Annotated in this window: 103 protein-coding genes, 1 tRNA gene and 2 pseudogenes (1 of these 106 only partly in view); 55 read left to right on the top strand and 51 right to left on the bottom strand. The window is 69.2% G+C overall.

Going from position 1 to position 113,427, the window contains the following annotated elements; translation table 11 throughout:
• The 11 genes from ACGFW6_RS26100 to ACGFW6_RS26050 form a co-directional block, all read left to right on the top strand.
• On the top strand, positions 1 to 211 hold the 3' portion of the coding sequence (locus ACGFW6_RS26100; RefSeq protein WP_393514472.1) for a ferric reductase-like transmembrane domain-containing protein. Its footprint begins 1,130 nt before the window's first position; 211 of the gene's 1,341 nt are visible here — the last part of the coding sequence; its start codon lies off the left edge, out of view; the stop codon is at positions 209 to 211.
• Positions 212 to 359: 148 nt separating this feature from the next.
• Positions 360 to 710 (top strand): hypothetical protein, encoded by a 351-nt coding sequence (locus tag ACGFW6_RS26095; RefSeq protein ID WP_393514470.1) that lies wholly within the window; start codon positions 360 to 362, stop codon positions 708 to 710.
• A gap of 96 nt (positions 711 to 806) precedes the next feature.
• Positions 807 to 1,958 carry an acyl-CoA dehydrogenase family protein gene (locus tag ACGFW6_RS26090; protein WP_393514467.1) on the top strand — a complete coding sequence of 384 codons (1,152 nt, stop codon included), beginning with the start codon at positions 807 to 809 and terminating at the stop codon, positions 1,956 to 1,958.
• A 358-nt stretch (positions 1,959 to 2,316) separates the two neighbouring features.
• A complete protein-coding gene (locus ACGFW6_RS26085) occupies positions 2,317 to 3,009 on the top strand; it encodes a LuxR C-terminal-related transcriptional regulator (RefSeq protein ID WP_393514464.1) in 693 nt (230 codons plus the stop codon).
• Between the two features lie 409 nt (positions 3,010 to 3,418).
• Positions 3,419 to 4,201, top strand: coding sequence for a BTAD domain-containing putative transcriptional regulator (locus ACGFW6_RS26080; RefSeq protein WP_393514461.1), 783 nt, complete (start codon positions 3,419 to 3,421; stop codon positions 4,199 to 4,201).
• A 201-nt stretch (positions 4,202 to 4,402) separates the two neighbouring features.
• On the top strand, positions 4,403 to 5,896 hold the full coding sequence (locus ACGFW6_RS26075; RefSeq protein WP_393514459.1) for a cation:proton antiporter: 1,494 nt from the start codon (positions 4,403 to 4,405) through the stop codon (positions 5,894 to 5,896).
• 148 nt (positions 5,897 to 6,044) lie between these two features.
• Positions 6,045 to 6,956 (top strand): MBL fold metallo-hydrolase, encoded by a 912-nt coding sequence (locus ACGFW6_RS26070; RefSeq protein ID WP_393514456.1) that lies wholly within the window; start codon positions 6,045 to 6,047, stop codon positions 6,954 to 6,956.
• A 73-nt stretch (positions 6,957 to 7,029) separates the two neighbouring features.
• Positions 7,030 to 7,659, top strand: a complete 630-nt coding sequence (locus ACGFW6_RS26065) for an antibiotic biosynthesis monooxygenase (RefSeq protein ID WP_393514453.1) — start codon at positions 7,030 to 7,032, stop codon at positions 7,657 to 7,659.
• Positions 7,660 to 7,749: 90 nt separating this feature from the next.
• Entirely contained in the window at positions 7,750 to 9,459 is a 1,710-nt protein-coding gene (locus tag ACGFW6_RS26060) for a tryptophan 7-halogenase (protein WP_393514450.1), read from the top strand.
• Positions 9,456 to 9,980: a flavin reductase family protein gene (locus tag ACGFW6_RS26055; RefSeq protein ID WP_393514447.1), complete on the top strand. Its 525-nt coding sequence runs from the start codon at positions 9,456 to 9,458 to the stop codon at positions 9,978 to 9,980. The genes ACGFW6_RS26060 and ACGFW6_RS26055 overlap by 4 nt, the downstream gene beginning before the upstream one ends.
• Before the next feature lie 26 nt (positions 9,981 to 10,006).
• Positions 10,007 to 11,155 (top strand): hydrolase, encoded by a 1,149-nt coding sequence (locus tag ACGFW6_RS26050; RefSeq protein WP_393514444.1) that lies wholly within the window; start codon positions 10,007 to 10,009, stop codon positions 11,153 to 11,155.
• A gap of 32 nt (positions 11,156 to 11,187) precedes the next feature.
• Here the strand turns inward: ACGFW6_RS26050 and fabG are convergent, their stop codons facing one another.
• On the bottom strand, positions 11,188 to 11,988 hold the full coding sequence (gene fabG / locus ACGFW6_RS26045) for a 3-oxoacyl-ACP reductase FabG (protein WP_393514441.1): 801 nt from the start codon (positions 11,986 to 11,988) through the stop codon (positions 11,188 to 11,190).
• A gap of 146 nt (positions 11,989 to 12,134) precedes the next feature.
• Here fabG and ACGFW6_RS26040 point away from each other — a divergent pair, with 146 nt between their 5' ends.
• The 7 genes from ACGFW6_RS26040 to ACGFW6_RS26010 are packed head-to-tail and all read left to right on the top strand — an operon-like array spanning position 12,135 to position 18,978.
• On the top strand, positions 12,135 to 12,575 hold the full coding sequence (locus ACGFW6_RS26040; RefSeq protein WP_393514438.1) for a nuclear transport factor 2 family protein: 441 nt from the start codon (positions 12,135 to 12,137) through the stop codon (positions 12,573 to 12,575).
• Positions 12,575 to 13,846 (top strand): beta-ketoacyl-[acyl-carrier-protein] synthase family protein, encoded by a 1,272-nt coding sequence (locus ACGFW6_RS26035; RefSeq protein WP_393514435.1) that lies wholly within the window; start codon positions 12,575 to 12,577, stop codon positions 13,844 to 13,846. The genes ACGFW6_RS26040 and ACGFW6_RS26035 overlap by 1 nt, the downstream gene beginning before the upstream one ends.
• Entirely contained in the window at positions 13,843 to 15,084 is a 1,242-nt protein-coding gene (locus ACGFW6_RS26030) for a ketosynthase chain-length factor (RefSeq protein ID WP_393514432.1), read from the top strand. The genes ACGFW6_RS26035 and ACGFW6_RS26030 overlap by 4 nt, the downstream gene beginning before the upstream one ends.
• A 10-nt stretch (positions 15,085 to 15,094) precedes the next feature.
• Positions 15,095 to 15,352 carry an acyl carrier protein gene (locus ACGFW6_RS26025; protein ID WP_393514429.1) on the top strand — a complete coding sequence of 86 codons (258 nt, stop codon included), beginning with the start codon at positions 15,095 to 15,097 and terminating at the stop codon, positions 15,350 to 15,352.
• A complete protein-coding gene (locus ACGFW6_RS26020; protein WP_393514426.1) occupies positions 15,349 to 16,305 on the top strand; it encodes an aromatase/cyclase in 957 nt (318 codons plus the stop codon). Before ACGFW6_RS26025 ends, ACGFW6_RS26020 begins: the two co-directional genes overlap by 4 nt.
• Positions 16,302 to 17,849, top strand: coding sequence for an AMP-binding protein (locus ACGFW6_RS26015; protein ID WP_393514423.1), 1,548 nt, complete (start codon positions 16,302 to 16,304; stop codon positions 17,847 to 17,849). Before ACGFW6_RS26020 ends, ACGFW6_RS26015 begins: the two co-directional genes overlap by 4 nt.
• Entirely contained in the window at positions 17,842 to 18,978 is a 1,137-nt protein-coding gene (locus tag ACGFW6_RS26010) for an alpha/beta hydrolase family protein (RefSeq protein ID WP_393514420.1), read from the top strand. Before ACGFW6_RS26015 ends, ACGFW6_RS26010 begins: the two co-directional genes overlap by 8 nt.
• A gap of 74 nt (positions 18,979 to 19,052) precedes the next feature.
• On the opposite strand, the gene ACGFW6_RS26005 is transcribed toward ACGFW6_RS26010, so the two are convergent.
• The gene (locus tag ACGFW6_RS26005) at positions 19,053 to 19,544 is read right to left on the bottom strand and encodes a MarR family winged helix-turn-helix transcriptional regulator (protein ID WP_393514417.1); all 492 of its coding nucleotides are present in this window, start codon (positions 19,542 to 19,544) and stop codon (positions 19,053 to 19,055) included.
• A 67-nt stretch (positions 19,545 to 19,611) separates the two neighbouring features.
• Here ACGFW6_RS26005 and ACGFW6_RS26000 point away from each other — a divergent pair, with 67 nt between their 5' ends.
• Positions 19,612 to 21,327 (top strand): DHA2 family efflux MFS transporter permease subunit, encoded by a 1,716-nt coding sequence (locus tag ACGFW6_RS26000; RefSeq protein WP_393514414.1) that lies wholly within the window; start codon positions 19,612 to 19,614, stop codon positions 21,325 to 21,327.
• Positions 21,324 to 21,638 (top strand): hypothetical protein, encoded by a 315-nt coding sequence (locus ACGFW6_RS25995; RefSeq protein ID WP_393514411.1) that lies wholly within the window; start codon positions 21,324 to 21,326, stop codon positions 21,636 to 21,638. Before ACGFW6_RS26000 ends, ACGFW6_RS25995 begins: the two co-directional genes overlap by 4 nt.
• A 284-nt stretch (positions 21,639 to 21,922) precedes the next feature.
• Here ACGFW6_RS25995 and ACGFW6_RS25990 read toward each other — a convergent pair whose 3' ends face one another.
• From ACGFW6_RS25990 to ACGFW6_RS25955, 8 genes are all read right to left on the bottom strand, one after another.
• Positions 21,923 to 22,828 carry a S41 family peptidase gene (locus tag ACGFW6_RS25990; RefSeq protein ID WP_393514408.1) on the bottom strand — a complete coding sequence of 302 codons (906 nt, stop codon included), beginning with the start codon at positions 22,826 to 22,828 and terminating at the stop codon, positions 21,923 to 21,925.
• Positions 22,829 to 23,045: 217 nt separating this feature from the next.
• Positions 23,046 to 23,420 (bottom strand): SH3 domain-containing protein, encoded by a 375-nt coding sequence (locus tag ACGFW6_RS25985; RefSeq protein ID WP_393514405.1) that lies wholly within the window; start codon positions 23,418 to 23,420, stop codon positions 23,046 to 23,048.
• Between the two features lie 266 nt (positions 23,421 to 23,686).
• A complete protein-coding gene (locus ACGFW6_RS25980; protein WP_393514402.1) occupies positions 23,687 to 24,136 on the bottom strand; it encodes a hypothetical protein in 450 nt (149 codons plus the stop codon).
• A gap of 146 nt (positions 24,137 to 24,282) precedes the next feature.
• Positions 24,283 to 24,810, bottom strand: a complete 528-nt coding sequence (locus ACGFW6_RS25975) for a DUF3515 family protein (RefSeq protein ID WP_393514400.1) — start codon at positions 24,808 to 24,810, stop codon at positions 24,283 to 24,285.
• Between the two features lie 190 nt (positions 24,811 to 25,000).
• On the bottom strand, positions 25,001 to 25,567 hold the full coding sequence (locus tag ACGFW6_RS25970; protein WP_393514397.1) for a Uma2 family endonuclease: 567 nt from the start codon (positions 25,565 to 25,567) through the stop codon (positions 25,001 to 25,003).
• Between the two features lie 306 nt (positions 25,568 to 25,873).
• Entirely contained in the window at positions 25,874 to 27,460 is a 1,587-nt protein-coding gene (locus tag ACGFW6_RS25965; RefSeq protein WP_393514394.1) for a serine/threonine-protein kinase, read from the bottom strand.
• Between the two features lie 192 nt (positions 27,461 to 27,652).
• The gene (locus ACGFW6_RS25960) at positions 27,653 to 27,916 is read right to left on the bottom strand and encodes a hypothetical protein (RefSeq protein ID WP_393514391.1); all 264 of its coding nucleotides are present in this window, start codon (positions 27,914 to 27,916) and stop codon (positions 27,653 to 27,655) included.
• A complete protein-coding gene (locus ACGFW6_RS25955) occupies positions 27,913 to 28,230 on the bottom strand; it encodes a hypothetical protein (protein WP_393514388.1) in 318 nt (105 codons plus the stop codon). The genes ACGFW6_RS25960 and ACGFW6_RS25955 overlap by 4 nt, the downstream gene beginning before the upstream one ends.
• Positions 28,231 to 28,378: 148 nt before the next feature.
• Here ACGFW6_RS25955 and ACGFW6_RS25950 point away from each other — a divergent pair, with 148 nt between their 5' ends.
• Positions 28,379 to 28,642, top strand: coding sequence for a GntR family transcriptional regulator (locus tag ACGFW6_RS25950; protein ID WP_393514385.1), 264 nt, complete (start codon positions 28,379 to 28,381; stop codon positions 28,640 to 28,642).
• Between the two features lie 101 nt (positions 28,643 to 28,743).
• Here ACGFW6_RS25950 and ACGFW6_RS25945 read toward each other — a convergent pair whose 3' ends face one another.
• The 5 genes from ACGFW6_RS25945 to ACGFW6_RS25925 form a co-directional block, all read right to left on the bottom strand.
• Complete coding sequence (locus ACGFW6_RS25945; RefSeq protein ID WP_393514382.1) at positions 28,744 to 29,412, bottom strand: hypothetical protein; 669 nt, start codon at positions 29,410 to 29,412, stop codon at positions 28,744 to 28,746.
• Positions 29,413 to 29,523: 111 nt separating this feature from the next.
• Positions 29,524 to 32,718, bottom strand: a complete 3,195-nt coding sequence (locus tag ACGFW6_RS25940; protein WP_393514379.1) for a type I restriction endonuclease subunit R — start codon at positions 32,716 to 32,718, stop codon at positions 29,524 to 29,526.
• 2 nt (positions 32,719 to 32,720) lie between these two features.
• Positions 32,721 to 34,022, bottom strand: a complete 1,302-nt coding sequence (locus ACGFW6_RS25935) for a restriction endonuclease subunit S (RefSeq protein ID WP_393514376.1) — start codon at positions 34,020 to 34,022, stop codon at positions 32,721 to 32,723.
• The gene (locus ACGFW6_RS25930) at positions 34,019 to 36,028 is read right to left on the bottom strand and encodes an N-6 DNA methylase (RefSeq protein ID WP_393514373.1); all 2,010 of its coding nucleotides are present in this window, start codon (positions 36,026 to 36,028) and stop codon (positions 34,019 to 34,021) included. The genes ACGFW6_RS25935 and ACGFW6_RS25930 overlap by 4 nt, the downstream gene beginning before the upstream one ends.
• Positions 36,029 to 36,117: 89 nt before the next feature.
• Positions 36,118 to 38,334, bottom strand: coding sequence for an N-6 DNA methylase (locus tag ACGFW6_RS25925; protein WP_393514741.1), 2,217 nt, complete (start codon positions 38,332 to 38,334; stop codon positions 36,118 to 36,120).
• A gap of 342 nt (positions 38,335 to 38,676) precedes the next feature.
• Here ACGFW6_RS25925 and ACGFW6_RS25920 point away from each other — a divergent pair, with 342 nt between their 5' ends.
• From ACGFW6_RS25920 to ACGFW6_RS25910, 3 genes are all read left to right on the top strand, one after another.
• Complete coding sequence (locus ACGFW6_RS25920; protein WP_393514370.1) at positions 38,677 to 41,142, top strand: AAA family ATPase; 2,466 nt, start codon at positions 38,677 to 38,679, stop codon at positions 41,140 to 41,142.
• Positions 41,142 to 41,510, top strand: a complete 369-nt coding sequence (locus tag ACGFW6_RS25915) for a hypothetical protein (RefSeq protein ID WP_393514367.1) — start codon at positions 41,142 to 41,144, stop codon at positions 41,508 to 41,510. Before ACGFW6_RS25920 ends, ACGFW6_RS25915 begins: the two co-directional genes overlap by 1 nt.
• Before the next feature lie 101 nt (positions 41,511 to 41,611).
• A complete protein-coding gene (locus tag ACGFW6_RS25910; RefSeq protein WP_393514364.1) occupies positions 41,612 to 44,998 on the top strand; it encodes an AAA family ATPase in 3,387 nt (1,128 codons plus the stop codon).
• Positions 44,999 to 45,656: 658 nt separating this feature from the next.
• Here ACGFW6_RS25910 and ACGFW6_RS25905 read toward each other — a convergent pair.
• Positions 45,657 to 45,806 (bottom strand): annotated as a pseudogene (locus ACGFW6_RS25905) (transposase family protein); the annotation flags it as partial.
• The gene (locus tag ACGFW6_RS25900) at positions 45,770 to 46,024 is read right to left on the bottom strand and encodes a hypothetical protein (RefSeq protein WP_393514738.1); all 255 of its coding nucleotides are present in this window, start codon (positions 46,022 to 46,024) and stop codon (positions 45,770 to 45,772) included. The pseudogene ACGFW6_RS25905 and the gene ACGFW6_RS25900, both read right to left, overlap by 37 nt.
• 174 nt (positions 46,025 to 46,198) lie before the next feature.
• Between ACGFW6_RS25900 and ACGFW6_RS25895 the strand changes: the two genes are divergently transcribed.
• Positions 46,199 to 47,317 (top strand): acetate/propionate family kinase, encoded by a 1,119-nt coding sequence (locus ACGFW6_RS25895; protein WP_393514361.1) that lies wholly within the window; start codon positions 46,199 to 46,201, stop codon positions 47,315 to 47,317.
• Between the two features lie 257 nt (positions 47,318 to 47,574).
• On the opposite strand, the gene ACGFW6_RS25890 is transcribed toward ACGFW6_RS25895, so the two are convergent.
• Complete coding sequence (locus ACGFW6_RS25890; RefSeq protein WP_393514358.1) at positions 47,575 to 49,338, bottom strand: PucR family transcriptional regulator; 1,764 nt, start codon at positions 49,336 to 49,338, stop codon at positions 47,575 to 47,577.
• A 251-nt stretch (positions 49,339 to 49,589) separates the two neighbouring features.
• On the opposite strand from ACGFW6_RS25890, the gene ACGFW6_RS25885 reads away from it, so the two are divergent.
• The 14 genes from ACGFW6_RS25885 (at position 49,590) to ACGFW6_RS25820 (ending at position 62,815) form a co-directional block, all read left to right on the top strand.
• Positions 49,590 to 49,844 (top strand): general stress protein, encoded by a 255-nt coding sequence (locus ACGFW6_RS25885; protein ID WP_260474639.1) that lies wholly within the window; start codon positions 49,590 to 49,592, stop codon positions 49,842 to 49,844.
• On the top strand, positions 49,822 to 49,962 hold the full coding sequence (locus ACGFW6_RS25880) for a hypothetical protein (RefSeq protein ID WP_393514355.1): 141 nt from the start codon (positions 49,822 to 49,824) through the stop codon (positions 49,960 to 49,962). The genes ACGFW6_RS25885 and ACGFW6_RS25880 overlap by 23 nt, the downstream gene beginning before the upstream one ends.
• 66 nt (positions 49,963 to 50,028) lie before the next feature.
• Positions 50,029 to 51,945, top strand: coding sequence for a molecular chaperone DnaK (dnaK, locus tag ACGFW6_RS25875; RefSeq protein ID WP_125524097.1), 1,917 nt, complete (start codon positions 50,029 to 50,031; stop codon positions 51,943 to 51,945).
• A 10-nt stretch (positions 51,946 to 51,955) separates the two neighbouring features.
• Positions 51,956 to 52,540 (top strand): nucleotide exchange factor GrpE, encoded by a 585-nt coding sequence (locus tag ACGFW6_RS25870; RefSeq protein WP_125524098.1) that lies wholly within the window; start codon positions 51,956 to 51,958, stop codon positions 52,538 to 52,540.
• A 6-nt stretch (positions 52,541 to 52,546) separates the two neighbouring features.
• A complete protein-coding gene (locus tag ACGFW6_RS25865; RefSeq protein ID WP_393514351.1) occupies positions 52,547 to 53,482 on the top strand; it encodes a DnaJ C-terminal domain-containing protein in 936 nt (311 codons plus the stop codon).
• The gene (locus tag ACGFW6_RS25860) at positions 53,482 to 53,850 is read left to right on the top strand and encodes a chaperone modulator CbpM (RefSeq protein ID WP_125524100.1); all 369 of its coding nucleotides are present in this window, start codon (positions 53,482 to 53,484) and stop codon (positions 53,848 to 53,850) included. The genes ACGFW6_RS25865 and ACGFW6_RS25860 overlap by 1 nt, the downstream gene beginning before the upstream one ends.
• A complete protein-coding gene (gene clpB / locus ACGFW6_RS25855; RefSeq protein ID WP_393514347.1) occupies positions 53,841 to 56,480 on the top strand; it encodes an ATP-dependent chaperone ClpB in 2,640 nt (879 codons plus the stop codon). Before ACGFW6_RS25860 ends, clpB begins: the two co-directional genes overlap by 10 nt.
• On the top strand, positions 56,477 to 56,935 hold the full coding sequence (gene trxA, locus ACGFW6_RS25850) for a thioredoxin (RefSeq protein WP_393514344.1): 459 nt from the start codon (positions 56,477 to 56,479) through the stop codon (positions 56,933 to 56,935). The genes clpB and trxA overlap by 4 nt, the downstream gene beginning before the upstream one ends.
• 6 nt (positions 56,936 to 56,941) lie before the next feature.
• The gene (locus tag ACGFW6_RS25845) at positions 56,942 to 57,202 is read left to right on the top strand and encodes a UBP-type zinc finger domain-containing protein (protein WP_393514341.1); all 261 of its coding nucleotides are present in this window, start codon (positions 56,942 to 56,944) and stop codon (positions 57,200 to 57,202) included.
• On the top strand, positions 57,202 to 58,983 hold the full coding sequence (locus ACGFW6_RS25840; protein WP_393514338.1) for an FAD-dependent oxidoreductase: 1,782 nt from the start codon (positions 57,202 to 57,204) through the stop codon (positions 58,981 to 58,983). Before ACGFW6_RS25845 ends, ACGFW6_RS25840 begins: the two co-directional genes overlap by 1 nt.
• A gap of 47 nt (positions 58,984 to 59,030) precedes the next feature.
• Entirely contained in the window at positions 59,031 to 59,528 is a 498-nt protein-coding gene (locus ACGFW6_RS25835) for an Hsp20/alpha crystallin family protein (protein ID WP_359092751.1), read from the top strand.
• A gap of 474 nt (positions 59,529 to 60,002) precedes the next feature.
• Positions 60,003 to 61,934: an MFS transporter gene (locus ACGFW6_RS25830; protein WP_393514334.1), complete on the top strand. Its 1,932-nt coding sequence runs from the start codon at positions 60,003 to 60,005 to the stop codon at positions 61,932 to 61,934.
• Positions 61,935 to 61,955: 21 nt separating this feature from the next.
• Positions 61,956 to 62,348, top strand: coding sequence for a DUF2267 domain-containing protein (locus tag ACGFW6_RS25825; RefSeq protein WP_393514331.1), 393 nt, complete (start codon positions 61,956 to 61,958; stop codon positions 62,346 to 62,348).
• 38 nt (positions 62,349 to 62,386) lie between these two features.
• The gene (locus ACGFW6_RS25820) at positions 62,387 to 62,815 is read left to right on the top strand and encodes a DUF2267 domain-containing protein (RefSeq protein WP_393514328.1); all 429 of its coding nucleotides are present in this window, start codon (positions 62,387 to 62,389) and stop codon (positions 62,813 to 62,815) included.
• 90 nt (positions 62,816 to 62,905) lie between these two features.
• Here ACGFW6_RS25820 and ACGFW6_RS25815 read toward each other — a convergent pair whose 3' ends face one another.
• The 3 genes from ACGFW6_RS25815 to uvrA form a co-directional block, all read right to left on the bottom strand.
• A complete protein-coding gene (locus tag ACGFW6_RS25815; protein WP_381539155.1) occupies positions 62,906 to 64,099 on the bottom strand; it encodes a PP2C family protein-serine/threonine phosphatase in 1,194 nt (397 codons plus the stop codon).
• A 291-nt stretch (positions 64,100 to 64,390) separates the two neighbouring features.
• Complete coding sequence (locus tag ACGFW6_RS25810) at positions 64,391 to 64,840, bottom strand: DUF1931 family protein (RefSeq protein ID WP_125524109.1); 450 nt, start codon at positions 64,838 to 64,840, stop codon at positions 64,391 to 64,393.
• A gap of 461 nt (positions 64,841 to 65,301) precedes the next feature.
• Positions 65,302 to 67,770, bottom strand: coding sequence for an excinuclease ABC subunit UvrA (gene uvrA, locus ACGFW6_RS25805; RefSeq protein ID WP_393514324.1), 2,469 nt, complete (start codon positions 67,768 to 67,770; stop codon positions 65,302 to 65,304).
• A 519-nt stretch (positions 67,771 to 68,289) separates the two neighbouring features.
• Here uvrA and ACGFW6_RS25800 point away from each other — a divergent pair.
• The gene (locus ACGFW6_RS25800) at positions 68,290 to 69,420 is read left to right on the top strand and encodes a hypothetical protein (protein ID WP_381539159.1); all 1,131 of its coding nucleotides are present in this window, start codon (positions 68,290 to 68,292) and stop codon (positions 69,418 to 69,420) included.
• Between the two features lie 393 nt (positions 69,421 to 69,813).
• The gene (locus tag ACGFW6_RS25795; RefSeq protein WP_393514320.1) at positions 69,814 to 71,991 is read left to right on the top strand and encodes an FUSC family protein; all 2,178 of its coding nucleotides are present in this window, start codon (positions 69,814 to 69,816) and stop codon (positions 71,989 to 71,991) included.
• Here the strand turns inward: ACGFW6_RS25795 and ACGFW6_RS25790 are convergent.
• Complete coding sequence (locus ACGFW6_RS25790; RefSeq protein WP_393514317.1) at positions 71,965 to 72,492, bottom strand: phosphate-starvation-inducible PsiE family protein; 528 nt, start codon at positions 72,490 to 72,492, stop codon at positions 71,965 to 71,967. The genes ACGFW6_RS25795 and ACGFW6_RS25790 overlap by 27 nt on opposite strands.
• Before the next feature lie 227 nt (positions 72,493 to 72,719).
• Entirely contained in the window at positions 72,720 to 74,651 is a 1,932-nt protein-coding gene (locus ACGFW6_RS25785) for a DUF3987 domain-containing protein (RefSeq protein ID WP_393514314.1), read from the bottom strand.
• Between ACGFW6_RS25785 and ACGFW6_RS25780 the strand changes: the two genes are divergently transcribed.
• The gene (locus tag ACGFW6_RS25780; RefSeq protein WP_373309824.1) at positions 74,596 to 74,715 is read left to right on the top strand and encodes a hypothetical protein; all 120 of its coding nucleotides are present in this window, start codon (positions 74,596 to 74,598) and stop codon (positions 74,713 to 74,715) included. The genes ACGFW6_RS25785 and ACGFW6_RS25780 overlap by 56 nt on opposite strands.
• Positions 74,716 to 74,835: 120 nt before the next feature.
• Here the strand turns inward: ACGFW6_RS25780 and ACGFW6_RS25775 are convergent, their stop codons facing one another.
• From ACGFW6_RS25775 to ACGFW6_RS25715, 13 genes are all read right to left on the bottom strand, one after another.
• The gene (locus ACGFW6_RS25775; RefSeq protein WP_150501899.1) at positions 74,836 to 75,036 is read right to left on the bottom strand and encodes a hypothetical protein; all 201 of its coding nucleotides are present in this window, start codon (positions 75,034 to 75,036) and stop codon (positions 74,836 to 74,838) included.
• A 6-nt stretch (positions 75,037 to 75,042) separates the two neighbouring features.
• Positions 75,043 to 75,270, bottom strand: a complete 228-nt coding sequence (locus ACGFW6_RS25770) for a hypothetical protein (RefSeq protein ID WP_030944617.1) — start codon at positions 75,268 to 75,270, stop codon at positions 75,043 to 75,045.
• A 13-nt stretch (positions 75,271 to 75,283) separates the two neighbouring features.
• A complete protein-coding gene (locus ACGFW6_RS25765) occupies positions 75,284 to 75,694 on the bottom strand; it encodes a hypothetical protein (RefSeq protein ID WP_393514310.1) in 411 nt (136 codons plus the stop codon).
• A 17-nt stretch (positions 75,695 to 75,711) separates the two neighbouring features.
• On the bottom strand, positions 75,712 to 76,308 hold the full coding sequence (locus ACGFW6_RS25760) for a hypothetical protein (protein WP_393514307.1): 597 nt from the start codon (positions 76,306 to 76,308) through the stop codon (positions 75,712 to 75,714).
• Positions 76,309 to 76,399: 91 nt separating this feature from the next.
• A complete protein-coding gene (locus ACGFW6_RS25755; protein ID WP_269640121.1) occupies positions 76,400 to 76,585 on the bottom strand; it encodes a hypothetical protein in 186 nt (61 codons plus the stop codon).
• Positions 76,585 to 77,001, bottom strand: a complete 417-nt coding sequence (locus tag ACGFW6_RS25750; RefSeq protein ID WP_393514304.1) for a hypothetical protein — start codon at positions 76,999 to 77,001, stop codon at positions 76,585 to 76,587. Before ACGFW6_RS25750 ends, ACGFW6_RS25755 begins: the two co-directional genes overlap by 1 nt.
• A gap of 92 nt (positions 77,002 to 77,093) precedes the next feature.
• Positions 77,094 to 77,390, bottom strand: a complete 297-nt coding sequence (locus ACGFW6_RS25745; RefSeq protein ID WP_359092775.1) for a hypothetical protein — start codon at positions 77,388 to 77,390, stop codon at positions 77,094 to 77,096.
• Between the two features lie 262 nt (positions 77,391 to 77,652).
• Positions 77,653 to 79,908, bottom strand: coding sequence for a hypothetical protein (locus ACGFW6_RS25740; protein WP_393514301.1), 2,256 nt, complete (start codon positions 79,906 to 79,908; stop codon positions 77,653 to 77,655).
• Between the two features lie 96 nt (positions 79,909 to 80,004).
• Entirely contained in the window at positions 80,005 to 80,586 is a 582-nt protein-coding gene (locus ACGFW6_RS25735; protein ID WP_393514298.1) for a hypothetical protein, read from the bottom strand.
• A gap of 26 nt (positions 80,587 to 80,612) precedes the next feature.
• On the bottom strand, positions 80,613 to 81,788 hold the full coding sequence (locus ACGFW6_RS25730) for a hypothetical protein (protein ID WP_393514295.1): 1,176 nt from the start codon (positions 81,786 to 81,788) through the stop codon (positions 80,613 to 80,615).
• Positions 81,785 to 81,979: a hypothetical protein gene (locus ACGFW6_RS25725; RefSeq protein ID WP_269640115.1), complete on the bottom strand. Its 195-nt coding sequence runs from the start codon at positions 81,977 to 81,979 to the stop codon at positions 81,785 to 81,787. Before ACGFW6_RS25725 ends, ACGFW6_RS25730 begins: the two co-directional genes overlap by 4 nt.
• Positions 81,976 to 82,329 (bottom strand): WhiB family transcriptional regulator, encoded by a 354-nt coding sequence (locus ACGFW6_RS25720; RefSeq protein WP_269640114.1) that lies wholly within the window; start codon positions 82,327 to 82,329, stop codon positions 81,976 to 81,978. The genes ACGFW6_RS25725 and ACGFW6_RS25720 overlap by 4 nt, the downstream gene beginning before the upstream one ends.
• A gap of 1 nt (position 82,330) precedes the next feature.
• Positions 82,331 to 82,642, bottom strand: a complete 312-nt coding sequence (locus ACGFW6_RS25715; RefSeq protein WP_269640113.1) for a helix-turn-helix domain-containing protein — start codon at positions 82,640 to 82,642, stop codon at positions 82,331 to 82,333.
• A 218-nt stretch (positions 82,643 to 82,860) separates the two neighbouring features.
• Between ACGFW6_RS25715 and ACGFW6_RS25710 the strand changes: the two genes are divergently transcribed.
• On the top strand, positions 82,861 to 83,490 hold the full coding sequence (locus ACGFW6_RS25710; protein ID WP_269640112.1) for a UTRA domain-containing protein: 630 nt from the start codon (positions 82,861 to 82,863) through the stop codon (positions 83,488 to 83,490).
• 3 nt (positions 83,491 to 83,493) lie between these two features.
• Entirely contained in the window at positions 83,494 to 84,261 is a 768-nt protein-coding gene (locus tag ACGFW6_RS25705) for a GntR family transcriptional regulator (RefSeq protein WP_269640111.1), read from the top strand.
• 10 nt (positions 84,262 to 84,271) lie between these two features.
• Here ACGFW6_RS25705 and ACGFW6_RS25700 read toward each other — a convergent pair whose 3' ends face one another.
• Entirely contained in the window at positions 84,272 to 84,580 is a 309-nt protein-coding gene (locus ACGFW6_RS25700) for a helix-turn-helix domain-containing protein (protein ID WP_393514289.1), read from the bottom strand.
• 1,225 nt (positions 84,581 to 85,805) lie between these two features.
• Here ACGFW6_RS25700 and mobF point away from each other — a divergent pair.
• On the top strand, positions 85,806 to 89,936 hold the full coding sequence (gene mobF, locus ACGFW6_RS25695) for a MobF family relaxase (protein ID WP_393514286.1): 4,131 nt from the start codon (positions 85,806 to 85,808) through the stop codon (positions 89,934 to 89,936).
• Positions 89,937 to 90,193: 257 nt separating this feature from the next.
• Here mobF and ACGFW6_RS25690 read toward each other — a convergent pair whose 3' ends face one another.
• The 5 genes from ACGFW6_RS25690 to ACGFW6_RS25670 form a co-directional block, all read right to left on the bottom strand.
• A complete protein-coding gene (locus ACGFW6_RS25690; protein WP_393514283.1) occupies positions 90,194 to 90,595 on the bottom strand; it encodes a hypothetical protein in 402 nt (133 codons plus the stop codon).
• A complete protein-coding gene (locus ACGFW6_RS25685; protein ID WP_393514280.1) occupies positions 90,592 to 91,050 on the bottom strand; it encodes a hypothetical protein in 459 nt (152 codons plus the stop codon). The genes ACGFW6_RS25690 and ACGFW6_RS25685 overlap by 4 nt, the downstream gene beginning before the upstream one ends.
• 87 nt (positions 91,051 to 91,137) lie before the next feature.
• On the bottom strand, positions 91,138 to 91,983 hold the full coding sequence (locus ACGFW6_RS25680; protein ID WP_393514277.1) for a helix-turn-helix domain-containing protein: 846 nt from the start codon (positions 91,981 to 91,983) through the stop codon (positions 91,138 to 91,140).
• Positions 91,980 to 92,720, bottom strand: a complete 741-nt coding sequence (locus tag ACGFW6_RS25675; protein WP_393514274.1) for a DUF6879 family protein — start codon at positions 92,718 to 92,720, stop codon at positions 91,980 to 91,982. Before ACGFW6_RS25675 ends, ACGFW6_RS25680 begins: the two co-directional genes overlap by 4 nt.
• Before the next feature lie 136 nt (positions 92,721 to 92,856).
• Positions 92,857 to 93,390, bottom strand: coding sequence for a hypothetical protein (locus tag ACGFW6_RS25670; protein WP_393514271.1), 534 nt, complete (start codon positions 93,388 to 93,390; stop codon positions 92,857 to 92,859).
• 137 nt (positions 93,391 to 93,527) lie between these two features.
• On the opposite strand from ACGFW6_RS25670, the gene ACGFW6_RS25665 reads away from it, so the two are divergent.
• Positions 93,528 to 94,178: a hypothetical protein gene (locus ACGFW6_RS25665; RefSeq protein WP_393514268.1), complete on the top strand. Its 651-nt coding sequence runs from the start codon at positions 93,528 to 93,530 to the stop codon at positions 94,176 to 94,178.
• Positions 94,179 to 94,194: 16 nt separating this feature from the next.
• Positions 94,195 to 94,539, top strand: coding sequence for a hypothetical protein (locus ACGFW6_RS25660; RefSeq protein WP_393514265.1), 345 nt, complete (start codon positions 94,195 to 94,197; stop codon positions 94,537 to 94,539).
• A 60-nt stretch (positions 94,540 to 94,599) separates the two neighbouring features.
• Here the strand turns inward: ACGFW6_RS25660 and ACGFW6_RS25655 are convergent, their stop codons facing one another.
• Positions 94,600 to 96,543: an ATP-binding protein gene (locus ACGFW6_RS25655; RefSeq protein ID WP_393514262.1), complete on the bottom strand. Its 1,944-nt coding sequence runs from the start codon at positions 96,541 to 96,543 to the stop codon at positions 94,600 to 94,602.
• A 169-nt stretch (positions 96,544 to 96,712) separates the two neighbouring features.
• Between ACGFW6_RS25655 and ACGFW6_RS25650 the strand changes: the two genes are divergently transcribed.
• The gene (locus ACGFW6_RS25650) at positions 96,713 to 97,435 is read left to right on the top strand and encodes a hypothetical protein (protein ID WP_393514259.1); all 723 of its coding nucleotides are present in this window, start codon (positions 96,713 to 96,715) and stop codon (positions 97,433 to 97,435) included.
• A gap of 79 nt (positions 97,436 to 97,514) precedes the next feature.
• Positions 97,515 to 98,229, top strand: a pseudogene (locus ACGFW6_RS25645) (transposase); the annotation flags it as partial.
• 127 nt (positions 98,230 to 98,356) lie between these two features.
• Here the strand turns inward: ACGFW6_RS25645 and ACGFW6_RS25640 are convergent.
• From ACGFW6_RS25640 to ACGFW6_RS25625, 4 genes are all read right to left on the bottom strand, one after another.
• A complete protein-coding gene (locus ACGFW6_RS25640) occupies positions 98,357 to 98,737 on the bottom strand; it encodes a hypothetical protein (RefSeq protein WP_393514256.1) in 381 nt (126 codons plus the stop codon).
• 93 nt (positions 98,738 to 98,830) lie between these two features.
• Positions 98,831 to 99,178, bottom strand: a complete 348-nt coding sequence (locus ACGFW6_RS25635) for a hypothetical protein (RefSeq protein ID WP_393514253.1) — start codon at positions 99,176 to 99,178, stop codon at positions 98,831 to 98,833.
• Positions 99,179 to 99,713: 535 nt separating this feature from the next.
• Positions 99,714 to 101,366 (bottom strand): tyrosine-type recombinase/integrase, encoded by a 1,653-nt coding sequence (locus ACGFW6_RS25630; RefSeq protein ID WP_393514250.1) that lies wholly within the window; start codon positions 101,364 to 101,366, stop codon positions 99,714 to 99,716.
• Between the two features lie 87 nt (positions 101,367 to 101,453).
• Positions 101,454 to 101,526, bottom strand: a tRNA-Arg gene (locus tag ACGFW6_RS25625).
• A gap of 218 nt (positions 101,527 to 101,744) precedes the next feature.
• On the opposite strand from ACGFW6_RS25625, the gene ACGFW6_RS25620 reads away from it, so the two are divergent.
• Positions 101,745 to 102,332, top strand: coding sequence for an NADPH-dependent FMN reductase (locus ACGFW6_RS25620; RefSeq protein WP_393514247.1), 588 nt, complete (start codon positions 101,745 to 101,747; stop codon positions 102,330 to 102,332).
• A 238-nt stretch (positions 102,333 to 102,570) separates the two neighbouring features.
• On the opposite strand, the gene ACGFW6_RS25615 is transcribed toward ACGFW6_RS25620, so the two are convergent.
• Positions 102,571 to 104,253 carry an IclR family transcriptional regulator C-terminal domain-containing protein gene (locus ACGFW6_RS25615; protein ID WP_393514244.1) on the bottom strand — a complete coding sequence of 561 codons (1,683 nt, stop codon included), beginning with the start codon at positions 104,251 to 104,253 and terminating at the stop codon, positions 102,571 to 102,573.
• 372 nt (positions 104,254 to 104,625) lie between these two features.
• The gene (locus ACGFW6_RS25610; RefSeq protein WP_393514241.1) at positions 104,626 to 105,906 is read right to left on the bottom strand and encodes a M6 family metalloprotease domain-containing protein; all 1,281 of its coding nucleotides are present in this window, start codon (positions 105,904 to 105,906) and stop codon (positions 104,626 to 104,628) included.
• Positions 105,907 to 106,198: 292 nt separating this feature from the next.
• Here ACGFW6_RS25610 and ACGFW6_RS25605 point away from each other — a divergent pair, with 292 nt between their 5' ends.
• Positions 106,199 to 106,843, top strand: coding sequence for a TetR/AcrR family transcriptional regulator (locus ACGFW6_RS25605; protein WP_393514238.1), 645 nt, complete (start codon positions 106,199 to 106,201; stop codon positions 106,841 to 106,843).
• Between the two features lie 149 nt (positions 106,844 to 106,992).
• Positions 106,993 to 108,534: an MFS transporter gene (locus ACGFW6_RS25600; RefSeq protein WP_393514235.1), complete on the top strand. Its 1,542-nt coding sequence runs from the start codon at positions 106,993 to 106,995 to the stop codon at positions 108,532 to 108,534.
• A gap of 115 nt (positions 108,535 to 108,649) precedes the next feature.
• Here the strand turns inward: ACGFW6_RS25600 and ACGFW6_RS25595 are convergent, their stop codons facing one another.
• Entirely contained in the window at positions 108,650 to 109,195 is a 546-nt protein-coding gene (locus ACGFW6_RS25595) for a MarR family winged helix-turn-helix transcriptional regulator (protein WP_393514233.1), read from the bottom strand.
• Positions 109,196 to 109,320: 125 nt separating this feature from the next.
• Here ACGFW6_RS25595 and ACGFW6_RS25590 point away from each other — a divergent pair, with 125 nt between their 5' ends.
• The gene (locus tag ACGFW6_RS25590; RefSeq protein WP_393514230.1) at positions 109,321 to 110,106 is read left to right on the top strand and encodes a dioxygenase; all 786 of its coding nucleotides are present in this window, start codon (positions 109,321 to 109,323) and stop codon (positions 110,104 to 110,106) included.
• 25 nt (positions 110,107 to 110,131) lie between these two features.
• On the opposite strand, the gene ACGFW6_RS25585 is transcribed toward ACGFW6_RS25590, so the two are convergent.
• Positions 110,132 to 110,662 (bottom strand): GNAT family N-acetyltransferase, encoded by a 531-nt coding sequence (locus ACGFW6_RS25585; protein ID WP_393514227.1) that lies wholly within the window; start codon positions 110,660 to 110,662, stop codon positions 110,132 to 110,134.
• A gap of 201 nt (positions 110,663 to 110,863) precedes the next feature.
• Here ACGFW6_RS25585 and ACGFW6_RS25580 point away from each other — a divergent pair, with 201 nt between their 5' ends.
• A complete protein-coding gene (locus ACGFW6_RS25580; protein ID WP_393514224.1) occupies positions 110,864 to 111,862 on the top strand; it encodes an RNA polymerase sigma factor RpoD/SigA in 999 nt (332 codons plus the stop codon).
• A gap of 388 nt (positions 111,863 to 112,250) precedes the next feature.
• Positions 112,251 to 112,910 carry a TetR/AcrR family transcriptional regulator gene (locus ACGFW6_RS25575; RefSeq protein ID WP_393514221.1) on the top strand — a complete coding sequence of 220 codons (660 nt, stop codon included), beginning with the start codon at positions 112,251 to 112,253 and terminating at the stop codon, positions 112,908 to 112,910.
• The last annotated feature ends 517 nt before the right edge of the window (positions 112,911 to 113,427 follow it).

Below are 113,427 nucleotides of genomic sequence, written 5' to 3'. Positions count from 1 at the left end.
CGGACGGCTGCACCTGCTCACCGGCCGGACCGGCGACGGCGGCACCCCGCCCTTCGCCCCGGACAACCTGCACCGCCTGGTTCCCGACATCACCGAACGCGACGTGTACGTCTGCGGCCCGCCGGCCATGACCACGGCCGTCCTCTCCGGCCTGCGCGACCTGCGGGTCCCCGCACGCCAGGTGCACGCCGAGAGGTTCGGCCTGGCCTGATCGGCCCGCCGCCGCGCCCGCGTTCCCCCCTGCGGCCCCGGCCGCAAGGCCACGTCGACCGCGGATCCAGCCACTCTCCAGCAGCCGGGACGAGTATCGGAGCCGCCGGGGGTGGCCCGGTGTGCGGACGCGGTGATGCGGAGGTGGCATGCCCATGGGCGTGACGGCGGTCGAGGCGGTGGCCGGGGGCGCGGACGATGTCCGGCGGGGCGGGTCCGGCGGGGAGGAACTCCCGGGCCGGGCGCGGTTCCAGGTCGTCCCGGCGGACGTCCGGCCGCAGACCGGTCGGCCGCGTGCCGGCCGTCGCCATCTCCGGGTGCACCTCATCGGGGGCGGCGGCGTCCCCCTGCGCGGCCTGGACACTCGCGCCGACGCGGCCCACCTCGTCGGGCCGCCGGCTCCCGCCGGCCCGGACCTGGGCGCAGGCACCCTGACCGACCTCCTGGGAAGCATCTTCGCTCTCACCCACCGTCAACTGTCCGCGCAACGGCCCGCTTGAGCGGGCGACGGGCCCGGGATGCGCCAACCCTCCTCCAGCGCCTTCCGGCGAGGTCGAGCCGGCACGCCCGGGCCCCGCGGCGAGGAGGCAGCGCTCATGTCCGGCTCCGTACTCACCCCCCGGTCCGGCTCCGTACGCACCGCCGACCCGGCGAACCGGGTGCGGGAGGCCGCCGAACTGGCCGCCCGGCACGCGGCCGCCGCGGACCAGGCGCGGCGGCTGCCCGGCGAGGTCGTGGCCGGGCTGGTCGCGGCGGGCTTCGCACGGCACTTCGTGCCACACCGCTGGGGCGGGAGGGCAGGAGGCTTCGTCGAACTCCTGGACACGGTGTCCACGGTGGGCGAGGGCTGCGCCTCCGCCGCCTGGATCGCCGCGGTCGTCGCCGGCGCCGCCCGGATGGGCGTGTACCTGCCGGACGAGGGCCAGCGCGAGCTGTGGGCCGCCGGCCCCGACACCGTGATCGCGGGCGCGCTCAGCCCCAGCGGATACGCCACCCCCGACGCCGGCGGCTGGCGGCTCACCGGTCAGTGGCCGCTGGTCAGCGGCGTGGACTTCGCCGACTGGACGCTGGTGTGCGCGTCGGTGCCCCGAGGGGATCACGCGGTGGCGCGGTTCTTCGCCGTGCCGCGCCGGGACTACCGCGTCATGGACACGTGGTTCAACGTCGGCCTGCGGGCCACGGGGAGCAACACCCTGGTCGCGGACGGGGTGTTCGTGCCCGAGCACCGGTCCGTCGCCCGCGGCGCCATCCGGCGGGGCCTGGCCGTCGGCTCCGTCGCACCGTGCCACACCGCCGCGCTGCGCACGATCAACGGCACGCTCTTCGCCGCCCCCGTGCTCGGGGCGGCGCGGGCGGCCGTGCGGGCCTGGTCGGCGCGGCTGGCCGGCAGGTCCGCCCAGGGATCGCTCGCTCCCCGGGACAACCCGCTGGTGCGGGGCGTGCTGGCCCGGGCCGAGGGCGAGATCGAGAGCGCGGCCCTGCTGCTGCGCCGGGTGGCGCGGGCCGGCGACGACGGGCCCGTCGACGCCGCAGAGGCGGCCCGTGCGCCACGGGACTGCGCGCTGGCCGCCGACCAGTTGGTCGACGCGGTGGAACGGCTGTTCCGTTCGGCCGGCTGCGGCGCGCAGGCGCAGGACGACCCGCTCCAGCGCATCTGGCGTGACGTGCACTGCGCGGTCAGCCATGTCGCTCTGCGCTTCGACACGGCGGGCGGCGCGTACGGAGGTCAGCTGCTGGGCGCGGGGTGACGACGCCGTCGGCGGACCTGTGCGGGGAAGGGCCGTCACGGTGCCGGGGAAACAGGACGGGACGGTTCCCGTCCGGCCCGGACCGGCTACCGGTCCGCTCATCCGTCCCGCCCTCTCTCCGCGGAGGTCACCCGGTTTCCCAGCCGGTTTCCGTGGCCTTGGCCACAGGCTCTCGTAACTGCCACTGCAGTAGACTTCGAAACGCGGTTACGGGGAGCCAGGGGGCGACGTGGAAATCAGCGGCAGGGCGGGCAATCGCACGGCGAGGTGGAATTCTTCTTTCCGTTTTTCCGGGCCTTCGAGCGGGTGCGGATTTTCGGGCGCTCACCGGTTCACCTCGGACGCCTTCGGAGGCTAGGTGACTCCGGAACCGGTGCGCATAGTCGTCGTCGACGACCATCGCCTGCCCCGCGAAGCCCTCTGCCATGTGCTGGACTCCGAGCCGGATCTGGAGGCGCTCGGGGTCGACTGCGGACCGTCCGCGGTGCGGGCGGTCGCCGAGTGCCGGCCCGACGTCGTGCTGCTGGACGTCGCGACGCCGGGCCCGGACCCGGCGTCGGCGGTGCGCGACCTGCTGGACTGCGGCCACCCGGTCGGGATCGTCGTACTGCACACACAGAGCGACCCGTTGCTGATGCGGCGGCTGCTGGACCTGGGTGTGCGGGCCTATCTGCACAAGAGCGTCAGCCGGGGCCTGCTGCTGTCGACCGTCCGGGACATCGCGGGCGCCAAGCAGCAGACGGTCACCATCACCGTGCCGTCGGGCTCCGCGCGGGCGGAGGCCGCGGTGCCGCGGCCGGCCGCCGAGCCGGCCCGGGACGCGCCCGCTGCCGACCTGCTGTCGGCGCGGGAACTGGTGGTGCTGAGCCTGGTGGCCGAGGCGCTGACCAACCGCCAGGTCGCGTCCAGGATGGACATCACCGAGGCCACGGTGAAGCGCCACCTGCGGAACATCTTCACCAAGCTGGGTGCCACCTCGCGCATCGACGCGGTCAACAAGGCGATCAACGCCCTGGTCATCCAGCCTCCGGCGGCACGCCGCCGAAGGTGAGCCGCCCGCGGGTGCCGGGGCGCTGCTTCGAAGGAGGCATCACCGTGCGCCGGGGCGGGCGGGGGAGCCCGCACGGCATGATTCGCCGGGAAATGTCCGTGTATCACCCCGTGTAACGCTTTGAGCTGGTTTCTTCGGCGGGCCGACTGGCTGGTAACGAGGAATTCACAATTGGTGAACCTGATTTTGCTTGTTTGCGGTGGAGTTTCGCGGCCGCTGCATCCAAAGAGGTATTCGCCTACATCTTTTGGCGCCCGTGGGCTCAAGCGCGGCTCGAGGCAGTCTTGGAAGATTGTGACGTGCGGACTGAAAGGGCATTGTTGCACCTGCGGGTTCGACAGGAAATTGGTTGAAAGTGAATCGAATCCGCATCGAGGTGAACGGGCAACTCTGGACGGGGGAAAAGATCGTGGTCACGTTCAATGTGCTGGGGCAATTGGAGGTCATCGCGGGAGGGCGCGACCTGGCACCGACCGCACCGCGGGTAAAGGCGGTGCTGGCGCTGCTGGCGCTCAACGCGAACCGGGTGGTCAGCACCGACACCCTGTTCGCCGAATTGTGGGACGACCGGCCGCCGCGCAGTGCGGCCACCACTCTGCAGACCTACGTCTACCAACTGCGCCGGATCCTGGAGACGCTTCCCCAGGGTGAGCGGCGCTGCGACATCGTCACCCGGGCACCCGGCTATGAGCTGCGCACGGGGCGGACCGACGCCGAGCGCTTCCTGGCCCTGGCCGAACAGGGCCGCTGTCTGTGGCGCCAGGGCCACTTCGCGGAGGCCGCCGAGCGGCTGCGGCAGGCGCTCGGCCTGTGGCGCGGCCAGGCGCTGGCCGACGTCAACCTGGGGCCGGAGCTGACCATCCACAAGGCGCACCTGTGCGAGCTGCGGCTGCGCGTGCTGGAGCTGCGCATCCAGGCGGACGCCCGGCTCGGCCGGCACCAGGAGCTGATCCCCGAACTGCGGTCGCTGGTCGCCGAGCACCGGCTCAACGAACAACTGCACGCCCAGCTCATCGACTCGCTGCGCGCGGCGGGGTACCGCGCCGAGGCCCTGCGGGCGTACCAGGACCTGCGCAGGGTGCTCAAGACCGAACTCGGCCTGGAGCCGGCCCCCGAGGTGCAGCGCCTGCAGGCCGAGGTGCTCAGCGGCGAGCACGGCGGCTCGGTGAGCGCCCTGCTGCGCACCGGCTGACCCGGCGTCACCCACCCGACAGGTCCGGGACGGAGCGACCGCTTCGTCCCGGACCGGCCCCGGGCTGCCCGCGCGGCCGCACCGCCCCGGACGGAGTGATCGGCTCCGTCCCGGACGGGTCCTCGGCTGCCCGCGTGCAGCCGCACCGCCCCCTTTCCGGGGCGGCGACGCAGTCATCGTCCCGTGAGGAGAACCCTGGCCATGACGCATGATCCATCCTTGTCCGTCGAGGGCGAACCCGAAGGCGGCCCGCCCCGCTCCCGCGGCACGGCGCGTGCGGTGGTCACCTACGGGCTGCTGGTGCTGGTGCCGGTCGCGCTGGCGTTGCTGCTCCTCCGATACGGCATCGGCCACCCGGTGCGGGAGACCGCCGGCGCTCCCAGGCCGTCCGAGCCGGCCGACCTGGCCGGTCAGGTGCTGGTGGCCGGGGCCGTGGTGGTCGCGGCGGCGGGACTGCTGGGCCTGGCGGCCCGCGCGGTCGGCCAGTCGCCGGTGGTCGGCGAGATCCTGGCCGGACTGCTGCTCGGACCGTCGGTGTTCGGGGCGCTGGCACCCGGTGTCTCCCAGGAGGTGTTCCCACCGGCGGTCACGCCGATCATGAACAACCTGGCGCAGGTCGGCGTGGTCTTCTTCATGTTCCTGATAGGTCTGGAGATGCCGCTGACCATGCTGCGCAGGCTCGGCGGCAAGGTGCTCTCCGCCGGGCACGCGGCGCTCGCGGTGCCGTTCCTGCTGGGCATGTCCGCCGCCCTGTGGCTGCGGCACGACTACCAGCCGGACGGTGTGGAGGCCACGCCGTTCCTTCTGTTCGTGGCGCTGTCGGTGTCGGTCACCGCGTTCCCGGTCCTGGCCCGCATCCTCTCCGACCGGGAGCTGATCGGCACCCGGCTGGGCGCGATGGGCCTGGCGATGGCCGGCGTCGGCGACGTCACCGCCTGGTGCGCGCTGGGCGTCGTGGTCGCCGAGGCGCGCAACGACTCACCGCTCGGCGTACTGGTCGCCGTGGCCGAGGTGGTGGCCTTCACCCTGCTGCTGTGGTTCGTGGTGCGCCCGGCGCTGGCGCAGATGCTGCGGGTGCTGGAGAGCAGGCGCGGCGGCGTGCTGCCGATCAGCATGCTGATCGCCTCCTTCGTGCTGATCTGCGCGGTGGTCACCCATGTGCTCGGGGTGCACGCGATCTTCGGCGCCTTCCTGGCGGGCGTGGTGATGCCGCGCTCCTCCCGGACGGTGCGGGACTTCGCGCACCGGACCGAGGGCCTGGCGCTGTGGCTGCTGCTGCCGTTCTTCTTCGCCGCGGTGGGTCTGCAGACCCGGCTGCAGTCGGTGTTCTCACTCTCCGTGCTCGGCGTGCTGGGCCTCGTGCTGCTGGTGGCCGTGGTCGGCAAGATCGGCGGGACGTACGTCGCGGCCCGGCTGGCCGGTGAGGGCAACCGGGAGTCGTTGGGACTCGGCGTGATGATGAACTGCCGTGGCCTGACGGAGCTGGTGGTGCTCAACGTCGGCCTGTCGCTCGGAGTGATCGACTCCCGGCTGTTCGCGGTGCTGGTGGTGATGACCCTCGTGACCACCGTGGCGACGGATCCGCTGCTGCGTCTGCTGAGGCTCGACCAGCTGCCGCAGCCCCCCGGAGGCGGCATGATCCCGGCCGAAGGCCCCCTCCAGCCCCAGGAGAAGGCCGGAGCGCGCCCCCAATGAGCGTGGGGGCGACGCCCGGTGCCTGCTCGCACGGTTCAATTACCCGTGCGGACAACCCACTTGTCACTCAGCGTGCACGGCGGACACCCCGCCCCGTGATCAGGGGCGTTTCGAGCGGCCGTCGAGGCCCCCGGACGACAGTGGCCGTATGGCAGCTTTCACCGGTGCACCGAGACTCGAAGAGATAGCCGACGGGGTCCATGCCTTTCTGCAGCCCGACGGCGGATGGTGCCTCAACAACGCGGGGCTGGTGGTCGACGGCGGCACGACGCTGCTGATCGACACCGCCGCCACCGAGGCCCGGGCCCGGCGGCTGCGCGAGCTGGTCGCGGGCGCTGCGCCGCAGCTCCCGCGGCTGCTGGTCAACACCCACTCGCACGGCGACCACACCTTCGGCAACCACCTCTTCCCGGAGGCGGTGGTGGTGGCCGCCGAGCGCGCCCGGCAGGAGGCGGTCCGCACCGGACTGCACCTGACCACCCTGTGGCCCGACGTGGACTGGGGCGCGGTCGAACCGGCCGCGCCCCACGCCACCTTCGCCGAGGAGCTCACGCTGCACGTCGGCGGGCAGGAGGTGCTGCTGCGCGCCTTCGGCCCCGCGCACAGTTCCTGCGACACGGTGGCGTGGCTGCCGCAGCGCCGGGTGCTGTTCGCCGGCGACCTGGTGATGAACGGAGTGACCCCGTTCGTGCTGACCGGCTCGGTCGGCGGCCTGCGCGACGCGGTCGCCCGGCTGCGGGCGCTCGACGCGGTCACCGTCGTACCCGGGCACGGGCCGGTCGGCGGCCCCGAGCTGCTGGAGACCACCGAGCGCTACCTGACCTGGCTGCTGGACGTGGCCAAGGCCGGCCTCGCCGGGGGAGCGGACCCGCTGGAGGCGGCCCGCGCCGCCGACCTCGGCGAGTTCGCCGGGTACCTGGACACCGAACGTCTGGTCCCCAACCTGTACCGCGCCTACGGCGAACTGCGCGGCGGACGCCCGGAGGACTTCGCCGGCATCGACGAGATGGTCCGCGGCATGGCGGAGCTGCACGGCGGTTTCCCCGCCTGCCACGCCTGACGACCCATCGACCCCATCGATCCCATTGATTCCCAACGTTCCCACCGAACTTCCCATGGGAGAGGACGGACACGTGAGCACGGAGCACGAGAGCGGCCCGGTCACCCTGATCGCGGTGCTCGAAGCGCCGGTCGAGAACACCGACGAGTTCATCGCGGGCTGGCGCGGCCACCTGGAGCAGCTGCGCACCGCGCCCGGCTTCCGCGGCGCCCGCCTGCACCGGGCGTTGCGCGCCGAGCACCGCTTCCAGCTGGTCGCGGTGGCCGACTGGGCGGCCATGGCGGACCTCGCGGCCGCGGCGTCCGGCGAGCAGCGCGGCCCGGGTGCGGAGAAGTACGCCAAGACCGTCCACCGGGGTGTGTACCGGGCGATCGGCGAGGTCGCGTCCGGGCAGCGGCCGGACGGCGCGGGCGTGACCATGATCAACGCCTTCGAGCTGCCGAACGAGCGGGTCGAGGAGTTCCTGGGCGCCTGGCGGCCCCGGGCGCAGCGGGCGAGCGAGTCACCGGGCTTCGTCGACTTCCGGATGCACCAGGCGGTCGGCGACGCCTCGCTTCCGCTGGTGAACGTCGCGCACTACACGAGCGTCGAGGCGTGGAAGGCCCTGCAGGCCGACCCGGAGTTCCAGGCCAGGAAGGCCGTCAACCCGCCCTACGCCACGGCCAATCCGGGCCTGTTCGAGGTGGTCGCCGAGGTGGTGTGACCCTCGGCCCGCCGCTTCCACGCGGGCTTGAGCGGGCCGCGAGAGCGCCCGCACAGACTTCTTGACGTCTTGTTACCAGCAGGAGGAGCGATGGTGGATCAGGCTACGACCGATGTGGTGATCCTCGGCGGCGGGCTTGCGGGTCTGACGCTCGCGGTCCAGCTCAAGAGCGCCCGTCCGGAGACGGACGTGGTGATCCTCGACAAACGGGAGGGCCTGGCGCCGGAGGCGGCGTTCAAGGTCGGCGAGTCGACGGTGCCGGCGGGCGCGCACTACTTCGCCCAGATCGTCGGGATGAAGGAACACCTGGAGAAGTTCCACCTGAAGAAGAACGGCCTGCGCTTCTTCCAGCCCGCGGGCGGCAACGAGGACCTCACCAAGCGGATCGAACTCGGCCCGCGGGAGTTCCCGGCGCACGACAACTACCAGATCGACCGCGGCCGGTTCGAGAACGAGCTGACCCGGATGGCGCTGGACGCCGGCGTGGACCTGCGTCAGGGCGCCGCGATCACCGACGTGGAGCTGCGCGAGGGCGACGAGGACCACACGGTGTCCTACACCCAGGGCGGCGAGCAGCGTGCGATCTCCGCCCGCTGGCTGGTCGACGCGGCCGGCCGCGCCCACTTCGTCAAGCGCAAGCTGGGCCTGTCCCGCGAGGTGTCGCACACCATCAACGCCTCCTGGTTCCGCCTCACCGGCGGCATCGACCTGGAGGAGTGGGGCAAGGACGACCCGCGGTGGATGGAGCGGATGAACCGCACCGGCATCCGCAAGTTCTCCACCAACCACCTGATGGGAGACGGCTACTGGGTGTGGCTGATCCCGCTGGGCTCCGACCACATCTCGGTCGGTGTCTGCGCCGACCCGCGGGTCCACCCCTACGAGGAGATCCAGACCTTCGAGAAGGTCCAGGAGTGGCTGCGCGCCAACGAGCCGCAGCTGGCCGAGGTCGTCGACGGGCGTACCGGTGACGTCGCGGACTTCATCACCCTGAAGGACTTCGCCTTCGGCACCGAGCGGGTGTACTCGCCCGACCGCTGGATGCTGGTCGGTGAGGCCGGTGCCTTCGCGGACGCCTTCTACTCCCCGGGCTCGGACATGATCGGCTACGGCAACAGCGTCACCACCGACCTGGTCACCCGCGACTTCGCCGGCGAGGAGATCGCCGAGCGGCTGGAGTTCTACAACGACTTCCACCTGCGGACCTTCCAGTTCGTCGTCTCCAAGGTCGAGGACCACTACCCGGCCTTCGGCAACCCCGCGGTCATGGTGCCGAAGCTGTGCTGGGACGCCATGCTCAACCACGTCGGCGTCGTGCTGATCTTCGTCAAGAACCGCTTCCTGGACTACGGGTTCATGCAGCGGGTGCGCGGCGACATCGAGAAGCTGTACGCGGTCAACGACCGGATCCAGCAGATCTTCCGCGACTGGAACGAACTGGAGAAGGTGGTCACCGACGGCCCGGCGGGCGCCTACGTGCCGGCCAAGGCGATCAAGGACAGCCACGCCACCCTGGTCGTCGACTACACCGACGACGAACTGGCCGCCGAGATCGCCCGCGACGTCCGGATCGCCGAGGCGCTCGCCGTCGCCGTCTTCCACCGGGCGGCCCGCGGGCTCGGCGTCACCCCGGACCCCGAGACGCCGGTCAACCCGTACGCGATCAGCCTGCGTCCCGACGACTGGGAGACCGACGGGCTGTACACCGGGCCGGTGCTGCTGACCCTGGCTCAGGCGGAGGAGATCTCCGAGGGCAGCCAGGGCCTGTTCGTCGACCCGCTGCTCGACGGTGCGGCATGAGCGAGCGCGGCAGGACGGGCGTACTGCAGCCGGACCCGGCCCTGGTGGACCCGCAGGCGCTGCGCAGCGTCTGCGCCCACTGGGCCACCGGCGTCACCGTGATCACCAGCGGCAGCACGGAGCGTACGACGGGACTGACGGTGAACTCCTTCACCTCCGTCTCGCTCGACCCGGCGCTGATCCTGGTCTGCATCCACCACGACTCGGGTGAACTGCCGGTCCTGCGGCGGACCGGCGCCTTCGCGGTGAACATCCTGGCCGCCGACCAGGAGGAGCTGTGCCGGTCCTTCGCCAGTCGGCACACCCGGCACTCCGTCAAGGCCGACACCCGGCCGGGCGTCAGCGGCGTGCCGGTGCTCTCCGACGCGCTGGCCTATCTGGAGTGCCGGATCGACCGCGAGGTGGACGCCGGTGACCACGTGATCGTCATCGGCGAGGTGATCGACCTGGCCGTGCAGCGCGAGGAGGGGCCGCTGACCTTCTTCCGCAACACCTTCCACCGGCTGCCGGCCGCCTCCTGAGTCCCCAAGAGTTGAGGAGAAGACAGATGCCCACCGCCGGGTTGTCCACCGCCGCGGCCGCGCTCGCGCCGGCCGCGGGCCGCCGGGCCGAGGCCGCCGAACGGGCCCGCGAGGTCGACCCCGCCGTGATGGGGGAGATCGTCCGGGCGGGCTTCGCCCGGCACTTCGCGCCCGCGGCGGTCGGCGGTGACGCCGGTTCCTTCATCGAACTGATCGAGGCGGTCGAGGTGCTCGCGCAGGAGTGCCCGGCCAGTTCCTGGTGCGCCTCGCTGATCGCCTCGATCGCCCGGATGGCGGGCGCGTTCCTGCCCGAGCAGGGCCAGGCGACGATCTGGGCGGCCGGACCGGACGCGGTGCTGGTGGGATCGGTGACGCCGTTCGGCACCGCCCGCCCGGCCCCCGGCGGCTGGCTCGTCGCCGGCCGCTGGCCTTACATCAGCGGTGTCGCCTACTCGGACTGGGCGCTGATGTGCGGCCTGGTGGAGTCCGGGACGGGCAGCGAGGCGCGGCTGTTCGCCCTGCCGCGCTCCGCGTACCGGTTCGAGGACACCTGGTACAGCGTCGGCATGGCCGCTACCGGCAGCAACACCCTGGTCCTGGATGAGGTGTTCGTGCCCGACCATCTCTCCTTCGACCGGGCCGACCTGTTCGCCGGGCGCACCAGCGAGGCCTGGGGCGGAGCGCGGGCCGCCTGCCACCGCGCCCCGCTCCAGGCGGTCAACGGCCTGATGTTCGCAGCTCCGGCGGTCGGCGCCGCGCTCGGCATGGTCCGCACCTTCTCGGCGTACTTCGCGGAGAAGGTCGGCAACGCCCCGCACCTGCCCGGCACCACCGGGGTGCAGGGCGTGCGGGGCTCCGCCGAGCAGGCGCTGGCCCGCTCGGCCGGCGAGGTGGACGCGGCCCGGCTGCTGCTGGAACGGGCCGCGCGGCTCGCCGACGAGGGCGCCGCCACCAGTCCGTTGGACACCACGCGCAACCTGCGGGACTGTGCCCTCGCCGTCGATCTGTCGGTGACGGCGGTGGACCGGCTGTTCCGCCGGTCCGGCACCCGCGGGCAGGCGGTCTCCGGTCCGATGCAGCGGCTGTGGCGGGACGTCACCGCCATCTCCACCCATGTGGCGCTGCAGTTCGAACCGGCCGCCCGGGGCTGGGTCGACCAGGTGCTCAAGGCCTGACCCCGGGCAACCCCACAACGCCGACGGTCCGATCAGTAGTTGCCCAGCCCGCCGCAGACGTTCAGCGCCTGCGCGGTGACCGCCGCGGCGCCCGGGGAGACGAGGTAGGAGACCATCGCGGCCACCTCGCTCGGCTCCACGTAGCGGCCGAGCGGCACGCGGGTGGTGATCCGGCTGTGCACCTCCTCCTCGTCCACGCCCCAGATCCCGGCGTAGTGCTCGCGCACCCGCTCGGCCATCGGGGTCTCCACGAAGCCCGGGCAGACCGCGTTGACGGTGATGCCGGTCCTGGCCAGCTCCAGGCCCAGCGACTTGGAGAGGCCGACCACGCCGTGCTTGGAGGCGGTGTAGGGCGCGGCGTGCACCACGCCCTGCTTGCCGCCGGTGGAGGCGATGTTGATGATCCGTCCGGTGCCGCGCTCCAGCATGCCGCCGCCGGTCAGCGCCGCCTTGGTGACCAGGAAGACGCTGTTCAGATTGGTGTTGATGACGTCGAGCCACAGCTCGTCGGAGACCTCGACGGTGGCCCCGCCCCCCGGCCGGCCGGCGTTGTTGACCAGGACGTCGAGCCGCCCGTAGCGCTCGACGGTGGCGGCGACCAGCGCCCGCACCTCCTCGGACGAGGTGACGTCGCAGGTGCTGCCGTCGACGTCCAGGCCCTCGTCGCGCAGCTCGGCGAGGGTGTCCTTGAGCGTCTTGTCCGTGCGGGCGCACAGATAGACGGCGTAGCCCTGGCGGGCCAGGGTGCGGGCGATCTCGTGTCCGATGCCGCTGGTGGCGCCGGTGACCAGCGCGACCTGGCGCTCGGTGTCGGTGGAAGTGGATGCGTCCATGCGCACCACCGTCGCCGCCGCGGCTCGCGCCCCGGTCGAGCCCCGCTCCAGCCGGCGGCCGGGGCGTCGAGGCGGCCTCGACCGGGGCTCTTGGACGCGATTGAAGACTGAACGCATCCAACGGCCGCGTGAAGGAGTTCGAGGAGATGGAGTCGACCGGCGTCAGCGCCGAGTTGTACGCAGAGGTTCTTCAGTACTACGCGCGCCAGATGCAGGCGCTGGACGCGGGCAAGGTGGAGGAGTACGCCGCCACCTTCACCGAGGACGCGGTCTTCGGCCACACGCCCGGCCGCGAGCCGGCGCGTACCCGGACCGGCATCCTGTCCGACCTGCACGAGGTGCGGGAGCGGATCACGGCGGACCCGCAGCAGCGGCGCCACATGTTCACGATGGTCGACGTCGAGCGGCTGGCGGACGGCCGGCTCCGCAGCACCTGCTACGCCCTGGTGCTGACCACCCGGCCGGGCAACGGACCGGAGATGGTCCGCAGTTGCGTGGTGCGCGACGTCCTGGTCCGCGAGGACGGACGGCTGTGCAACCAGGAACGGCTCGTCGACCACGACGGATTCGATGAGAGGTGGTTGTGATGAGCCGACGAGTGGTCATCACCGGCATCGGCGTGCGGGCCCCGGGCAGCCGGGGCACCAAGGAGTTCTGGGACCTGCTCACCGCGGGACGTACCGCGACCCGGCGGATCAGCTTCTTCGACCCGTCGGCCTACCGGTCGCAGATCGCCGGCGAGGCCGACTTCGACCCGGTGTGGGAGGGCCTGAGCCAGCGGGAGATCCGCCGCATGGACCGGGCCACGCAGTTCGCCGTGGTCTGCGCCCGGGAGGCCGTGCAGGACAGCGGCCTGGACTTCGCGGGCATCGACCCGGCGCGGATCGGCGTCACCCTGGGCAGCGCGGTGGCCGCCGCGACCAGCCTGGAGCGCGAGTACCTGGTGCTGTCCGACTCCGGCCGCAACTGGCTGGTGGACAGCGAGGAGTGGCTGTCGCCGCACATGTTCGACTACCTGGCGCCGAGCGTGATGCCGGCCGAGGTGGCGTGGCAGGTCGGCGCGGAGGGGCCGGTGTCGCTGGTCTCCAACGGCTGCACCTCCGGTCTGGACGCGGTCGGGCACGCCCTGCAGCTGATCCAGGAGGGCTCCGCCGACGTCATCGTGGCGGGTGCCACCGACACCCCGATCACCCCGATCGTGGTGGCCTGCTTCGACGCGATCAAGGCGACCACCGCCCGCAACGACGAGCCGGAGACCGCGTCCCGCCCGTTCGACCGGTCCCGTACCGGGTTCGTGCTCGCCGAGGGCGCCGCGATGTTCGTCCTGGAGACGCTGGAGTCGGCGCGGCGCCGCGGCGCCCCGGTCTACGCCGAGGTCACCGGCTACGGCACCCGCTGCAACGCGTACCACATGACCGGTCTCAAGCCGGACGGCCGGGAGATGGCCGAGGCCATCCGGGTCGCCCTGGACCAGGCCCGCGTCAACCCGACCGACGTGGACTACATCAACGCCCACGGCTCCGGCACCAAGCAGAACGACCGGCATGAGACCGCCGCGGTCAAGCGCGCCCTCGGCGACCACGCCTACCGCACGCCGGTCAGCTCGATCAAGTCGATGGTCGGGCACTCGCTGGGCGCCATCGGCTCGGTGGAGATCGCCGCCTGCGCGCTCGCCATCAGGAACGGCGCGGTGCCGCCCACCGCCAACCTGCACGAGGCCGACCCCGAGTGCGACCTCGACTACGTACCGCTGACCGCGCGGGAACTGGACGTGCGGACCGTGCTGACGGTCGGCAGCGGCTTCGGTGGCTTCCAGACCGCGATGGTGTTGCAGAGTCCGACCGGGGAGAGGGAATGACCAGGACGGTAGTCACCGGGATCGGCGCGCTCGCCGCCAACGGCTTCGGCACCCGGGAATTCTGGGCCGCCACCCGCGAGGGCCGGCACGGCCTCGGCGAACTCACCCGGTTCGACGTGACGTCGTACCCCGCCAGGCTGGCCGGCGAGATCCGCGGCTTCGACGTCACGGACCACCTGCCGGACCGGCTGCTCCCGCAGACCGACGTCTCCACCCGGTACGCGCTGGTCGCGGCCGGCTGGGCGCTGGAGGACGCCAAGGTCGACCCGGCCAGCCTCGTCGACTACGACATGGGCGTCGTCACCGCCAACGCCCTCGGCGGCTTCGAGTTCACCCACCGCGAGTTCCACAAGCTGTGGACCGAAGGCCCCCAGTCGGTCAGCGTCTACGAATCCTTCGCCTGGTTCTACGCGGTCAACACCGGCCAGATCTCCATCCGGCACGGTATGCGCGGCCCCTCCAGCGCCCTGGTCACCGAGCAGGCCGGCGGCCTGGACGCGATCGGTCACGCCCGGCGCACCGTGCGCCGCGGCACCCCGCTGGTGGTCGCGGGCGGCGTCGACTCCGCGCTCGACCCCTGGGGCTGGGCCTCGCAGATCGCCGGCGACCGGCTGTCCACCAGCACCGACCCGGACCGCGCCTACCTGCCCTTCGACCGGGACGCCGCCGGATACGTCCCCGGCGAGGGCGGCGCGCTGCTGGTACTGGAGGACGCCGAGGCGGCACTGCGCCGCGGCGCCCCGGACATCCTCGGCGAGATCGCCGGCTACGCCAGCGGCTTCGACCCCGCGCCGGACTCCGGCCGTCCGCCGGCGCTGCGCCGCACCATCGAGGCGGCACTCGCCGACGCCGGGGTGACGGCGGACCAGGTCGACGTGGTCTTCGCCGACGCGGTGGGTGTGCCCGAGCTGGACCGGGCGGAGGCGGACGCGCTGCGCGAGGTGTTCGGCACGGGCGCGGTGCCGGTGACCGCGCCGAAGGCCGCGTCCGGCCGCACCTACGCGGGCGGCGGTTCGCTGGACGTCGCCACCGCGCTGCTGTCCATCCGCGACGGCGTGATCCCGCCGACCGCCGGCACCCGCGAGGTGCCCGCGGAGTACGGCATCGACCTGGTCCGCGACCGGGCCCGCGAGGCGGACGTGCGCACCGCGCTCGTGGTCGCCCGCGGCCTGTGGGGCTTCAACTCCGCCGTCGTCGTCCGTGCCTGGGACGCCGACGCCACCAACGACCTTGCCTGAGGAGACAGTTGTGAACATCACCGTGGAAGAGATCCGCCGCATCATCGTCGCCAGCGCCGGTGCCCCCGAGTCCGGGGCCTCCGACGCCGACTTCGCCGACACCTCCTTCGACGAGCTCGGCTACGAGTCGCTGGCCCTGATGGAGACCGCCTCCGCGATCGAGCGCGAGTTCGGTGTGTCGGTGCCGGACGACCTGCTCTTCGAGGCCCGCACCCCGCGCGAGCTGGCCGACCTGGTCCGCTCCACGAAGGAGGCCGCGGCCGCATGAGCCCGCTCACCCGAGAGATGGAGCACAGCCGGGTGGTGCGCGCCCCCGCCGACCGGCTGTACGCGCTGGTCGCGGACGTCGGCCGCTGGCCGGTGCTGCTCGGGCCGTGCGTGGGGGCCCGGCAGATCGAGCGGGACGGCGCCGACGAGCGGATCGAACTGTGGGCGCGGACCAACGGCAAGGTGGCGACCTGGACCTCCCGCCGCACCCTGGACCCGGTGGCCCTGCGGATCTCCTTCCGGCAGGACCGCTCCACCGCACCGGTCGCCTCGATGTCCGGCGCGTGGTCCTTCCACCCGGCCGGCGACGGGCGGACCCGGATCGTGCTGACCCACGCCTTCACCGCCGTCGACGACGATCCGCAGTCGCTGGAGTGGATCGCCCAGGCGGTGGACCGCAACAGCGTCGAGGAGCTGGCCGCGCTCGGCGGATTCGCCGAACGCCCTTATCCGCTGGAGCAGTTGGTCTTCTCCTTCAGCGACCGGGTGGAGACGCCCGCGGTGGATCCGGCCGACGTGTACGACTTCGTGCACCGCTGCGACCTGTGGCCCGAGCGGCTGCCGCACGTCGGCCGGGTCGACCTCGCCGAGGAAGCGGGTACGGGCGTGCAGCTGATGGAGATGGACACGGTCACCTCCGACGGCCGTACGCACACCACCGCCTCGATCCGGCTGTGCGTGCCGGGCGAGCGGATCTCCTACAAGCAGACCGTGCTGCCCGCCCTGCTGTCCGGGCACAGCGGCCTGTGGGAGTTCGAGAAGTCGGCCGGCGGCGCGGCGATCGTCTCCCACCACACCGTGGCGGTCGACCCGGCGGCGGTGGAGCGGGTGCTCGGCGCGGGCACCAGCTTCGAGGAGGCGTGCGCGCACGTCCGCGACACCCTGGGCGCCAACAGCCGCACCACCATGGGAGCGGCGTGCGCGTACGCGGCATCGGTGGTGCGTCGCCCATGACCCCGACGCGGAAGCTGGTCGGCCTCGCGCTCGCGCCCGACGCCGAGGCCGACCGGGTGTGCATGGTGGCGGGCGAACGCTCCTTCACCCGGCGCCAGGTCCGCAGCGAGGTGGCGCGGGCCCAGGCCGAGCTCGTCGAGCGCGGCCTGGGCCCGGGCCGGCGGGTGCTGGCGCTGCTCGACCACGGGCCGGAAGCGGTGTTCTTCCTCGCCGCGGCCAGTTCGCTCGGCCTGCACCTGCTGATGCCGTACGGCCTCCAGGCGGCGGCACTGCCCGAGTGGCTGTCCATCGCGGACGCCGCAAGGCCCGACGTGGTACTGCACTTCAAGCGCGACCGGACCGGCCTGGACGTGCTGCGCGAGCGCTGCGAAACCGTGGTGGAGCTGCCGTTTTCCACCGGTGAGGCACCCGAGGCGGAGGTGGAGGTGCTCCACCCCGAGCCGGTGGAGCACTTCCTGGTGCTGTTCACCAGCGGCACCACCGGCAAGCCGAAGGCCATCAGCATCAACGAGGCGCACATCTGCGCCCGGATCGGCTGGGTCACCCGGACCATGCGCTACGGCCCGACCGCCCGGATCTTCATGACCGGCCTGATGAACAACACCACAGGGGTGATCAACTCCTTCGGCGCGCTGGCGCACGACGCCACCGTGGTCTTCCCGGAGACCCCGGACCCCGCGCAGTGGCCGGCCCAGGTGGCCCGCCACCGGGGCACCCACCTGGCGCTGCGCCCGGTGGCGCTCAAGCAGTTCGTGGCCGCCGCGGCCGGCGGTGAGGACGATCTGTCCTGCCTGCGGGTGGTCTCCTACGGCGGGGCCGCCGTCCCCCGGGCGGTGCTCGAACAGGGCCGCGAACTGGCGCGCTGCGACTGGATCCAGGGCTACGGGCTGACCGAGACGTACGGCCCGTTCTGCTTCCTGGCCGAGCAGGGCCACGCCGAGGCGCGCTATCTCAAGCACGTCTACTGCATCGGCCGGCCCGACGACTCCCTGGAGGTACGCCTGGAGCCGGTCGCCGGCCACCCGGACGGCGTCGGCGAGATCCTGGTCCGCGGGAACTCCGTGATGGAGGGCTACGTGGACGTCGCCACCGGCGTGATCCGGCCGGTCGGCGAGTGGCTGCGCACCGGCGATCTCGCCGAGTGGAGCCCCGACGGCGACCTCGTCCTCAAGGGCCGGCTGGCCGGGGTGCTGCTCAGCGAGAACGGACACCGCATCTACCCCGAGGAGATCGAGGCGGTGCTCGCCGACACCCCGGGCGCGGACGAGGTGGTGCTCGTCGGCCTGCCGAACCCCGACGGACCGCACGAGCTGCCCGTCGCCTGTCTGTGCGGCCCGATCGGCGAGCGGGGCGACGAGGAGCTGCGCGCGCTGGTCACCGCCGAACTGCGCCGCGCGCTGGCACCGGAGAAGTGGCCGGACCGGATCTGGGCCACCCCGGAGCCGTTCGCCCGCAGCGCCAACGGCAAGACCATGCGCGGCGAGGTGGCCGCCGCCGTCGACCCCGCCCGGGTCGTCCTGCTGAAAGGCGGCCTGAATGACTGAGACCACGCAGCGCCTGCGGGTGCCCGAGCACGTGTACCGCGCGCTCGGCTACCTGTTCCCGCGGCTGATGTTCCTCAACGCGCGCTACGCCCCGCAGGTGCACTGGGGCGACATCGCGGCCGCCCTGGACGGCTTCCCCGCCGACGACCTGGACCTCGCCTCCGCCGGGTTCTGGAACCTCTGGCGCGACCGCTGGACCGCCCAGGCCGAGGGCTACACCGCCCTCGCCGAGCAGTCCGGCACGGTGGCCGGGCGCAGCCGTGCGCTGCGCGGCGCCGCGGCGGCCTACCACTGGGCGGAGTTCCAGTACTTCGACGACCGGTCCGTCAAACAGCGGCTGCGGCAGCGCATCCGGGACTGCTTCCTGGGCAGCCTGGCGGGCACCGACCTGGAGGTCACCGAAGGGTCGCTGCCCGGTACCGGCGCGGGCTACTGGGTGCTGCGCACCGAGGCGATGCGCGCGTCGGGCGAGCCGCTGCCGGCGGTGGTGCTCTCCAACGGCCTGGACTCCGCCACCGAGGTCGAGGTGGTGGCGCTGGCCGAGGCCTACCTGGAGCGCGGCATCGCCGCCGTGCTCTTCGAGGGCCCGGGCCAGGGGCTGCGGCTGGGCCGCACTCCGGTGCTGGTGGAGATGGAGCGGGTGGTCGCCGAGCTGCTGGAGAAGCTGCGCACCGAGCCGGGGATCGCCGCCGACCGGCTGGCGTTCGCCGGCATCAGCTTCGGCGGCTATCTGGCGCTGCGGGTGGCCCGGGACCTCGGTGAGTACTTCCGGTGCGTCGTCAACTTCGGCGGGGGACCGGGGATCGCCAAGTTCGACGGCCTGCCGCGGCGGCTGAAGGACAACTTCCGGTTCGCCTTCGACGTGGAGCCCGGCACCGACCTTCAGCCACGCTTCGACGAGCTGGCGATCGAGCCCGGCCCGGCGCCGGCGACCGAGGTACTGAGCATCTGCGGCGCGCTGGACGACATCTTCCCGATCGAGGGGCTGTACGACCTCGACCGGGCGTGGTCGGGCCGGCACTCGCTCGAGGTGCACCCCAGGGAGGCGCACACCAGCCTCAACCTGATCAACTCGTACACCCTGCGCACCGCCGACCTGGTCGCCGGCCGACTGGCCGGCCGCGCCTGACCGAGCCCTGGGCCTGCCCGCCGGAATCACCGGTGGGCAGGCCCAGGGCGTTCGCCGGGTCGGCCGCGGCGCCGTCAGCGGCGCTCGGCGAGGCCCCCACCGGACGACGCGAGGAGTCCGGGGTGCAGGTCGTGGTCGAGCCCGGCGTGTACGAAGACCCGCTTGAGCAGCGCGACGAAGGTCTGCGCCTCGTCCGGCTCCAGCCCGCCGAGCAGCCGGGTCTCGAAGCCGTTGACCAGGGCCTCGGCCTCGGCGTGCAGGGTGCGGCCGGCCGGGAGCAGGTGGACCGCGTGGGCGCGGCGGTCGGTGGGATGGCGGCGGCGCTCCACCAGGCCGCGCCGCTCCAACTCGTCGACCAGGCCCACCATCACGTTGCGGTGCACCTTCAGCGGTCCGGCGAGCTGGTGCTGGCTGAGGCCGTCCTCCTCGATCAGCAGGTTGAGCAGACCGAACTGGCGGGGGTGGATGCCCAGCGGCGCGAGCACATCGACGAGCTGCTCCTGCACGTGGGCGCTGAGGTGGGTCATCACACAGGCGGGGTGGTCGAACAGCAATTGAGTACTCACACCGACCATAGTACCCCCGAAGAATTATCACCTTGAGGGATAGTCACTGGAAGTGCATACTGGTCCCGTGACCCAAGACATCTCCGCAAGTAGTCCCGCCGCCCTGCCGCAGGAAGCTCCGGGTGGCGGCGCACCCGACCCGAAGCGCCGCATGGCCTTCGCGGTCGTCCTGATCGCCGGGTTCATGGACCTGGTCGACACGACGATCGTCAACGTCACGGTCCCGAGCATCCAGCGGGACCTGCACGCCGACTACGCCCAGATCGAGTGGGTCATAGCGGCGTACGTGCTCTCCTTCGCCGCGCTGCTGATCCTCAGCGGCCGGCTCGGCGACATCTACGGACGCAAGCGCGTCTTCCTGATCGGCATGGCCGGCTTCACCGTCGCCTCGCTGCTGTGCGGCGTGGCGGTCAACCCCGAGATGCTGATCGTCTCCCGGTTCCTCCAGGGAGCCGCGGCCGGCCTGATGGTCACCCAGATCCTGGCGATCCTGCACGTGGTCTTCCCGCCGGGCGAGCGCGGCAAGGCGGTCGCCATCTTCGGCGCGGTCACCGGCTCCTCCGCCGTCTTCGGCCTCGCCCTCGGCGGCGTCGTCGTGCAGTGGGACCTGTTCGGCTGGGAGTGGCGCCCGATCTTCCTGGTGAACGTCCCGGTCGGGATCGCCGCGCTGATCGCCGGCGCCCTGGTGATCCGCGAGTCCCGCGCCCCGCGGCGTCCCAAGCTCGACCTGCTCGGCATGCCGCTCGCCATCGCCGCCGTGGTGCTGCTGGTCTACCCGCTCACCGAGGGCCGCCGCCTGGGCTGGCCCACCTGGATCTACGGCATGATCGCCGGCGCCCTCGTGCTCCTCGCGGTCTTCCTCGCCTACGAGAAGCGCCGCTTCGCCAAGGTCGGCTCCGCGCTGGTGGAGTTCGGGGTCTTCCGCTCCCGTTCGTTCTCGGTCGGCATGGCGGTGTGGTTCCTGTTCTGGATCGCGGTCGGCGGGTTCTTCTTCGTCTGGACGCTCTTCCTGCAGCAGGGCCTCGGCTGGACGCCGATGCACGCCGGCCTGACGGCCGCCACCTTCGCCATCGGTGTCGGCATCGGCGCGGGCAACGCGCCCGACAAGCTGGTCCCCAAGTTCGGCCGCAACGTGCTGGTGGCCGGCGGCATCGTCAACGCGGTCGGCTTCGTCGCCTTCGCCGTCCTGGTCGCCCAGTACGGCCACAGCCTGGCGTCCTGGCAGATCGTGCCGGTGCACATCGTCTCCGGCATCGGCTTCGGCCTCATCGTCGCGCCGACCCTGGATCTGCTGCTCGGCCAGGTTCCCGGCGAGCAGGCGGGCAACGCCTCCGGCCTGCTCAACACCGTCCAGCAGCTCGGCATGGCGTTCGGTGTGGCGCTGACCGGCGTGCTCTTCTTCGCCCAGGTCGGCAGCGCGGCCGGCGACGCCGCCGACGAGGCCGCCCCGGTGCTGAAGTCCGCTCTCAGCAGTGCCGGCGTCACCTCCCAGGACCAGCTGCAGGCCGACTTCCGCAGCTGCGTGCGCGAGCGCGCCGACTCGGTCGACCCGAGCAAGGTCCCGGCCAGCTGCCTGACGGACGACCCGAAGGCCGCCGGCGCGTTCGGCTCGGCCATCGCCCGCGCGGACTCCGTCAGTTACTCCTCCGCCTTCCGCACCGTCCTGCTGCTGGACGCCGGCATCCTGCTGATCGCCGCCGCCGGCTTCCTGGCCCTTCCCAAGCACTCACGGACCGCCGACGAGGTGGCCCACACCACCGAGCCCACCGAGGTGACGGCATGAACAACGCCAAGAACGTCCTGGTCCTCGGCCGCGAACGGCACCTGGTGGACGCCTCCACCGAGATCATCGAGGCCGACGGCTTCAACGCGGTCGGCGTGACCCGCGACGAGGAGGCCCTCTCCCTCCTGGACACCGGCCGGTTCATCGCCGTCCTGGTCGGCAGCGGCGTCGAATGGGAGTCCCGCCCGCCGGTACGCGAGCACGCCGCCGCCCACGACACCGTCGTCCTCGAGGCCCGCCGCATCCCGATGCAGACCGTCCAGGACCACGTCCGCGACGTGATCGTCCCCCGACTCCGGCAGATCGCCTGACCACCACCACGCCAGGGCCCCGGATCCCCCATTCCCCCGCCGGATCCGGGGCCCTTCTGCACGACCTGATGTGAGGTCACGTTCGGTGTGAGCGGCGGCCGGAGTCGGAGCCGTTGGCGTTGGCGTTGCCGGAGGCTCGAGAGCCCGGCCCGGGCTGTAGTCACCCGGGGTCTTGGCCCCCCCCCGCGAGGAACTAGGGCCGGAAGGCGCACGGCAGGAGGGGGGGGAGAGCGGGCAAGAGGAGGCGCTGCACGCGGTGTCGGCGGTGGGCCGACCGGGCTGCGTCAGCCTGCCAGCTGCGCGAGGGCCAGCGTGTGTGCGTGGTCGAGGGAGTCAGCAGCGGCGCAAGGGACGTCCGGCTGGACACCGGTGCCCTCCCAGTTCGTGCCGGAGACGGGGTTGATGGCACGGCCCGTAGGGATGGTGGCCTCCAGGTGCGGGTGCACCGTCCAGCCCCTGCACGGATGTGCGCCGCCGCGGGTGCGCTCGCCGACGACCACGGCGCGGCCGAGCTGCTGGAGGTCGTACGCCAGCTCCTCGGCGGCGGAGAAGGTGCTGTCGCTGGACAGCACGTACAACGGCTTGCTGCCGCCGAAGCCGGCGCCGGGAACGTGCGGCAGGCTCCAGGACTGCTCGCGGCGCTCCCCGTCGCGCCAGTGCATCGTGTTGAGGTGCGTGCGCTCGTCCAGGAGGTAACTGCAGACGAAGGCGACCGTGTCCGGGTCGCCGCCGCGATTGGCGCGAAGGTCCACGATCAGCGCCTGCGCGCGAGAGGCCAGGGTGAGCGCGGCGCCCAGCGGTTCGGCGGCCCACTCCAGCGGAAACAGCATGGGCGCCAACTCCACTACGGCGACCCCTCCGTCGAGCAGTTCCACCCGCGGCGCACCACCCAGCGAACCGTCGAAGTCCCGGCGCATGGCGTCCAGGGTGGCCGCCCCCTGCTGCGGAGACACCGGGTCGCCGTGGTACTTCAGCCTCAGATGGCGGTCGCCGTTGACGGACTGCAGATCCGAGGTGACCACACGGGCGAACTCCTCGGCGTCGTCGACGTCGTAGGCGCCCGCGGCGAGGCGTCGTTGCAGCAGGCCGGCGACCTGCTCGGCTATCTCGGGGAAGACGTAGTGCTCGGTCAGCAGCCGGGTCGTCTCGTCGATGACCGGGGCAGGCCGAAGATCCGAAAGTGTCGTCATGGCAGGTAGTAGAGCACCGCACTGGCGAAAGCACCGGAGAGTTAAGGCACTTCGGCCATGCCCGATCAGTGCGTGAGCGGGTCCCGCCCGGCGCAGACCCAGACCTCGAAGCCGGCCCCGTTGGGGCGGATGGTGCCGCGCTTACTCGCCTGCTCTCCGTGTTCGCCATGCTTCCGTCGCAGGACGGTGATGTGACCGGCTGATCTCGCGCCAGGAGTCAGCAACTCGCCGAGGCGGGCAGACCGCCGTACTCGTCACCCTTGAGGTAGACGGCGCTGACGTAACCCTCGGCGAGCTTCACCCAGACCCTGTTGGTGAATCCGTAGTCACTGACGGGCTCACCGAACTCCCAGCAGTAGGCACCGCGAGTCTCACCGGCCGCCACGGTACCGACAGAGGGAAACGGACGGGCCGGGCCGGTACGGACATTGACGGTCTCGTACGGCGTGACCGCATACGGCGCAGCCATGATGCGGGCGCCGCCCTGCTCGCCGGCGGAGGACGCGACGGCCGTCCCCGCGGTGAGCGGGCCGAGCAGAGCGAGCGCCCCGGCGCCGACGAGCGCGGCCCTGGCGAAGATGTGAGTGGTCATGGCGAGTTCTCCCTGAACGCTGCGGCTGGCGGACGAGGAGAACGGTAGGGAGCCCGGGGACGGCGCGGTCCTGACAGTTGTCAGGGTCGCGGTGGGGCGAGCGGGAACCAGGACGACCCGGGCCACCGCGAAGCGGCGGCCCGTTCTGCTCTGAGGCCGTCACCGACACAGGTGGGAAACCGTCCCGTTCCTGCGACACCTGCTTCAGGACACCCTGTGCGCCGCTGATGCCCGCGGCTGCTGGGCCGGTCCTGCTCCGGAGCCGTTCAGTCCAGGAAGTAGGACCAAAACGGGATCGTGGCGTACTGGTGGTCTTCCGGTGTGGCCACTGGGCGGCCGAACTCGTGGTGGAAGTAGTCGACCAGGTCGGTGCCGTGGTAAATGATGTCCGTCTGGTGCATCGACAGTACGGGCGTGCCCGTACGGTTCGGATCCGCCAGCAGACACCGATGCGAGTGGATCGGCACCATCACCGGGACCTTGGACAAGTAGGTGCGAGCCAGCTCCAAGGCGTCCTGAGCGCCCGTCGGCCGCGGATCCCACTCCGGATGCCAGAAGGCATTGTGTTCCACGTCGAAAAGCACACCGTCGATCGGCAAGGCCAGCCGCTCCGCCGACTCCTCCGCGTCGCCGTCCCGCCAGTCGGGCCCACCACGGCCGCCCGTCGGCAGTCCTGCACCCAGCAGAGTCCGGTGCTCCGGAGCAAACGGAGTCATCGAAGGCCGGGCACATGATGCATCTCGCCGACCATCCGGCACGCCGCCGCCTCAGCGCCGCCCTGGGCAATCTCGCCTGGGACTACCTCAGCACTCATGCGTGCGTCCTGGAGATGCGTTAACAGCCGCAACGACCTGGTTCAAGCTCAGAGCGTTTCGCCATAACCGACGCACTTCCTATTCTGAGGAATCCCGTCGACGGACTTTTTCAGCTCGACGAGGACACCGCCCACTTCTTCTCGCCCTCCTGAGTAAGTGACTTCAACAGCAGGGGAGCGCCCGTATGTAGTGAGAACGCTTACGCCTGTCTCTTTCAGTCTTCCTTCGTCCAACACCCAGTCGACGCCGTCGACCGAGATGCAAAGATTGACCGTGGGCTCCAGCTCGTCGACTCCGCAGCGAAGGATTGTCGAACCGTCTCCCCAGGATGCAACACCTTGACCGATCGCCCAGTCGCGGGATCCGGAAGCGACCTCACCAGGGGAGTGATCGACAACCTTGGAGCATTTCGGGTCCTCCGCATTAGGCCCGGAATCTATTCTGCGAGAATCCACGAAAAGGAGACCCGAGGAGACTATTGCGGCCGCTGCAAGGACGGTCGCGATTCGTCTCGGCCTGAGAATTTTGCGAGCGAATCGACCGTGACTCTCTTTCGGTGCTGTGCTGTGATCCATGGTAACCGTGACCTTTATAACGCCCGAATAGGGCGGCGATGGCTGTTTGTTATGGCACTCCATGATTCACCATGCCGAGTCAGTGCCCCTTGGTCAGAAGCGCGCAGCGAGCCTCGGGTCCATGCCGTCCTGTATCGGGCAGTCCGCTCACGCATCGCTCACGCGCTGCCGACTGCTGAGCAGCGCGTGGTCAGATCTCTCCGAGGTCGATCTCCACGGGGAAGGGGGCCGCTACCTTGAGGACGCCGGTGAAGACGTCTCCGTCCCGGTAGGTCTTCGTCGCGGGGTCGAGAACGTAGGTGTACACGAGAGGAACGCCTGTCGCGGCCTGCTCGATCCGCCAGTAGGAGCCGATGCCAACCTTGGCGTACTGGTCGACCTTCACGATCCGGTCGGTGGTCTCCGAGCCCGGCGACACCACCTCCGCGACCATCAGCACGTGCTCAGGGCGGGTGGGGGCGATGTCGATCGTGTCCGAGCGGTACACGACGACGTCCGGGCGGCGATTGGTGAGCGGGACGTCCTGCAGGCGGACGTCGAAGCCCGTGTCGGCGTTCCACTCCGGGCCCGCGGCGGCGTCCAAGGCGTTCGCCACCATCCGGGCCAGCCGGTTGTGCCGCTTGGAGGCATTGGGACTCACGACGACCATCCCGTCCACGATCTCGATGCCAGCGCACTGCTCCTCGGACCAGGACTCGTACTCCTCGGCCGTGATCTGCTCATGCATCCATGCCGGGACCACCATCTCGGCCGTCACGAAGCACCTCCCCGACACTGTGCTGCGGGCCCGATGCCGCTGGATTCAACGTACTGTCTGCCGTCCTTCCGGCACGCTGATCTCGCTCACGCTCCCTCCCGTCGGTCGACGTCCGACCAGCAAGCCCTCGACAAGGGGGAGACCGGCGCGGTGGACTCGTCGCCAGAGGATCGGAACACGGCCGGCGGCACCACTGGTCTGACGGCCACATCAGTGAGCGCTGAACCATCCGGCGACGTGACCGTCGCGAACCCCTCGGCCGCAGAGCAGCATGGTTGTGGCGATGCTGCTTCTGAAGGAAGCGGGTCAGGAAGCCGAACCGTCGAGGTCTAGGCGGATCACGGCGAGCGCCTCGGCGATCTCGACGGTCATCTCGTCCTCCGGGCCGAACACCATGCACATGTCCTGGTGGAGCGGTTCGAGGACCTGCCGCGCCTCGGCGGTCCGGCCCTGGGCGAGCAGCAGCATCCCGATGTTGTGCCGCAGCTCCACGGCTTCCTCGCTCACGTCGCTGTCGACGGCCCGCACGACGTTCAGCACACCCTGGAGCGCGGCCAGCGCGTCGGTGACCTGGCCGAGCTCGGCGCGGCAGCGGGCCGCCTGGGCGCGGCAGGCGCGGGCCTGCTCGCCGGTGGGCCCGGCGATACGGGCGTAGGCGTCGGCGAGGGCGTCGAACTCGGGCAGCGCGGCCCGGTAGTCGCCGCCGAGGAGGCGGATCGCCGCCCGCTGGCGGCGCAGCGCCAGGACCTGCTTGCTCTCGGAGCCGAGGGCGAGGGCGGCGGGTTCGATGACCTCGCCGAGCACCTCGGCGGCCTGCGCGAACCGCTCCTCCTCCAGCAGGGCGTCGGAGTGGGCGTACGCCTCCTTGATGTCCTCGCGTAGCTGGGCGGGGACGGGCACCGGCGGGGCCCCCGGGAGGACGGCCGTCGGCTCCGGACCCCCGTGTGCCGGGGCCTGGGCGCGAGCGCGGGGCGCGAAGGGGCGACGGAACACGCCCGTCGGGTCGGGCGCACCGGCCGGCCCGGCGTCCGCCGTGCCGGGCTCCTGACCCGGCGGCGGGAGGAACGGCAGCAGCCGCGCGTACACCTCCTGCGTATCGGCGGGCCGCGCCTCGGGAGCCTTGCGCAGCAAATGCAGGACCAGCTCCTCCAGCGCCTCGGGGACGTCGGGCCGCAGCTGTCGCAGCGGGGTGGGGGCGGCGTTGACGTGCTGGTACATCAGCAGGTACTCGCTCTCCGCCTCGAACACGAGCCGCCCGCTGAGGAGTTCGTGCAGCACACAGCCGAGCGCGTACAGGTCGGTCTGTGGGGTGATGCGTCCGCCGCGGACCTGCTCGGGCGACATGTACTGGTGGGTGCCGATGGGGCTGCCGGTGGCGGTCAGCTTGGTGACGTCGGTCCGCAGCATCGCCGCGATGCCGAAGTCGAGGACCTTCACGGTGCCGTCGCGGGCGACGAGGATGTTGCCCGGCTTGAGGTCCCGGTGGATCACCGGCACGTCGTGCGCGTACGACAGCACGGTCGCGATCTGCGCGGCGACGGCGGCCGCCCAGCTGACCGGCAGCGGCCGGCCGGGGTCGAGGTAGGCGGACAGCGGTACGCCGTCGACGAGTTCCATCACCAGGAACAGCCGCTCGTACGAAGCGTCGAGCACCGCGTCGTACACCTGCGGCACACCGGGGTGCTGGATACGCGCCGTGATGCGGGCCTCGCGACGGAAGCGCTTGGCGAACTCCTCGGCCAGCTGCGGGGAGGTGACCGACGCCTGCCGGATGAGCTTCACGGCGACGGGCCGGTCGAGCACGGCGTCGTAGCCGCGCCACACGTCGCCCATGCCGCCGTGGCTGAGCTCCTCCAGGAGTTCGTAACGGTCGGAGATCGCCTCCTGCGGCACCTTGCCCCCGGTGTGCGTGATGAACAGTCACGGTCAGGGGTCAAGTGTGACCGGTGCGTCAGGATGGCGTCCAGCGGTTGCGATGCGACATGGACATGGGCCCGGCGGCGAGGCAGCGGGCCGTGGGTGCCCAGGAGGAACCCCGGGCACCCACGGCACCACCGGCCCTGCGGCCGAATTGCTTCTACGCCGTCACTCCCTGTCCGCCGCCATGATGCCGACGCATTCTTCGAGCGCGGCGTGCAACGGCGCGATAAAAGCGGCGAGTTCGGCGTCCGAGGCCTTCCCCACCTCCAGTACGGCGCCGACGACCGTCACCAGGACGGCGGCGGCCTTCAGGGCGTGTGCGTCGGCCAGTTCCTCAAGACGGCCGCCGGGGTGCGTGATCGCCAGGGCCTCCTTGCCGGTGTCCGGGTCGAGGCCGAGACTGCGCAAACGCGGCGTACTCGTGCTCATACGGGCACCTCCCATGGAACCGGAACGTAGTCCTGCCCCAGCGACGCCAGGACCGCCGCCCTGCGCCGCTCGCGCTGAAGACGCTGCCGGTCATGTTCGTCCCGCTCGCGTTCCCATTCGACGACGTACGGCCGGACCAGGGGCATGCCGTCGGCGGTGATGACGTCCGCCGGGTGCGGACACGTGATCACGGGCGGGCGCGCCGGAGCGGGCGGACAGGGGGTGAGGGGCAGTGGTGGTGGGGATGCGGGGGAGCGGTGGGTACCGCGGGCGGGCAGGAAGAGGGTCAGGATCGCGGCCAGTAGGCTGCGCATAGGTCGACTCCCAATCAGTCGGCTGAGGCCCCGGTTGGGAAGTAGCCGCTTCCCGTCGGGGCCGCTCTGTGTCGCGAATCAACAGTAGCGTGGATAACCGCAGATAACCACGGATGCGCGGATTGCCGTGGTCACCCACGCTGATGTCATGGAGCTTGACCGCACACGCCCCCTGTGGCGGCAGATCGCCGCGGAGATCATCCGGCGCATCGAGAACGGCACGTATCCACCGGGAAGCCGCGTGCCCTCCACTCTGGAAATCGCCCAGGAGTTCGGCGTAGTGAACGCGACAGCGGCGAAGGCGATGCGGCATGTCCGGGAGCAGGGGTGGACGCGGGGCGAGGTCGGGCTGGGTACTTTCGTCGCCGACCCCCTGCCGCCCTCCCCTGAATCTCCCGCCTCCTCCGCATAGCCAAGCTCGGTCGCGTTCAGTTGCCCGATGTGCCTTTCGGCGGCCACTCGTGGGCGAGGTTCTCCATCTGAGTCGGCGGTCACGGGCCTGACGCGGCGCTGCTACTTCACATCTTTGGCCAGGACGGCGACGGCGACCCTGCCCACCACCCTCGTCAGCACGTAGTTGGTCGAGCTGCTGAAAGCGACACCCACGCCGGCCGGAATCGCCTTGGCCATCGCCTTCTGGGTGAAGGTGATGGACACCCGCTTGAACAACTGCTTGATCGTGACCAGGGCGGGCCCTGTGAGGTACTGGTAGACCAGCTTCTGGGCGATCTTCTGCACCGCCGCCTTGCCGCCCTTCGACGCCATCTGTTCCACCGAGCCCGCCAGGGCGATGGTGAAGGCGAGGTGCTTCTTGTCCTCGGTGCTCAGCTCGGTCTCGAACACCTCGACCAGGCACATGCACATGTCGACCTGGAGCTTGAGGGCCACGGCGACATCGGCGGCACCACCGCCCAGGATCGCTACTGCGGTCCCGACTCCCGGAATCACGCTTGGGGCGGCGGTGGCGGCCCCAGCGGCTGCCGACATCTTGGAATACCGGCCTATGATCTTGGCCGCGATCCGGCGCTTGTCCTCCAGGCTCTCGGGCTTTCGCTCGTTCTTGTCCTCGAAGGCCCCGCGGTATCCGTCCACGACTTTTTCGGCTGCCGCCGGTGTCATGACGATCGTCTCGACGGCCTTCTGGAGCCGAGAGTCTGCGGGCTCGTCCACCGCGTTGTTCATTTACCCCTCCCCATGTGCTGCACCTCATGCCGAGGGCAACCTGTACTTCCGGCCGTGCTGGTGACGTTCTCGATGGACGCCCCGGCCGGCGACCAAGCCGGGGCGTACACGTCAGATGTCGTCGTCCAGCCCCTCCTCGCGGCGGATCATCCGCCAGGCCGCCTTGCGGGCGCTGCGGTCCAGGCTGGACTTGAAGCCCTTGTCCGGGCCGAAGTACTGGCGGCCCATGCCCGCGATGGTGTCGATGTGGTCGGCCATCTTGTCCGCGAAGACGTTGTCGAAGACGAGGCCGAAGTTCTCCTCGTCGTTGACGACGGCCGCCGCCCGCACCTTCGGGTCGGCCTTGGCCTCCTCGAACGGGCGGATGACGTCCTGCTCGGTGAACTCGGTGCCGAACCGTTCGTTGAACTTCTCGATCAACTCGGAGAGCAGTGACTTCTCCGCCTCCTTCGCGCCGCCCGAGCCGTCGCCGAAGCCCGGCATCGTCGCCGGCCCCTCGGGGGTGAGGGAGACGTCGTACTCGCCGGTCTTCTCCACCCGCAGGTGGCTGAGGTCGACCTCGCCTATGTCCACGCCGCCGTCCGCGCGGCGCGGCAGCCGGTTGAGGAGGTAGCGGCCGTAGAGGTGCAGCCGTTCCAGCTCGGCGTCCCGGTAGGGGACGATCTGCGCGAGGAAGCCGTACTTCCTGACGTAGTCGTTGAGGTCGGCGCGGAAGCCCTCTGCCGTCTCCTGGTCGTCCTCGTCGTCGCTGTCCTGCAGAGCCGTGAAGCGGGCGACGGCGGGGGAGAGCAGCCGGTACAACTCGGCGTGCAGCTTCTCCCACTTGGACTGCGAACCCGCCGCCTTCTCCTTGGCGGCGAAGTACGCGGCGGCGAACTCGTCCATCTCCTGCCCGGACAGGATCGCCGCCTGCATGACCCGGCTCTGCGCGGTGTAGAGCAGGTTGGGGTCGGAGGGGAGGGTGTTCGCCTCCTCGAAGTACGGGCGGAAGGACTCCTGTATGTCCTCGGCGTCGTTGACGAAGTCCAGGACCGCCAGGTCGGCCTGGGTCTTGCGCTCGGCGGTGCGGTTCAGCCGGGACAGCGTCTGGACGGCGGAGATGCCGGTCAGCGTCTTGTTGACGTACATCGTCGTGAGGAGTGGCTGGTCGAAGCCGGTCTGGTACTTCTCCGCCACGACCAGGATCTTGTACTCGCGCTGGCCCGGACCCCCGGCTCGGGCGGCCTTGTCGTCGGCCCGCGTGTACGCGAACGCCTTCGGCAGGACGCTCTCCGACAGCCCGCCGTTCTCCTTCGGCTCGGTGGTCTCCTCGCCGTCGATCGTGAGCGATCCGGAGAAGGCGACCAGAACACCCAGGTCGGGGTACTTGGTGTCGTAGTCCCGGTCCTTGATGTAGCTCTTGATCGCGCGCGCCATCTGTACGGCGGACTGCCGCGAGGCCGTCACCACCATCGACTTGGCCCGCCCGCCGAGACGGCCCCGGCTGTGCGCCACGAAGTGCTCCACGATCACCTGGGCGTGCTGGGCGACCGTCGAGTCATGGGTGAGCGCGTACCGGGCGAGCAGGGAGTTCGCCTTCGACGGGTCGACCTCCCGCTCGTCGGGGTTCTGGTTCACCAGCTTCCAGTACGTGTTGTACGTGACGTAGTTGCGCAGCGGGTCGAGGATGAAGCCCTCCTCGGTCGCCTGCCGCATGGAGTACGTGTGGAAGGGCCGGTAGGTCGCCTTGCCGTCGATGTCCTGGAGCGTGCCGAAGAGTTCGAGGGTCTTGGCCTTCGGCGTGGCGGTGAACGCGAAGTAGGAGAGGTTCGCGGCGCGGGAGCGCTGCTCGGCCCTCTTCTTGAGCTGCTCGTCCAGAGTGTCGCCCTCGGCCTTGACCGTGGTCGCGCCCGCGTCCTCCGAGTCGGAGTCCAGACCGAGGTCTCGCAGGGCGGACCGTACGGCGGTGGCGGCGTCGCCAGACTGTGAGGAGTGCGCCTCGTCCACGATGATCGCGAAGCGGCTGCCCTGAATCTCGGTGGGGTTGCGCTGGAGGTAGTCGAGCAGCGCCGGGAACGAGTGCAGGGTGACCGTGACGATCTTCCCGGTGTCGCGGGAGAGGGCCTTGGCGAGTTGCTCGCCCTTCGCCCCGTGCTTCTCGTCGATCTTCACGACGAGGCCCGCGGTCTGCTCAAAACTGCCGACCGTTTCCCGGAGTTGGGCGTCCAGGTTGCGGCGGTCGGTGATGACGATGACCTTGTCGAAGACCGGCACGCCCGGCTTGAGACCCTTGGCGGCCTCGGCGTCGAGTTCTCCGGGGTCGGTGGGGGTGTGCAGGTCGCTGAGGCGGTGCGCGAGCCAGCCGATGGTGTTCGACTTGCCTGAGCCGGCCGAGGCCATGACGAGGTAGTCGTGGCCTGCGCCGTGGGTGGAGGCGTGCGCGGTGAGCTTCTTGACCACGTCCCACTGGTGGAACCTGGGGAAGATCACCGTCTTCGTCGTGCCGCCGCCGGGCGTCTTGCTCTTGTGCAGGTGCACGAACCGCTGAAGCAGGTCCAGCCAGTTGTCCGGCTGCCAGACCTGCTCCCAGAGGTAGGAGGTCGCGTACGTGCCGTAGGCGGTCGGGGCCGGGTTGCCAGCGCCGCCCGGCTGGCCGGGGCCGTTGGAGCCGGTGTTGAACGGCAGGAAGCGGGTGTTCTTTCCCTTGAGCTGCGTGGCGACGAAGACCAGGTCCGGGTCGACGGCGAAGTTCGCGACGACCCGACGCGTGAAGATCAGCTCGGTGGGGTCCCGGTCGGTGCGGTACTGCTCCTTGGCCTGCTCAACCCCCTGCTTGGTGAGCGGGTTCTTCAACTCGGCTGTGGCGACGGGGATGCCGTTGAGGAAGAGGGCGAGGTCGAGCCGATTGCCCCAGTCGGCCTGCTTCGTCGCGTATTCGAGTTCGCGGACGACGGTGAGTCGGTTGGCCCGGTAGCCGTCCAGCACGGAGTCGTGGGCCACGAGGTTGGGCTTGAAATACGCGACGCGGAGAAGGACACCCTGGTCCTTGACGCCGTTGCGGAGGACATCAAGGAGCCCGTTGGTGGCGATGGCCTGGTCGAGCCGACTGGCGAACCCGCGCTGTGCCTCGTTCGGGTCGCCACCGTAGACGGTGAGCAGCTCGGTCCACTCGTCGGGCTGGGTCGCCCCGATGAAGGTGAACAACTCGTTGGTGTCCAGGCCGAGATCGGCCCGGTAGTCCTGGGGGAGCGCCTCGAGCCAGCCGCGCTCGACCATGGCGGCGACGATGGCGTCCCCGAAGGCAGACTCCGTGTGGATGGGGCTCATGGCTACGCGCTCACTCCGTCCGTGACGTTGCGTCCGCTGGCGGTGCAGACGTCGAACTGGCCGGTCACGGCGGCGGTGATGAGGGCTTGGCGGCGTTCAGCGAGCAGAGCCCGTTGGACGATCATCCGGCGGCGTAGGTTTTCGCGCTGTACGAGGGTCCGGGTGATTCGTGATGCGGACTGCTCCTGCGTCCTCACATCCGGAACCTCAATCGCCAAATTTGCGACATCGCCAAGCCCAAGTCCCACCTTGGTTCCGCCGTAACTGTTCATGCGCAGAAACTGATTTGACCGGGCGGACTTGATGGCGTAGGCCAGCCATGTGGGGTTACAAGAACTCTGGTCTGGGCGGACCATTGCAACATGCTGACTGATATTTGCGTCTGTGGCGCGGTCATCGACGATGGCCACTGATCCGATATCTGCGGTAATGCTGACGAGGACATCCCCGGGCCGGGTTCGCGACCGTTCTCGTTCTGGCCCTGATGGTGCGGTTACATACAGAGAGTCATCGAGATCAAGCGTGATTCCACGCCTCGGGACATTGGTGATCCGAAGGAACAGGGATCCTTGATCCGTTACCAAGTCGCCCCAACCCCGGGGTCCACTCGTGATCCTCGTCGCAAGGTGCTTCACTCGCGTTGGGGTTCCAGCGGTAGATTCCAAGTATTCGCTGATGACGCTGGCCTCTGACGACCCCAACAAGTCGATCTGCTGCCTCCTGATGGTAGCCATGCGGTCTACCCGGGCGGTCTCGGAGTCGAGGAAGTCGGCGATGCGGCGCTGCTCCTCCAGAGACGGAAGCAGCAGAGGGAAACTCTGGATCTTGCTGCTATTGGTGGAGGCCAGGTTTGTGGTTTTCGTGCCGGTGCTCTCGAAATAGTGGCGGGCGTAAAGAGACTGGGTCACGTAGGCGAGGAAGCGGCCGCTGAGTCGCTGTGGATCGGGGCGGACAGCGAAGATGTGGTTCTGGTGCAGGCACTGGTCAAGTTCGCCCTGCCAGACCGTCCCACGGCCCAGTTTGTCCAAGTCCCCTCCTTCGGTCATCAGAACGTCACCTGGGCGAAGTGTGCTGCGTCGGGCCACACTTCGAGGCACGGTGATCTCGGTGACCGATTCGAGGTCGAGGCTCCCTGCTTGGACATTGGCGACACGCAAGTACGGACTGGTGACGACGTCACCTGTTACGTCCCGTTTGGCATCGACAGTCAGCCCGTTCTGCAAGCGTGCGACATATCCGAGGCGTACAAGTTCGTAGGTGCCAGAGGGGTTGAGGGAACGTGGTGTGACGGCTGAGGTGTTCACGGGGCCACTTCCACGAGCAGCGCCTGAATCTCCGCCTCCAGCGACTTCAGCTCCGCGTCGATCTCCGCCAGTGGCCTCGGCGGCTTGTACACGTAGAAGTGCCGCGTGAACGGGATCTCATAGCCGATCTTCGTCTTCGTGTGGTCGATCCACGCGTCCGGCACGTGCGGCAGCACCTCGCGCTTGAGGTAGTCCTCGACGTCCTCGCCGAGGGGGACGTTCTCGTAGTCCCGCAGGTCCGTATCCGGTTCCGGGGCGCCCTTGACCTTCTGGACCTCGCCCTCCGGGTCACGGACGCCGATCGCCTCCCGTACCGCCTTCGCGAACGGCGCTCCCGACGGCCACGTCAGGCCCGCCGCGACCACCGCGTCCTTGAGCGCGATGAATGCCTCGGACTTCGTCGTCCAGGACGAGCCGAGCAGCGTACGCACCGCCGCGACGAACTCCTCGCTCCGCTCCAGCCTCGCCACCGGCTTGGCCTCCGCCAGTGCCGCCAGCGTCTCCTCCGCCACCTCGAAGCGGAGCTTCAACGGCCGTTCCACGGTGATGCGCTGGTAGCCGAAGTCCTCGTTGGCGAAGACCTTGACCTTGCCGAGCAGCGGGTGCTCCGCATCACCCGCGACCTGCAACGCCTCCGCGTACAGCCGCGTGATGTCGCCGATGTGGTCGGGGCGGCCGTTCGTCCCGTCGCCGAGTTCCTTGCGCTTGTCGCCGAGGGACTTGCGCATCTTCACCCACTGGTCGCGCGCGTCCAGCAGGACGACCTTGCCCTTGTGGTCCTTGTCCTTACGGTTCGTCAGGATCCAGAAGTACGTGGAGATGCCCGTGTTGTAGAAGAGCTGGTCCGGGAGGGCGACGATCGCCTCCAGCCAGTCGTTCTCCAGGATCCAGCGGCGGATGTTGGACTCGCCCGACTCGGCCGCGCCCGTGAACAGCGGGGAGCCGTTGAAGACGATGGCGATGCGGGAGCCTCCTCCGCCGTCCACGTCCACCGGCTTCATCTTCGAGATCATGTGCTGGAGGAAGAGCAGCGAGCCGTCATTGATGCGCGGCAGGCCCGCCCCGAAGCGGCCGGCGTCGCCGAGCGACTTGTGCTCGTACTCGACCTCCTCCTTGACCTTCTTCCACTCCACGCCGAACGGCGGGTTGGCGAGGATGTAGTCGAATTTCCGGCGGGCGTGGCCGTCGTCGGAGAAGGAGTTGCCGAAGCGGATGTTCTCGGGGTCCTGGCCCTTGATCATGAGGTCGGACCGGCAGATCGCCCAGGACTCGGGGTTGAGCTCCTGCCCGTACACCTCGACCGTCGCGCCCGGGTTGAGGGCCTTGACGTGGTCATCTGCGGCGCTGAGCATGCCACCCGTGCCACAGGCCGGGTCCATGACCGTGCGGACGACACCGGGCAGGCTGAGGGCGTCCGCGTCTGGTGCGACCAGCAGGTTGACCATCAGCTTGATGACCTCGCGCGGGGTGAAGTGCTCACCCGCGGTCTCGTTCGACTGCTCGGCGAAGCGACGGATCAACTCCTCGAAGATGTAACCCATGTTGTGGTTGGGCACGACGTCGGGGTGCAGGTCGAGGTCGGTGAACCTGCCGATGACCTGGTAGAGCAGGTTCGCACCGTCGAGCTTCCTGACCTGCTGGTTGAACTCGTACTTGTCCAGGACCTCGCGGGCGTTGTCGGAGAAGGCGCCGACGTAGATCTGCAGGTTCTTCGCGGCGTTCTGCGGGTCGGCCGCGATCTTCCGCAGCGTGAGGTCGCTCTTGTTGTAGAAGGAGTTACCTGAGGCCTTGCGCAGGAAGTGGTCGGTGTCGATCTCCTGGCCCGCGAACCTTGCGACGGTCTCGACGACCTTCTCGCGCGTTGGTTCCAGGACGCACTCCAGCCGGCGCAGCACGGTGAACGGCAGGATCACCTTGCCGTAGTCGGACTGCCTGTAGTCGCCGCGCAGGAGATCGGCGACTGACCATGCGTGGTTCGCCAACTCCGTGTGCTTGCTGCTGTTCAAGAGGTCCCGGCTTCCTTCCGAAGAGCGCCGTCCGGGCGGGGGACGGCAGGGATCCAGTGTGGTCGTACGCGGTGGGACGGTGGGGCGTTTCAGACAGAACGGCTGTCCGGGCCGTCCGACGTATCCGGGGTGTCCGGTGGCAGGAGTACGCCGGCGGTGAGGCCGGTCGTCAGGGTGGCCGCGGTGTCGGCGGCGAGGTCGGCGGTTCGGCGGACGGCAGCGCGCAGCTCGTACACGCGGCGGAACGCCTCCCCGTAGCGCCGCTGTTCCTCCAGCGGCAGCAGCGGTACACGCAGGCGGCCCGGTGTGACGTGCACGAGGGTGGAGCCGGTGGACGCGGAGGCGATGTTGTCGTCGGCGCCGAGGAACCCGGCGAGGAACCACGGGTCGAGGCGGGCCGGGTCGGGGCGCAGCAGGTGGATGTGCTGACCGAGCAGCGCTCCGGCGTCCCGGTCGTCCGCGACCCGGGTCATCGCGGCCTGGCTGCCGCTGCCCGCGACGGCGCGGACGAGGACGTCCCCGGCGGCGACGGGCTGCGCGGCGTCGGCGTGGAGGTCGACGGCCCCGCCGGACGGCGGGTGGCCGGTGGAGACGTCCTCGGCCGTGAGGACCGGCCGGTCGACGGAGGGGGCGGTGGAGCCCTTGGAGCCGCGGGTGCCGGGCGGCGCCGCCCGCAGCACGGTCAGGGCGCCGCCGCGTGCCAGGTCGGAGACGGTCGCCGTACGCCACTCGCGGGCCGAGGCTCCGGACGGCTGCCAGCCGCCGGACGCGGAGGCGGAGGCCAGGGCGGCGACCTGCTCGGCCAGTTGCTCGCGCAGATCGTGGACGCGCCGGACCAGGGCCGCCGGGTCGATGTCGGCCGCGGTGGCCCGGACATGGCGGGCCGGGGCGACGTCGACGACGTCGTCGAGGAGGTCGACGAGCGGCACCGCGCGGGCGACGCCGGGCTCGTCGGTGTACGTGTCGGGGGAGGCGGTGAACGCGGCCCACTGGCCGAGGACCCGCTCGGTCAGCCCCGCCCAGTCAAAGGAGGCGGAGGCAGAAGAGGCAGGGGCGGAAGCAGAAGGGCCGGACCGGCGGGAGCGCGAGCCGCTGCGGGTGCCGGCACCCGACGTCGCCGTACCGGTGGCGGACGGCGGGCCCGCGGCGCCGTCCCGCTGCTCGCCCTCCCCGTCGACGAACAGCACCGTCGCACGGTCCGTGCCGCCCGGCTCGGGACGCTGGAACACCCAGATCTGCAGGCCGATGTGGAGCGGATACGCGGCACGCGCCGGGAGGGAGACGACGGCGCGCAGGGCCCCGCCGCGGATGAGTTCCGCGCGGACGCGACGGCCGGAGGAGCGGAAGGCGAGCGCGGGCGGTAGCAGCATGACCGCGTGGCCGCCCGGCTCCAGGTGCGCGAGAGCGTGCTGCACCCAGGCCAGTTCGGACTCGAAGCGGGGCGGGAGCCCGTAGGCCCACCTCGGGTCGTAGGCCAGTTCGTCGTGGCCCCAGTCGCGGTCGGCGAACGGCGGGTTGCACAGAACGGCGTCCACGGTGAGGTCGGGGAAGGCGTCGGCGCGCAGGCTGTCGCCGACGCGGATGGCCGTCTCGGTCTCGGGTGCGGCGATAAGTAGCCGGACCGCGGTGCGTTGGCCCTGGACGGGGAGCGAGTCCTGGCCGAACAGCTCCCGCGCGCCCTGCCGTGCGGCGGCGGCGAGGAGCGTTCCGCTGCCGCAGGCGGGGTCGAGGACACGGGACGCGCCCGCGGGCAGAAGCCGTGCCATGAGCCGGGCCAGACCCTCCGGGGTCTGGTAGACGCCGGAGGCGGCGCCCTCGTCCAGTTCGCGTTCCGCGAGGACGTCCAGGGCGGCCTGGGCCCCAGCCTCACGGACGCAGTCCAGCAGGGCGCGGACCGCGCCCGCGTCGTCCGGGCCGTAGTGGACCGGCTCGGCCTCGGGCACGGTGGCCGGGAGCTCGCCCGCGGCCTTCTCCGCTCGGGCGATCAGCTGGTCGTCGGGCAGGGCGGCGAGTTCGGCCAGTTCCTCCGGCGTACGGCGGGACGCGGCAGCCACCAGCGGGAAGAGGCGCGCGGCCACCCCCGAGCCGGGCCCCAGCAGCCGCAGTGCCGTCCGCAGCTGCTCGGTCGGCGAGGCGGCGGAGGTGTGACCGCGTGCCCGCAGCCAGGCCTGGACGGCCGACAGGTTGTAGAGCGGGCTGGCTTCCGTGCCTGCACTGGGGGCCGGGAAGTCGTCGTGGCGGCGGCGCCAGTTGCTGACCGTGGCCCGCGTGACCCCTGCGATGCGGGAGATCTCGGCGGCCGTCACGTGCGCGGAGGGCGCCGGTTGGGCTGAGGGCTGCTGGGGCATGGCGTGGGCTTCCGCACCTCTCGGGCCTGGCGGATAGGGACGTTAACACCCTACAACAGCCGTCAAGTCTGTCAATGTGTTTGACGGTGCTTTCACTGACATGCTTATCTAGTAACGCTTCCGGATGGAAGCTTAGGTCCTCAGTCCGCAAGCGCATCGTGAAGCGTCCTGGCGCCGTACCGCGCCGCCCATCCCATCTCTCCGGTCCCTTCTCGTCGCGACGCCGTACCTCGGGGCCGTTCACTCCGCGTCCATTCCGCACCGCAGTCGCCAACCACCGCACACACGGGAGGAACCCGCATGGCCGTGACGGAACAGCCCCCGCAGAACGCACACCACCCCACCGACCCCGCCCGTCCGGCCCCGCCCGACCAGCCCGTGCCCGTGGCCGCTCTGGTGGAGGCCCGCCTGGCGGAGGAGTCGCTCAGCGAGCCCGTGAAGGTGCTCCTGAAGGAGGCCATGGGCGACGGCGAGCACCGGGGAACCTCCCCTGCCGGCCGGATCTACCTCGAGTCCGTCGCCGTCGCCCGGTTCCGCGGCATCGGACCGCGCGCCTGGCTCAAGCTCAGCCCCAGACCCGGTGTGAACCTGGTCGTGGGTCGCAACGGCTCCGGCAAGTCCAGCATCGCCGAGGGCATCGAGACGGCCTTCACCGGCGTGAACATGCGCTGGCAGGGGCAGCACGCGATGCGCAGCAGCAACTGGCGCAACCTCCACGACACCGACGGCAGGACGGAGATCGAGGTCAAGCTCGCCGTCGAGGGCGACACCGGCCGCAGCACCCTCACCCGCACCTGGGAGGGTGACGACTTCGACGCCTCCCGGGCCGAGCTCAGGCGACCCGGGCACGGCCGCGCCCCCCTCGACCAGGCGGACTGGAAGCAGGCCCTGCGAGACTTCCGGCCCTTCCTGTCGTACGTCGATCTCGACCGCATGATCAGTGGCAAGCCCTCCGAGATGTACGACGCCATCGCCACCATCCTCGGCCTGGGGCAGCTCAGCGCCGCCGACAGCCGGCTCCGCCAGGAGGCCAAGGCGCTCGAAGACGCGGACAAGGCGGCGAAGGCGGAGCTGCCGGGCCTCAAGGAGGCGCTGTACGAGCTGGAGGACGACGAGCGCGCGGTGCAGGCACTCGTCGCCGTCGACACGGCGGGAACGCCCGACTTCGAGACGGTTGAAGCCCTCGTCGCCGGTCTGCCCGCTGACGGGGACGACGGCCTGCTTGCCCGGCTGCGCGCCGAGGCAGAGGTGCACGGCCCCGAGCTGGCGCAGGTCCACGTGGCCCTGGACCGCCTGCGCAATGCTCTCGTCGATGTCGAGGACCTGCGCGGCACCGGCACCGAGGACGCCCTGCGCCGTGCGGAACTCCTCGAACGGGCTGTGGCGCACCACGACCGTCACCCCGACACGGCCGCCTGCCCCGTGTGCGGGACCGACGGGATGCTGGACATGGCATGGGCCGCGGACGCCCTCGCCCAGATCGCCGCATTGCGGCAGGAGGCGGAGGCGGCAGCGGGCGCGCGCAGCGAACTCCGGTCGGCCGCGCGGGCCGTGCAGGACCTCGTCCACACGCCCCGACAGATCCCCGCCGCCCTGGCCGACCCGTGGCGCGCCTGGACCGCCTGCCGGACGATCAGTGATCCCGGCGAGCTCGCCCAGCGAGCCCACGAGGCCGCCGCGACCCTGGCCGATGCCTGCGCCGCGGTCAAGGAGAACGCCGTCAGGGAACTGGAGAAGCGGGACGAACGCTGGCGCGGGCTGGTCGCGCGCCTGGCGGGCTGGGCGGAGAGGGCCCGTGCCGTGGAGGCGAACAAGCCCCGGCTGCGGGACATCAGGAAGGCGAGCGGCTGGATCAAGGCGCTGGCCGCCGAGTTGCGGGAACAGCGGATGGAAGGCTTCGCCGACCAGTCGCAGCGCATCTGGGAGCGGCTCCGCCAGGAGAGCAACATCGATCTCAAGGCCGTGAGCCTGAAGGGCAGCGAGAAGGCCACCGTCCGCAAGCTCGTCATGGACGTCACCGTCGACGGCCGGGAGGCATCGGCTCTCGGCGTCATGAGCCAGGGTGAGCAGCACTCCCTCGCGTTGTCCCTGTTCCTGCCCCGGGCCGCCACCGCCGACAGCCCGTTCGGCTTCATCGTCATCGACGACCCTGTGCAGTCCATGGACCCCGCCAAGGTCAACGGACTCGCCCAGGTCCTGCACGAGCTCGGCGAGCACCGGCAGGTCGTCGTGTTCACCCACGACACCCGGCTCCAGCGGGCGTTCACCAGCCAGGGTCTGCCCGTGACGGTGTTCGAGGTCGAGCGGGCCACGTCGTCCAAGGTGAAGGTCAAGCCGGTGACAGACCCGGTACGGCAGGCACTCGACGACGCGCGGGCCCTCGCCAGTACCAGTGACCTGCCGTCGGCGGCACGGACCCACGTGCTGCCCAGCCTGTGCCGTATCGCCCTGGAGAACGCCTTCCTCGAAGCCGCCTGGATCCGGCATCACCGCTCCGGCGCGCCCGAGGACGAGCTGCAAGCCGCCGTCGGCAGCGCCGACAAGCTCATGAAGGTCGCGGCACTGGCCCTGTTCGGCGACGCCGGCCGGACCGGCGACGTCTACCGCGAACTGCGCACCCGGTGCGGACCGCGTGCGGTGGACCTCCTCAAGGAGTGCCAGAACGGCGCCCACGCCACGGGAGCGCAGATCATCGACCCCCACCGCTTCGTGGACGACATCGAGATCATGGCGCAGAAGGTGCGCAAGCCGGGGGTGACTACATGATGAGCACTCCGACCACCTCGGCCGAGGAGCTCCTGCTGACGGCGGATCAGCTGCTTGGCGCCCGTACGGCCGCCACAGCCGCCGGCCGGCACCGTGGAGCCTCCCTCGCTCTGCGGACCGCCCTGCAGCTCTCCGTCGACCGCGTGCTCGACGCCGCGGTGCCAGGGCTCGCCGACACCACGATGCGGGCCAAGCTGCTGTGCCTCCACTGCTACACCGCGGTCGAGACCGCTCGCCGCGCCAACGCCGTCTGGTCGCACCTCTGCCTGGGATGCCACTACCACCAGTACGAGATCGGCCCCACGCACGACCAGGTTCGCGCCTGGCGGACGGAGGTCGGCGAGCTGGTCGGGACCTTGACCATCTGACTGTTTGTTACCAGCAGGTCTCTGATAGTTATTTCGACGGGGCCGGGCGTATGCCCGTCGCAGCGTCCTCCGGGGTGCTGCAAGGGGGAGGGGACATGTACATGGGCACCACCACGCGCGACGAGATCATCGCCGTCGAGCAGAAGGCGGTGAACCGCGCCTACGACTGCTACGCCGCGCGGCTGGCCGAAATGACCGGGGGCTCGGTTGCCATGGCCTCCGCCAGCGGCAAGGACAGCGTCGCCAACCGTCTCGCGGCCGAGGAGCAAGCCGCGGCGTACGGAGGTCTCGGCAACGCTTCGCTGGTCATCAGCCGCGTGGACGTGCAGGACGGCCCCGGTGGGGAGCCTGAAACCTTCTACATCGGCCGGCGTGCCGTGTCCGACGTCACCACCCGCGACACCGTCGTCGTGGAGTGGACCAACGTGCTGGCGAAGAAGTGGCTCGACGCGCTGCCGGACGCTCCGGGAGAGGTGCTGCTGCGGCGGCGGCTGCACTGCACGCAGCGCGTCGTCGAGGGCTATGCCGATGACATCTCCGTCGCCGTCCCCGCCCCGCGGCCGGCCGTGGACGACGCCGATCCGGCTTCATCGGCGGCAGACCCGGCCACCGACGCACAGCGGCAGGTGGCGGCACGGCCGCGCGTGCTCACCCCCGCCGACGTCGCCCGCCTCCATCATCAAAGGCCCCAGCAGCCCGACGACTTCCTCCTGCGCGAGCTTCAGCGCTCGCGCAGCGGCAGCATGCGGGACATCGTCGAGACCATCCGCCGCGACCAGATGGCCCTGGTCACCGGCTCGCCCTCCGACATCCTCGTAATCCAGGGCGGCCCGGGTACCGGCAAGTCGGCGGTCGGCTTGCACCGGGTTACCTGGCTCGTCAACAACGGGCACTTCAAGGCCCAGGACGTCCTCGTCGTCGGCCCCCATCAGCGGTTCCTGGAGTACGTGAGCCAGGTGCTGCCCACGCTTGGCACCCGGAACGTCAACGCCGTGCAGGTGACGCGACTGTGGGACGGCGAGATCCTCGGCACCGACAGCCCCGCGGCGCGGATGGTGAAGTCCGATGAACGCATGGCGGCCGTCCTGCGGCGGCGCGTCGAGCTCGAGTGCCGTCCCGAGGCCGTCGACGAGTTCACCACCACTGCCTCTTACGAGGGGGCCAAGCCTGAGCTCACCGTCACCGTCGGCAGCACGACCCTGCGTGTCCCGCGCTCCGAAATGCTTTCGCTCCTCGAAGACGTGCGCCAAGGCGATGGCTCCTACCGTGAGCGCCGCGACCGCTTCCGCGGGCTGCTCGTCGACCGTCTGCTGCGGGAACTCGTCGCCGTCGCCCCTCGCCGCAGCCGCGACGACACGATCCGCCGCGACCTGGAACGCAACCGTCAGGTCGAGCGCCTCATCGAACGTGTCTGGCCTTCGCCCGGCGCCAGGGAAGCCCTCCGCACCCTCTACGACTCCGAAGACCTCCTGCTCACCTGCGCCGAGGGCATTCTCGACGCCTCAGAGCAGGCCGCTGTGCGCCGTCCTCGGGCGGACACGGCGGACGCCGATCCCTGGACGCTCGACGACCGGGTCTGCCTCGAAGAACTGCGCTATCTCATCACCGGGGAGACCCCGCAGCGGTACGGGCACATCGTGGTCGACGAGGCACAGGACCTGACACCCATGCAGGCCCGCTCCCTGCGCAGGCGCTCTGCGGCGCAGGGCTCCATGACCATCCTCGGCGATCTCGCCCAGGCCACCGGTCCCCACACCCCCACCGACTGGGACCGCCTCGGCACCCTCCTGTCCGACCACGGCGACTGGCGCGTGGCCGAGCTGAACACCAGCTACCGCGTGCCCGCCGAAATCATGGAGTTCGTCGCCCCCTTGGCCCGTACCGTCGCCCCCACGCTGCCCTACCCGCAGGCCGTGCGCGCGGCGGGCGAGGACGCCGTACGGACGGTCACGACGGAGCCGTGGAAGCTCCTCGACGACACCGTGGCGGAAGCCACCCGCCTCATCGGCACCAGCGACGGACAGACCCTGCGCTCCGTGGCGGTCATCGTCCCCGACGACTCCGGCTGGATCGATGAGATCAGTCACCACCTGGACCTGGCCGACGGCATCACCGAGCAGGAACGCGAGGCGGTGTCCGTGCTGGCCGCCGCCCAGGCCAAGGGCATGGAGTACGACCACGTCCTCGTCGTCGAACCCGCCACCATCGCCGACCGGGGCCCGGCCGGCCTGCGCCAGCTGTACGTCGCGCTCACCCGCAGCACCCAGAGCTTGACCGTCCTGCATTCGTCCTTGCTCCCGGAGGCCCTCACGAACACCGACGGCAGCAGTACCGAACCAACACCTGCCGAAGGCGAACCAGGCATGGCAGACGCTGAGGTCCCCGACATCGGTACGGACGTCCGAGTCCGCGTGACCGGCCGGGCACCGGGTGGCCGGTACAGGGTCAAGGCCCTGTCTCCCGCGATCGACGTCCCTCTCGTCCTGACCGTCCGCCACGGCTCGGTGCCCCCGCTTCCCGGCGCGGTACTGGACTGCTGGGTGTTCGCTCACGAGACGAACCACTGCCTGCTCACCGCGGACCAGCGTGGCCGCCAGCCCATCTCCCCCACCATGGCGGATCGCTATGTGGCGGCGCTCGGCGTCTTCGACGACCTGACCAACGGTGACGGAACCATTCCGGAGAACGCCCGTGATCGTCTGTCCGAGCTCAAGGGCATGGCCAACCGCGTCCTCCGCCGTGACCAGGCGGACTGGGTTGACGTGCGTCGTGTGCTCGGATCCCCGGACAAGCACCGCCTCAGCATCCTGCGCGACCTGGCGGCGCACACCAATCGCATGCTCAAGGACAACAACCTGGACCTGAACCGACTCCAGGCGGACCTGGCACGCGCCGACTGGGCCCAGGCCCTGAACGCGGCCCGAGCGGCGCTCCAGCATCGCCGGGCCGCCCCGGGCGAACCGGAAACCGAGAGTGCGCCCACCTCCGTCGAACAGCCGTCCGAGCAGAAGGAAGCAGAGCCCGTGACCTCCGAAGGCATGCTCGCCACGCCAGCGCCCGCCACGCCCGCCAAGGGACTGCTGCACTCGCTGGAGACCACGGCGGCCGCCGACCGCACGTGCAAGAAGCACGAGGCGGTGCGCCATGCTCTCAAGGCGGCTCTGCTCTGGGCGGACCTGGAGCCGACCGACTCCCCGGTCATCGATGTCAGCCGCACCGCGGAAGACGGCCACTTCCTCTACGAGGTCCTCGGTGCCGGTCGCTCCACCTACGCCGACCTCCGCTCGGGAGCCACCCGCCTCCTGGAGATCAACCACACCCTGCCTGCTCCTGCCGACCGCCTCTACCTGGTGCTCTCCGAACCGCCCGCCGAGGACTGGTCGGCCGACACCGTGTTGGGTGTCTTCGGGGTTCAGGTCCTGTGGCGCACCCCCGACAGTTGGGGCGGCCACGACGCGGAAACCGCCCTGGGCTCCGGAGAGGCGTAACCGCGGCCGACTTCGCCGACTTCGACCGCTGGCAGGACCAGATCCGCCTCACCGGCGGCACCAAAACCATCGGCCCCGCCACCAAGACCGTCCTGCACGCGTACACGACGGACACCGAGCCGGACGGCATGCCCCGGGTCGCCTGCGGCAACCGCCGTGCCTCGCGCTGCACTTCCACGATCTCGGCACACGGGCAACACCCTCGCTGCCTCCGGCGCGAGCCTGCGGGAGCTGATGACCAGGATGGGGCACAGCACGCCCCGCGCGGCCCTGATCTATCAACACGTGGTCAGCGGACGGGACCGTGAGATCGCCGGTCGCCTCGGCTCGATGATCCGCCAGGCTCGGGGTGATGACGACGTGGCATCGTAGTGGCATTTGTGGCACGCGCGTGGCACGGCCGTGATCACAGCAAAGGGCCAGCTCGAGGGGATCAAGCCCCTGAACTGGCCCTTAGTCGTGTGCCCCCGGCAGGATTCGAACCTGCGACACCCGCTTTAGGAGGGCAACAGTGCCTGTAGCCAGTGGCTCCTACCTGCATCTTTCGTCTTAATGATGACACCTGGAGTGTCTGAGAGTGCAGGTTTCGCTTGTGGTTCACGGCTAGAGGCACGGCTACCCCAGGGGTTCTGATCTCCTCCTGGGGGGACTCACCGGCACGGCCGGGCAGCGCGGGCGAGATCCACAGCAGTCGTCCGTCCGGATCGGTCACCAGCTGCACGTCCACCCCATGCCGACGGTGCTTGGCGGAGTAGTCGGCCCGGCCGTCCCCTACCCGGTCACACACGGCGAGAGTTCCGTCGAGCAGATGCCCTCCAGCCCGAGGTTGGTGTGGTTGGCCGGGTCGCCGTGGACGGGTCCGGTCACCAACAGCCCATCGGCGTCCCGCTCACGGACGAGCGGGTTGAGCGCCGCGCAGACCATGGTGATCCCCGGGCGCGAGCCCCAGTGGGCGAGCTGCCTCGGCTTGATGTGTTCCGGCCGCAGCGGCTCCCGTAGCAGCACGTTGCCGCGCAGGAAGATCACTGATGCGGCCACAGAGTCGGTCGCTCGCTGGTACGCCGCAGGTGTGCTGAGCTCATGCGGTGGGCTTCCGTTTCCTTCGAGGTCAGGCGGGTACGCGGCTGACCTCGGCACACACGCCGAGCCGTTGCGGGTACAACCGCGCGACGTGGTCCGGGACCGCGGGGAAGGGGCACCGTGTCGGCAGGAAACATCGGCCCTGTCCTGGTGGCCGCCGCAGGCTCGTCCAGCCTGAGGCTGACCGTGTTCGGCGACGACGGGCACGTCCTGGCCGAACACCACAGCGCCTCCGCACCCGGCGAAGACGTGTCCGGCCCTCTGCGGCAACTGCTGGCCCAAACGCCTTCGCCCACTGCCGTGGGTCACCGCATCGTCCACGGCGGACCCGGACTGCGCGGCCACGTCCTGATCGACGACGAGGTCCGGGCCGCCCTCGGGAATGTGGCCGACCTGGCACCGCTGCACGTCCCGCCGGCCCTCACCGTCCTGGATACCGCCCGGAACTTGCTGCCCTATGTCCCGCACGCGGCCTGCTTCGACACCGTCTTCCACGCCGGCCTGCCCGCCGCCGCCCGCGAGTACGCGGTGCCCACCACCTGGCGCGAGGAGTACGGGATGCGCCGGTACGGTTTCCACGGGCTGTCCTACGCCTGGGCACTCGGCCGAACGGCCGCGCTGCTCGGTCAGCGCCCCGAGCAGCTCCACCTGGTGATCGCCCACCTGGGTGGTGGCTGTTCTGCCTGTGCGGTGCGCAATGGGACCAGCGTCGACACCACCATGGGCTTCACACCGCTGGAGGGGTTGGTGATGAGCCGCCGCAGCGGAAGCGTGGACCCCGGCGCCCTGACCTGGCTGCAGACGTGGCACCGTCTGTCCGCCGAGGACATCGAGGACGTACTGAATCACCATTCCGGTCTGCTTGGCCTCTCCGGCACCTCCGGCGACACTCGCGACCTCGTCCGCAGCCGGGCAGCGGGCGACGAGCGCGCCGCGCTCGCCCTGGACGTCTTCACTCATCACTGTCGCCGCGGCATCGCCGCGATGGCCGCATCCCTCGACCGGCTCGACGCCCTGGTCTTCACCGGGGAGATCGGCGAAGACCAGCCCGAGGTCCGCGAAGAGGTATGCACCCGGCTCACCGCCCTCGGCCTGACCGGCGGCCTGCGCACGCCCGACGACGCGAGCCGTCCGGCAATCGTCAGCGGGCCGGGGGCGGAAATACCGGTCGTGGTCGTACCCACCGGAGAGGCCCAGCAGATCGACCACGAGACCCGAACCCTTCTCCGCGGCCCGTGAGGCGCAAGCGCGCCTTCCGCCGCACGTCGTCGCGTTCGTAGGAGAAGTGCGAGAAGGTCGTGACCGGCCGGGACCGCACCGCTACCACTCCTACTGGCCTGGCGCGCAGTGACGACGTTGCCCATCCCGTCAGCCCACGTGCGCAGGGCGATGCCGGCGGAAGGCCGCGAATGCACGGGTAGCAGCGTTCCAAGGCATAGGTCGGCGGGCGCCGGAGCCAGGCTGACCCGCTGCGCCGGCTCCCCGGGTCTCCGCGATCAGCGTCCCCGCCCGCCCAGGATGATTTTCCAGACGCGCGTTGCCACCTGCAGATTGAGCCGGGTGTCCACATCCGCTAGGTCGCGGTCGCTGATCTCACGGATGCGCTGCAGCCGGTAGCGCAGGGTACTGCGATGAACGGTCAGCGTGGCTGCCGCATCGTCGTAGTTGCCTCCGCAGTCGAAGTAGCGCGAGAGCGTCTCCACCAACTCCGTGTCGTGCCCTGCGTCGTAGTCGATCAGCTGGCCGAGCCACTCTCGCACGAAGTCTTCGAGCTCCCGGAGATCGTTTCCGGGCCCCAGGATCCGGTACAGCCCGAGGTCGTCGAAGAACGTCGTCCCGTGGCGCTGGCGGGAGTTCTGCCGCACCTCCAAGGCCCGCAGCGCCTCCTGATAACAGCGGGGAATGCCGTCCGGGGAGTCGCAGCGGGTGCTCACCCCGATCGCTCCGTCGGTCGTCCCCAGCTCATGGGCCAGCGCCGCGTACACGGCATCGTCGTCGGGCCTCGCTTCGGTCAACAGGACCATGCGGTCGCCGCGACGGGTGATCAGCGGTCGGGTAGCCGTGGTGGTCATCGCTTGCTCGACGGCGCGGGTGAAGGAGCTGGTCGCGGCGTTACTCGGCCAGTGCACCACGACCACGTAGTGAGTACGTTGAAGGTCGTGCCCGACGGCTTCGGCTCGGGCATAGGCGCTCGTCTCGTCGGTTCCCTCCAACAGGTCGTCGATCAGCTGGCGGCGCAGCCGCAGTTCGACCTCGGTGAGTTCCCGCATATGCACGAGCTCTTGGGCAAGCGACCGCTGGGCATGATCCAAGGCGAACATGGTGTGCTCGTCAGCCGTCGCCTCGGGGTCCTCGACGGCGAGTACGCCGAGGACCTCGCCGCGTGGCCGGGCTAGGGCGATCAGACGACCCTTGACTCTGACCGGACCCGCCTCGCGCGCAACCTGGCCCAACATCTCTTCCTGGGAGGTCGAGGACCGTACCGGATAGGGGTCGGGCCGGTCGGGACCGGCCCAGGACCTCAGATTGCCGAACCGGTCCTCGATGAGCGCCGACAACCCGGTGAGCTCGTACAGGGCTTGGGTGATGGCATCCTCGCCACCGCCCCGGCCAGCGACACGGGCGAGGGTCTCGTGCACGGTCTCCTGCAAGTGCAGCTCGGAGCGCACTGTGTCCAGCTGCTGCAGTGCGGTGTCCCGTTCGGTGCGGAGGCGGCTCCGTTCGCCGGCGCTCTCGTGCGGCGGCACGCGCGTGACCGTCAGTGACAGGGCCGCCGATGTGAGCTCCACGAGGGTCGAGAGGAGAAAGTGCCCCTGCTCATCGGGCTCGAAATGAGAGGAGACCACAAGGTAGCCGAGCACACCGCCCGTCCCGCGCAGGCCGAACGCCCAGGTCCAGGGCCTCTCTGGAAGGGGCAAGGGGCCGTCAGCCCCGCCCAACTCCTCCATCCCCGCATCGTCGACCGTTGGCGCTCCCACGTCGTTGCCGGGGATGCGGGACAAACCGTCGTCCGTCGCAACGTATCCAGCCTCGGCGTGGTACGGGCCAAGGGCACTGACGTGCCGCATGGCCAACCGCACGATCTCACTCCGCTCCGCGCAAGTGAACAGGGTGTGGGTCAGCACCAGCAGCCCGTATGGGTCCAGCGCCGTGAGCGGACGGGGGTCGTGTCGTTCGGTGCCCGCGGTGCTGCTCGGGTGACGGGTCACCTTCTGGGCGGAGACGTGCGGGGAAAGCCTCCGTGACGGATGGGAGGCCATGGTCACTCCGTTCCCCTCCGGTCATCGGAGGCGATCGAGCGAGTCGTGGGATCTACATCGGCGCGAGCCCCGCGTACCCAACCTAGACACGGTCATCCGTCTTGTCGGGAATTGCCCTTGTTCTCGAGGAGTGACCGACTGCGTTGATTTCTGACCTGTCGGGTGCAAGCGGAGCGGGCTGCCCTCTTGCAACTCTGGGCTTGTCAGGGATCACCGGGCGCACTGGTGGCCGTGGCAGGAAGGACTGGCTGATGAACCAGCAGGTCCGCAGGGCCATCGCCTCGTATACGACCTACCAGGAGGCGGAATGCGCCGTCGATCACCTACCCGATCACGGTTTTCCCGCCGAGAGGGTGACCACCATCGGGCAGGACGTGGGCCTGGTCGAGCAGGTGACCGGTCGTATGGGGCACGACGGGGCCGGGCTGCAGGACGCGGCGAGCGGCACCCTGTCCGGCGCTCTGCTCGGGTATGTCTTCGGGCTTGCTGAACGTCGTCGCCGATGACGCGGTCGCCGACGAGGCGGTGCAGATGCTGGCCGAGCTGCCGAACTGGACCGGCACCAGCACAACCAGCGGCGCTTGGAAGAGCAGCCGCCCGCGGAGCGGTCCCGCCGTCACCTGAGCGAGTGCGGAAGACAGGGCGCCACTGCGAAGCGAACGGAGGCGCCCGTCGCGGAAGGAGTTCCTCATGGCCAAGGCAGTAGGCATCGACCTAGGCACCACGAACTCGGTGATCGCCGTCTGGGAGGGCGGGGAGTCGGCGGTAGTTCCCAACAGCGAGGGCAACCGCACGACGCCGTCCGTGGTGGCCTTCACCGACACCGGCGAGCGCTTGGTGGGCCAGCTGGCCCGCCGCCAGTCGATTCTCAACCCCAAGGGCACCATCTACTCGGCCAAGCGGTTCATCGGCCGGCACTTCGACGAGATCTCCGATGAGGCCAAGGCCGTCGCGTACGACGTGGTCGAGGGAGACGGCGGCGCCGCCCGCTTCAAGGTGCGCGACAAGCTCTACGCCCCTGAGGAGATCAGCGCGCAGGTGCTGCGCAAGCTCGCCGACGACGCCTCCAAGCAGCTGGGAGAACGGGTCACGGAGGCGGTCATCACGGTGCCCGCCTACTTCAACGACGCCCAGCGCACCGCGACCAAGGACGCCGGACGGATCGCCGGCCTGGAAGTGCTGCGGATCATCAACGAGCCGACCGCGGCCGCCCTCGCCTACGGGATGGACAAGAAGCAGCACGAGACGGTGCTCGTCTTCGACCTGGGCGGCGGCACCTTCGACGTCAGCATCCTCGACGTCGGCGACGGCGTGGTGGAGGTACGGTCCACGGCGGGCGACAGCCATCTGGGCGGCGACGACTTCGACCGCCGGCTGGTCGACCAGCTCGCCGACGGCTTCCAGAAGGAGAACGGCATCGACCTGCGTCAGGACCCACAGGCCCTGCAACGCCTGTTCGAGGCCGCCGAGAAGGCCAAGACCGAGCTCAGCTCGGTGACCCAGACGCAGGTCAGCCTGCCGTTCATCACGGCCGACGCCTCCGGGCCCAAGCATCTGACCACGACGATCATGCGGTCGACGTTCGAGCAGATCACCGGCGACCTGGTGGAGCGCTGTCTGGGCCCGGTGCGGCAGGCCATGGACGACGCCAAGGTCAGTGACAGCGACATCGACGAGGTCATCCTCGTCGGCGGCTCCACCCGCATCCCCGCCGTCCAGGCCCTGGTGCGGAGGCTGACCGGCGGCAAGGAACCCAACATGAGCGTCAACCCCGACGAGGTCGTGGCGATGGGCGCCGCGATCCAGGCCGGGGTCCTCAAGGGCGAGGTCAAGGACGTCCTGCTGCTCGACGTCACCCCGTTGTCGCTGGGCGTGGAAACGCGCGGCGGCGTGATGACGAAAATCATCGAGCGGAACACCACCATCCCGGTGCGACGCTCCGAGACCTTCTCCACCGCCGAGGACAACCAGCCCGCCGTCGACGTCGTCGTCCTGCAGGGCGAGCGTGAGAGGGCCGCCGACAACCGGGTCCTGGGTCGCTTCCAGCTCACCGACATCCGCCCCGCACCGCGCGGAGAGCCGCAGATCGAGGTCATCTTCGACATAGACGCCAACGGCATCCTCAACGTCACCGCGCGGGACAAGGACACCGGCAAGGAACAGGGCATCACCATCAGCGAGAGCTCCAACCTCGACCGAACCGAGGTCGAGCGGATGGTCCAGGAGGCCGAGCGCAACCGCGGTGAGGACCAAGCCCTGCGCGAGGCAGTCGACGCCCGCAATGAACTGGACGCCATCGCCTACCAGGTCGAAAAGCGCCTTGGCGAGCTCGGCGACGCCGCGCCCGCCCACGAGAAGGCCCGCGCCGAGATGCTGGTGGCCGAAGCCCGCGAGGCGGTCAAGAACGAGGCCGGCGCGGACAAGGTCCGGCCGCTGACATCCGAACTCCAGCAGATCTTCGCGGGGCTCGCAGCCCACCAGGCGGGAGCCGCCGCGGGCGGTCCGGCGGGCACCGGCTCACCGGACGGATCCGGTCCCGGCGAGGCCGCGCCGGGCGGCGCCGGGGACGACGACGATGTGATCGACGCCGAGTTCGACAAGGGCTGAGGTGCGCGCCATGCCCATCCCACCCCGGGACCGAGAGCCCGACCCGCCGCCCAAAGGCGCCGTACAGCCGCCGCGCGGGGACCTTGAGCAGTCCGGAGCGCCGACCGAGGAGGCCGAGCCGGGGCCCGACGCCGCAACCAGCGCCGCCGCACCGGAGGACGAGTACGCGGCCGCGCTGCGAGAAGCCGAGGACCGCTGGCGCCGCACTCTGGCCGACCTCGACAACCTGCGCAAACGCCACGCCCGGGAGCTGGAGCGGGAGGCCGCGGCCGAACGCGCCCGTACGGCAGCGGCCTTCCTGCCCGTCATCGACAACCTGGAACTTGCCCTGAGTCACGCGACCGCCGACCCCGACGCGATTGTCGAAGGTGTCCGGGCCGTGCGCGACCAGGCCGTGAACGTCCTGGAGCGGCTGGGCTACCCGCGCCACGCAGAGACGGGCGTGTCGTTCGACCCGGCCCGGCACGAGGTGGTCGGCGTGGTCCAGGATTCCGACGCCGATCCGAACACCGTGGTCCAGGTGCTGCGACCCGGTTACGGGGAGGCCGAGCGGCAGCTGCGGCCTGCCGCCGTGACCGTCGCCAAGCGGGAGTGACCCTCCATGGCACGCGACTTCTACGAGGTGCTCGGCGTTGCGCGCACCGCCGACCCGGACGAGATCCAGCGGGCCTACCGCACCCTGGCCCGCAGGTACCACCCCGACGTCAACAAGGACCCCCAGGCAGAGGAGCGGTTCAAGGAGATCAATGAGGCCTTCAGTGTCCTGTCCGATCCGGACCAGCGAGCCCGGTACGACCGCTTCGGCGAGGACTTCCGGAAGGTCCCGGAGGACTGGGAGGAGCGGGTCGCTGCCAGCGCCGGCTCCGGCAGCGGCTTCTGGGGGACCACCGGGGGCGGCCCCCGGGTGCGGTACTCCACGACGGGCTTCGGGGACGAGGGGGTCGACGTCGAGGATCTGTTCGGCTCGCTGTTCGGCGGCGCCGGGCGGATGCGCGTGCCCGGCGCCGACCAGGAGGCCGAACTACCGCTCACCGTCGAGGAGGCCTACCGGGGCGGCCGCCGTACGGTCACCCTCGCCGGACCCGCCGGGCAGCGGAGCTACCAGGTCGACGTGCCGCCCGGCACCACCGACGGGCAGCGCATCCGGCTGGCCGGGGAAGGCGGGCGCGGGAGCGGCGGCGACGCTCCCGCCGGGGACCTGTACCTGAGGGTGCGGATCCAGCCGCACCCCGAGTTCCGCCTCGACGGCCGGGACGTCCACGTGCGGCTTCCGGTCGCCCCGTGGGAGGCGGCGCTGGGCGCGACCGTGCCGGTGCCCACGCCGAGCGGTGCCACGGCGAAGGTGACCGTGCCCGCCGGGTCCTCCAGCGGACGGCGCCTGCGGCTGCGCGGCGAGGGCATGCCGGGCCCGCGCGGCGCGAACGGAGACCTGTACGCGGAGCTGCGGATCATGGTGCCGCCCCGGCTGAGCGACCGAGAGCGCGAGCTGCTGGAGGAACTTGCTGCTGTCTCCTCGTTCGACCCCAGGAGGACCTGATGAGCGACCGACCGGCCGGGGCCCGCCCGTCCCGCGCACGCACGCACGAGGTGGGCGTGCAGTACGCGATCGTGCCCGTGCCCAGGCTCTCTCTGGAGACCGTGGCCCGCCGCTCAGGCGTCCATCCTGAGCTGATCCGTCGGTTCGTCGCCCTCGGACTGGTGGACGCCGACCGTGACGCCTCCGGACGGCTGGTGTTCGCCCCCGCGGCCCCGGCCGCCCTGGCCCGCGTCCAGCGGTTGCGCACCGGGCTGTGCCTGAACTACGCATCCGTCGGTCTGGTGCTCGACCTGCTCGATCGCATCAGCCTGCTCGAAGCCGCGCTGCGACGCGCAGGCGTGAGGAGTGATCTACCACCATGGACATGAACCGCCTGACCCAGAAGTCCCAGGAAGCCCTGCAGGAAGCCCAGCGCGCCGCCGGCAGCCTCGGCCACACCGAGGTCGACGGCGAGCATCTGCTGCTTGCCCTCCTCGACCAGGAGGAGGGCCTGATCCCGCGGCTGCTGCAGCAGGCGGGCACCGAGCCCGAGGAGTTGCGCGCGGCCGTACGCGAGGAGCTCTCCCGCCGGCCCAAGGTGACCGGCCCCGGCGCGGCACCGGGCCAGGTCTTCGTCACCCAGCGCCTGGCCCGGCTGCTGGACGCGGCGGAGCGGGAGGCCAAACGCCTCAAGGACGAGTACGTGTCCGTGGAACACCTGCTGCTGGCCCTGGCCGAGGAGGGCTCGACGACCGCCGCCGGGCGCATGCTGAAGGAGCACGGCGTGACCCGGGATTCCTTCCTCGGCGCGCTCACCCAGGTCCGTGGCAACCAGCGCGTGACCTCCGCCAACCCCGAGGTGGCCTACGAGGCCTTGGAGAAGTACGGCCGCGACCTGGTCGCCGAGGCCAGGACCGGGCGCCTCGACCCCGTCATCGGCCGGGATGCCGAGATCCGTCGCGTCACCCAGATCCTCAGCCGCAAGAGCAAGAACAACCCTGTGCTGATCGGTGACCCCGGCGTCGGCAAGACCGCCATCGTGGAGGGTCTGGCCCAGCGCATCGTGCGCGGTGACGTGCCCGAAGGACTGCGCGACAGGACGGTGTTCGCCCTCGACATGGGCTCGCTCGTGGCAGGCGCCAAGTACCGCGGCGAGTTCGAGGAACGCCTCAAGGCCGTGCTGAGCGAGGTCAAGGCCGCCGAGGGGCGGATCCTGCTCTTCGTCGACGAGTTGCACACGGTCGTCGGCGCGGGCGCAGCCGAGGGCGCCATGGACGCGGGCAACATGCTCAAGCCCATGCTGGCACGCGGCGAACTGCACATGATCGGCGCGACCACCCTGGACGAGTACCGCAAGCACATCGAGAAGGACGCCGCCCTCGAACGCCGCTTCCAGCAGGTACTGGTCGACGAACCCAGCTTGGAGGACACCATCTCCATCCTGCGCGGACTGCGTGAACGCCTGGAGGTCTTCCACGGTGTCAAGATCCAGGACACGGCGCTGGTCGCGGCGGCGACGCTCTCCCACCGCTACATCACCGACCGTTTCCTGCCCGACAAGGCCATCGACCTCGTCGACGAGGCCTGTGCCCGGCTGCGCACCGAGATCGACTCGATGCCGGCCGAACTCGACGAGATCACCCGCCGGGTGACGCGCCTGGAGATCGAGGAAGCCGCCCTGTCCAAGGAGACCGACCCCGCCAGCAAGGCCCGCCTGGAGGAACTGCGCAAGGAACTGGCCGATCTGCGCGGCGAGGCTGACGCCAAACACGCCCAGTGGGAGGCCGAACGGCAGGCGATCCGCCGCGTGCAGGAACTGCGCCAGGAACTGGAACAGGTCCGCCACGAGGCGGAGGAGGCCGAACGCGCCTACGACCTCAACCGCGCCGCCGAACTCCGCTACGGCCGCCTCCAGGACCTGGAGCGCCGCCTCGCCGCCGAGGAGGACCAACTGGCCGCCAAACAAGGGGAGAACCGGCTGCTGCGCGAGGTCGTCACCGAGGAGGAGATCGCCGACATCGTCGCCGCCTGGACCGGCATCCCCGTCGCCCGCCTCCAAGAGGGCGAACGCGAGAAACTGCTGCGACTCGACGAGATCCTGCGCGAGCGCGTCATCGGTCAGGACGAAGCCGTCAAGCTCGTCGCCGACGCCATCATCCGCGCCCGCTCCGGCATCCGCGACCCGCGCCGCCCCATTGGCTCGTTCATCTTCCTCGGCCCCACCGGCGTCGGGAAGACCGAGCTGGCCAAGACCCTCGCCCGGGCCCTGTTCGACTCCGAGGAGAACATGGTTCGCCTCGACATGAGCGAATACCAGGAGCGGCACACCGTCAGCCGGCTCATGGGGGCCCCGCCCGGATACGTCGGCTACGAGGAGGGCGGCCAGCTCACCGAGGCCGTACGCCGCAAGCCGTACTCGGTCGTGCTGTTCGACGAGATCGAGAAGGCGCACACCGATGTGTTCAACACCCTGCTGCAGATGCTCGATGACGGCCGCATCACCGATGCCCAGGGCCGCACCGTCGACTTCCGCAACACCGTGATCATCATGACGTCCAACATCGGCTCCGAGCACCTCCTCGACGGCGCCACCGCCGAGGGTGAGATCAAGCCGGACGCCCGTGCCCTGGTGATGGGCGAGCTGCGTGGGCACTTCCGCCCGGAGTTCCTCAACCGCGTCGACGACATCGTGCTGTTCAAGCCGCTCGGTGAGTCCCAGATCGAGCGGATCGTGGAGCTGCAGTTCGACGAGCTGCGGCAGCGGCTCGCCGAGCGCCGCATCACCGTCGAACTCACCGACGCCGCCCGGGAAGCGATCGCCCACCAGGGCTACGACCCGGTGTATGGAGCCCGCCCGCTGAGGCGCTACATCTCCCATGAGGTCGAGACCCTCGTCGGGCGCGCCCTGCTGCGCGGCGACGTCCAGGACGGCGCCACGGTCCGCGTGGACGCCCAGCACGGAGAGCTGGTGGTCACCTACGACCAGCCCGAGGACGTGACGGGAGCGAGGGCGGCATGAGTACCGTGCAGGCCACCAACGTCACCTGCCCGCACTGTGGGCGTACCAACCGGGTACCTGCGGCCGCCGAGGGCCGCCCCAGGTGCGGCAACTGCAAGCAGCCTCTGCCGTGGATGGCCGACGCGGGCGACGACGACTTCGCCGAGATCGTCGAGCAGGCCGCCGTGCCCGTGGTCGTCGACCTGTGGGCCACCTGGTGCGGCCCCTGCCGCATGGTGAGCCCAGCGCTGGAGAAGGTCGCCGCCGATCTCGCGGGAAAGATCAAGCTGGTCAAGGTCGACATCGACAAGAACCCGCGGCTGGCGCAGCGGTTCGAGGTCCAGGCGGTACCGACGCTGCTGGTCCTCGACAAAGGACAGACCATCGCCCGACAGGCGGGTGCCGCACCTGCCCCTGCCCTGCGGCAGTGGGTGGAGCACTCGATCGCGGGCCACGAACCGGCCGGGAAAGGGTGATCGGCCATGACCGTAGGAACAGACCCACACCTTGCCCTCGCACGCCCCGTTACCCCGCGCGCCCCAGGGTGCGAGGAATGCCTGGCCACGCGTTCCCCCTGGGTCCACCTCAGGCTCTGCCTGACCTGCGGCCACGTCGGCTGCTGCGATTCCTCGCCGAACCGGCACGCCCGCCGTCACGCCGCCGCCGACGGCCATCCGATCGTGGCCTCGCTGGAGCCCGGCGAGGACTGGCGGTGGTGCTTCGTCCACGAGGCGTTCGTGTGATGCCCGGCGACGAGACGCGCCCGGGCGCAGCGCCGGTGCCGGACGAGACGGCGGAGGGCGTCCCCTTCGAGACGCCCGACATCTACGGTGCCTATCCCCGCCTGCCGGACGACCAGATTGCCCGCCTGGCGCAGCACGGCCAGAGGCGTGCGGCTGACGCCGGTGACGTGCTGATCCGGGAGGGGGAGCGGTGCGAGACCTTCTACGTCGTCCTCAGTGGCTCGGTCGCCATCGTCGAGGGCTACGGCACGCATGACGAACGCCTGCTGCGTGTGCACGGCCCCGGCCGCTTCATCGGCGAACTCGGCCTCCTGAACGGACAGGTGGCCTTCTACACCGCCGTGGTCAGGGACCCTGGCGAGTTCCTTGCCCTGTCCATGGATCAGCTGCGTGACCTGGTGACCCGGGACTCCATCCTCGGTGATGTGGTGCTGCGCGCCTGCCTGGGCCGCCGGGCTCTGCTCGTGGGGCAAGGCGCCGGTTTCCGAATCATAGGCTCGCGCTATTCGCCTGACACCCGGCGGCTGCGCGAGTTCGCCGCTCGCAACCGGCTGCCGCACCGCTGGATCGATCTGGAGACGGACGAGGAGGCCGAGGCGCTGCTGCGCCGCTTCGCGGTCGGTCCGGAGCAGACGCCGCTGGTGATCTGGCGGGACACGACACTGCTGCGCAATCCGAGCAACGCCGAACTGGCCCGGTTGATCGGCTTGTCGCCCCTGCCGTCGGGCAACGGCCGCGGCGATCTCCTTATCGTCGGCTCCGGTCCGGCCGGCCTCGCTGCCGCGGTGAACGGCGCCTCGGAGGGCCTCGGCACCACCGTGGTCGAGACGATGGCCACCGGCGGCCAGGCCGGGACGTCGTCCCGCATCGACAACTGCTTCGGCTTCCCCTCCGGCATCTCCGGCGCCGAACTCACCGAGCGCGCTGTGCTCCAAGCGGGCAAGTTCGGCGCCCGGATCAGCGTCCCTGCGGAGGCGGCCCGGCTCGAACGGCGAGACGGCCACTACGCCGTCGGGTTCGCAGACGGCAGCGAGATCACCGCCCGTACCGTCGTCCTGGCCACCGGCGCCCACTACCGCCGCCTCCATGTGCCCGGCATCGAGCCGTTGGAGGGCTCAAGCGTCCACTACTCGGCGACCGTCTACGAGGCCCAGCAGTGCCGTACCGACCCGGTGGCGGTCGTCGGCGGCGGCAACTCCGCGGGCCAGGCCGTGCTCTTCCTGGCCGGGTACGCACCGCAGGTGTATTTGTTCGTCCGTAGGCCGAGCCTCGAGGCGCACATGTCCCGCTACCTGATCGATCAGGTCGAGCGCCACCCGCGGGTGCGCGTGCTGCTGCACACCGAGATGACCGAGGCGCTCGGCGACAAGACGCTGGAGTCGGTCACCGTGGTCGACCACCGTACGGGCGAGCACCGCCACCTCACGGTGCGGGCCCTGTTCGTCTTCACCGGCGCCGACCCCCACACCGAGTGGCTGTCCGGCGCGCTCGCCCTCGACGCGCGCGGCTTCGTGCTCACCGGCGCGGAGGCGCAGGCCTGCTCCGTTCCCGAACTGTGGCAGAGCCAGGGCCGCGACTGCCTGACATTGGAGACCAGCCTGCCTGGCGTCTTCGCCGCCGGCGACGTCCGCAGCGGCTCGGTGAAGCGCGTGGCCTCCGCGGTCGGCGAAGGCGCGATGAGCATCCACTTCGTGCACCGCTACCTGGACCACACGGCAGCGCCCGGCGGCACCGACAGCTCCTCGCGCACCCGTCCGAAGGAGTCCGCTTGGCTCGCATGACACCCAGCGGGCGACGAGATCACGAGAGGGAGAAGGAGGCGATGGGAATGACCACGCCCGTCCGGCGCCACCGCGGTGGCGCGATGCAGGGCAGCCCCGTTGGCTGGGCACGCAATCCGCTGACGGAGTTCGACCAACTGCTCAGCGAGATGAGCGGACTGATCGAATCCACGGTGGGAGGCACTGCGCCCGCAGTCGCGTGGACACCTCTGGCGGATGTCACGGAGTCCGACGACGCCTTCCACGTCGAGATCGAACTCCCTGGCGTCAAGAGCAAGGACATCAACGTCGAAGCGAACGGCCAGGAGCTGGTGGTCACCGGAGAGATCAAGGAGAAGGAACGCAAAGGCGTCCTGCGCCGGAGCACGCGCCGCACCGGATCCTTCGAGTACCGGCTGCGGCTGCCCGGAGAGGTCGACAACGAAAAGATCAATGCGCAGATGTCGGACGGGGTGCTCACCATCACCGTCCCCAAGGCCGAGGTCGCAAAGCCCCGGCACATCGAGATCAGCGAGACGAGTGAAAGCACCGAGAACAAGGGCTGAGACGCGAACGCCGCGGTTCCGGGCACCCATCCGGCACCGCGGCCGGGCCGGCGAGGCTCGACACCCGGGGTGACTCATGAACCACGTCCCCTGTCAGAACCGCTCACGGCGGCGGAGACTCGGCACGCGGCTCCCCATCGGCTTCCTTTCGGCGCCGCAGACGCCAGGCGCGCACCAGCCGAAGGGGGAGCAGACCCAGCGGTGCTCGCCGGCCCAAGTCCGCTTGGTCCTCGCGGTCGAATGCCCGTGCGTAACGCTCGGCGTCCTGAGCCGTGGGATATCGCTTGCTTCCCTCCGCTCCGCACCCACGCGCGCAGCGCCAGAGCATCGTGTCGCCCTCATGGAGAAAGCGAAACCGGTGTCCCAGAAGGTGGCAGCGCAGCACAGAAGACCACCCTATGCGGACCGGTCCCGTCCGGCCTGTTCTGTCCCTCTACAGGCAACAGCCCATGGCCCTGAACGAGGAGGCACGGCATGACCACCACAGCCGAGCTCGGTGTCGTCACGACCAAGGTCCCCGCCCGGCTTGACCGGCTACCGTGGTCCCGATTCCACTGGCGGATCGTCATCGGTCTGGGAACCGTCTGGATTCTGGACGGACTCGAAGTGACGATCGTCGGGGCGGTCGCCGCCCGGATGACCGAACCGGGCAGCGGCATCAACCTCACCAGCTCCGACATAGGCACTGCCGCCGCCATCTACGTGGCAGGCGCATGTGCGGGCGCTCTCCTGTTCGGAAGGCTCACCGACCGCTACGGGCGCAAGAAGCTGTTCATGCTCACGCTCGGCATCTACATTCTTGCCACCGTCGCGACCGCGTTCGCCCACGACGCCTGGTACCTCTACCTTGCCCGCTTCATCACCGGTATGGGTATCGGCGGAGAGTATGCCGCCATCAACTCGGCCATCGACGAGCTGATTCCGGCCCGCAATCGCGGGCAGGTGGATCTGGCCATCAACGGCAGCTACTGGGTCGGTGCGGCGCTCGGCAGCCTGGTCGCCGTGCTGCTTCTCAACGAGAGTCTGCTGGCAGCCGACCTCGGCTGGCGGCTGGCCTTCGGCCTCGGCGGCATTCTGGGCCTGGCCATCATGCTGGTACGCCGCCACGTGCCGGAGAGTCCCCGCTGGCTGTTCATCCACGGGCATGAAGACGAGGCTGAACGCATCGTCGACCGGATCGAGGCCGAGGTGAAACAAGAGGCCGGCCGCGAGCTGCCGGAGCCGGGCGCGGCGGTCACCGTACGGCAGCGCGACGTCATCCCGTTCAAGGAGATCGCCGGCGTGGCTCTGCGGCGGTACCCGCGTCGCGCCGTTCTCGGTCTGGCGCTCTTCATCGGACAGGCGTTCCTGTACAACGCGATCGTCTTCGACCTGGGCACGATCCTGAACGGCTTCTTCGACATCGGCTCCGGCTCGATCCCCTACTTCCTCGCCCTCTTCGCGATCGCCAACTTCCTCGGACCACTCCTTCTCGGCCGACTGTTCGACACCGTCGGCAGGAAGCCGATGATCGCGGGCACCTACTTCGGCTCGGCACTCGTGGCCGTCGTCCTCGCCGTCCTGCTGATCAACGGCTCTCTCACTGCATGGTCGTTCTTCCTGCTGGTCTCGCTGACCTTCTTCGTGGCGTCCGCGGGAGCGAGTTCGGCCTACCTGACGGTGAGCGAGGTCTTCCCCATGGAGACCCGAGCTCTGTCCATCTCGCTGTTCTTCGCGATTGGCACGGCCGTTGGCGGAATCACCGGCCCGCTGCTGTTCGGCCACTTGATCCACAGTGGCGATGCCAACCTGGTGGCCATCGGCTTCCTCGTCGGAGCGGCAGCCATGGCGCTGGGCGGACTGACCGAAGCCTTCTTCGGTGTCCGGGCCGAACAACAGTCCCTGGAGAACATCGCCCGGCCCCTCACGGCCGAGGAAGCCGAGGCAGCCTGGCGCGACGAGCCCGCGCCACAGGACGCACGAGACCGCCTCCGGCCCGCGCACGTCCGCCAGGCCGAGCACGACCGGGAACTGCGGATCGCCGACCGCACCGCCCGCCGCCGGGAGCGGGAGCGCACCGGAGCCCGCCGCTACCGCCCGGGCACCGGACCGGGCAGCAACCTGTACTCGCCGGGGATGGCCGGCACCGCGGGCACAGCAAGCCGTACGTCCGCCATGGCCGAACAACGCCTCGACGACGAGATCGAACAGATCACCCACGCGCTCCAAGAAGCCGGCCCGACGAGCCGCGACCAACTCGAACAGGCCGTGGGCGGCCGTTCCTGGGGCCCCGGTCGCTTCCGCCGCGCCCTGCGTGAGTCCGAGCGGGAGTCCCGGGCCAAGAGCCTTCCGAACGGCAGCTACGCGCCGACGGACGGACCCGCACGGTCCGACAGCACACCGGGCAACCCTCATGACCAGCGGTGACCGGGGCAGAAGGAGGCAGCGATGAAATACGACGGATTCCTCGCCCGTGTACGCGAGCGAGGCGAATACAGAGACCAGGAGGAAGCCGCGGGCGTCACCAACGCCGTGCTGGAAGTGCTGGCCCAACGGATCAGCCCGGGGGAAGTCAAGGACCTCGCATCCCAACTGCCGGGCCCGCTGGGACAAGTCCTGGAAAATGCCACGCCGCAGCAGGCGCAGAGCTTCGGGATCGAAGAGTTCTACCGCCGGGTCGCCGAACGCATCGATGCCCGGCCGCGCACGGCGCAGTGGGACGCCAGCGCGGTCCTGACCACCGTTGCCGACGCTGTCACTGGGGGAGAGTTGAATCAGATCATCAGCCAGCTCCCCTCCAGTTACGCGGCCCTGTTCGGCAAGGCCGACCTCGCGGACTGAGCCCGTGGGCGCGGCGCCCAGAACGAAAGGCTCCGGAAATGGTTGATACAGGTTTCTCCTCGTTCGACACCATGGTGGACAAGGCCAACCGGCTCCTCAAAGACGTCGAGGAGGCCTTCGAATGGCCCAAAGACCGCCGCAAGCAGTCGTACGCGGCACTTCGGGCCGTGCTGCACCCGCTCCGGGACCGTCTCCCGGTCGAAACGGCCGTACAGTTCGGGGCCCAGCTGCCGACCATCGTCAGGGGCGTCTACTACGACGGCTGGAAGCCGGCCGAGACACCCGTGAAGATGAGCAACGAGGAGTTTTTCGCACGGGTCCGGAGTGAATTCCCCTATGCGGTAGAGGGCGGCAGCGAGCGGCTAGTGCGCACCGTGCTGAAATCCCTGGAGCGCCATGTGAGCGCCGGCGAATGGCAGCACCTCAGGTCCCGTGTGCCGAACTCGTTTGCCGCGCTCCTGCCGTGACCAGCCTTTGCCTGGGTGGGCATGGCGCTGCAGATTTGCGGCGCCATACCTGCCGCTTACCGGCGACTGAGCCACGCTCGGCGCGTGCCGTCACGGATCAGGGGGCTGCCACTCGACCATCAAAATCGTGGCGTCGTCGCTGAGTTTGTCGTGCTGATGTTCGAGGATGGCATGGATGAGCAGGCGCAGCGCTTCCGGGGCGCTCTGCCCCGCTGCGGTCGACCGGATGATGTAGTCGGTGAAGCGCTCCAGGCCGAACTCTTCGCCTGCCTCGTCGCGTGACTCCACGACGCCGTCTGAGTAGAGCAGTATTCGGTCACCGGGTTCGAGGCTGACGTCGTGCACCCGACGGGCGGTCCCGGCGAGACTGGCTGGCAGCCCCAAAGGAGGCTCCGGTGGCCGCTCCAGAGCATTTTGGAGCAGGCGGTGGCGACGGATGAGCAACGGAGGCGGGTGACCGCAATTGCACCAGCGCAGCACACCAGTGGTCATCTGCAACTGGGTGAAGACCCCTGTGCAGAACTGCTCCGGAAGCCAGTTGGCCAGCGCTTCGTCCACGGTGCCCGCGAGTTCGTCGAGGTCTGCCCCGCTGCGCCGGGCGTTACGGCAAGCTGCCATGGCGACGGAGGTGGCCAGCCCGGACGCCAGGTTGTGCCCCATGCCGTCAAGGATGGTGGCGTGCAGAACGTCCTCGGTGAACGCATGGTCGAAAGCGTCGCCGCCCAGTTCGTACGCAGGCTCCAGAACCGCCGTCGAGACGACCCGCCCGGTGCCGATCGACCGGGGAGGGAGAAAAGCCCTCACCATCTCCGTGGGCAGGTGCATCGGCCTGGTACGCATGCGCTGCGCGATGGTGTCGCTGTAGGTGCGCTTGGATGTGATGATCAGTGCGAGGAGCAGCACCATCGTTCGACAGCGCCGTAGCTTGAGCCCGTCCAAGGCGCTCATGTTCAGTTCCACGACGCCCAGCCGCTCCGCTCCGTCGGTCAGTGGCAGCCAGACCTTCATCCCGCCGGAGGGGCCTTCTTCCACTCGGAGAGAGTCGGTGCGGTAGGCCCATCCGGCCAGCGAACTGTCGAGGTCCAGTTCCGGCTCGCCGTCGACAAGCGGCACCAGCAGTCTTTGCTGGATGTCGACCAGATAGATAGCGGCTCTGCCCAGACCCATGGCCTCGGCATACCGGCTCAGGACCACGGGCAGTTCCGCAGGTGATGCCAGCTGGGCTGCTCTGACCAGTTCCTCCAGCAGCCGCTCCCCGGACCCGACGGACATGTTCCCGTCCATCCCTCGATGATCCCTGCGAGGCCGATCCGCCACAATCTGAGCTCTCCGACACCCGATTTGTGGGTCGATCAGCCTGGGGTGCTGGCGCTTGCACTTGCGGATCGGTCGGGCAGCGGGATCGGCTGCCGACACCAGCAGATCGGAAGTCGGGCGTGACCCGCTATCCGCACGGCGGTCTGTTCCAGCAGCCGGCGAGTGCCCGCCGCGGTGTCGGCCAGCCCACCGACCAGGTGCGTCAGCCGCCGCTGACGCTGCTTGGCCATGGCCTGCACGGCCTGGTCCGGTCGCCACTCACAGCAGGAGGTCGAAGACGGCCCGGGCCTCGGCCCAGTGCTGGGTCTGGGGGTTCTTCAGATCGGGGTGGAGGATCTTGAAGCTCTGGGCAAGGGCCAGGCTGAGGCCGCCGATGATGTCCGGATAGGCCGCCTCGGTCTCCTCGTCGGGTGTGCGGTCCAGAGCGGGATGGGCGGCGAGCTGTTCCAGGATCGGCTTGAGTTCTACCTCCTGGTCGATCTTCCGGAAGTGGTGAATGCTCTCCTGTAGGCCTTTCGTGATCGGCAGGTCACAGGTCCGGATGATGTCGCGCCCGTTGGCCTTCGCAGTGGCCTGGGCAACGGTCAGCAGATCGTAGAGCTTGGCGTCGACGAAGTCGCTGTATCGCTTGAGATCGTTCTTGTCGACGTCCAGCCCCGCGGCCGCACGGAAGAACCTCTCGAACCTGGCGATGGACATCACGGTCATGACGGCAACCTCCGACTGCGGGCGCCGAGGTGACTCCCGGCCCCTGGGCTTCTCAGCCAGCTTGGCCGACGGGGGCGCGTGAGCGCATGCGTATGCCGGGCCCAATTGGCCTCCCTGTATTGCCCTGCCAGGCCCAGGCGTCCGACCCGCCCGGGGGTGTCGCACGGGTGTGCGGACCGACAGAGGGTGAACACCGGGTTGCGGACCGCCCCCTTAGGCAGGGGTGTGGATCCGCATAGCCCGGTTGAGCAGGTCGGCGCAGAACTTAGGTCCGGCCGTGCCAGTGGAATTTCTGACTGATGGGCAGGCAGGACGTCGCGCGCGCCTCCCCGCTCAAGCACGCCAACCTCAACTGCCGGGGCCGGTACAGCTTCGCCGCCCGCCCGCAGCGCGCGGGGCTGCGGCCAATGTGCGACCCGGCAACAGCTTGCCTCGACGAGGACGACACTGCACACGAGGAGTCAGGAGCGCGCGAGCCGGGCCGCGAGATAGGGCGCGGTGGCGCTGCGGCGGGTTCTCGCCACCTTGGCCGGCGGGCCCGTCGCGACCACCCGCCCGCCCGCGTCGCCGCCGCCTGGACCGAGGTCGATGACCCAGTCGGCGGTGGCGATCGTGTCCAGGTCGTGTTCGACGAGGACAACCGTGTTGCCCGAGTCGACGAGCCGGTGCAGCTGTCGCAGCAGCAGCGCGATGTCCGAGGGGTGCAGTCCCGCCGTCGGCTCGTCGAGCAGGTAGAGCGCGTGCCCGCGGCGGGCTCGCTGCAGCTCGGTGGCCAGTTTGATGCGTTGCGCCTCACCGCCGCTGAGTTCCGTCGCGGGCTGGCCCAGCCGCAGGTACCCCAGTCCCACCTCGCGCAACGTCTCCAGACTGCGGGAGGCCGCCGGGACGGCGGACAGGAACTTGGCGGCGGCGTCGACGGACAGTGCCAGTACTTCCGCGATGTTCTTGCCGCGGTAGGTGACCTCCAGCGTTTCGGCGTTGTACCGGGCGCCTTCGCAGGTCGGGCACGGCGCGTAGGTGCCGGGCAGGAACAGTAGTTCCACCGCGACGAATCCCTCGCCCTGGCAGGTCTCGCACCGCCCTTCGGGCACGTTGAAGGAGAACCGCCCGGCCGAGTAGCCGCGCGCCCGGGCTTCGTCCGTCGCCGCGTACAGCTTGCGCACCGCGTCGAACATCCCGGTGTACGTGGCGAGGTTGGACCGGGGCGTTCGGCCGATGGGCCGTTGGTCGACCCGGACCAGCCGGTCGAATGACTCGACCCCTGACGCATCCTGGACGTCGACCTCCAGCTGCGCCTCGTCGGGCTCCTCCGGTACGAGTCCGAGGTGGCCGCGGACGACCTCGGCGAGCACCTGCGTCACCAGCGTCGACTTCCCGGAACCGGACACGCCCGTCACCGCCGTCAGTACGCAGAGCGGTACATCGACGGACACGTTGTGCAGATTGTGGCGGGAGACGCCGCGCAGGTGCAGCCAGCCGCGCGGTGTGCGCGGGCGGTGATCGAGGGGCTGGGCGCGCCCGAACAGGTACTGGCTCGTGGCCGACTCCCCGACCTCCTCAAGACCGGCGACCGGGCCGCTGTACAGCACGCGTCCGCCGCCCTCGCCCGCACCGGGGCCGATGTCGACCACCCAGTCCGCCCGCCGAACGACGTCCATGTCGTGCTCCACGACGAACAGCGAGTTGCCCGCCGCCTTGAGGCGGTCCAGCACCTCCAGCAGTGGTTCCGCGTCAGCCGGGTGCAGGCCCGCGGAGGGTTCGTCGAGTACGTAGACGACTCCGAACAGGCCCGAGCGCAGCTGGGTGGCGATCCGCAGGCGCTGCGCCTCGCCGGGCGACAGGGTCGTCGAGCGGCGCCCGAGGCTGAGATATGCGAGGCCCAGGTCGAGCAGTACGTCGATCCGCGCGACCAGATCGCCGCAGATCCGGACCGCGACCTCGGTTGTCTCCCCGGACCGGGCGGTCGACGTGGTGGCGTCGGCCTCGGACCGGCCCGCAACGGGCCGCAGCAGCGCCACGACCCCGGTGAGCGGCATCGCGTTGATCTCGGCGATGGAACGTCCGGCGAAGGTCACGGCGAGCGCCTCGGGCCGCAGTCCGCTGCCGTGACAGGCGGGGCAGGGCACACTCCTGACGAACCGGAGCGCCCGGTCGCGCATCTTCTCGCTCTTGGAGTCGGCGAGGACGTGCATGACGTGCTTGCGGGCGCTCCAGAACTTGCCCTGGTAGCCGTAGTCGACGCGGTCCTCCTCCGGCTCGATGTATACGGAGGGCTGCTCGTCCGTGTACAGCAGCCAGTCCCGGTCCTTCTTCCTGAGCCTGCGCCACGGTCGGTCGATGTCGATCCCCAGGCCGCTCACGACACTGCGCAGGTTGGCGCCCTGCCAGGCGCCCGGCCAGGCAGCGATCGCCCCCTCGCGGATGCTCAGCGAGGAGTCCGGGACGAGCAGGTCCTCGGCGACGTCGTGCACGACGCCCAATCCGTGGCACTCCGGGCAGGCGCCGGCCGCGGTGTTGGGTGAGAACGACTCGGCTTCCAGTCGTGCGGCCCCGGGCGGATAGGTGCCGGCGCGGGAGTACAGCATGCGCAGCAGATTGGACAGCGTGGTGAGGGTGCCGACCGTCGAGCGCGAGCTGGGCGACCCGCGTCGCTGCTGCAGGGCCACGGCCGGTGGCAGCCCGGTGATTTCCTGCACGTGCGGTGCGCCTACCTGTTGCAACAGCCTTCGGGCGTACGGCGCCACTGACTCGAAGTAGCGTCGCTGAGCCTCCGCGTAGAGCGTGCCGAACGCGAGCGAGGACTTCCCCGAACCGGAGACACCGGTGAAGGCGACCATCGCGTCCCGAGGAACGTCGACATCGATGTTCCGCAGGTTGTTCTCACCGGCGCCCCGGACATGTACGAAGGGGTCGGTCGCGTCCTCGTTCACCGTTCCTGATTACCTGATCGCGCCGCGAACCGCGCGACAGGCGCCGTCGCCGGGCCCGGCTCCCAGGGAACACTCGAGAGGGCTTCACCATTGATCCGTATCCCCGGGCCTCACCCAATTGCCCCATGGGAACGATCGTGCGGCTGAAGGCCTATGGAGCCCTCGCCGCGAGGCGACTGCCCTTCGCGCCCACTCTCGATCGGCCCTGACTGGGATCCCCGAACCAGTCGGGGCCTTCGTCTGCCCCCTGCATGCGCACTTCCGGGCAGGACACCGAAACGGGTGTCCGGTGGCGCGGCGAGCGGTGCCGACCGGGGCGCGGAGCTGGTGTTCGCGGTGGCACACGCAACCGTGTGGCCTGGTGGTGGAGCATGCCCTGCGCGGGGAGGACGAGGAGATCTGACCGTACAGCCTGCACCTGCTGGCGGGTGCCTGCGTGTCACGCGGCGTCGGCGTTACCTCGGGGGCATCCTGTGGGCAATCGCGATCGCGGGAACAGCCGACCAGAAGGGTCCAGCCATGCCGGTGTCGCCGGGCGTTACGGTCGTGGCGCTCCTCGCAGACCCGGACGCGCCGACGGAGATCGCTCGGCACATGGCCAAGACACTTTCTGCTCGGCTCGCCGACAAGTCGGGCCAGGGGCGACGGTTCGACGTCGAGGTGGTCAGTGAGCCCTTCACGTCCGGGACCGAGGACCCGCCCACGTTGATGCGCCGGATCATGGACCGTGGGAGTGCGGAGAACTGGGACATCGTCGTGGCCCTCACCGACCTTCCGCTGCACTCGCACGGGCGCAAGCTCGCTGTGGATCTGAATCACGAACGCGGCTTGGCGCTGCTCTCTCTTCCTTCACTGGGGGGCCTGCGGCTGCAGACGAGGGCCCGGCGGGCCGTTGAAGAAGCCGTGCTTGGCTTGGCGGGTCCGCAAACCACGGGGGCTGAAGGACCTCCGCGAAGTCAGCCGCTTCCGGGGCCCTTCGACAATCGTCTCGCGCCCATTCAGCCGGGCCAATCCGGTGGGAAGGAGACCGACGATCTTCAGTACGTCGCCAGCGGGCCGCGCGGTTACCTACGGGTACTCGCCGGTATGGTCCGCGCCAACCGGCCCTGGCGGTTGGTGCCGGGCTTGTCGAAAGCCCTGGCGGCCGCACTCGCCACGGGAGCGGTCGCCACCGTGAACTCCACCGTCTGGAGCCTGGCCGCGTCCCTGAGCACGCCACGCCTCGTGATCGCCATGGTCGGGTCCGTCGCGATCATGATCGGCTGGCTGATCGTGGACGCGGAGCTGTGGCATCGATCACCGGAGAGCTCGCCGGAGGCGAAGCAGAAGGCGCGGCTCTACAACGCCTCGACGGTCGTGACCGTCGGGATCGGGGTGCTCGTCTGCTACGTGGGTTTGATGGTCATCAACTGGGTGTGGGCGCTGTTCATCCTCAACGACCAACTGTTCGCTTCCGTGACACAAAACCCACTGCACGCCGAGGAGTACTGGACGTTGGCGTGGTTCGTCGCTTCGGTCGCCACCGTGGGCGGCGCCCTTGGATCGGGCCTGGAGAGCGACGAAGCGATCCGGGCGGCCGCCTACTCCAAGCGCGAACAGGAACGTCGCCACGTCCTCGAAGGCGATCAGGGTGACCAGCGCTCGAAGTAAACCGCTACCGGCGCAAATGGCTCCTACGGGCGGCGGACCCTCGGACCACCCCACGTCCGCTGAACTGGGGCCGCTTCCCTCAGCCGGCGGGCGACGCACATCAGGCTAAGCATGGGCGGCAACAGCAGCGCCCGGCAGGGCAGGTCCGTCACCCTTCTTCAGCCGCTTCACGACCCCCGCCGGCCAATCCCGATCGGCTACGAGGACGACGTCGAGCTGCGACCGCTCCGGGCTGAACAGACGGTAGGGATGTGGTCATCGATCGCCCCGTGCTGCGTGGGTGCCGGTTTGTGGGTATAGGTCGGCCGGGCTCGCGCACCCGCCGAGTGCGGTGCCGTCGGGCGCCGGCCGCCCGACGCGACCCGGCGGAACGCTCCGGCTAGGCTCACAACCGTGACGTGGCTGCGGGCCTTCGGGGAGGCCGTGAGATCCGGGCTCACGATCGAGGAGACGCGGCTGGAGCCCTTGCTCGCGCTGCGCACGGCTGCTGGGGTGGGGCTTGTCATCGGGCTGGCGCTGTGGCTGGTCTCCCCTGCGTACGCCGCGTCCGCCGCCCTCGGTGCCTACTCAGCGGGCGGGGCCACCTTCCAGCGCACCTGGCGGCCACGCAAGGTGATCGCGCTCGGCGCGGGCGCGGGTCTGGCACTCAGCACGTTCGTGGGCTACCTGGCGGCGGGGCGACTCGTGACGTTCCTCCCACTGCTGGCCGTATGGGCCTTTGCCGCGGGGATGGCGTGGGCCGTCGGATCGACCGCTGGGATCGTCGCAGCGACGACCGTCGGCAGCATGCTGGTGACCATCACCCTGCCTACGAGCGTCGAGCGAGCCTTGGAGCACGCCGGGATCATCGCGCTCGGCGGCGTGGCGCAGGCCGTGCTGATCCTGCTGTTCCCGATCCGCCGCTGGGGGGCGCACCGTGACGCGCTCGCCGACGCCCTGGCCGCCGTGGCGGACTACGCCCGCCGACTGCGGCACGACCCGACCGCCCCGTTCGACCCGGAGCCGTTGATGACGGCCCGGGACGCGGCGGCCGTGACGCCCTCGCAGGCTCGTACCCGTCCCCCCGTCCTCCACGGCCCCCGGGGCCTCGCCGAGCACATTCGGCCTGTCGTCGCCGCGCTTGCCGACCCTGACGTCGGTGCCCCGGCGGAGGGACCCGGGCGGGACCGCGCGCGGGAGTTGCTCAACGCGGCCGCCGACGTCCTGGACGCGACTGCCCGTTCGATCCGCCGCGGCACGCCCGCCGAGGTGCCCCCCGGGAGCGCAGACGTCCTGCGCGTCGACGAGGAGCACGAGGTGCTGGAGGGCCCCGCGCGGCAGGCCGCCGAACGGCTCGTGGAACTGCTCGGCGAGGCGTTGGAAATCGCCGGGAGCGGCGGCGTGCGCGGGAAGGCACCCACGCCGCCCGGCCCCGCGAGCGCCCAGTTCCTGGTGCGCCCGACAATGTTCCGGCTGGTCCCGGTCGTCGTCCGGGCGGTCCGCCGTGAGCTCCGCCGGGACTCGCCCGTATTCCGGCACGCCGTCCGCCTGGCGGCGGTGGCCCCGCTTGGCTATCTGATCGCCGCCCAGCTACCCCTCGGCCACGGCTACTGGGCGCCCATCGCCTCAGTGATGGTGATGCGGCCGGACTTCCACCGGACGTACGCGCGTGCGGTGGCTCGTCTCGCCGGCACCCTGGCGGGGGTCGCGTTCGCCACCGTGATGGTCCGGGCGCTGGGCCCGGACGCCCAGGTGTTCGGCGTGCTGGCGGTGGTCTCGGCGGGCCTGTCGTACACGCTGATCCGTACCGGCTACGCCTACTCCCAGTGCTTCACTGCCGCGTACGTCGTCTTCCTGCTCGGCATGGGCGGCCAGGGACTGGAGCAGACAGCCCCGGAGCGGGTGGTGCTTACCTTGCTCGGCGGGGCTCTGGCAATGCTGGCGTACGTGGTGTTCCCCGCATGGGAGACTCCCCGGCTGCCGAGTCGGCTTGCGGACTGGCTCGCCGCCAACGGCCGCTACGCGGCCGCCGTGCTCCGCAGCTATGCCGAACCGAGCCGGGAGCATCGCGCCGACATGCGCAAGGCACTGCTGGCAAGCAGGGAGGCACGTGCCGCCTGGGAGAGGGCCTACGACCAGGCAAAACAGGAACCGGTCCGTCCCAGGGGGCTGACGTCGCGCGAGGCGCAGGATGCGCAGGAGGCGCTCCAGGGGTTCGGCCGGGCGGCGATGCTCATGGAGAGCCACGTCCCGCGGGACGTCAGCCGTTTCGTCCCTGAGGCGGAGCAGTACGCCGAGGCACTGGAGGCGGACACCGAGCAGGCGGCAGTCGACGTGCGCGAGCACAGGAATCCGGACTGGGGGCGTGTGGAGGAGGCACTCCACGCGTGGGAAGGCGCCGCCACCCAGGAACGGAGCCCGGTGCTACGGCGCGGGGCGGAACTGCAGAAGCGGGCCCTGGAGGACCTCACGACAGCCGTAAGCCGCACACCCCTGGAACGGGACGTCGGCTCCGCTCGCGAGGAGCAACGGGTGCGGGCGGCCGTGGCTGCGGAAGGTGACGGATCAGGCCCCGCGCACCGGGGTGGGTGACGGCTCCGGCGAGGGCGAGCGCCGCGCCTCCTGAAGCGGGAAGTAGTCTCCCGGGCGCGTCGAGCGCCGCCACACGTACACCGCTGTCGCCATCACGAGGATCAGCCCCGCCAGGATGAGCAGTTCGATCCCCTCGGTGTTCCAGCGGAAGGACTTCTCCGCCTCGGCCGTCACGATGAGCACCTTGCGGATGCCGGCAATCAGGCCGACGACGAGGAACGGCTCCGCGTCGAGGGTCTGGTTCCTGATGGTGAGGCGGACGGTGTGGAGCAGTTCGGCCACGATGAACAGCACAAGGCCGTTGTCTAGGGCGGAGAGAACGACCGTCTCCTCGCGGTACGGCCCCTGGATCGACCTGATGACGTCTCGGACGACCCCGACGGTCAGAAGCCCCGCGAGCAGTACGAGAAGCGCCGCGACGACGAGGTGGATGGCGTCCTCGATGAGCTGCAGGAGGCCCTGCACCCGGCCGCCCTCGATCTTCGGGAGAATGGGTCGCACAATTCAGCATGCTAAGGGTGCCCCGGCCCGCGGGCGCGGCGTGCTGCCGAACGGGCGGATCCTTTTCCTCTGCTGGCAGCCTGGGGAAGAGGCGAGGCACGCCCGGCGGCAGGACGAGATGAGGCAGCCCGACGCGGACATGAACGGCAGGAGCCTGCCGTCGGGGCGCAGGCAGGCCTCGCAGTGCCTAGGACGGCCGCCCAGGTACTGGTCTGCTCGGTCCGCGCTTACCCTGAGGCGCCGTCTACGTCCGCCGCCAAGGGATGCACTCGGTACACCGCAGCCGGTTGTCGCCCTCGCGATCCAGCGCGTTCTTCGTGGAGCCGACGGACGTAGCCGTGCTCCTCGAGGAGTTTCAGTGCCGGAGATGTGGATCTCACGGTGGGGAAGGCCCGGCGGCGTGCTGTGACGAGTTCGTGGGCCTTGAAGCCGGTCACTTTCGTTTTGTGGATCCAATCGAGCACCAGCTGAGCCTTCTCGCTGTCTGTGTCCGTTGCCATGAGGTCGAAGGCGGCCAGGGCGTGGGCGGTGTAGTACTTGCCGATCGCGATGGCCCGTTCGATCGTGGCCGCTTCGATCGGCTCGCCCCAGCGGCCCGTGGTGCGGTCGGCAAGGTGGAGAAGGCCGGCGATGCGGGCCACCGCTCCGACGTACTTGCCGGCCCAGTCATCGATGTGGGCCAGAGCGCCCTCGGGGCGTAGTTGGGGCTCGATCGCTTCCTGAAGCCTGATGACGGCCTGATCGGCCGGGCCGGAGCACTTGATGGTGACGGGCTCAGGGAGATCCGTGAGGGTGTGGACCAAGGCAGTGAGCCGCGTGCCGTATACGCGGGAGGTCTTCTCTGGGATCGGCGGGACAACAATCCTGCGGTAGCCAAGAGTGGATTCCGGGATGGAGAAAAGGAAGCGGGCCAGGAGGCCTCGGCCGCGGGCGCCCGGGGTCTGTGCGAGGTCTGTCAGTACTGGGGGCTGAAGGGTAACGCCGATGGTGAGGGCGGGCTTCTCGCCCAAGTCTGCTTCACGGGTGATGCGTTCGGCCTGAAGGCGTTCGCCCTTGTGTCCTTGGAGGAAGACGCCGAGGTTGGGGCGGGAGCTGTAGCGGCCCGCGATGATGTCGAAGAGGTCGCCCTCCGGGGACAGAACGCCAAGGCGGCCGTGCGTGCTCAGGAGCTTGGTCAGGGTCTCGGGGGTGACGTCACCAGAGGCAGTCAGGCGAGGCTTGGGCGGAACGACGATGGACTCGGCCGCCATGCGCAGGCCGGCGGCCTCGGCGACCAGGGAGGTGGCAGTCTTGGAATCGTCGACCTTGCGCGCCTTGGTCATGATGGCTTCGGCACGGGCTTCCGCGGCTTCCTTCTCGACCTCGGCCTGGATGATTGAAGGGCGGGCCTCCTCCTGCATGGACGACTCGATGTCGTAGATGGGACGCGTCATGGCGGCGAAGACGTCCGATTTGCGGGAAGCAGGGGGCATGGCGACGACCAGATAGAGGTTCGTCTGCTCGACCCAGCCGTCGCGGATCTGGACATGGACGCGCCCGCCTGCGGCGGTGGAGAGCGCGGCGATTGCCATGGTGGCAGCCATGTCGGCAGGCGTCTGGGTGAACTCGGCGACAGCGCCGACCTGCTCGGCTACCCAGGTGGGCAGGGCCTCAACGGGGAAGGCGGGCAGTGGGACCTGTTGGCCGATTGGGGTCGGAGCAGGCCAGCGTTCCTCAACCGTTGTGCGGTCGAGTGCGTGACGTGCTGCGGCAAGCAACTCGTCGTGGTCTTCACCGGATTCGCGTGCGGCCTGGATGAGCCGGGTGCCGAGCGTCGCGATCTGCCGCCGATCCGCATGCTCGCGCACGATCTTCGCGTAGTGCTGTCCCACCCCGGCTGTTGGCACGGCCCCGTAGAGGGTGTGCAGATAGGACCTTCCACCCACCTGCTGAAGGTCGCCCGCCTTGGACAGCGCGTCGGCGAGAACGACCGGCGTCGGACGGATGCCGCCTGCCACGAGCTCCTGGATCGCGCGCCAGATTGTCTCGTGGGCGGGGCGGTAGAACACCGCAGGGTCCTGTCCGAGTTCTTCTTCGATCTCGGACAGGACGCCTTCATCGACCATGGCAGCGCCGAGGACGATCTGTTCGGCTTCGATGTTGTTCGGGGCCTCGGCCAAGGCGATGACGTTGTCGCTGTGGGCGTGCTGGGGCGTGCTCACGCCACTCCTTTCGGTGCGGTAAGGGATTCTGTGGGACGGCATCAGGCGGTAGCCAGGCCGGTCTGAGGTGGGTCCGGACTCGCGGGCTGCGACACCGAGCTCTCGGCGCGGCGGAATACACGCCGGGAGGGCCTTGTGGTGGTCAGTCGGTGTGGTCGTAGCGGTGGCGAGCGATGAGGAGCGTGAGCAACTCGGGGTCGTTGGCCTGACCCGCGTACGACCCAGCCGGGGACCAGGCGTGCCACCAGAAGGAGACAGTGCCGCGGTAGTCCTCGCTGGTGACGGCGACGGTGTAGCCGTTGTGCTCGCCGAGTTGGACCGGGCCGCCGCAGATCCTCTTCATCAGAGCTCACCGCCCGCCTTCCGCGGTCGACGACGCGGGGCCGGGGCACGTGCTCGCGTGGGCGCGGGCCCATGCGGTGGCCTTCTGCTGGAAGTAGTCGAGGTCCTCGTAGTCGGGCACGGTAAAGGCGGTGTTGTGGCCGTGGGGACACTGGGCGACGGCCAGCAGCGCAACCTCCACTGCGGTGTTGTCGCCGTCGTGCACGGCGGTGGTGGCAGGGATGGGGATCCGCATGGAAACCCTCCTTTCAGGCGCTGCGGCGGGGGAGGATCGGCCGGGCGATGTGGCGGTGGGTGACGTGGACCTCACCGTCGAAGGCGTGCAGGACGCGGAGGCGGAAGGCGAGTTCGAGGGCGACGGCGACGGAGCGGTGGCGGCCGCCGAAGCACGAGACGTGGACGTCGACCTGATGCCGGCCTTCGCCGAGGCGGTCGCGGATCTGCTGCATGGCTGTCTCGACCAGGCGGTCGGCGCCGGGGGTGGCCATGACGTAGCGGGCGACCTCGATGTCCCGGCCGGTCTTCTGGGTGAGCTGGGCGCGGACCGCGGGGTCGTCGGGCGGGTTGTGCAGCGAGGTGGTGTCGACGACGACCGGGTCAGTGGCGGCCGGGTCGTCGTCGTGGCCGGTGCCGTACGAGGTGATGCGGATCGTGGTCACGATGTCCTCCTGGGTTGTCAGCGGGCTTCGATGGCGGCGGTGCGCAGGAGGGTGAGGACTTGCTGCGTGGTACGTCCGGGGGCGTCGTTGAAGGCGATGAAGCTGCCGCCGGTGCCGCGGGCAAGGACCTCGTGAAGGCGGGCGCTGGCGCGATGGAGGGTGCCGGCGTCGCCGTAGCCCAGTCGCAGCAGGACGAACTGGGCGCCGCGGATGCAGACCTCGCCGTGTTCACCCCGGTCGGCATTGGTGGTCCAGCCCCAGCGCTCGATGACGAGGGCGGTCAACTCCAGGTGCTCGCCGATGGTGAGTTGGCGTCCGGCGCCGAAGCGGTTGCGGACGAGGGGGATCGACAGGGCCCATTCCGGCAGGCGGCGCAGCCAGGCCGGGGGTGGATTCAGGTCCGGCGAGGGGCCGGCGGCCGGTGCGGGGGCCAGGTCGCGCATTGCCTCGTCGACGAGTTCCCGGGTGGTCTTGGTGACCAGAGGGTGGGCGGTGGTGCGGGTGAAGGCGGCGAGGCAGCGCTCGATCTCAACGACCAGGCTGTCTAAGTCGATCGGTGCTTCGGTACCGGCTCCGGCGGCGCGGCTTGCTCTGACCAGGGTGGTCGTGCTCATCTCGTACGTACCTCCTGCGTGCGCGAGTGCGCGGGTTGGGGAGGGGCGCCCCCTGGTGCTGTCCAGGCGAGAAGGGGGCGCCCCGGTCGTGTCACAGGCCGTTGCGGTCGGGCCGGTTGGCGTTGTAATTGGCGATGTCCTGCACGCTGATCCCGGCCCGGCGGGCGGCCGCCATCGCCGCCGCCATCGGGCGGGGGTCGGTGGCGCACCCGCTCAGGGCGTGCTGCCAGACCAGGTCGGCCGCTTCCTTCAGCAGCTGCTTGCGGTCGGCGGCCATCAGCTGAACAGGCTCCAGCGCCCGGCCTTGGCCTTGGCGTCCGTGCGCCGCCGGTCCGCGTCGCCGACCCGCTTCTCCAGGCCCGCGATCTCGGCCTCGTCGAGCGGGTGGACGACGTTCGGGTCGACGGGCCCGGCGATCTGAGGGCCGGGGCTGCCCAGGCGCCGCATGTTCCTCGGCTTGTCCTCGTAGACGGGGCCGAAGTTCTGGCAGAGCGTCTCTGCCGAGTAGCCGCCGTCGGTGCACGGGTTGTTGGTGAAGGGCAGGCGGCTGCTGAAGACGTACTCGGAGTACATCTGCGGGTCCTCGTACGGGGTGCGGTCGACCGCGATGTTTGCGATCACGTAGTACGGCTTGCCGAGGTCGAGCTGCTTGGCGAAGTTCTTCGCCTCGCTCGGCTGCCAGGTCTTGCCCATGACGTGCTCCTTTGCCTGTCGTGTGACGGGGTGGGGGCGGGGCGCCTCGGGTGCTGTCCAGGCGAGCGGGACGCCCCGTTGTCCGGGATGGGTCAGTGGAGAGCGGCCGCGCAATCGAAGTGGTCGCCCTTGCGCTCGGCGTCGACGCAACGGCGGGCGCGCTGGGCGTAGTGCCGGGTGCACTTCTCGGTGTGGCGGAAGACGCGGTCGTGGATCTGATCGAGGGTCTCCTCGCCCTTCGGCTGGCCCTCGCCGTTGCACTCGGTGCAGGTGATCTTGATGAAGCGGCCGGTGGCGGCGTCGATCTCCTCGCCCCACGCCTGACACACGGACTCGCGGCCCCTGGCGTGCTTGAGGACGACCATCTGGGCGATGACCTTGGTCGACATGTGATGCCCCTTCGGGTTGGGGTGGCGTCCCGGGTGCTCTCCAGGCGGGCGGGAGCCGTTCTGTTCTGTCCTGTTCTGGCGGGCGGTTGAGTGAGTGGTCGACCTCCAGTCGGTGTCGGTTCCATCCCGGTTTGCCGGGTGGTCGCCGGAGCGGTCCGGGTAGTCGGTCGACCGGGCGGAGGCTCCTCGCGATCAGGGTGCGTACTGGGGCATTTGGGGCGCCATCAGGGCTCGACCGGGGCTTTGACCAGGTGGTCTGCCCCTATTTGCGTGCGACGTCGGCGAGTTGCTCGCGGGTGTAGCCGTTGGGGTTGGCCATGCCGTCTATGGGGCCGAGCTTCCGGGTGGTGCCTGCGCCCGCGTCCCGCAGTCGGGCCTGCAAGGAGGTCGGGGTGAGGTCGCCGTAGCGGGGGTTGTGGCTCTGGAGGAGGTCCACCAGGCGCTGGGTGCGGACGCGGTCGACGCCGGCGCGGTCCAGAACGGCGAGGCAGTCAGCGAGCAGTCCGCGGGCGGTGGCCTCGGCGGCGTGGTTCTTGCCGTACTCCACGGCGTCGCCGGTCAAGGTTCCGGCCTCCTCGCGCAACTGGCGGCCGCGCAGGCAGACCTCCTTGAACTCAGGGAGGTCGATGACGTCCGCCTTGAGTGTGGCGTGCCCGTCGTCGCTGCCCTGGTCCAGGACGACGACACCGCGGCTGGCTTCGGTCAGCAGGTGCGGGGCCGCGCCACCTGCGACCGCGTCGTCACCGAGGACCATCTTGGCGCTGCGGTCGCCCTTGACCCGGTAGGAGGCGCGCTTGGCGCACACCTCGCGCAACTTGGTCGGCACGGAGTCGGCGTCCGGGCGCTGGGTGATGAACACGCCCATGCCGCCGACGAAGCGGGTGACGCGGACGTAGCGGGCGAAGCCTTCGACCATCAGGTCGCGGCCGGAGCGGGTCTTGCCCCGGCCTCCGGCATCCGGGTCACGGCCCTCGTCGACCGGTACCTGCACGAGGGCGGCGCCGTCCAGGAGCTCTTGGAGCTCGTCGACGACCAACAGGACCGGACCCATGCCCTTCTTGGCGAGATCGGGAGTGATCTTCCCCTCGGGTACGGACTCGGGATCCTCCTCGTACAGACGGTCCAGTTCGGTGCCCCGGTCCTGCATCTCCTCGATGGTGACGCCGATGACGTCGAGGACCTCGCGGATGATCTCGGGGGTGGCTCCAGCGATCCACCGGTGGGCGATGTGCCGCAGCGGTGCCCAGTCAGGGCCGGTCTTGCCGGTGATGACGACGATCCGCACGGTCGGGTCCAGCGCAGCCGCGGCCGCCACAAGGCGGGCGAGGTAGGACTTGCCGTAGCCCATCAGCCCGCCGATGAGCAGGGAGAACCAGATCAGGTGGAGGGTGTGGCGGCCCCGGCGGGCGTCCGCTCCAAGCGGCACGCCCTGCTTCCAGAAGTCCCACCGTTCGGCTGTGATCAGCTCGGAGGGGTTCTTGGTGGTGCCGTAGGGGTTGTCCTCGTCGGCGACCCACAGGATGAACCGGCCCTCGTGGCCCTCGTCGGAGGTGTCGGCCGACATCTCGATGCGGGTCTTCTTGATCCGCATCGCAGAGGCGAGGTCCTCGACCCTGCTGATCGCGGCGGACGCCTTCACCCCGCGCGGGAGCTCCACGGTGGCGGTCCATCCCGGTCCGGACGGCTGGATCACCCCGGCGAGGTGGGTCTCGTCGCGCTGCGCCTCGGTGATGATCCCGGCCTTGACCAGTGCGGTGACCAGGTCCGCTTCGCCCTGGACGCGGCCCGACTCACGCTTGATGAGGCTGACCCGACCGAGGTTGGTGAGGGTGTCCGGGACGAACGCCTCCTCCGCCGGGATGGGCTCTCCTGTCGCCTGGTCGACCATCACGACCATCTCGTCGGCCTGCCCAGCCTGGGTGAGTGACCCGCCGACGAGGGGACGCGAGAGGTACCACCAGCCGAACGGCGCGGCGCCCAGGACCGCGAGGGCAGCCATCGGCTCGGCGGGGGCAACGTTGACGTACACCACGACGACGCCGATCGCGCTCGCGAGGCGGCCGGCCTTCTTCGCCCACCGTGCCCGCGACAGGGACCGGCCGTCGACCTTCATCCGGTGGGCGTCCTCGCTGCCCGCGATGACGGACAGCTGCGCTTCGGCCGCCGCCAGCTCGGGGGCGACGCCGGCGACCTCATCCTGTGACGCGTGCCGGAGCTTGGCCTGCAACGCCTTGACCCGGCCCCGAACTTCGGCTTCCCGGCCCTGCTTGGCCAGGCGGCGCTTGCGCTCGACCTCCTGGGCCAGCTGCTCGTCGGTGACGTCCGCTGTCGCGAACCAGGTCTGCAACCGCTGTGCGACGCGAGCGCGCTGTTCTGCGAACGCCACGGCGGCTCGGGTACGGCGGCGGGCCGTCCACTCCTTCGCCCGCGCGGTGCGGGTCGCTTCCTCCGTCTCGATGATCTCTGCGTCGACGACGTCGTCGGGATCGCCCGGGTGGGGGTGTATCTCGATGGCCATCGGTCCGGTCCTCTCCCGGGGCGCATCTCGCGCCCCGGATAGCTGGCTTGCTGGCTCGTTGACTGTCTGCTTGCTGGCTAACTCGCTGGTCGTGGCCTAGAAGCCGGACCAGACGTTGCCGAGACCGGTGGCCGCGGACACGCCCAGGTTCTGGAGCATCGGGCCGAAGGTCGTCGGGGCGAGAACCACCCCGAACAGGACCAGCGCGAACGCGTGCCACGCGTTGATACGGCCCTTCTTGACCATCAAAAAGGTGAAGATCGCCAGACCGATGCCGAGGGCGGCAAGGACGCTGATGCTGCCCGTGCCGGCCGCCTGGACCTGGACCTGCTGCTGGTTGTAGGCGGCGGGGTTGCCGCCGACTGCGCCGGTGCCGGTGCCTTCGCGCAGGGTGGAGTCGATGCCCGCGGTGCCGGGTCCAGTGGTCGTGTCGGCGGCGAGGGTGATCACGGTGTCGTGATGGGCGGCGTCGGTGCGGTAGGTGGCGGTGTCGAGTCCGCGGACGTGGAGGGTCTTGCCGGAGGGGAGGACGATCGGGGTGCCGGTTGTGCGGTCGACGGCGGCCTCCACGGTGGCGGTGGCCGTCTCGGGTGTGTCGGCGTGGACAGTGCTGGCGGTACCCAGGAGGGCAGCGGCGGCGGCACCGGTCAGTGCGAGGACTCGGATGATGCGGGCCATGGTCGTGTTCTCCTTCGCGGGGCGGGTCAGTCGGACTGGCGGGCGGCCGCGAGGGCCATCTGCTTCTTGGCGGCGGGGTGGTACTTGACGGTGCCGGGACGGCGGCGGGGCGGGGTTCCGCCGTTGCGCTTGCGGCCGTCCTCGCCCCGCTTCTTCGGCGCCTTCGCCCGGGCCGTGGACGGCTCGTTGTCGGCGGCGGGCGTTTGGGAATCGACCTGCGGTTTTTCGTCCGTCTGCGGGCCGTCCAGGGGGCCGTTCTGGGCGATGCGCACGGCACGCTTGGCAGTGCGCATGTGGGCGATCCTGTCGGCCGTCGAGCCGGGCTCGGCGCCGTGGACTTCCACGCAGGCGCGGGCATAGGTCTTCTGGCTCGGGACGACCTCCGGGGCCTTCGTACGGCCCAGGCCGGACCGGCGGCCGGGGCGGACTTCGCCGTACGCGGCGGCGAGGTCGAGAGCCCTCTCCCACACCTCGGCATCGCGGGCGGCGCGGGCTTCGTTGATCGCGTCCAGCCGCTGGAACTCGGCACGGTCCGTTCGGCGCTGTGCCCGGCGGACTGACCGTCGGGTGCGGTTCTCACGCTTGGCGATTCGGCCGTGCTCGTGGAGGTCCCAGATCACGGGGCCGATCACGGAGCACAGCGCGCCGCCGATCCCGGTGGCCATGCCGTACTCGGTGCTGCCGTGCGCGTAGTTGATGCCGGCGGCTACAAGGGCCTGGAGCAGCGCCCCGAGCCGGTAGTGCCAGGACGGGCGGCCCTCGTCGATGGCGGCCTGAGCTCCGCACAACAGCGCCCAGGCGACGCCCTCCAGCACGAACGGTGCGGCGACGAGGAACCAGGCATGTGTGTCCCAGAAGGCCATGACCTGCATCGGCAGGCTGACCACGCCGCAGACGATCGCGATGGTCTTTGCGGCGGTGCGCCAGGTGGCGGCGGACTTCGCAGCGCGGGCCTTGGCCTCGGCCGCCTCCCGGCGGGCCTCGTCTCGCTGACGCTGCTCATCGGCGGCCGCGGCGAGGTCACGCTGGATCTCGCGCTGTGCGCGGGCCGCGGCCTTCTGGTCCAACAGCTCCTGACGGCGGCGCTCGCTCTCGTTCTTGATGCGCTTCGCTTCCGCGTCAGCTCGTAGCTGCTCGGCACGCGCGAGGCTCTCGGCGTAGGTGTTGCCGGACTTCTCGGGGTGCAAGTCGGTGACGCTCACCGGATTCCTTCCTCCGGCACGGCCGCGGGCGCCGTCCCGTTGAGCCTGCTCGATGTGCTGCCGATGAGCAGATGTGCGGCTTCGGCGGCGAGGACCTGCTGGTCGCCGATCTGCAGGTACTCGTCGAACTCGTCGGCGCTCCACGCCTCGGGGTCGCCGTGCTGGTCGCGGAACTGCTTGAGCGCCCTCACGCCGCCACCCCCCGACGCTTCCGAGCGAGGTGGCGTAGGAGCGTGGCTCGCTCCTCAGGCGTGGTCGCACCGAGGACGGCGTACCTGTCGCGAAGACGAAGGCCCTGAACGAGGCACTCCCGTAAGACGGGGCAGCCTCGACAGATCTGTTTGGCGAGCTCCACTCCGTCGGCGCTCTTGGGGAAGAACAGCTCGGGGTCCTTCCCAGCACACGCGGCGTTCTGCTCGATGGCACTGCTGAGTCGGCCCAGCCGGCTGCGCTCGGCCTGGCGAGCACGCCAGTCAGCGGAGACCACTGCTAGACGCTTGCTGCCGCTGATCGTCCCGGCGGTACGTCGTGGCGTGGCCATCTCAGCCAGCCTCCGCAGCGGCTGACGCATCCGCGCGCCAAGCGGCGGTCCAGTCGGCGGCATCCACGAGCTGCCCGGAGCGGGTGACCGACTCCATCAGCAGCTCGATCGCCCTGATGGGCACGAGGATGCGACCACGGATCTTGATCCCGGGGAATTCGCCGTCACGGATCGCCCGCCACAGCGTCTGGTAGCTGACGCTCAGCTGCTCGGCGGCCTCGTCGATGGTGATGGCGAGGCGGTTGGGAGCGATACCGCCCTTGACGCGCTGCAGCTTCACAGCGGGGGCCGGCTGACTAGCCTGGTCCTGCATCGTGCCTCCTGGTCAAAGCAGGGGGTGGGTGTCGGCCTCGGCGAAGGTCTTCGTGGTGGTGGTGCACCACGGGCCGGACTTCGTCGGGGCCGTTGTGCTTGCTGCAACCGCCCCCCGGACTCGACCTGCGTCGACGCAGACCGCCACGGAGCGCGGAGCAACGGAATATCGCGTGCAACCAGGGGAGGCCCTGGAGGCACGCTTGCTAGCTTAGTGAGATGTTCATCAAGCTAGCAAGAGAGCATGGTGAAAGACTCATCAAGCCAGCAGGCGGCTATCGTGGGAGCAGGCCAACGAAGGGTGTAGCCGTGCCAAGTCGCATGTGGGAGTCCGACTCGGTCGCCTACCTGACACCGCGTGGTGCAGGGGAGAGCGACGCCTGGAGCCAGGAGCTGGAGCGTCACCAGCGTCGGGGTTCGCAGCAGATCGTTGACGTACGCGAGTTGGAGCCACCGCCGTCGATCGCCGCGGCCCTTGGCCTCAAGGCCGGCGAAACGGCTGTTGTGCGGCGACGGATCATGCACCTGGACGATCAGCCCGTCGAGCTGACGGATTCGTACTACCCGGCAACTATCGCCCGAGGCACGCCCCTCGCGGAGGGCCGCAAGATTCCTGGAGGTGCCGTCACTCTCGTGGCCAAGCTCGGCTTCACGATCAGCGAAGTCAGCGAGGACGTGACTGTGGACATGCCGAGTCGGGAGGTGCGGGAGACGCTGCGCCTGGACGAAGGAGAACCCGTGCTCGTGCTCACGCGTACGAGCGTCACGGCTGATCAGCAGCCTGTGGAGGTATCCCAGATGACCATGCTTCGTGGTCATCGCCTCACCTATCGGACCAAGGTCGGTTGATCCATGGCGAAACACACGGACACCCGCCCGGCGCATCACAGAATCTCGGCAAAGATCCGCGCCGAGATCATGTCGGGCGATCTCGCAGCAGGCCAGCAACTGCCGATCACGCAAGACCTCGTAACGCAGTACGGAGTCTCCAGCCAGACGATCCAGCGAGCCCTTGGGCTGCTGAAGGCCGAGGGCTACATCGTCGGCCGATCCGGCCTCGGTGTCTTCGTACGAGACAGCCCGCAGCAGGCATTCGACAGCGTCGCGACGATGCCGGCGGCCCGGGACGGCGAGCCGTACGTGTGGATAAAGGAAGCCGCCAAGCAGTCGAAGGTGGGGACCAACAGGATCCTGCGCGTCGCGGAGGTCGTGCCGCCGACGCAAGTCCGCGACGCTCTCGGGCTTGAGCCCGATGAGACGGCTGCGATGCGCGAGCGGCTGCTGCTTCTGGACGAGGACCCGGCCGAACTGGTCTGGTCCTACTACCCCATGGACATCGCCCAGGGCACCGCTCTCCTCGAACGCAAGAAGATCAAGGGTGGCTCGCCCACACTTCTGGCCGACAAGGGTTACCCGCCACGAGAGATGGTCGACAGGGTGTCCTGCCGCCCTCCGACCGAGGAAGAGTTCGTCGGTCTGGAGCTGCCGACGGAAGTGCCCGTGCTCAGGACCCTTCGCGTCGTCTACTCGGACAACGCCAAGCCCATCGAGGTGACGGTCATGGTCAAGGCCGCGCACCTCCACGAGCTGCTGTACCGCGTCTCGCTCGACCTCGACTGAGCCGGCCAACTCAGACCACCTCGGCAACGGCGGTCCCGGCACGCCACGAGGCCGTCCAGTCGGCCACATCCACGAGCTGCCCGGAGCGGGTGACCGACTCCATCAGCAGCTCGATCGCCCTGATGGGCACGAGGATGCGGCCGCGGATCTTGATCCCGGGGAATTCGCCGTCGCGGATCGCGCGCCACAGCGTCTGGTAGCTGACGCCCAGTTGCTCGGCTGCTTCAGCGATGGTGACGGCGAGCCGATCGGGTTTGGCGCCCCGCCTGACACGCTGCAGCGTCACAACGGGGGCGGGGTAATCCGTCTGGTCTTGCATCGTGTCTCCTGGGTGCTCAAGGGTGATTTCTCGGGCCTCCGAAACGGATTCACAGGGTGCAGGAACGCATCGTGATCCGGCTTCTCCGCCCTTGTTTTCCTGACACTGACACGAACTGCAAGCGAAAAACGGCGAGGAGCATCGAACTGCTCACAGGGCGGGAGGCTTTCTTTTTGACCTCCCGTCGGACGGGAAGCGGCGAGGCTGCGCAACTCGGAGTCGGGGGCAGGGAAATAGCGACGGCAGCTCTCGATGGAGGGAGCACCCTTCCAGGCATGCAGCCCGAAAACGGGCGGACACAAACTTGGGACCTGTAGGGCGGTCATCCCGAGGGGCAGGCGCACTTGAACCGGATAGACGCCTCGTCTTCCAGCGCTCGGGCGCAGCAATGCCGAAGCACGTGATCTATGCAGCAGAGAGTGACCAGCTCCGCTGGGCCGGCCTGCCCGGGGACCTAACGCCTCGCAGACGACAGGGATTACAGGCTAAATCGCTGACCAGGTACTTCGTGCCTGTCCGGGGCTACAGAGCAGGGACAGGGATTACAGGGTTGAAGCTTGTTAGCCCTGTTATCCCTGTACCAACGCTGCACTCATCACTGTCGACGTTTCCGCAGGTCGGCGATTTGCACTGTAACCCCTGTCGGGTCCGGACGTCGGAGGCATGAACCTGCTCCTAGCAGTCACGGAACGTGATTGCGTCGACAGCGAGGTGGGCGGTACTGAACGGCTCCGTGGCTTCTTCGAGAAGCTCCAGCCGGCCGTCCCAGACGGCCTATGGGCTTCGGCTCAGGTCGTACGCGAGCGTCACGGATGAGGCCGGTACCCGCCTGACGGGAAGCAGAGAAATTAGTTTCCCGTCCCACGGCACATTCGAATGTCTCGGCCGTTTTGGCCTTGCGATCGGCGCCAATATCAGGGCATCAAAGGCCGCCGGAGGTAACCATGATGCCCAGTGAACAGCGGATTGAAATCCGCCCTCAGATCGAAGAGTTGAGCCGCAGTGTTCACGACGAGGAGAGGAGAGCCGCTGCTGCAGAGCCTGTCGGGACCGCTGCGCGGCCCTTTGAGTACGGAACGTCGATGGTGGCTGAGCATGGCGCCGTTCGTTTGATCGAAAAAGAACAATGGACAAAGGGGGTTCCCCTCCAGGGGAACCCCGGTGAGCCGCGCTGCGGGCGCAGCCGGCAACGCCTTGCAGCGGCCTGCAACCGAAGGGGCGGCCGGTGGCTTGGCTGACGAAGATCACCGCCGACCGGCAGGTGGAGTACCGACTGCGACAACAGGCTGGGTGTGCCGTGGTGGCATCGGCCGGGGGAGAACCCGTCGTCATCGATGACACCGAAGACGCCGCCCTCGACTACCGACTGCGGCCCGAGGGCGGAGCCGACTTGATCTGGTTGGGTAACGGCCTCGAAGCGGTGGGTCTTGTCGAAGGCTCGGTGCTGAACGAAGAGGGTAAGAACGCAGCGCGCCGGCTCATGAACGGCTGTCATCCGGCGACGGGCGCACGTCTGCTCAGCTCTCGGACTTCTGCCCAAACTCACCCGAAGGCACAGTTGACGACCGCGCGTGTTGTCGAAGCGATGGCGAAAGCTGCCGAGGAAAAGGGTGTGGAGTCCGCAGCTCTGCTGGACGGTAAGCCCAAGCAGAGACGCGTCCTGGAGCGGTTGCAGCGGATGGTGCATCGCCGGGGCGAGGCGCACCGCATGCAGGTGGAGACGCTGCACAAGCTCGTTCGCGCCGCGGGCCTCGCACTCGCCGACATCTTCGACGAGAAGGAACTCGCTGAAGCTTGGGCTCACAAGGACCTACGCGTGGACAGCCGTGTGCGCGGTTGGGACTGCGTCCTGGACCTGCCGAAGTCCGACAGCCTGCTACACGGGCTTATGGATCTGCCCGACGAGCGGGAGTTGCGCGCCATCGTTCACCAAGCCGCCCGCGAGACCTTCGCCCAAATCGAGAAGTGGTGCGGCTACGCGGTCGGTAGCGAAGACGGCCTGCCGACAAGGCTCGTGACCGGCGGATTGATGGCGTGGGTCGTCGAGCATCAGAGCGCCCGCCCGGTACGCGCTGGTGACCCCGGAGACCCGCACCTTCATCTACACGTCACGATCATCAATCTGGGCCTGTGCGAGGACGGCAAGTGGCGCTCCATCGCGAACTCGGGCAGCGACCTGCACCGGCATGCAGCCGCTGCGGACGCCTACTTCAAGGCCCGGGTCCGATCACTGCTGTACGAGCGCTTCGGGGTCCGGCGTGAGCGCAACGAACGTACCGGCGCGTGGGAGGTCTTGGGGATTCCAGCGGCCCTCCGCGACGTGTTCTCCCGCCGGGGCACGCTTGTCGACGAGGAGGCCGGCGCTGACGCGAGCCGCCAGGAGAAGGCGGCGGTGTCGATGGCGACCAAACGTGACAAGCTCGATGTCGACGCAGCGACGATGCGCGCCAGCTGGCGTCGGCGGGCGGAAGCGGCGGGCATTGACCTCGATGCGATGCTGGCCGCAGCCGCTCCTGGACCACCCGGCTCGAACGGCCAGGCAGGTGCCACGGAGCCTGGCCCAGCGCCACGAATACCTCCGCCGGCCGACCTCGCCGCCGTCGTCTTCGACCCCAGGATCGGGCTGACCAAGGCGCGAAAGTCCTTCAGCCGCGCGGAGCTGCTCGCGGCCGTGGCCAACGCGCTGCCATACGGCATTGACGGCGCCCCGGACCGCTTGGAGCAACTCGCTGATCAGGTTCTCGCGGTCGAGGGGTACGCGGTGCGCGTGCCGTCCGTGGGCTCCGCCGTCATGTCATCGGCCGACCGCTACACCACGCAGGACATCCTCGACGCCGAGGACGTCGTCCGTACACATTCGCTGACCCGCTTCAACGACGGCTCGGCCCGGCTCAGCGAGGCCCAAGCCGCCCAAGCCGTCGAGAAGTTCCAGAGGGCAGTCGGCTGGCCCCTCTCGGAGCAGCAGAACACCACGGTGACGCGCCTCATGGCCGCCGGGCACGGCATCGAGGCCGTAGTCGGCGCCGCTGGGGTGGGGAAGTCGACGCTCATGGAGGCGTGCCGGATCGGCTGGGACCTCACCGGCACCACGTACGCAGGCGCCTGCCTGAGCGCGGTCGCCGCACAGAGCCTGTACGGCGTCTCTGGCATCCCCTCGAAGACCATCGCGGCTTGGCTCCGCGAAATCGAGAACGGCAATGGCCTGCGAGGTGTCGACGTACTCTGCATCGACGAGGCCACGATGGTCGACGACAGGACCGCTGCCGTACTAATGGCCGAGGCTGAGCGCACCGGAACCAAAATCATCGCGATCGGCGACCACCTGCAACTGCAGGCGATAGGTCCAGGCGGCTGGTTCCGAGAAACCCACCGCCTGGTCCACGGGCTCACGCTCACCGAGAACCGCCGCCAGGAGGACGCTGCCGAGCGGGCTGCGCTGGAGGTCTGGCGCACCGGCGATCACGAACAAGCCCTGCGGATACTCGCCGCCGGTGGCCGCGTCCACGCCGCTGAGACCGCCGAAGGGGCCCGCTCGCAGATACTCACGACCTGGGACGAGCTGCGAAAGGGCTGGCCCGACACGTACGACCTCATCGCGAATATGGCCGTGCTCGCCGCCCGCAACAGCGATGTCGACGCTCTCAACATCGGCGCCCAGCAGATCCGCCGGGCTGCAGGCGAACTGGGCGCCGAGCACCGGTACGCGCTGCCTGGTGGCGACACTCTCACCCTCGCGGTCGGCGACGCCGTCAGGGTGCGAGCCAACGACTACCGGTCGAAGCGCGGCGAAGGCCCCGACCTCCTGAATGGATACCGGGCCGCCATCACAGCGCTGGACGAGAACCACAACGTACAGATCAGTTGGCGTGTGCACGTTGCCGGAGTTGAAGAGCCGCGATACGAGTCGGCGTGGGTGACGCCGGAAAGCATCGCGTCCGGCGCACTGTCGCTGGGCTACGCCATGACGATCGCGGCAAGCCAGGGCCTGACCTGCGACACGTCGCTGCTGTATGGGCACGGCGCGAACGCCTTCGCTACCTATCCCGGCATCACCCGCGCCAGGCAGTCGAACCATCTGTGGCTGCCTCTCGCAGCCCTTGAAGACGAGCAGACGCAGGCCCGACTTGGTGCGGCCCGCAGCGAGAAGGAGCTGTTGCAGCGCGCCATCGCCGCATTCGCCCAGTTCCTCGGACAGTCGAGACCGGACAGCATGGTCTCGGATCTGCTCTATGAGCCGCCGGCCCCTGCGCGGCTACCACTGCAGCGCGAACTCGAAGCTGCCGAGGCCCGCGCGGAGGTCGAGCGCAGGTTGCGGCGGACATACGTGGCAAGCACACTCGCGCCATCTGTTGAGCAGGCCGAACGCCAGGCCCGCAAACGGCTGCTGGCTGCCCAAACTCGCTCCACTTCAGACCATCACACCACCGTCTTGGCCGACGCCGTCCAGGCCCTGCGTGACCACAACCCACGCGAAGTGGTCCGGCGGATCGCTGAGGCCTTCGGCATGGAGACGCCGCCGCGCGACCTAGACGACGCAGCGGCATTCCTTGCCCAGATCCAGCGAAAGGCGAGGGAAGTTGATGCCCGCCTTGAAGCTGTGGAACGAATGCGGTTCCAGCCAAGTGGAGATCAAAAGCGGCAGTTGGCGCGGATGCAGGAGGAGCGGGAGAGGCTGGCCATCCCGTCCTGGAAGCGACGTCCTCACGGAGACGTCGAGGACTTGGCCCAGCGCCTCGAAGAGGCGGTACGCGAGTCTGGCCGAGCCGCCGCCGCGGCGGACACAGCAGCGGAGAATCTTGCTGAACTCATCGCCCAGGAGACGGTGAGCCGTCAGTCCCGTGGGCAGACCTACGCTGCCGAGGCGAATCGCCTCTTGGACCAGGCAGAAGCACTAGTGGTCAGGGGCAGCGCCGATCGGGACAACGCGGGGGGCGCTGCGTGGGAGGTCATCCGCTCCAGCCCTCTCGCCAACGCGCTCGGTGCTTTGCAGCAGGTTCCGGAGAGGACCGAGGACATCGCCGCCAGGCTCGCCGAGATGCGCGTCAGGGCGTCCCGGCTCGCGCACGATGCGGACAAGCAGAGCCAGGAACGGCTGGCTCTCATGCACGGGCTACTTGTCCGCGAGCGGGAGGCCGCGCAGGCGTACGAGGCGACTGTCAGGGACCTAGAGGCGGAGATGACCCTGCGCGACAGGATCGCGCGGAAGCACCCCGTACTCCATGACGAGGAGACGAACGGCCGTCGCATGCTGCATCAGGAGTGGAGGCGAGAGAAGGGGAAGAAGAACGGGCATCACAAGGACCAGGCCGTCGTCGCTCAGAACACGCAGCCGGCGCAGCACCGTGGACCGCGTTGAGTTGGCCACTGGAGCGACAGCGCCGTTCCCGTTGAGCTGCAGCAGTTGGATCGCTGCGCGATGCGCTCGAAGGAAGAGGCCAGCAGCGAGACCACGTGCTCGGCCACTCACGCCCGCAGCATGCCGCCCCTTGTACTCGAATCAACCGGCGATTCGCCGGGTCCTACCGGGGTCGGGGGCGGCCGTCCCTGACGGGGGCAGGGACGGCCGTGCTGGCCCGCTGCCGGCGCGGTCGGCGACGCTGCCGGCAACGGGAGCTACATGCGCGTGCCGACCGCGATCCGTTCGTTGCACGCGAGGACCGGCATCGAGCGCATCAGGATGAGCAGCCGTCGTTCGTCCAGCTCCTCTACTGCCGCGAGGGTGTGAAGGCCGATGCCCACCATGCCCAGCACGAGGCCAAGGAACGCCCGCTGGGCGTCGTCGAGGCCTAGACCGTACAAACGGCCCATCAGTCCCTCCCAGCGGCACGCAGGACCGTTCTCACCCTCCACGATGAGGAGTCGGCGGACGCTGTCCAGAGCGAGAACCGTCCCCTCTTCCACCAGCGCCTGGGCGGCAGCGCGATCTCGGCCCTTCGCGGACGTCGCAATCAGCAGTTCGTCGAGCGTTGGAGTGCCAGTCTCGCCTGTAGCAGGCGCGGCCAGGGATGTGGTCATGATGCCTCCGCGGGGAGTCGGTACCCGCCAGGGCCGATCGCGGCGGCGAGCACTGCAGGGTCAGTGAGTAGCCCTGAACCATCGGGACGCGTGATCCACATGCGGCCGTCGATGTGCCAGCCCGTCGGGGGGCAGTGCAGGCGCCAGCCCGGTGGCTGCACCAGGAGCTGACGCACGTCGGCCATTTCCTCGGCCGCGTCGAGCGGGACCAGCCACCACAGCTTGTCGGCCTCGGGGTCGGCGAGGACCGGGCCCCGCTTCTGTGCGGGGATGCGCATGACGACGGGGTACCGGGTGGCGAGCTGCGCCTCGGCGACCAGCCAGTGAGCGCCGGAGGCGATCGGGGCGAGCGTCTCCGCGTCCCACGCCGTACGTACGAGGTCCGGGCGTACGGAGCAGTCGGCGAGCCACGCATCCCCGGCCTCGTACTGTTGGGCGAAGTTCGGTAGGGCCATGGCCAGGACCGTAGGCAAGGCGATTGCGGGTCTGTGCGGCGGTTGCGCGGGATTGCGCGCGTAGGCCGGGCCGTTGCCTCGGGTTGCTTACGACAGGTTGAGAGCGGCGCTCGCGCGGCCGATGAGCCGGTGCGCGGTGGTGTCGTACACGGCTGAGTCCGCGAGCCAGTCCCATGCCCGCTCGTACAGCGTGACCGATTCCTCGTCGTCGAGCCACATCTCTGTGCTGAGGGTCTCGACGATCACAAGGCGGCGGTCGTAGATCCAGAACCCGTGTGAAGGGCTGCGGCGCAGCTCGGCAGCGAAGGGGATGATGCCGAGCTGCACCGTGTCCATGCCGACCATGGAGCGGAGCCGGTCCAACTGCGCGGCCATGACCGGACGAGGAGCGTTCAAGGCGTACAGGGCGCCCTCCCAAAGCAGGACGCGGAAGCTGCGCTCAGGCTCGTACAGGGCCTGCTGGCGACGCATGCGGGCCCGGACAGCGTCCTCGATGTCCGCGGTCGGGACGCCGCGGAACGCGGCGTTGGCAGTGAACACGGCGCGCGCGTACTCGGGTGTCTGGAACAGCCCGGGGATTCGGATCACCTCGACGGCACGCAGCTCGTTCGTCTGCTCCGTCTCGACCAGTCCTTGTTCCTGGCGGGCGCGGTGGCCGTTGGAGTACTGCTTGCGCAGTGACCGGTAGCGGGTCTCAAGCCCGGCGAGGCGCCCGGTCAGTTCGGCTATGACGTCGGCCCGGCCGGCGGCTTCGGCCCATGCGGTGAGGTCGTCGCGGCTCGGGGTCTGCTTGCCGTTCTCCAGGCGGCTGACTTTCGAGCGTTGCCAGCCGAGGCGTTCGGCGAAGTTCTTGCCGTTCATGCCTGCCTCGGTGCGCAGTTCGCGCATGCGCGCACCGAGGGCGACGCGCCCGGATTGGTAGTCGCTGCTCACGCAGTGGAACGTACCCGCTCGGCGAAGTCGGCGGCAGTCAGCGCGTGATGCCAGGCGGCGTCGCGGGCCTGGCAGGCGGCGAGTACCTCGGTGGGGTCCTCGGAGACGATGACGCCCATGGTGGTGTCCTGCTCGTCGAACACGAATCGGAGCATGGTGCGGGAGTCGATGAGCCAGAAGTCGAACTCGGGAAGGCCTAGGCGCACGGCGTCCGCCCGCCACAGGTAGCGCACCTCGTCACCTGCGGCCACGCTGCTCGGTGCCCGCGTCAGCAGGAACTCCTGCCCTTCCGTGAGCGGCTGGTCAACGATCCGGACGCGGCCGAACGTCTTGCCTTGTGCGACCTGCTCGATGACGTTGCGGCGCCACGCGTCGGGTCCGTCGTGGGCGACGTCCTCGCCGGCCTTCCAGCGGGCCCACGCCTCGCTGCTTCGGTCGGTGGCGTAGCCGCGGCGGGTCTCCAGCCGCCACGCGGTGTGCTTCAGGTCGGTGAAGACGTGCGCCACGTCGCGGAACGGGATCACCTCGGATGGCGGGCTGTGCGGGGCGAAGCGGGCAAGGAGTTCGCGGGGCACCCGTACGAACGTCTCGGAAGGCTTCACGTCCCGCAGTTGGGCGATGTGCTCGGGGTCGGTGACGACGTCACCCTGCACGAGGATCTCGCCTGTGCCTTCCACCTCGTAGAGAGTAGGGCAGTCACCGCCGTCGCTGGTGGTGCCGAGGAACCTGAGCGCCATGTCGCCTCCGCGTCCTGGTGGGTTGAAGGTCCAGGATGCGGGGTGGCCGCACCGTATCGCTCGTGGATTGCTGCAGATTGCGGGCCGAGAGCGTCGGCCTCGGAATGCTCGCAATCGGGGGTCCCGACGGCTGCTCTCAGTGCTCAGCCGCAGCCTCATCAGCGGGCGGTGACTGAGTAGGGATCCGTGACATGCCGGTCTGTCTCGCGCGCGCGTTCCATCCTGCGCGAAAGAGGTCGTGCTGCATCGCCTCCATCTCTGCGGCCGTGGCTTCCATCTCGGCGACGGTGATCTTCGTGACTCTTTGCCCGAGCGTCCGCCTGAGAGGCTTCGCGGCCTCCATGCCGTTACCGTCTTCAGCACGCATGTAGAGCGAGTGCACGATCAAGTTCCGCTTGTCTTTAAGTACCTTCGCTCGGACGAGGCACCGCTGAACCTCGGCCACGTCCTCGGGGAGCATGTCAACGTCGTACGTCTTCAGAGCCAGCTCGCACAGTTCGATGAGCCGTGCCGTGCCCTCGGCGTTGGCCAGCTGGATGAGCGTGGGTTCGAAGGCGAGTTGTCCGAGGAGATTGTGAAGACCGAAGTCGAGGTTGGCGCCGGCCACGGTCACCCTTCCGACTGCTTCGAGGAACGGGTTGCGCTCTGGCGTGGCGGCGTTCGAGGTCATGGTGGGGATGCTAGAGCCGCTGACCAGGACAGTGCAGGCGAATATGGACCTCGCCTCAGCGGTCTGGTGGGCCCTAGGGCCTTCGCCCGGCCCGATGCACCCGAGGCCCCTCAGCACACAACGGCTACGCTCCCGCCATGGCGGCAGACTGGGGCGATGTAGCTGGCTGGGTAGGCGGAGTGGCTGGCGTGGCGGCTTTCGCAACGAGCGTGATCGGGCTGTTCAAGTCGGGAGACGCGAACCGCTTGGCTAAGGAGGCCAACGAGTTGTCGCGGGTAGCGAACGCCAAGAGCGCCGAGTCCAATCTCATCGCGCGAAAGGCAAACCGACTGTCCGAAGAGGCCAATGGGTTTGCGAGGGAAGCGAACGAGATGGCCGACCGCCAGGAACAGCGCAGCGTCGAGATCCATGACGTCCGTTGGGAAGGCAGCTGGGCAGCCCCCGGGGAGTACGTCGTGCTCCGGAGGGGGCGCAGCATTGCCTACAACGTGGTGGCTCAGGTCAGAGTCGACGAGGAGGAAGTGAGCATCGAGCGTGACGAGGTGGGGCCGGACGAACGGCTTCTCTTCGACTTTCCTCAAGCTCGTGCGACCTTGGTTGGTGAGAGAGCTGAATATCAGCGAGGGCGGAGCAGAGCATCATCGCACCCTTACGGTGTTGCGTACGTGAACGCCTTTGAGTTCTGGAATCACGAGATCGAGGAAGTCGTGCAGTGGCAGACGGAGAGTGGAGCCCCGAAGGAGCACAGGGAGAGCTTCTCCATGTCGTCTTTGGGTGACTTGGAGTGACCCTACGTTGGTTGGCGTGACGAAGTCCCTGCCCGGCCAGAATGACCGTTCAGACGCGGGCCAAACCAGAGAGGCGGATCCAGTGGGCTTCGATGCAGAACGATCAGCGCGCATCGCTGCCATGCAGGAAACCGCCCGACCCGTCTGGGAGGCAACCGGCGACACGGACGCACTCCAGCGGTTTCTCAAGGACAACGGGTGCCACGGAGTGGAAGCCGTGTTCGTGACCAGTGGCCTGCTGCACTGCGATATTGCCCAAGCTCAACGGGCCTTCATTAACGCCCCGTGCCGCGACGCCGAACGCCGCTTCCACAACCACGCCATGGACCTGCTCGAAGAGACCGCCGACCACGACGCCTAACAGTGCCAGCGGCCCGGCAAATGCTTTGACTCAGCCATTAAGACTCCACCGACCTGTTCCTCAGGATGCCTCTTCCTCGCCTTGAATACTCCCTGGAAGGAACTGCGCATACTTCCGGCGGAGGAAGTCAATGGCCTCATCTCGTGTGGGGTCGACTTGCAGCTTGTCCTGGTAGAAATGCAGCGCTCTTCTGCGCTCTTCGATAATTGCCCCCCAATGCTTAACCCAAATGCGCAGATCCAGATCATCATCCTCGTGGATCAACCCTACAGGCTGACCCTTCTTGCGGGACAGGCGCCGAATGTCATCACTAACTGTATTTGCCACGAGGATGAAGTCCCATTTAGTTTCAACATCTCGGAACCGTTCATCGTTGGCGACAGCCATAGCGTAAGATTCAATCTGTTGCCGCTCTTTGTATCCCGCGATAACAGACGGCCTTTTCAGTTCAACAATGAGATGATGCTGATGCTCGCTATCTTGAATGGTCTTCGACAGCATGAGATCAACAATTGCCGTCTTGCGATCTTCAAGCTTCACATCAGCTATGTTCAGCGTGTCGCGCCCGAGGTACTCAAGGTGCCGCTTTAGGACTACCTTGATGCTTTGATCATCTACGCCCAATTGATACTGTTCGCCGAATACCCAAGCCTCCGCCGCGAGGATCCGATGAAGTTGACTTCGCTCCAATACTTCTTTCTTGAGATCGGCGTCGAAGAGGAGAAGCTCCAGGCTGCGCAGAAAGTCGAGTCGGTCGGCCACAGTCTGAGCTGAGGAGATCACTGATGCAAGCGAGGCACGATCGAGTAGCACCGCTAGGTCATCTAGCTCTTGGTTACTCAGATCGAGGACATCGCGTAGTACCTTTTTCAGGGAGGTAGGAGAGTGCTCGAGAGATTCGCGAATGAGCCTGAGCGACAATTTCTTAGCGGCCGGTTCGGAGCCAATGCCGGGGATCGCTTGAACTGCCACGACGTCGAAGAGGTCACGCTTGACCTCTTCCAGTGGAGTAGTCGGGGTCCCTGAGAAGGGGTATACCTGTTCGGCACGCCACTGATCGACTACCAGCTGCCTGCGTTCCTTAGCCCGCTCCCTGAAGTACTTCCGTAGCTCTGCCCGAGCCGAGTCTAGAATTGGCCCATAGCGCGCGTGCCCAAGCTCCGCCAATACGACTTCAGATCCCTGAAATCCATGCCACGTGATGTATGCAGAGAAAGAGAACCCCGGCGCCTGAATCCCTGCCTTGTACTCGGCTAGCGCAGCTCCGCTGGCATCGCAAAAGAAGATTTCATTCGGCCAGTCTTGCTTCCATTCCACGATTTCTAGAGTTGGCGACTTCTGGTCGTTCTCGTCGGGAGAGGGCAGCGCAATCTGCTTTATTCTGTCAATAACTTCATCAGGAGTTACGGCCCTGCCGTCGTAGACCAAAGAGACGTCGCGGAACCTGTTCAGATAGCGCGCGAACTCCTTCGCGAGCCTACTTTGCGCCTTCTCACTCTTCAGGCTCACCAGGGATCCTGAAGTCCCTTCCACAGCGACCTTCGTGCCCGTTTCGTCCCTGCTGCCAAGTGGGTCGCTAATACTGAATCGCTCGGGGGTGGTCGAATTGGCTCGGATCTGATATCGAATTCGACCATTGACGTCATCGACCACGGTAGTCCAAGTAACACTTGGGCCGAGCGCGAATGCCCTAAATCGCCCTTCGCCGTTACTGCCATGCAGAGGCCGTTTATGACGCCTAGTGACTCTGGTCTGGGACTTCCAAGATCCTCCGAGGCTGCCGAACTCGTGCTCACTCTCGGATCGCTGAATTCCGAGCCCATTATCCTCTACCAGGATCGACTCGACGCCATCCATGTCATTTCGGCGTAGGAATACCTTGACTTCCTTCGCGTCCGCATCTAGGGAATTCCAGATCAACTCAAAGATGGCGTGCAGCGGTTTAGTGGGGCGCACTAACCGCTCAATATGATCTCTGCGCACCTCAACAGTCACGTCCGGCATAAAGGTATGCTTCCATAGAGCCTTTCGGCGGTCTATGGGGCACGCGTAAAGTCAAGCGTATGTTCGAATGTTCGTGACCTTGCTCCAGGACTGTCCCGCAATGATCACCTTCGACTGTCTGCGTGGCGCCACGGGCTCCGGTGGGGGTTGAATGCCTGCGGTGACGGACTTGACGCAGGCGATCGATGCCCACGGGGCGACCGAACGAGTGCCGGTGCTCTTGGAGCAGGTAGAGCGCGCGGAAACCACGGAGGCATGGGCTGAGCTGTGGGACCGCCTCTGCCTTCATGGAGAGAGCGTGTCTTCGGCCGGCTTCGGGGCGCTTCCACGCCTGGCAGCGCTGGCCCCAAGAAGCGACCAAGCCCTAGAACTGGCTGGCGCGATCATGCGGGGCGTCCTTCGGCACCACGACGGCGAAGCTCTGATCGAGGACTGCACAGACGTCATCGCCACCTTGCGAGAACTGGCAGACCAGCAGCTCCGGGCGCGTCCTTCCAACTACCACCGGGTCTTCTGCGACCTACTCGCGTTTGCCGGCCAGTATCACTGGAGCGCGGCCCTGGAGGATTTCACCGATGATTTCTACACCGTGCGCTGTCCCCACTGCGATGTCGAGGTGACCGTCGCCATCGGCGACTACGGCCACTACTCGGCGATCCGCGACTGGGATCTGGGCGACGTCGAGCAGCGTGCCCTGCGGCCGGCGCCAACCGAGGAGCTGCTCGACCCGGGCCGATGGATGCGCGCCACGACTGTCCGCGACGGGGAACTCCGACTCGCCGAGGGTATCCGCCATCTGTTCGGCCGGGCGGAGTGCCCGCGCTGCGCGAGCATGTTCGGCATCGCGGAGGCCTACACGGTCGCCAACCTCCCTCCCGCTTCGGAGGCTTAACTGCCTGTGAGAGGAGCCGTGCGCGGCCTGCCATGATCTTGGAATGGCTGGTGTGATCACGGCGTCGGAGTCCTTTTGAATAGCTCCGTTCACCGGGTTGAGCCCTCGGGCGTTCGAGAAGTGGCTTATCCAGCTCCGCCGCGAGGGAGCCGACGACGCGCGGCCAGGTCGCCCCTGGTCTCTCCCGCTGGAAGACCGGCTCCTGCTGGTCGCGGCATACTGGCGCACCAACTTGACCCTGCGACAGCTCGCGCCGCTGTTCGGAGTGTCCAAGTCGGCGGCGGACCGGATCGTCGGCCACGTCGGGCCCATCCTCGCGCTCCACCAGCGCAAGCGGTTCCGCCGTGACGCTGTGCTGATCGTGGACGGCACGCTCGTGCCGACGCGCGACCACGCGGTCGCCGAGCAGTCGAAGAACTATCGCTACTCGACCTACCACCAGGTGGTCATCGACGCCGATACCCGCCTGGTCGTCGCGGTCGGCCGACCAGTCCCGGGCAACCCCAACGACTGCAAGTCGTGGGCGGAGTTCGGCGCCGCGGCTGCGGTAGGCAACACCACCACGATCGCCGACGGCGGCTACCAGGGCACCGGCGTCGTCATCCCGCACCGACGCCCGCGGGCAGCGACGTGTGTGAGTGGAAGAAGGAGCACAACCGTTCCCACAAGCAGGTCCGCGCACGCGTCGAGCACGTCTTCGCCCGCATGAAGACCTGGAAGATCCTCCGTGACTGCCGCCTCAGGGGGACGGCGTTCATACCGCCATGCTCGCCATCGCCCGCCTGCACAACCTGCTGCAGACCGCGCAGCCGTCCACTCCTCCGGACGCTCAGCCCACCAGGCGCCCATCAAAGATCAATTGCGGGACAGCCCTTAAGTTAGGTTCCAGTAGGGCAATTGCCGACCATCTTGAAATGAATACTAAGTAACGCGATACCCAAACATGACAAAGATTACGAGTCCAGAAATAAACAGACCCAACTGCAGCAGCCAGGGAATTCGAAGACTCCAATCGTTGATGTTCTTGGTGCCGGAAAATATTATGCCGGAGATGGCCAGCATTGCCCAAACCCCGCAGAATATGGCTCCCAAGAAGAGAATCCATGAGATTTGAAGGTACTGCAAATCTGCATCAGTCACCAGCGGCTTTTCCACCTTGTTTGCTTTATCCTCGACTAGCACCCAGTCTCGCTTGGAGAACGTCAGTGAAATAGCGAGTATGCCTGACGAAAGAGTAATAACGGAAGTTATGGCATCCTTCGCTGTGGCCGTTGCGTCTTTCGCTGACGTCGAGGTCGACATACCCTTCTCCCTTACCGTTTGGGCATACCTCAGACAGTACTGGCTTCTCCCCTCGTGCCGTGGTGACGCACCCATCTCGCCTTCCGCTAGACCTCACATTTGCGGCTCTTTCTGAGTTGCCTTAGTTCTGTAACACAAAGGTGGGAGCGGGCATAGTGACTGCATAACCGACGTAACGGATTCGTTATCCATTTTCGCCGCCCCGCGAATTCTTGCCCGGTATTCAAAGGCTCCGCTAGCCTTCATGAGCGCCTCCTTCGCGTCTTCAATCAAGGTCGACCTCTCCGCTTCGGGAGTATTTTGAATCCTTTTCGTCACTTTCTTCAGCAGATCTACTATCGTAGCCTCGGCATCGTCGGTCAATGTCAGCGATTTGGAATACTCTTCATAAATGCTCAGCAGTGCGGGATGCACTCCGGAGAATTGAGACTCTCCGCCCATAGTGAATTCTCCTTTGTGAAGCCACTGAGACGTTGCGAGAACTCAGAGTCGCCCATGGATGGGAATTGAGAGAATTTGGCACTATCCGTACCGTGATCGGCCGATTCGCCTCGGCAGGCCTCCAGGATAGGACCGGAGTTGAACGTTGGCATCTCGACGACAACCGTGAGCACGCTTACGAACGCTGTTGGTGGTCCAGAGGACTGTGTGCAGGGCCGCCGCTCATCTGCGAGATCGTCATTACGAGCCCGCCGCCTGGCCGCGTTTGAGTGACATGAACGGGGCTGAATGAGACGAAATGTGAGACGGTTCCGCGGGACTGAGCTGGTCCAGGCTGACATCCGCGGGTGACATCAACGACGCCGGACGACAACGCACTTGCACGTCCAGGCGTGGACTACGCAGCCACAGAACTCCGGGGCCGTGCAGGGCAGCGATCGAACTCCTAAAGCGGTGATACTTCGCCGGACTCGCCGCGCGCCGGCGCAGGTAGCGTTGCGCCTCCGTCTGCGTGGTGAAGAGCATTACGCGGCCCTTACATGGCATCGGCGGACTCCTCCCAATGCCGGCGGACGACAGCTCGGCGTCCGCGGCTGACCTCGATCAGGCCGTCTTTCTTCAGCTGGGTGAAGGCGCGGTGAGCGGTGCCGACCGACACGCTATGAGCTTGGGCGATGTCACCAACGGTGGGGACCTCCTCGCCCGACAGCATCGTGCCATCCTTGATGGCATTCGCGAGATCCCTCGCGATCACTTCCCAGGGAGCGAGAGCGCGCGGTGGGGCGGGCTCCATCCTGATGGTCCGGCCGGTAGGGCTTACAGCTGCGTCCGGCTGGCCCTGGACCTCCGCCTCGCACTGGCCGCACAGGGCCACGACGCCATCCTCGGTCACCTGGAGCATTGCCCATAGCGATTCGTTGCCGCACTCGCAGAGCAGGCGTAGCCCGTTGATGACCGTGGTCACTGGCTGCTCTGCGAGTAGCCCCTTGGGCACCGGGAGCTGCTTGGCGAAGGCGGTGACAGCCTGGCGGTCGGAGCTCGCCAGGAACGCCGCGTAGTACTTGAGCGTGGTCGCTCCTCCGCCGCCATGCCCTACTCGGCCTGCGACCGTCCGGACGTCGGCGCCGGCGCGCAGGAGTTCGGTCACGTTGTAGGCGCGCAGATCCTTCAGGCGATGGGTGTGGATCTTCAGCTTCTTCGCGAGGCGACGGTATCGCTGGCTGACGCTTCCGGGCACGAGCGGGACGGTGCCGTCGGCTTCGCCTGAGAACACGAAGGCGTCGCGGGCGAGTTCACCGCCGAGTACCTTGCAGCGTTCCTCGGCCCGGGACCGGTGGGCGGCCAGCACGGAACGCGTGACCACATCGATGGCCTGCCTACGGTGCTGGTGGGTCTTGGTGTCCTTGATCCTGCGACCGTTGTTGGAGTGCTTCACGACGAGTTCGAGACGCTCGAGGTCGATGTCCGACCAGCGCAGGGCGCACATCTCACCGCGGCGCGAGCCGGTGACCATCTTCATGAACAGGAACGTTCCCCAGTCCAGGTCTTTCGGCCAGGCGGTGTTCAAGACCAGCGCAGCTTCCTCGGGAGTGGGTGGGTCGGGGTTCGGCTTGGGTTGGGATGGCGGCTCGGCGAGGGTCGCCACGTTCGTCGTCACGTAGCCCCATCGCAGGCCGCGGTTGAGCGCCGGCCGCAGGGTGAAATGAATCTTGCGGACGGTGTTCGGGGCTAGGGGCTCGCAGAGGTGCTTCTGCTTCGTCTTGGGGTCGGCCTTGCCGTTGCGCCGGCCTTCGCACTGTTCCTGACACTGCCCGAGACGGGCGTAGAACAACTCCAGCATCTCGACGGTCAACTTGCCTGCCTTGAGGTCGCCGAACGTGGGCTTGAGGTGGTTGCGGATGATGCCCTCGGTCCGTTCGTACGACGTCTCGTCGAGTCCCGCGACGCCCAACCACCGGTCGAGCAGGAACGACATGGTCACCTGCGTCTTGGGGTGGCGGTTTTCGTCGACCTGGTGGAGGAGCTTCGTGCGAACCTTCTCGGCCTCGACCTCCGTCTCGGCCTGCTCGTGGAGATAGAGATCCTTCTTCGTGAGAGGGTCACGCCCGGCGTAGACCCGGACCTGGAAGCCGGCCCCGTTGGGGCGGATGCTGCCGCGCTGACGTCGCTTGTTCTTGGTGTTCGCCATGGTTCTGGAACCTATTCATGGTTAATGCCATGGCTACGACGAACAGCGCGCCTACCTGGAAGAGGTAAACGCGCTGGTCAGACAGTGTGCCCCCGGCAGGATTCGAACCTGCGACACCCGCTTTAGGAGAGCGGTGCTCTATCCCCTGAGCTACGAAGGCGGAAGGTGCCCTGACAGCGTAGCGGATTCGTTCCCCGGGGTTCGCCCTGGTTGTCGGTGATCGGTGGAGGGCTTGGTGATCACCGGTGGGTGGGCGGCACAGCAGGGCCGGTCGTGCTTGACCTCAAGTTTGCTTGAGATTTTACGTTGCTTTCGCGGGGCCAGGCACAGATGCCCCGCGACCAGCTCTGACCGTCGTCTCGGAATCGAGGTACACCCATGTCCGTGCCCCCGCTCAAGATCGGCGTACTCGTCGGCAGTGTTCGGCCCGGGCGGTTCGCCGACCGTGTCTCGGGGTGGTTCCTGTCCGAGATCGAGCGCCGTGAGGATATGGAGACGCATGTCATCGACCTGTCCGCGCCCGACCTCGCCTCCGAGCTCAAGCTCACCCTGGAGCAGTCCGACGGCTCCGGTGACGCTCCGACGCTCGCCCAGCGCATCGGCGGGCTCGACGGGTTCGTCGTCGTGACGCCCGAGTACAACCACGGCTACCCGGCGTCCCTGAAGCTCGCCATCGACTACGTCTACCGGGAGTGGCGTGCCAAGCCCGTCGGCTTCGTCTCCTACGGCGGCATGGCCGGCGGACAACGCGCCGTCGAGCAGTTGCGTCAGGTCTTCGCGGAGCTGCACGCCGTGACCCTGCGCGACACCGTCAGCTTCCACATGGCCTGGGAGCAGTTCGACGACGACGGGCATCCCCATGATCGGGACGGCACCGCCAAGGCCGCCTCCGTGCTGCTGGACCAGCTCGCCTGGTGGGGGCTCACCCTGCGCGAGGGCCGCGCCGCCCGGCCGTACGACGGCTGAGGTGGTTCGACCGTATGGACGGCTGAGGTGGTTCGACCGTATGGACAGCTGAGGTGGTTTGAGCGTATGGAGGGTCGAGGTGGTGGAGGGCGTCGTCAGGCCGGCCGCACCCGAGCCTCGTATCCCCACCGGGGCGGGAAGCGGCGGCCGTTGCGGGAATGCCACTGCCCCCGGCATGCGGCGAAGGGCCTCGTCGAGAGACGGCCCCGTCCCCGCCGGCCCACTCGCACACCCACCCTCACCCCACCCCAACCCCCCCAAACCGCCCCGCCACCCGGAGGTCGCCCTCCACTCGTCCCGCCGTTTCGACCAGCTCGGGCAGGACCTCCCGTACGCACTCCTCCACCGAGCGTCGAGCCGCGTGCATCGCCACGTTCAGGGCCGCGACCACTCGGCCCGTGCGGTCGCGGACCGGGACTGCCACTGAGCGCAGGCCCGCTTCGAGTTCCTCGTCGACCAGGGCGTATCCGTGGGCGCGGACCTGGGACAGGGCCGACTCCAGGGTCGCGGGGTCGGTGATCGTGCGGGCGGTCAGGGGGTGCAGGTCGCGCAGGGCGGAGGCCACGTGGCCGTCGCCTTCCGGGAGATCGGCGAGCAGGACCCGGCCCATCGACGTCGCGTACGCCGGCAGCCGCGTGCCGATCGTGATGTTCACGCTCATCACGCGGCTGGTCGCGGCCCGCGCGATGTACTGGATCTCCTGGGCCGACGGCGTCAGCACCGCCAGGGACGCCGACTCGTGGACCCGGTCGGCGAGTTCGGCCAGGTGCGGGGTCGCGATCTGGGCCAGGGACGTGCGGGACAGGGGCGGGTAGCCGAGGGACAGGACGCGGGGAGTCAGGGAGAAGGCCCGGTTGCCCGACGGGCTCACCAGGCCCAGATGTTCGTACGTGATGAGCGCGCGTCGGGCCGTCGCCCGCGCCAGCCCCGTCGCGTTCGCCACGTCCGTGAGCGTCAGCTCGGACCGGCCCTCGCCGAACGCGGTCAGCACGGTCAGCCCGCGCGCCAGCGACTCGACGAACTCCCTGCCCAGTTCCTGCTTGGAGGCGCCGGTCCAGGTCGCGAGGCCCGCCGGCGCGGTCGCCGGGCGCGGGTCCGGGGCGTCGCGCAGCTCGCGTTCCATGTCCGCGACCGCCGCCCGCAGGCGGGGGAGGAGTGTGTCGCGCAGGTCGGCTGCGGTGTGCCGGCTGGTGTGGCTCACCACGTTCGCCACGCAGGCGATACGGCCGCCCGCCCGCGGATCCCGTACCGGTACGGACACCGCGACCAGCCCCGGCTCGATCAACTGGTCGTCCAGCGCCCAGCCGTCCTTGCGTGCCCGCGCCGCCCTGCGTTCGAAGTCCTCGTCGAAGGACGGGTGCGACTGCCACGGTACGGCCGGGAAGCCGCGGTCGTCCGGGTCCGCCGCCCGGCGCTCGCGCCACGCCTGCCACTGCGCGTCCGACCACTCCGTCGCGAACAGCGGGCCCGGCGAGGTGCGTTCGGCCGGGAGCAGGTCACCGATGCGGAAGCTGAGGGACATCGCGCGGCGGCGGGTCGCCTGATGGATGAAGCGGATGCCGTCGCGGTCGGCCACCGCCAGGGACACGGACTCGTCGAGCTCGTCGGCGAGGGCGTCCGCGTGGGAGGCCAGGAGGGCCGGCAGGGCGAGGGCGGCCAGGTAGGCGTTGCCCAGTTCCATCACGCGCGGGGCCAGCACGATGTCGCGGCCGTCGAGGCGGACGTATCCCATGCGCGCGAGCGTGGAGGTGATCCGGTCCACCGTCGAGCGGGCCAGGCCGGTGCCGCGTTCCAGTCCGCTCGCGCTGAGCGTCCCGCCGGCCTCGGTCAGGCGCCGCAGCACCGTCACACCCCGGATCAGCGGCGTGACCGCCTCCGCGGGCACGGCACGGTCGTCGTCCAGGGTCGTCTTCGCGGGCATCGGCTCTCCGTACGGCGTTCGCGGCAGCCTCAACCGTAATCCGCCCCGCGCGCGGACGCGGCGACCTGGGGGTACGCCGACGTATCAATGTCCCTGCCCAAGGCACCCCCCCGATGTCCCTGCCCAAGGCGCCCCCCGATGTCCTGCCCAAGGCGCCCCCGATGCAGCCCGCCGGCCCCCGCCAGCCCTCGATACCGCTGCCGTCCCTGGCGGCCCGCGATGCCGCTGCCGGATCCCCGGCCCCTCCCGCCGCCGTCCCCGTTCTCCCCGTACCTCGCCGGATCCCCGGCCCCTCCCCGCCGCCGTCCCCGTTCTCCCCGTACCTCGCCGGGTCCCCGCCCCCTCCCCGCCGCCGTCCCCGTCCCCGCCGTCCTACCCCCGACTCACCTTCACCCGGTAACTCCCCGTCAGATCCACCCCCAGCACCGTCACCCGCACCCCTCGCTCCTCGTCCCGGAACTCCTCCCCGGGGGCGAACGTGGCGTCGGAGAGTTCGGCGTGGACGTTCGGGCTGCGGGTGCAGCCGCCGCTGTCCTCGTGGGAGTCCTGGACCTGCACCGGTCCCATGCCGGTGTCGACGTCCGCGTCGACCTTGTAGATGAGGACGCCGGGGCGGCACACGGACTCGTCGTTGCCCTCGCGGGTGCGCAGTTCCAGGGCGTAGCCGGTGCGGCGGCTCAGCGGGACGAAGACCAGTTTCGGGCCGCCCTCGCGGGCCAGCGGTGTCAGGGCGTACTCGGTGGTCCCGGGCTTCGACGCGCACCGTACCTGTGCGCCGTCGAGCCAGCCCAGCTTCCACTTGTGCCAGCCGAGGAGGTCGTTGTTGGCCCCCCAGTCCTCGCTCATGATGTCCCAGTGGCCCACCGCGCCCCCGCCCTCGGCGGTGTAGAGGTCGGGCAGGCCGAAGACATGGCCGTTCTCGTGGGGGAGGACCCGGTAGCCGGTGCGGTGGTAGGTGCCGGAGCCGTCGTCCTGGCGGGAGTAGACGAAGGACGCGTTGGCCACCGAGACGCCGTCGGCGACCGGAGCCTCGGTGTTGCCCGCGAAGGTCACCGACAGGACCGTGTCCAGGGCCGACGGGCCGGCGTTCGGGGTCACCAGGACGTTGAGGAAGTCGTACTCCCGGAAGTCGACCTTCGGGTCGGCGGCGACCACGATGTCCTGGACCAGCCGCCGGTACCCGGGGTCGAAGGGCGCGCCGCGCTCTATGCCGTAGGCCCGGAAGGACTTGGGCATGCGCAGCCAGCCGGGTATCGGGGTCTCGGGGCGGTAGTCGAGGCGGCCGTAGGAGCTGGTGCGGAACCAGTCCTGGGTCTGTGGGAAGAACTCGTCGAAGCGGTCGAGCGCGCGGCCCGGACCGGGCGCGTCGGGGAAGTCGACCATGACGGTGAGGGCGCGGACGGTGCCGGTGGAGCGCGAGTAGCCGCGTGCTGTCGGCATTCCTTCGGACATCTGGATGGTCGGCTGGCCGGTGATCATGCAGGGGCGCAGGGCGGAGGGGTGCTCCGGCGAGATGGGGCCCGCCCCGGCCACCGTCGAGGTGCCCGCCGTGAGGTGCCCGGTGCCGGCCGCGGTGCTGACCGCGAAGGTCAGGGCGGTCACGGAGGCGAGGGCGGCGACACGGCGGGGGCGTATCCGACGGCTCGGCTGCATGCATGGGCCCTTCAGTCCATGGCAGCCCGCCGGCCTGCGCGCTGCACCCTCTCGATCACCCTGTGTCGGGGGGTGCGCGGGCGCGCGCTGGAAGAGCCCGAACGTGGGTTTCTTCCGGAGAAACGCATACCTCGGCGATTGTGACTCAGGTCACATGGAATCTTTTCCCGGTCGGGAAATAACCGGGGATCGTCTCCCCGTTTAGTCATGTGTCCGCGCGAAACGGGGACAGCTTCCCCGGATCGCAACCCGGCGGCCACCACCGCCACCCCAGCAGCATCAGGAGTACGCCGTGCAGACCGTGACCCCCGTAGCGCGCAAGGCGCCCCGGCCCCGCGCCGACGCCCTGCGCAACCGGGAGCGGATCGTCACCGCCGCCCGGGAGATGTTCGTCGAGTTCGGCCCCGATGTGCCGCTCGACGAGATCGCCCGCCGGGCCGGCGTCGGCAATGCCACGGTGTACCGCAATTTCCCCGACCGCGACGCGCTGGTCCGCGAGGTCGTCTGCTCCGTCATCAACCGTACGGTGGCGGCGGCCGAACTCGCGCTCACGCAGACCGGAGACGCCTTCGAGGCTCTGGAGCGTTTCGTGCACGCTGCCGCCGACGAGCGGATCAGCGCGCTGTGCCCGATGGTCCAGAGCACCTTCGACCAGAACCACCCGGACCTGGAGGCCTCGCGCGAGCGGTGCGAGCGCCTCGTCGGAGCGATCATGGACCGCGCCAAGGCGGCCGGCCAGCTCCGCTCCGACGTGGACGTCGGCGACGTCATGATCGCCGCCGCCCAGCTCAGCCGGCCCCCGGCCGGTACCGGGTGCGACATCGCCGACCGCTACGTCCACCGTCATCTCCAGCTGTTCCTCGACGGACTGCGGGCCCCGGCCCGTTCGGTCCTGCCCGGCACGGCGCTGACCATGGAGGACCTGCGCAAGGCCTGACCTGACCGCTCGGTTCAGAGCATCACGGCAGTCACCACACCGTACGCAGCCATATCGATCGATCACTGCATCTCACCGGCCGTCACAGCCGACGAGCCGTCCCCTTTCCTTCGCTTTTTCCGTCACGAAGTCCCGGAGTGGGTACACCCATGTCTGAAACAGCCGCGAAGGCTCCCGGCCGCGCCCTCGGCGCCGCCGATCCCAATCGCTGGAAGGCGCTCGCGTTCATCGCGATAGCCCAGCTGATGGTCGTCCTCGACGCGACCATCGTGAACATCGCCCTGCCCTCCGCCCAGCAGGACCTGGGCATCTCCGACGGCAACCGGCAGTGGGTCGTCACGGCCTACGCCCTCGCCTTTGGTGGTCTGCTGCTGTTCGGCGGACGCATCGCCGACCTCTGGGGCCGCAAGCGCGCCTTCGTCGTCGGTCTCGGCGGCTTCGCCGCGGCCTCCGCTCTGGGCGGCGCCGCCACCAACGAGGCCATGATGTTCGGTGCCCGCGCCCTGCAGGGTGCGTTCGGCGCGCTGCTCGCCCCGGCCGCCCTCTCCCTGCTCGCCGTGATGTTCACGGACGCCAAGGAGCGCGCCAAGGCCTTCGGCATCTACGGCGCCATCGCCGGTGGTGGCGGTGCGGTCGGTCTGATCCTCGGCGGATTCCTCACCGAGTACCTGGACTGGCGCTGGACGTTCTTCGTGAACATCCCGTTCGCCATCGTCGCCGCGGCCGGTGCCTGGTTCGTCATCCGTGAGCCCGAGGGCGGCCGCAACCGCTCCGCGCTCGACATCCCCGGCGTGATCCTTTCCACCCTCGGTCTGGTCTCGCTGGTCTACGGCTTCACCCGCGCCGAGTCCAACGGCTGGGGCGACTCCACGACCATCGGCATGTTCGTCGCCTCCGGCGTGCTGCTGCTGGCCTTCGTCCTCGTCGAGTCCAAGGTCAAGGCCCCGCTTCTGCCGCTGCGCGTGGTCACCGAGCGCAACCGCGGCGGTGTCTACCTCTCGCTCGGCCTCGCGATCATCGCGATGTTCGGCCTGTTCCTCTTCCTCACCTACTACCTCCAGATCGTCAAGGGCTACTCGCCGGTCAAGACCGGCTTCGCCTTCCTGCCGATGATCGCGGGCATGATCACGGGTTCCACCCAGATCGGCACCCGTCTGATGACCCGGGTCGCGCCGCGCCTGCTGATGGGCCCCGGCTTCCTGGTCGCCGCCCTCGGCATGCTGCTGCTGACCCAGCTGGAGATCGGCTCCTCGTACGCCGCGGTCCTGCTGCCCGCGATGCTGCTGCTCGGCCTCGGTATGGGTACGGCGTTCATGCCGGCCATGTCCCTGGCCACCCAGGGCGTCAAGCCGCAGGACGCCGGTGTCGCCTCCGCGATGGTCAACACCTCGCAGCAGGTGGGCGGCGCCATCGGTACGGCCCTGCTGAACACGATCGCCGCCTCGGCGACCACGTCCTACATCGCCGACCACATCGCCGGCGCGTCCAGCAAGTCCCAGCAGCAGCTGGTCCAGCTGGAGGGCATGGTGCAGGGCTACACCAGCGCCATCTGGTTCGCCGTCGGCATCCTGGTGGTCGCCGCGGGCATCGCGCTGACCTTCGTCAACGCCGGCCGCCCGGGCGGCTCGACGGTGGCCTCCTCCGAGGAGGGCGCCGAGGACGAGGTGGCGGTGCCGGTCGTCGCGCACTAGTCGCGCCACGACGACCGCCCGGTCGTACCCCTTGGGACCAGGCGTACGTACGGGGATGGGGACGCTCCGTACGTACGGCCTTCAGGGCCTGCCCCGGCCTCGCTGAATGAGCGGTTCAGCGGAGCCAGGGCAGGTCCGCACCCGCTTCCGTCGGCTGCAGGCCCTCGGCGACGATCCGCATGATCTCGCCGAGGGCCTTCTGCTGTTCCCCGGTGAGGCGGTCGAACATCGCCTGGCGCACGGCGTCCACATGGCCCGGCGCGGTCTCCTTCAGCACCGCCACACCCGCGTCGGTCAGCACGGCGAACTGGCCCCGCTTGTCGTCGGGGCAGTCCTCGCGCCTGACCCAGCCGTTCTTCTCCAGCCGGGCGATGGCGTGCGAGAGCCGGGACCGGGTGATCTTCGCGTACATCGCCAGCTCGGTCATCCGCAGCCGGCGGCGCGGCGACTCGGCGAGCTTGACCAGCAGGCCGTAGTAGATGTGCGGCATGCCCGCGTCCCGCTGGAGCTGGCGGTCCAGGTGGTCCTCCAGCAGGGTGACCGCGTCCAGGTAGGTGCGCCAGACCCGCTGCTGCTCGTCGGTGAGCCAGCGGGTCTCCTGCGTGGGCGCGGACGGGGCCGAGGCGGACGCGGGCGGCGCGGGGGTCGATGCCGTATTCATGTACTCCACTGTACGAGAGCTCTCCTTGAAATTTTAACTACCTGGACGTACGGTTTCCCCGGTAAGGAATGTTTAGACTTAAAGCACCTGGGTCCGGTTTCAGGTCTCCGGAGGGAGTCGACGTCATGTCCGCCGCCGCACAGGAGCGCATGCCCGCCCTCTACCTCAGCCACGGCGCCCCACCGCTCGCGGACGACCCGCTCTGGCCCGGCGAGCTCGCGGCCTGGTCCGCCGGTCTGCCGCGCCCCAAGGCGATCCTCATGGTCTCCGCCCACTGGGAGGAGGCCCCCCTCGCCATCGGCGCCACCGAACGCGTTCCTCTCGTCTACGACTTCTGGGGCTTCCCGGAGCACTACTACCGGGTGACCTATCCGGCCCCCGGCGCACCCGAGCTCGCCGCCTCCGTACGCAAGCTGCTGCGCGCCCCCGGCACCCCGGTGCAGGACATCCCGGACCGCGGCCTCGACCACGGCGCCTACGTCCCGCTCGTCGAGATGTACCCCGAGGCGGACATTCCCGTCCTCCAGGTCTCCATGCCGACCCTGGACTCCGTCGAGCTGATGGAGATCGGGCGCAAGCTGGCGCCGCTGCGCGACGAGGGCGTGCTGATCGTCGGCTCCGGCTTCTTCACCCACAACCTGGCCGCACTGCGGCAGGGCGGCATCCCCGCCTGGTCCGTGGAGTTCGACGACTGGGGCCGCCGGGCGCTGGAGAGCCGCGACTGGGACGCCCTGCTGGACTTCCTGCACAAGTCCCCGGCCGGCCGTTACGCCCACCCGCGCACCGAGCACTTCGCTCCGCTCTTCGTGACGATGGGCGCGGCGGACGCCGCCGGTGAGCAGGAGGCGCAGAAGTCGGTGATCGACGGGTTCTGGATGGGGCTGGCGAAGCGGTCGGTGCAGTTCGGCTGAGAGCTCCCCGTCGGACCCGGCGGGCTCACAGCTCCTTCTCGTACCAGGCCACGTCCCAGTAGCGGCCGAACTTGCGGCCCACCTCGCGGTACGTGCCGACGTGCCGGAAGCCGAACCGCTCGTGCAGCCGCACGGACGCCTCGTTCGGCTGCGCGATGCCCGCGTAGGCGCGGTGCAGGTCCTCGCCGGCGAGGGCCTCGAACAGGGCCTTGTACAACAGGGTGCCGATGCCGCGCCGGGCGGCGTCCGGCGCGAGGTACACGGTCACCTCGACCGAGGTCGCGTACGCGGGCTTCGGCCGGTGGGGGCTGGATGTGGCGTAGCCGAGAATCCGCTGTGAGTTGCCCGTGGAGACCTGCTCCGTGGCAACCATCAGGCGGTACGGGCCGTCTTCAGGGTGGGAGAGCAACCAGGGGCGGCGCTCTTCCGGCGTGAAGACCGCGGTATCGAAGGTGAGGGGCGTCTCGCGCACGTAGTGGTTGTAGAGGGCGGTGAGGGCATCGAGGTCACTCTCGACCCCTGGCCTGACCTGCACCTCTGTACGTCCCGACGGCATCGGTCCTCCTCTGTGGCCGGGCAGGATACTGCAAGATCAGAAAAATAGGGGGGCGCGTTGGGAATTCTGTCCTGATTCCAGTCGTTGTTTCCATCGAACGCGGGGCACTCGACAAGAGTCCCGAACGTTCACGAACCACCGCCCGCCCTCCCCTTCTCTCGAGTGCGCTCGAGCGGGGGACACCACCGCAAGGGAGCACGCATGGCAACCCGTGCCGTCGCCCGTCGTCAGTCCGCCAACGGCGAGACCACCGACGCGGCACGCAGTGTTCGCGCCCATGGCGGCGAGATCGCGGACCGCGACCTGGTCGGCATGTACCTCGACGAGATCGCGCGTACGCCGCTTCTCGACGCAGCCAAAGAGGTAGAGCTGTCGCAGGTCATCGAGGCGGGTGTGTTCGCCAGGCAGGTCCTCGACGGGTATGAGGAGGCCAAGGCCGACGCCACCCGTGACGAGCTCGAAGCCCTGGTCGAAGACGGAGAGCGTGCCAAGGACGTCTTCATCCGCTCCAACCTCCGCCTGGTCGTCGCGGTGGCCCGGCGCTACCCGCGCAGCGGCCTGCCCCTGCTGGACCTGATCCAGGAGGGCAACGCCGGACTCGTGCGCGCGGTGGAGAAGTTCGACTACCGCAAGGGCTTCAAGTTCTCGACGTACGCGACCTGGTGGATCCGTCAGGCCATCACGCGCTCGATAGCCGACCAGTCCCGCACCATCCGTCTCCCCGTCCACCTGGTGGAGGAGCTCGGCCGGATCCGCCGGGTCCAGCGCGAGTTCAACCGGGAGCACGGCCGGGACCCCGAGCACACCGAGATCGCCGCCGAGCTCGGCTCGACGCCGGAGCGCGTCGCGGACGTCCTGGACTGGGCCCGTGACCCGGTCTCCCTCAACATGTCGGTGGACGACGAGGGCGAGACCCAGTTCGGCGACCTGCTCGAGGACACCTCGGCGGTCTCCCCCGAGCAGTCCGTCCTCACCCTCCTGCGCAGCGAGGAGCTGGACGACCTGATCGGGCGCCTCGACCAGCGCACGGCGTCCATCATCAAGATGCGCTACGGCATCGAGGACGGCCGGGAACGCACCCTGACCGAGGTCGGCAAGGAGCACGGTCTGACCCGCGAGCGCATCCGTCAGATTGAGAAGCACGCCCTGCTGGAGCTGAAGAAGCTGGCGCGCAGCACCGGCTTCGACGCGGCCGCCTGACCCCTCCGGCGGGAGGGGCGGTGGCGTACTCCCCGCGGCGGGCGCGTACGCCCGGTGGCCAAAGACCGCGCAAACATGGCGATGTAACGCCGCTTCAATGCACAGGCCACCGGGAACAAGACTTCCGGGCAAGGGAGTTCGGGTCCCGAGGCGAGCGGCCCCGGGTCCCCGGACGAGACCGACCGACCACCACAGACCAAGTCCCGACGCACTCCCCCCGGCGCCGGGACTTCCCACGAGCCGGGCTTCGGCGCCTATCCCCCCTGGGTGCCGGGGCCCGGCTCTTCTTGCGCCCGGACACACCGGACGGGCGGGTCACCCCGTACCTGAACCACGGGGTGGCCCGCCCGGATGGCAGATTGTGCCACATGGGCATAGCCTGCCGAACGTGACCAGCCCCACCCCCGCACAGCCCCCGGCCACCTCGTCCCCGTCCCTGACGGAGCGGCGCAAGGCGGCCACGCGCATGGAGATCGCCCGCGCCGCGGCCGCGCTCTTCGTGCGACGGGGCCTGCGGGCCACCCGAGCCGAGGACATCGCGCAGGCCGCCGGCATCGCGCCGCGCACCTTCTACCGCTACTTCGCCACGAAGGAGGAGGCGGTCTCCCCGCTCTACGCCGTCGGCGCCGACCGCTGGACCCAGGCGGTCCGCGACGCCCCCGCCGACCTGCCGGTCCCGCAGGCCCTGGAACACGCCCTGCGGCACACCCTGACCCCCGGCGATGGCGTCTCGGAGTCCTCCTGGCAGTGGGCCCGCACCCTCGTGCGCCTGGCCGTGTCGAACCCGGCCCTGCGCAAGGTCTGGGCCGAGGTCTGCCACGACTCGGAGACGAAACTGGCCGAGGTTCTGGCCGAAAGAAACGGCTCCGACAACGTTGCCGCCCACCACTTCGCCGCCGCGGTGGCCGCGGCGTCGGTCCGTGTGGCCGTGGAGACCTGGGCAACGGGAGACGACCCCGCGGACGGCCCCCAGGGCCCGGCGGCCCAGGCCCTGCGCAATCTGGATGCCCTGAGGAACTTCCCCTGGGAAACGATCACAGCGCAGTGAGCCGGCCGACGCGTTCGGGTACGGCCGTGTTTCGGCTGCGGGTCCGTCGTGGCTGGTCGCGCAGTTCCCCGCGCGCCTGCGGGGCTGGGCCGGATTTCGGCTGCGGGTCCGTTGTGGCTGTTCGCGCAGTTCCCCGCGCCCCCGAGAAGGGCGTTGCAGTGGGCGTGTGTCCAGAGGTGACCGTCGCCGTTAGGGCCGTCGCGCAGTTCCCCGCGCCCCCAAGAAGGGCGTTGCAGTGGGCGTGTGTCCAGAGGTGACCGTCGCCGTTACGACCGTCCGCGCAGTTCCCCGCGCCCCTGAATAGCAGGGGGTTGCAGTCCACCTGCGCCACGACGTGACCGCTGCCGTCACCACCGTTCGCGCAGTTCCCCGCGCCCCTCAAAGCAGGTGGGCCTGCGCCACGATGCGCCTGTGGGCGCCGGCGGCGAGGAGGGGGCGTGCCGGGGGGTGTCCGCCCGCAGCGGCGGGCGTCAACGAACAGCACATCTGGAGCCACAGCAACCGCCCGACCGAGGAC

This window comes from Streptomyces sp. Y7, assembly GCF_043195415.1.
In the GTDB taxonomy this organism is placed as follows: Bacteria; Actinomycetota; Actinomycetes; order Streptomycetales; family Streptomycetaceae; genus Streptomyces.
Note: the sequence above shows the minus strand (reverse complement) of the source record. Positions and strands in the feature narration are given on the sequence as shown.

Bases quoted from the DNA above. Each gene is read 5' to 3' on its own strand.
- ACGFW6_RS25960 (WP_393514391.1), bottom strand. From the start codon at position 27,916: ATGAGCACGAGTACGCCGCGTTTGCGCAGTCTCGGCCTCGACCCGGAC.
- ACGFW6_RS25705 (WP_269640111.1), top strand. From the start codon at position 83,494: ATGGCGAAACACACGGACACCCGCCCGGCGCATCACAGAATCTCGGCA.
- ACGFW6_RS26010 (WP_393514420.1), top strand. From the start codon at position 17,842: ATGACTGAGACCACGCAGCGCCTGCGGGTGCCCGAGCACGTGTACCGC.
- ACGFW6_RS25945 (WP_393514382.1), bottom strand. From the start codon at position 29,412: ATGAACAACGCGGTGGACGAGCCCGCAGACTCTCGGCTCCAGAAGGCC.
- ACGFW6_RS25585 (WP_393514227.1), bottom strand. From the start codon at position 110,662: ATGCCGTCGGGACGTACAGAGGTGCAGGTCAGGCCAGGGGTCGAGAGT.
- ACGFW6_RS25990 (WP_393514408.1), bottom strand. From the start codon at position 22,828: ATGACGACACTTTCGGATCTTCGGCCTGCCCCGGTCATCGACGAGACG.
- ACGFW6_RS25745 (WP_359092775.1), bottom strand. From the start codon at position 77,390: ATGTCGACCAAGGTCATCGCCCAGATGGTCGTCCTCAAGCACGCCAGG.
- ACGFW6_RS25950 (WP_393514385.1), top strand. From the start codon at position 28,379: ATGGAGCTTGACCGCACACGCCCCCTGTGGCGGCAGATCGCCGCGGAG.
- ACGFW6_RS26055 (WP_393514447.1), top strand. From the start codon at position 9,456: ATGAGCGAGCGCGGCAGGACGGGCGTACTGCAGCCGGACCCGGCCCTG.
- ACGFW6_RS25915 (WP_393514367.1), top strand. From the start codon at position 41,142: ATGAGCACTCCGACCACCTCGGCCGAGGAGCTCCTGCTGACGGCGGAT.
- ACGFW6_RS25670 (WP_393514271.1), bottom strand. From the start codon at position 93,390: ATGACCTCGAACGCCGCCACGCCAGAGCGCAACCCGTTCCTCGAAGCA.
- clpB (WP_393514347.1), top strand. From the start codon at position 53,841: ATGGACATGAACCGCCTGACCCAGAAGTCCCAGGAAGCCCTGCAGGAA.
- ACGFW6_RS25830 (WP_393514334.1), top strand. From the start codon at position 60,003: ATGACCACCACAGCCGAGCTCGGTGTCGTCACGACCAAGGTCCCCGCC.
- ACGFW6_RS25885 (WP_260474639.1), top strand. From the start codon at position 49,590: ATGAACCAGCAGGTCCGCAGGGCCATCGCCTCGTATACGACCTACCAG.
- ACGFW6_RS25665 (WP_393514268.1), top strand. From the start codon at position 93,528: ATGGCGGCAGACTGGGGCGATGTAGCTGGCTGGGTAGGCGGAGTGGCT.
- ACGFW6_RS25810 (WP_125524109.1), bottom strand. From the start codon at position 64,840: ATGACCGTGATGTCCATCGCCAGGTTCGAGAGGTTCTTCCGTGCGGCC.
- ACGFW6_RS25735 (WP_393514298.1), bottom strand. From the start codon at position 80,586: ATGGCCCGCATCATCCGAGTCCTCGCACTGACCGGTGCCGCCGCCGCT.
- trxA (WP_393514344.1), top strand. From the start codon at position 56,477: ATGAGTACCGTGCAGGCCACCAACGTCACCTGCCCGCACTGTGGGCGT.
- ACGFW6_RS25870 (WP_125524098.1), top strand. From the start codon at position 51,956: ATGCCCATCCCACCCCGGGACCGAGAGCCCGACCCGCCGCCCAAAGGC.
- ACGFW6_RS25835 (WP_359092751.1), top strand. From the start codon at position 59,031: ATGACCACGCCCGTCCGGCGCCACCGCGGTGGCGCGATGCAGGGCAGC.
- ACGFW6_RS25980 (WP_393514402.1), bottom strand. From the start codon at position 24,136: ATGACTCCGTTTGCTCCGGAGCACCGGACTCTGCTGGGTGCAGGACTG.
- ACGFW6_RS26015 (WP_393514423.1), top strand. From the start codon at position 16,302: ATGACCCCGACGCGGAAGCTGGTCGGCCTCGCGCTCGCGCCCGACGCC.
- ACGFW6_RS25910 (WP_393514364.1), top strand. From the start codon at position 41,612: ATGGGCACCACCACGCGCGACGAGATCATCGCCGTCGAGCAGAAGGCG.
- fabG (WP_393514441.1), bottom strand. From the start codon at position 11,988: ATGGACGCATCCACTTCCACCGACACCGAGCGCCAGGTCGCGCTGGTC.
- ACGFW6_RS25775 (WP_150501899.1), bottom strand. From the start codon at position 75,036: ATGAAGAGGATCTGCGGCGGCCCGGTCCAACTCGGCGAGCACAACGGC.
- ACGFW6_RS25985 (WP_393514405.1), bottom strand. From the start codon at position 23,420: ATGACCACTCACATCTTCGCCAGGGCCGCGCTCGTCGGCGCCGGGGCG.
- ACGFW6_RS25760 (WP_393514307.1), bottom strand. From the start codon at position 76,308: ATGAGCACGACCACCCTGGTCAGAGCAAGCCGCGCCGCCGGAGCCGGT.
- ACGFW6_RS25800 (WP_381539159.1), top strand. From the start codon at position 68,290: ATGCCGGTGTCGCCGGGCGTTACGGTCGTGGCGCTCCTCGCAGACCCG.
- ACGFW6_RS25630 (WP_393514250.1), bottom strand. From the start codon at position 101,366: ATGGCGAACACCAAGAACAAGCGACGTCAGCGCGGCAGCATCCGCCCC.
- ACGFW6_RS26040 (WP_393514438.1), top strand. From the start codon at position 12,135: ATGGAGTCGACCGGCGTCAGCGCCGAGTTGTACGCAGAGGTTCTTCAG.
- ACGFW6_RS26030 (WP_393514432.1), top strand. From the start codon at position 13,843: ATGACCAGGACGGTAGTCACCGGGATCGGCGCGCTCGCCGCCAACGGC.
- ACGFW6_RS26075 (WP_393514459.1), top strand. From the start codon at position 4,403: ATGACGCATGATCCATCCTTGTCCGTCGAGGGCGAACCCGAAGGCGGC.
- ACGFW6_RS25600 (WP_393514235.1), top strand. From the start codon at position 106,993: ATGTCTGAAACAGCCGCGAAGGCTCCCGGCCGCGCCCTCGGCGCCGCC.
- ACGFW6_RS25840 (WP_393514338.1), top strand. From the start codon at position 57,202: ATGCCCGGCGACGAGACGCGCCCGGGCGCAGCGCCGGTGCCGGACGAG.
- ACGFW6_RS25640 (WP_393514256.1), bottom strand. From the start codon at position 98,737: ATGTCGACCTCGACGTCAGCGAAAGACGCAACGGCCACAGCGAAGGAT.
- ACGFW6_RS25920 (WP_393514370.1), top strand. From the start codon at position 38,677: ATGGCCGTGACGGAACAGCCCCCGCAGAACGCACACCACCCCACCGAC.
- ACGFW6_RS25865 (WP_393514351.1), top strand. From the start codon at position 52,547: ATGGCACGCGACTTCTACGAGGTGCTCGGCGTTGCGCGCACCGCCGAC.
- ACGFW6_RS25590 (WP_393514230.1), top strand. From the start codon at position 109,321: ATGTCCGCCGCCGCACAGGAGCGCATGCCCGCCCTCTACCTCAGCCAC.
- ACGFW6_RS25715 (WP_269640113.1), bottom strand. From the start codon at position 82,642: ATGCAGGACCAGGCTAGTCAGCCGGCCCCCGCTGTGAAGCTGCAGCGC.
- ACGFW6_RS26035 (WP_393514435.1), top strand. From the start codon at position 12,575: ATGAGCCGACGAGTGGTCATCACCGGCATCGGCGTGCGGGCCCCGGGC.
- ACGFW6_RS25610 (WP_393514241.1), bottom strand. From the start codon at position 105,906: ATGCAGCCGAGCCGTCGGATACGCCCCCGCCGTGTCGCCGCCCTCGCC.
- ACGFW6_RS26070 (WP_393514456.1), top strand. From the start codon at position 6,045: ATGGCAGCTTTCACCGGTGCACCGAGACTCGAAGAGATAGCCGACGGG.
- ACGFW6_RS25635 (WP_393514253.1), bottom strand. From the start codon at position 99,178: ATGGGCGGAGAGTCTCAATTCTCCGGAGTGCATCCCGCACTGCTGAGC.
- ACGFW6_RS25750 (WP_393514304.1), bottom strand. From the start codon at position 77,001: ATGGGCAAGACCTGGCAGCCGAGCGAGGCGAAGAACTTCGCCAAGCAG.
- ACGFW6_RS25860 (WP_125524100.1), top strand. From the start codon at position 53,482: ATGAGCGACCGACCGGCCGGGGCCCGCCCGTCCCGCGCACGCACGCAC.
- ACGFW6_RS25955 (WP_393514388.1), bottom strand. From the start codon at position 28,230: ATGCGCAGCCTACTGGCCGCGATCCTGACCCTCTTCCTGCCCGCCCGC.
- ACGFW6_RS25940 (WP_393514379.1), bottom strand. From the start codon at position 32,718: ATGAGCCCCATCCACACGGAGTCTGCCTTCGGGGACGCCATCGTCGCC.
- ACGFW6_RS25825 (WP_393514331.1), top strand. From the start codon at position 61,956: ATGAAATACGACGGATTCCTCGCCCGTGTACGCGAGCGAGGCGAATAC.
- ACGFW6_RS25655 (WP_393514262.1), bottom strand. From the start codon at position 96,543: ATGCCGGACGTGACTGTTGAGGTGCGCAGAGATCATATTGAGCGGTTA.
- ACGFW6_RS25815 (WP_381539155.1), bottom strand. From the start codon at position 64,099: ATGGACGGGAACATGTCCGTCGGGTCCGGGGAGCGGCTGCTGGAGGAA.
- ACGFW6_RS25690 (WP_393514283.1), bottom strand. From the start codon at position 90,595: ATGACCACATCCCTGGCCGCGCCTGCTACAGGCGAGACTGGCACTCCA.
- dnaK (WP_125524097.1), top strand. From the start codon at position 50,029: ATGGCCAAGGCAGTAGGCATCGACCTAGGCACCACGAACTCGGTGATC.
- ACGFW6_RS25845 (WP_393514341.1), top strand. From the start codon at position 56,942: ATGACCGTAGGAACAGACCCACACCTTGCCCTCGCACGCCCCGTTACC.
- ACGFW6_RS25780 (WP_373309824.1), top strand. From the start codon at position 74,596: ATGGCAGCGCCGAGGACGATCTGTTCGGCTTCGATGTTGTTCGGGGCC.
- ACGFW6_RS25675 (WP_393514274.1), bottom strand. From the start codon at position 92,720: ATGGCGCTCAGGTTCCTCGGCACCACCAGCGACGGCGGTGACTGCCCT.
- ACGFW6_RS25995 (WP_393514411.1), top strand. From the start codon at position 21,324: ATGAACAACGCCAAGAACGTCCTGGTCCTCGGCCGCGAACGGCACCTG.
- ACGFW6_RS25755 (WP_269640121.1), bottom strand. From the start codon at position 76,585: ATGGCCGCCGACCGCAAGCAGCTGCTGAAGGAAGCGGCCGACCTGGTC.
- ACGFW6_RS25720 (WP_269640114.1), bottom strand. From the start codon at position 82,329: ATGGCCACGCCACGACGTACCGCCGGGACGATCAGCGGCAGCAAGCGT.
- ACGFW6_RS25620 (WP_393514247.1), top strand. From the start codon at position 101,745: ATGTCCGTGCCCCCGCTCAAGATCGGCGTACTCGTCGGCAGTGTTCGG.
- ACGFW6_RS25595 (WP_393514233.1), bottom strand. From the start codon at position 109,195: ATGAATACGGCATCGACCCCCGCGCCGCCCGCGTCCGCCTCGGCCCCG.
- ACGFW6_RS26020 (WP_393514426.1), top strand. From the start codon at position 15,349: ATGAGCCCGCTCACCCGAGAGATGGAGCACAGCCGGGTGGTGCGCGCC.
- ACGFW6_RS26095 (WP_393514470.1), top strand. From the start codon at position 360: ATGCCCATGGGCGTGACGGCGGTCGAGGCGGTGGCCGGGGGCGCGGAC.
- ACGFW6_RS26050 (WP_393514444.1), top strand. From the start codon at position 10,007: ATGCCCACCGCCGGGTTGTCCACCGCCGCGGCCGCGCTCGCGCCGGCC.
- ACGFW6_RS25740 (WP_393514301.1), bottom strand. From the start codon at position 79,908: ATGGCCATCGAGATACACCCCCACCCGGGCGATCCCGACGACGTCGTC.
- ACGFW6_RS26090 (WP_393514467.1), top strand. From the start codon at position 807: ATGTCCGGCTCCGTACTCACCCCCCGGTCCGGCTCCGTACGCACCGCC.
- ACGFW6_RS25890 (WP_393514358.1), bottom strand. From the start codon at position 49,338: ATGGCCTCCCATCCGTCACGGAGGCTTTCCCCGCACGTCTCCGCCCAG.
- ACGFW6_RS25685 (WP_393514280.1), bottom strand. From the start codon at position 91,050: ATGGCCCTACCGAACTTCGCCCAACAGTACGAGGCCGGGGATGCGTGG.
- ACGFW6_RS25615 (WP_393514244.1), bottom strand. From the start codon at position 104,253: ATGCCCGCGAAGACGACCCTGGACGACGACCGTGCCGTGCCCGCGGAG.
- ACGFW6_RS26060 (WP_393514450.1), top strand. From the start codon at position 7,750: ATGGTGGATCAGGCTACGACCGATGTGGTGATCCTCGGCGGCGGGCTT.
- ACGFW6_RS25975 (WP_393514400.1), bottom strand. From the start codon at position 24,810: ATGGATCACAGCACAGCACCGAAAGAGAGTCACGGTCGATTCGCTCGC.
- ACGFW6_RS25770 (WP_030944617.1), bottom strand. From the start codon at position 75,270: ATGCGGATCCCCATCCCTGCCACCACCGCCGTGCACGACGGCGACAAC.
- ACGFW6_RS25580 (WP_393514224.1), top strand. From the start codon at position 110,864: ATGGCAACCCGTGCCGTCGCCCGTCGTCAGTCCGCCAACGGCGAGACC.
- ACGFW6_RS25820 (WP_393514328.1), top strand. From the start codon at position 62,387: ATGGTTGATACAGGTTTCTCCTCGTTCGACACCATGGTGGACAAGGCC.
- ACGFW6_RS25710 (WP_269640112.1), top strand. From the start codon at position 82,861: ATGTTCATCAAGCTAGCAAGAGAGCATGGTGAAAGACTCATCAAGCCA.
- ACGFW6_RS25700 (WP_393514289.1), bottom strand. From the start codon at position 84,580: ATGCAAGACCAGACGGATTACCCCGCCCCCGTTGTGACGCTGCAGCGT.